Here is a 111,819-nt window from a genome sequence, read left to right as displayed (position 1 = left end):
AGCCTGTCCCATCGCCACACCGCGGCGCGCCCAGGTCAGCATCTCGATGTCGTTGCGGCCGTCGCCGACGGCCACCGTACGGTGCGCCCCGATGCTGAGGCGTCCGCGCAGCTGCTCCAGGGCACTGGCCTTGGTGACGCCGGCGGCGGCGATGTCCAGCCAAGCCGTCCAGCCGACGGAGTAGGTGACGCCGGCGAGCCCCACGTGGCGGATCGCGGCATTGAATTCCTCGGGCGTGTTCTCGGAGCTGAACACCACCACGCGGACGGCGGTGGCCTCCAGCATGGTCTGGAAGTCCACGCCGATCGCCTCGACGCCGAAGCTGGCGTCCTGAAAGCGTTCGGTGGAGAGGAAGTTGCCGTTTTCGTCCTCAAGCGCGTACTTGGCGGAAGGCAGCCGCTTGCGCAGCGCCCGGAGCGCCGGGCCGGGATCGAAGGTGGCCTTGTGCAGCACCTGGTAGCCGTCGGCGAGTCCGGAATCCACGCGCAGCGTGACGCCGCCGTTGGAACAGACCGCGTAGCCGGTTTCGATGCCGATGTGCTCGATGATGGGCAGGGTCGCGTTGAGTGAACGGCCCGTCGCGATCATGACCTCGTGCCCGGCGGCGACCACGGCCTGGGCCGCTTCCCGGACGGGAACGGACATGTGCCCGTCGTGGTCGACGAGGGTTCCGTCGACGTCGAGGGCGATCATCATTTTTTCGTTTGCTTCGCGCTGGTCATCGTTGCCAGCGACTGAGGCTTCAGTCAATGTAGTCATCCAATAAGTAGAGCAGACACCGCCGACAGCTGCTAGGACGCGCGCCACAGCGGCGCGTGAAGCCTGGGTAAACAGCTGCCGACGGCGGGTGGGCTAGAGGACGGGGAAGACCGTCACCCCGCCGAGGTACTTCTGCAGTGCGGCCGGGACGTTGACGGAGCCGTCCGGGTTCTGATGGTGCTCCAGGATGGCGACGATCCAGCGGGTCGTGGCGAGGGTGCCGTTGAGGGTGGCCACCGCGCGGGTGCCCTTGGGCGCCCCGTCGTCGTTGAGCACCCGTTCGCGGATATTGAGCCGGCGGGCCTGGAAGGTGGTGCAGTTGGAAGTGGACGTCAGCTCGCGGTAGGCGCCCTGGGTTGGGACCCACGCTTCGCAGTCGAACTTGCGGGCCGCCGACGTGCCAAGGTCTCCCGCGGCGGTGTCGATCACCCGGTACGGCAGCTCGCACTTGGCCAGCATTTCCTCTTCCCAGGCCAGCAGGCGGGCGTGCTCTGCGGCCGCTTCTTCAACCGTGGTGTAGATGAACATCTCCACCTTGTTGAACTGGTGGACGCGGATGATGCCGCGGGTGTCCTTGCCGTGCGAACCTGCCTCGCGGCGGTAGCAGGAACTTTGCCCGGCGTAGCGGATCGGTCCGCCGGTGAGGTCCAGGATTTCGTCCGCGTGGTAGCCGGCGAGGGCCACCTCCGAGGTGCCCACCAGGTAGAGGTCGTCCTCCGCGAGGCGGTAGATCTCGGCGTCGTGCTTGACGTCGAAGCCGGTGCCCTGCATGGTTTCTGGCCTGACCAGCGTCGGGGTGATCATGGGGACGAAGCCGGCGTCGATGGCCTGCTCCATGGCCATCTGGAGCAGCGCCATTTCGAGCCGGGCGCCCACGCCGCGCAGGAAGTAGAAGCGCGATCCGGAGACCTTGGCGCCGCGTTCCATGTCGATCGCGCCGATCAGCTCGCCGATTTCCAGGTGGTCCTTCGGCTCGAAGTCGGGGAATTCGCGCGGCGTTCCGACCGTCTTGACCACCACGTAGTCATCCTCGCCGCCCGCCGGGACGCCGTCCTCAACGAGGTTGGGGATACCGCGCAAGAGCTCCTCCTGGGCGGACTGGGCGACGTCGGCCTCGGCCGAGGCTTCCTTGACCGATGCTGCGAGCACCTTGACCTCGGCAAGGAGGGCCTGCTTCTCTTCGCCCTTGGCCTGGGCCACCTTCTTGCCGAAGGCGTTCTGCTCGGCCCGCAGGTTTTCGAAACGGATCAGCGCCGCGCGCCGGGCCGCATCCGCGGCGATGATCGCGTCCACCACGGACTCATCGGCGCCACGGGCGCGCTGGCTGGCACGGAACTTGTCCGGATTTTCGCTGAGGTCTTTTACGTCGATCACCAGATAAGAGTATCGAATCCGGGGCCGGCGACTTGGCAGTCCTGCCGGGTCGCGGGCGCGGGATAGTGTTGGAGCAACATGCGCGACTGGCTGCTCTACCTCGTCATCGCTGGAGCCCTGGTATTTGCCCTCTCCAGTTGGTGGGGCGTGCGCCGGCTGAAGGCCAAGCACACCCGCAGTGCCGTTTGGGAAGATACGCACAACCCCGGGCTGGCCAGGCAGAAGGTCGCCGTCGTGATGAACCCGATCAAGGCCAGGTCCGCGGAGGCCCGCGTCCTGGTCGAAAGCGCCTGCCTCGCCGCCGGCTGGGAGGCCCCGCGATTTTTCGAGACCACGGCCGAGGACCCCGGATTTTCGCAGGCCCGGGCCGCCGTCGACTACGGGGCCGACGTCGTCCTGGTGGGCGGCGGCGACGGCACCGTCCGGGTGGTGGCCGACGCCCTCGCGCACACGGACATTGCCATGGGGCTCCTCCCGCTGGGCACGGGCAACCTGCTGGCCCGCAACGTCCATCTTGACATCGGGGATCTGCACGGCTGCGTTGAGATTGCGTTGTTCGGGCACCAGCGCTTCATCGACACCGCCCGCATGAGGGTGGAGAACGCCCTGACCGGTCAGTCCGAGGAACACGCCTTCCTTGTGATCGCCGGCATCGGCATGGACGCCGAGGTGGTGGGCGACACCAACGACGGGCTCAAGAAAGCGGTGGGCTGGCTCGCCTACACGGAGGCCGGGGTGCGGCATCTTCCCGGCCGCCGCAAGCGGGTCTCGATCTCGCTGGACGGCCAGCCGGAGCAGTCCCGAAAGATCCGCAGCGTGCTGTTCGCCAACTGCGGCCTGATCCCCGGCGGGATCGACTTCATCCCGCAGGCCATGATCGACGACGGCATGCTGGATGTGGTGGTGATGAGCCCGCGCAGCGCCATCGGCTGGCTGGCGATGTACTGGAAGATCGTGCTGAAGCACAAAAGAAACTTGCCGGTGATGACGTATTACCGCTCCGGCAAGATCGTGATCACGTGCGCCGAACCGATGCCCACGCAGGTCGACGGCGATCCGTCCGGCGAGGCCACGACGGTCACCGTCCGGGTGGCGCCCCGCTCGCTGCTGCTCCGGGTCAAGGAGGACGCCGTCAGGGAAGACGCGCTGACGTCGGGAGGGACCGGCAGCCAGGCGGAAATCCGCTAGGCCCGGAACCCGGGCCCCGGGCCGGCATGGGCGCCCCGGACCGGCACGGCCCCTGCCAAGCCGGGCTCCGCGGAGCAAGCTGGCCTAGCTGGCTTCCTTCTTCGCTTCTGCTTCCTTCTTCGCATCGGCGGCCGCCTTGGCGGCGCGGGCCTCGGACTGTTCGCGGATCATCGCCTGCTCCTCTTCGAAGCGCAGCCGGTCCGCACGATCGGCGTCGTCGCCGTCCCAGTCCTGGTTTTCAGCAGTCGGCTTGGGATTAACAATCATTCCCTGGCCGTCATTTTCTGTGCTGGTGCCTGACATGACCTGCTCTTTCCGGTAGAGGGCTACCCAAATATGGATCAGGCAAGCATACGCACAGTTTCCATGGGGAGGAAGTGCCGGATGTGGCGTTTGTCTACGCTGTGGGCGAAGCCTCCGGGTTATATTCCGGAACCACAGATGCCCCGGTGAGTATGTCTTCGACCCAGGCATGGGCGGCCCGGAATGCCTGGTCCGAGGTGTGCGGCGCCACCTCGGCCCGCTGGCCGTCGGCGCGGCCGTAGGAGCCCAGGAATCGAGTGGCGGGGCTGATCCGGTGCAGCCCCGCGAGCGCGTCGGCCACCCGTGCATCGCCGACATGCCCGTCGGCGTCGATGCTGAAGAAGTAGTGGCCCAGGTACTGGCCCGTGGGCCGCGACTCGATCCGGCTCAGGTTCACGCCGCGGGTGGCGAACTGGTCCAGGATCTCCATCAACGCGCCTGGCCGGTCCTCGGGCAGCGGGACCACGACCGTGGTCTTGTCCGCACCGGTCCGTTCGGGCAGTACCCCGGGGCGTCCCACCAGCACGAAGCGGGTGACCGCGCCCGGGTTGTCGCCGATGTTTTCTGCCAGCACGGCCAGGCCGGGCTGTTCGGCGGCGACGATCGGGGCGCAAATGGCGGCGTCATAATGCGGGTCGCCTTCCAGCAGGCCCATCGCCGCGGCGGCGGTCGAGGACCCCGGGATATATTCTGCATCTGGAATATTGTCTTCAACCCAGAGTCTGCACTGGGCCCAGGCGTGCCCGTGGGTGGAAACCCGGCGGATGTCCTTGATCCGGATGCCGGGCCGGGCCACGAGCACGAAGCTGATAGGGACCAGGGCCTCGCGGAGGATCCGCAGCTCCTGGCCGGTCGCGATCGCGTCAAGGGTAGCGGTCACCCCGCCCTCCACGGAGTTCTCGATCGGCACCATTGCCGCGTCGGCCGATCCGTCACGGACCTTATCCAGCGCCGTGTTCACGTTCGAGGACGGGATGCGGACCGCCTCCGCGGCGCCGGGCACCTGCATCAACGCCGCCTCGGTGAAAGTGCCTTCGGGGCCGAGGAAGGTGTAGGTGACAGGTGACGCGGGCATGGGTTCTTCCTTCGTTTACAGGATGACGGGCTTGAGCCCGTTGTCGGACACGAGCGGGAGGCCGTTCTCCAGCCACTGGTCCATGCCGCCGGCCACGTTCATCGCGGAGTAGCCCTGGCCGACGAGCCATTGCACGGCGCGGAAAGAGCGTCCGCCGGTGCGGCAAATAACGTAGAGGTCCTCGTCCGGGTCCAGTTCATCGAGCCGGGCCGGGAGCTGGTCGAGGGGAATGTGCACGGCGCCCTCCGCGTGGCCGGCCGACCACTCGTAGTCCTCGCGTACATCCAGAATGCGCGCCGCTTCGGGAATGTCGGAAACGGTCACGGTGTCGATATCGCTCATGGTCGTCCTCTCCGCTGGTACCAGGGTCTTCCCCCAGCGTATCGCCAGCCGCCGGGGCCAGGTCCAAAGAAGCGGCAGGTTACGCTTTTGGAGAGCGCAAAGGAGACCCATGGCAGCCGCACGGCCCTGTCCCCCGGACAAGGAGGCCCTCCCGCCCCGCATCCACCGGGCATGCCCTCCCCAAGCCGGCAGGGTTGGACATGCTGCCACTATGGCCAACCCCGCGCACGCAGAATGGGCATGTCCCCCGGGCAAGGAGGCCCGCGCGGCCGGGCAGCACCGGAAGCCGTTCCACCGTGACTGAGATCCACGAGCTGTCGGCGGTCGCCCTGCGGGATGCCCTGCGCTCCGGCGAACTCTCCGCCCGTGCGGCCGCGGCGCACTTCCTGGACCGCATTGCATCCGAGAACCCGCACCTTGGCGCCTTCATCACTATTACCGCCGAGCAGGCACTCAAGGACGCCGACGCCGCGGACAGCCGTCACGCCCGCGCCGCCACTGACGACGACGGCGGCGGTCCGGTGCTGCCGCTGCTGCATGGGATGCCGACCGCCTTCAAGGACCTGACCGACGTCGCGGGCGTCGCCACCACCCACGGCAGCGCCGCCCTGGAACACAAGCCGGCGCCGGCCGACGGCGCCCTCGCCGCCACGCTGAAGGGCGCCGGGGTCATTTCGCTGGGCAAGACGCAGGTCCCGGAGTTCGGGCTGACCGCTTACAGCGAGAACCGGATCGCCCCGCCCTCACGCAACCCGTACGCGCTGAGCCGCAGCTCCGGCGGCTCCTCGGGCGGCAGCGCTGCGGCCGTCGCCGCCGGGTTGCTTCCCTTCGCGCCGGGCTCCGACGGCGGCGGCTCCATCCGCATCCCCGCCGCCGCGTGCGGCCTGGTGGGCCTGAAGCCGGGCCGCGGGCTGGTCCCGTCCGGGGAAAGCAGCGGCGACCCTGCCGGACTCGTGGTCGCCGGACCGCTGGCCCGCTCCGCGGCCGACGCGGCCCTGATGCTCGACGCCCTCGTCCCGCCGTACCTGCCCCGCCAATCGTCCGGGCAGTCCGCCAGCCGGGCGCTGGCGGAGCAGGACAGCTACCTTCAACTGGCAGCCCAGGACCCGCCCCCGCTGCGGATTGGCGTCGGCCTGGACAGCCCGTGGCAGGCAGCTGTCCCCGTCACTCCGGACCGCGACGCCCTCGACGCGCTCAACACAGGGATCAGGCTGCTGGAGGCGGCCGGGCATGAGATCGGCGAAGCGGCCATCCGCTACGACAACCGCTACCCCGGTGCGTTTACGACGGCCTGGACGGCCGGCGTCGGGAGCGCCCGCATCGCGCCGCAGCGAGAGGCCCTCCTGACCCCGCTGACCCGGACCTTCCGGCGCCGCGCCCAGCAGCGCAGCGCGGCGAAACTGAACGAGGCCCTCGGGTTCCTGCGCCAGTTCCAGCGGGACACCGTCGCCCAGTTCTCGGCCTGGGACCTGGTGCTGAGCCCCGCGCTGGCACAGACCCCCCGGCCGGTGGGCTGGTTCACCGGCGCGGCGCACGGCGACGGCTACTGGCCCGCCGAGTGGCCCGCCGACGCCGACGCCGACTACCGCAAGCAGTGCGAGTTTGCCCCGTGGTCCTCCCTGGTCAACGTCTGCGGGCTGCCCGCGATCAGTATTCCGGTGCACTGGACGGGCGGGCCGCCGGGCGCCGGGCTGCCGATGGGCATCCAGCTGGTCGGGCCAATGGGATCCGAGGCGCTGCTGCTTCAGGTGGCCGGGCAGCTGGGATTCTAGGCAGCCGCCGGCAGGAATTTCCCGGGTCCGGCCGTGTGCGGTTTACTGGTCCCAACGCGGTTAACCACACGAGAGGGATCGATGAAGATCACCGGTGCAGTACTTGAGGAAATCGGCCGCCCCCGGCCCTTCGCAGAGTCGAAGCCGATCAGCATCTCGGAGCTGGAACTCTCGGCCCCCGGGCCTACGGAGCTCCTGGTCCGGCTTGAGGCCGCCGGAATCTGCCACTCGGATCTCAGTGTCGTCGATGGGAACCGGGTGCGCCCGGTGCCCATGCTGTTGGGCCACGAAGCCGCCGGACGGGTCGTCGAGGTCGGCGCAGAGGTCACCGACCTGCGGCCCGGCCAGCGCGTGGTCATGTCCTTCCTGCCGCGTTGCGAGCAGTGCACCAATTGCGCCGCGGACGGCCGGCTGCCGTGCACCGCCGGTTCCAAGAGCAACAACGAAGGCACCCTGCTGCACGGCTCCATGCACCTGAGCCGCGGCGGCGAACAGGTCTACCACCACCTCGGCGTCTCCGGCTTCGCCAGCCACGCCGTCGTGGACCGGGCCTCGGCGGTGCCGGTCGGCGACGACATCCCGCCGGACATCGCGGCCGTGCTGGGCTGCGCGGTGCTCACCGGCGGCGGCGCCGTGCTGAACGCCGCGAAACCCCGGCCCGAGGACAGCATCATGATCGTCGGGCTCGGCGGCGTGGGGATGGCCGCGCTGATCACCGCGGTCTCCCAGGGCGTCTCACGGATCATCGCCGTGGACACCCTGGACGAGAAACTGGAGCACGCCCGCCGCCTCGGGGCTCACGAAACGTACACCCCGCAGCAACTCGCGGAACAAGGCGTCAAGGCCAAGTTCGTCATCGAGTGCGCCGGCAGCGCGCGGGCGTTCGAGACCGCCTTCGCGGCGACCGACGTCGGCGGCACCACCATCACGGCCGGACTGCCCTCACCCGAGGCGCGTGCCCAGCTCTCACCGCTGGCCATCACCGCGGAGGCCCGCACGATCATCGGCAGCTACCTCGGCTCAGCCGTGCCCGCCCGGGACATCCCCAAGTACGCCCAGCTCTGGCGGGACGGAAAGCTGCCGGTGGAGGAGCTCATCTCGTCCCGGATCGCCCTGACGGACATCAACCAGGCCATGGACCAGCTCGCGGACGGAAAGGCGGTCCGCCAAGTCATCATGTTCGACGCCGGCTAGCCTGGCCGCGGGCGGCTTCCCGGCTGGAACCGTTCCGCGAAACACCTTGGAATTGACTTGCCCCGGACCGCCTCGGATGTGACAATCGTCCGCCGCGGTGTCAGCATTAAGTAAATGAGCACAACTCATTTAGCCGATCCCCCCGCTACAACGCCGGGCGATACATCGTTTTTTGGCCACCCAAAGATGCTGGCCAGCCTCTTCTCCGTAGAAATGTGGGAGCGCTTCTCCTTCTACGGAATGCAGGGGATCCTCCTCTACTACATGTACTTCACAGCTGCCGAGGGCGGCCTTGAAATCGACAAGGCCCTCGCCGCCAGCCTGGTCGGCGCCTACGGCGGCGGTGTCTACCTCTCCACCATCCTGGGCGCCTGGCTCGCGGACCGGCTCTTCGGCTCCGAGCGTGTGCTCTTCGGTTCCGCAATCATGATCATGGCCGGCCACATCGCGCTGGCCCTCATTCCGGGGATTCCGGGCCTGGTCACCGGGCTCGTGCTGGTGGGCGTCGGATCCGGCGGCCTGAAGGCCAACGCCACCGCGCTGGTCGGAAGCCTGTACCGCGAAAAGGACGAGCGCCGCGACGCCGGCTTCTCTATCTTCTACATGGGCATCAATACCGGCGCCCTGATCGGGCCGCTGGTCACCGGCTGGCTGCAGGAAAGCCAGGGCTTCCACTGGGGCTTCGGCGCCGCCGCCGTCGGCATGGCCGTGGGCCTGGGCATCTACGCGCTGGGCCGCAACAAGCTGCCGGAAGAGGCACACCGGGTACCGAACGCCTTGCCGCCCGCCGAACGTACCCGCTACGGCCTGATCTTCGCCGGTCTCGCCGTGGTCATCGCCGTGCTGCTGGCCACCGGCGCCGTGAACGCAGGAAACCTTGCCCTGTCCATGGCGTACGCGGCCATCGGTGCCTCGGCGCTGTACTTCGTGCTGATTTTCAGCAGCAAGAAGGTCAACTCCACCGAGCGCAGCCGGGTGGCAGCGTTCATCCCGCTGTACATTGCTTCCGCCGCATTCTGGGCGCTCTTCCAGCAGCAGTTCACCTTCATTGCCGTCTACTCGGAAGAGAAGCTGGACCGGAACCTCTTCGGCTGGGAAATGCCGGCCGCCTGGGTCCAGTCGATCAACCCGGTATTCATCATCATCTTCGCCGGGGTTATGGCCGCCCTATGGACCCGGCTGGGACGCAGGCAGCCGGGCTCGGCACTGAAGTTCTCGATCGGCCTCTTCGTGATGGGCCTGGCCTTCCTGGCGTTCATCCCGCTGGCCGGCGACGGCAAGACGCCTTTGCTGGCGCTGGTAGGAATCCTGCTGCTGTTCACGCTCGCCGAATTGTTCCTCTCCCCCATCGGCCTGTCCGTCACCACCAAGCTGGCTCCCAAGGCCTTCCACACCCAGATGGTTGCCTTGTTCTTCCTCTCGGTCTCGCTGGGCACCACGCTGGCCGGCCTGCTCTCGGGGCTCTACAACCCCGACGACGAGCTGCCGTACTTCATCGGCGTCGGCGGCACGGCGATGCTCCTGGCCGTCGGCCTGGCTGCGGCCTCGCCTGCCATCAAGAAGCTCATGGGCGGCGTACGCTGAGCTGAATGAGCCCCCGAAATCGCCCGCCGGTTGAGGCGCGCGTCTACGTCCCCGCCCCCGGCGAGGCGTCCGACGTCGAACTCATGCCGGCGGGCGATGTTACTGAGGGGGTGGTGCGTGTCGGCAGGACCATCCGCCGCCCGCACCAGCCGCAGAGCCTCGCCGTCGCGGGCTACCTCGACTGGCTTGAGGACGCCGGTTTCGACGGTTCCCCGCGGTACCTGGGCCGGGACGCGGACGGCAGGGACGTGCTGACCTTCCTGCCGGGACAGTGCGCCGGGCCGGTACCGGCGGCCTGGGTGCAGTCCGAGGAGCTGCTGGCCTCGGTGGCGCGGCTGCTGCGCCGGCTCCACACCGTCTCCGCCGGTTTTGTGCCGGACACCCACCCGTTTCCGCGGCGCTATGTGCCACCGGGCGCAGTCAGCCAGGACCCGGTGGAACTCGTGTGCCACCTTGACGTCACCCCGCAGAACGTGGTGGTCCGGGGCGGTCTCGCCGCCGGGCTGGTGGACTTCGACCTCGCCGGCCCCAGCACGGCTTTCAAGGATTCCTTCAATACCGCCATGCACTGGGTGCCGCTCCGCGATCCGGCCGACGCGTGGCCGGGCTGGGAAGCCACGGACCCGTTCCGGCGGCTTCGGATTTTCGCGGACGCGTTCGGCTGGGGCGAGACGGAACGGCGGGCGCTGCCGGCTTTCGGGATCGAGGCGACGGCGCTGAGCTACGAGCGGATGCGGCACAACGCGGCGGTTCTCGGCGGCGGCTGGGCCCGGATGTGGAACGACGGCGTCGGCGGGCTCATCCTCCGCCGCCAGGGCTGGCTGGAAGCCAACGCGGAGCGGCTGGTGGACACGCTTAGCGGGTGATTGGCGTGTGCTGCCGGCAGCTCAGCGGCTCACGGGTTCAGCCGCGTCCAACAACCCCAGCTCCGAACGCCGCGGCATCCCCTCCCAGTCGCCGGAGACGAGGCACGCGTACGCTCCGGTCCGCACGGCCGTCAGCAACCGTTGCTGGGCAGGCTGCCCGTCGAGCAGTTCGGCGAGGTAGCCGCCGACGAACGCGTCCCCAGCCCCGACGGTGTCCACGGCCCGCACCGGAACGGCATCCTGGCGGTACTCCCGGCCGGCGATGAGGGCCACGCAGCCGCGCGCGCCGAGCTTGATCACCACCTGCTCCGGCCCCAGTGTCGCAAGCCGGCGGGCCAGCTCCAGCGGATCGGCCGCCTCGCCCACCACGATGGCCGCTTCGTCGTCCCCGGCGAACACCACGTCCGCCTGGCGGACCAACGCCTGGAAGGCAGCTGCCGCAGCCTGCTTCGACCACAGCGCGGACCGGTAGTTAAGGTCGAGGGACACCATGGTCCCGGCGGTCTTGGCGCAGTCGACGGCGGCCTGGACCGCGGCGGCCGCAGACGCGGACAGCGCCGGGGTGATCCCGGTGATGTGGAGCAGGCGGGCAGCGGCGATCTTCCGCTCCGGAAGGTGCTCCGCCCCGAGTCGCGAACCCGCGCTCCCAGAGCGGTAATACCAGACCTTGGCTGTCTCGTTGGTGCGGCGTTCCTTGATCATGAGCCCGGTGGGCGCTCCGGAATCGCGGCTGCATTCGACGTCGAGCCCTTCCGCCATCAGCTCCCGCAGGACCAAGTCGCCGAGGCTGTCGGCCCCGACCCGGCCCACCCATGTGACCGAGGTGCCCAACCGGCGCAGGGCGATCGCCACGTTGCTTTCCGCGCCGCCGATGCCAAGCCGGAGGGACTCCGTGAAGGCGAGCGGCCCGGGGGTGGCAGCTTTCATCAGCGCCATCGTCTCGCCGAGCGTGACTACCTCGCTCAGCGGGACGACGCCGCTACCGGCGTCCGGCCCGTTCACCCGGCGCTCCGGCAGCCCAGCGCTTCGGCAACCAGGCCGCTGACCCGTTCGGCCCGCCGGGTCAGCCCGCCGAGGTCTCCGCCCTTGAAGGCGTCGCCGATGAGCGGACCGCCGAGGCTGACCGCCATGGCGCCGGCCCGGATCCAGGCCGGCGCGTCCTCGATGGCCACTCCGCCGGAAGGGATGACCTGCAGGTCCGGGAACGGTCCGCGCAGCTGGGAGATGTAGCCCGGGCCTACCGTAGAGGCCGGGAAGACCTTGACGGCCGTGGCCCCGGCCCGCCATCCGGCCAGCAGTTCCGTCGGGGTCAGGCCGCCCGGAAAGACCGGAATACCCCGCTCGACGGCGGCGCGGACAATGCCGACATCGGTGACGGGCGTGACGAGGAACCAGGCCCCGGCGTCGATGGCCCGCCGGGCCTCGGCCGCTGTGGTGATCGTACCGACACCGATTTCGATCTGGTCGCCGAAGCCGCTGATCAACCCTGGCAGGAGTTCGAAGACCCCGGCCGTGCTCAACGTCAGCTCAATCGAACGGACTCCGCCGTCGGCGAGCGCGGCGATGACGGGAGCATATTCCCGGGCGTGCCCGGCGCGGAGCACTGCGACCACGGGATTCGCCTGCAGGATCCTGCTCGGGTTGGGCCGCTGTAGGGTGTCCGTTCCGCTGCTCACGTCACTGTCCCTAGTTGCCATGGCACAAATTCTTCCTGTCCGAGATCGAGTTCTTCACTGACGGTTTGCTCCCCCGACGCCACGGCGAGGATGCGGGCGAAGATCTGCTCCCCCACCTCCTGGACCGTCGCCTCGCCGTCGACAATGACGCCGCAGTTGAGGTCGAGATCCTCGGGCATTCTGTTGTAAAGCTCGGTGTTGGTGCCCAGTTTGATACTCGGCACCGGCTTGCAACCGAACACTGACCCGCGGCCGGTGGTGAAACAGACCACGTTGGCGCCACCGGCCACGAGCCCAGTGACGGACACCGGATCGTACCCGGGGGTGTCCATGAACACGAGTCCCGGGCTGGTCATCGGTTCGGCATAGGCATACACAGCGGACAACTCGGCCTGGCCGGCCTTGGCCACCGCCCCCAGGGACTTCTCCAGGATGGTGGTCAGCCCGCCGGCTTTGTTCCCGGGCGAGGGGTTGTTGTCCAGGCTGCCGCCGCCGGAGCTGGCGTAGTCCTGCCACCAGGCGAGCTGTCCAAGCAGCCGCTGCCCGACCGCGGGCGCGACGGCCCGTCGGGTCAGCAGATGCTCGGCTCCGAAAACCTCAGGGGTTTCGGCGAGCGCCGATGTTCCGCCGTAGGCGACCAGCATGTCCGAGGCGACGCCCAGCGCCGGGTTGGCCGTGATACCCGAGTAGCCGTCCGAACCGCCGCAGTTCAGGCCCAGCACCAGCTCGGAAACGTCCACCGGCTCGCGCTGCAGTGCGTTGATGGCCGGGAGCATCCCTTGGATCAGCGCCACCCCCGCCTTGACCGTGGCCCGGATTCCCCCGGAGTCCTGGATGGTGAGCCGCTCGACGAGGGCGGGCGCTGTTTCCGGGTCGAGGAAGCGTTCGGTTTGCAGCATCTCGCAGCCCAGGCCGAGGACCAGCAAGCCGGCGAAGTTCGGATGGGCCGCGTAGCCGCGGAGCGTGCGGACCAGGACTTCAGCGCCGGCGCTTCCCAGCACCATGCCGCAGCCGCTGCCGTGAGTCAGCGCAAAAACCCCGTCCACGTTGGGAAAGTCGTCCAGGGCGCTGCCACGGAACTGGTCCGCGATCATCCGGGCCGTGCTGGCCGAGCAGTTGACGGAGGTCAGGATGCCGACGTAGTTGCGGGTGCCGACCTTGCCGTGAGGCCGCCGGTAGCCCTGGAAGGTGGGACGCGGGCCGGGCGGCATCGCAGGCGTGACGCGGGCTGTGCCGAACTCGTAGTCCTGTTTCACTTCGTCCATGCCCAGGTTGTGTGTGTGCACATGGCCCCCTGGCCGGATGTCGGCCAGGGCGCGGCCGATCGACTGCCCGTACTTGTGCACCGGGGCGCCGGCGGCGACGGCCTGGAGCGCGATCTTGTGGCCGCGCGGGATGTCGGTGGTGACCGTCAGCTCCGGCCCCGCGCTGTCTGCTCTGTCTGCTCCGGCACTCCCCAGGAGGATTGTTCCGGCGGGAAGGTCGCGGGTGGCGACACCCACTTCGTCACCCTCTGCCAGTCGCAGCACGCAGGACGCGAGCGGAAGGGTAGCGGCGGCGGTATCTGCGGCGTTCACCAGTCATGCACCGTCCCGTCAAGGAGCCGGGCGGCCGGCAGGTACGCAGGGGTGTACCCATAGCCTGCGGCCAGTGCGTCGTCGTAGTCCACGCCGAGGCCCGGGTTGTTCCCGGGATGCAGCAGCCCGTCCTCGAAGGTGTAGCTGGTGCGGAACACCTGCAGGGTCTCCTCGGAGTGTTTCATGTACTCCTGGATGCCGAAGTTGTGGATCGCCAGCCCCAGGTGCAGTTGCGCGGCCTGGCCCACTGGCGAGATGTCGGTCGGGCCGTGGAAGCCTGACTTGATCTGGTAGATCGCGGCGAAATCCATGAGCTTGCGCAACGCCGTGATGCCGCCCGTGTGGGTCACTGCGGACCGCACGTAGTCGATCAGCTGCTCGGTGATCAGCGTCTGGTAGTCGTAGACGGAGTTGAAAACCTCGCCGATTGCCAGCGGGGTGGTCGTCTGGGACCGTACCCGGCGCATGCCCTCCTGGTTCTCCCCGGGGGTGCAGTCCTCAAGCCAGAACAGATCGTACGGTTCCAGGCTCTTGCCCAGCGAGGCGGCCTGGTTCGGCGTCATACGGTGGTGGCCGTCGTGCAGCAGGATCAGTTCCGGACCGAATTTTTCCCGGACCGCCGCAAAGACACCGGGAACGTGGCGCAGATACGCGCGGGTGTCCCACAGTTCCTCCGCCGGTTTTGGCAGCCGCTTGGCGGGTTCGTAGTCGTAGCGCTGTCCGGGGCGCTGGTCCCCGGCGACGCCGTAGATCTGCCCCAGCCCGGGGACACCGGTCTGAATGCGGATGGCCTTGAAGCCCTGGTCGAGGTGGTTCTGGATCGACACGCACAGCGCGTCCAGGTCGGTGCCGGAGGCATGGCCGTAGGCCAGGCAGCCGGTTCGCGAAGCGCCGCCCAGCAGCTGGTAGAGCGGCAGGCCTGCCACCTTCGCCTTGATATCCCAGAGGGCGATGTCGACGGCAGCAATCGCGGCCATGGTGATGGGGCCGCGCCGCCAGTAGGCGCTTCGGTAGAGGAACTGCCAGGCGTCCTCGATCTGGCCCTCGTCGCGGCCGATGAGCAGCGGCACCACGTGCTCCGTGAGGTAGGCGCTCACGGCCAGCTCGCGCCCGTTGACGGTGGCGTCGCCAAGCCCCACGACGCCGTCGTCGGTGGTGATGCGCAGCGTAACGAAGTTCCTTCCCGGGCTGCTGACCAGGACCTCGGCTGAGCGAATCGTCATTGGTGTTCCTTCCGGTCAGCCGCGGGCGGCGTAGGACTGCAGGGGCAGGTTGTAGGTGAGGTCGACGGCGGTTTCCACGGCTTCCGCCATGCCCAGCCGCCCTTCGGCGACGAGACGCGCCAGGAACCCGGCGTCGATCCGCCGGGAAAGGTCGTGGCGGGCCGGGATGGAGGCAAGCGCCCGGGTGTCGTCGACGAAGCCGCTCGTGTTGTAGAACCCGGCCGTTTCGACGGCGGACTCACGGAACCGCCGCATCTGCTCCGGGCTGTCCAGAAACCACCAGGGGGCTCCCAGTTTCATCGCGGGATAGCAGCCGGCGAGGGGAGCGAGTTCCCGTGAGTAGACCGTTTCGTCGGTGGTGAAAGCGATGAAGCGGAAATCCTTGTTCATGCCGAAGCTCTCCAGCAGCGGCCGTAACGAGCGGGTGAACTCCACCCCTACGGGGATATCGAAGCCCTTGTCCGGCCCGTAGGAGTCATACACGCTGTGGCAGTGGTTCCGCAGCACCCCGGGATGGAGCTGCATCACCAGTCCGTCCTCTACGGACATCCGGGCCATCTCATAAAGCATGCTGCCGGAAAAGGCCTGAGCCTCCTCCGCGGTCACTTCCCCGCGGGTTGCGGCCGTAAAGATCCGCTGCGCCTCTGCTGCCGGCAACGGGGTGGTGTCCGCCAGCAGGTGGCCGTGGTCGGTGGCGCGGGCTCCGGCGTCGACAAACGCGTTGCGGCGCTGCCGGAGGGCAGCCAGGAAGCTGCCGTAATCCGCCACTTCCACTCCCGAAACCTCCGAGAGCGTCCGGATTTCGTCCTGCCATCTGGCGTGGTCGATGTGCAGCAGCGAATCGGGCCGGAAGGTCGGGACGATCCGGCCCTGCCCCAGCGCGTCGCTCAGTTTGCGGTGGGCGGAAAGGTCCGACAGCGCGGAATCCGTGGTGGCCAGAATTTCCACGTTGAACCGGTCAAGGATCGACCGGGGGCGGAAAGCTTCGGTTTGGAGCAGGGCCGAGAGCTTGTCGAAAAGGACATCGGCATTTTCCGCAGACGGCTGCAGCGGCGTCTCGAAAACGACCGCCAGCTCGTGTTCGAGCCAATACCGGGTGGGCGTTCCGCGGAACAGTTTCCAGTTCTCGCAGAATCGCCGCCAGATCAAGCGCGCGTCCCGCTCCGCCAGGGCCCCGTCATGCCGGTTCGCCACGCCTAGATCAGCCGGGGAGTACCCCTGGGAGACCAGCATGCGCACCAGGTAGTGGTCCGGGACCACCAGCAGTTCCGCGGGGTTACCAAAAAATTCGTTGTCCACGAACAGGTCGGCCTCAACGTGGCCGTGCATCGACACAATGGGCAGGCCCGACACAGCGTTGTACAGCTCCCGGGCGATGGTCCGCGTTGCCGGATCCGCAGGGAGGGCTCTATCCGGGTCGATCGCCCAGGCAGTGGAATCACTCATGGAATTGCCTCTCCAATGAAACAAAATGCAACAAAATCAACAGTTGGACTAAATCTAAATATGCATGCGGATGGCCCGTAAAGCAATAAAAAACCTGTAATTACCGGGAATTCGCCGCGGACGAAGCGAGCCCGCAAATAATTTCCCCCCAAAGTATTGACAGATGAATGCAAACGGTTGCAGGATGTGACGGACCGCACATGAAGGCGGCTGACGACGATGTTAGGTGAAGTACGCATGAAGGGATCCATCACGGTCCGGGACGTGGCGAAGGCGCTGGGCGTCTCGCCGTCGACGGTGTCCAGGGCCCTCTCCTCCTCGGACCTGGTCGCCCCCCGAACCCGCCAGCAGATCATCGACAAGGCCCGCGAACTGGGGTACACCCCCAACAACGCCGCCCGGGGCCTCGCCACCGGCCGCAAGGGGACGCTCGGCCTGGTGGTGCCGGATCTCGAGAACCCCTACTTCGCCTCGGTCACCAAGGGCGTGCAGGCAAGGGCATTGGCCGCGGGCTACTCGGTGTTTGTAGCCGACTCCGATGAGGACAGCCGCGTGGAGCGGGAATTGGTGCGCAAGCTCAAGCCGCAGGTGGACGGGCTGATTCTGTGCTCCTCACGGATGTCCGACGCGGACCTGGCGTCGCTGCTCGGTGGCATTCCCGTCCTGCTGATCAACCGGCGCATGCAAGGTCTGCCGGACATCACCGTAAATGACCAGGAAATCGTCCGCCAGGCGCTCGAGCACCTCCACGCCCTGGGACACCGGAAGGTCGGCTACGCCGGCGGTCCCACCGGTTCCTGGTCGGACCAGCAACGCCGACTGGGCATCGAACAGGCCGTCCCGGGCCTGGCCGGCCTTGAGGTGATCTCACTGGGATCGTTCGCACCGGTCTTCGGTGGCGGTCAGTCCGCCGCGGATCTTGCCGTAGCAGCCGGCCTCACGGCCGTTCTGGCGTACAACGACCTGATGGCCCTGGGCATCATCGCCCGGTTGCATGCCCGGGGCATCTCCGTCCCGGACGAGATGAGCGTGGTCGGCATTGACGACATCAACGCCGCAACCCTCGTCTCCCCCGCTTTGACCACTGTCCGGGCGCCCCTGCGGAAGGTTGGCAGCGCCGCCGTTGACCGGCTGGTCGACAGCCTGGACCCCCACGCGGCCACCCGGGCCGCCGAATACCTCCCGATCGAAATCGTTGTCCGGCAGTCCACATCCGTAGTGCCCTCAGCCATCCGTGAGCGTCCGTCCGGCAACGCTGCCGGACGCAATGAAAGGAAATCCCATGCGAGCATCTAGAAGAGTCCAGTGGGCAGCAACCCTCGGAGTGGCCGGGTTGCTGGCCACCGGTTGCGGCGCCCCGGGGAGCGACAACGCTTCCGCCGCGACGCTGTCCGCCGGAAGCGTTCCGGAGAAGCCCTCCAAGGCCGTCACCCTGAACATCCTTGACGTCGCCGGCAACAAGCAGCTCACCGGCGCCATCTTCGACCAATTCGCCAAGGACCACCCGGACATCGTTTCGTCGGTCACCTGGGAGACCGCCGGGGCCCCCGACATGGCTGGCAAGGTCAAGGCCCAGCAGCAGGCCGGGAACCTGAAGATCGACCTGGTGCTGACCGGAACCGACGGTCTCGCCGCTGGCATCAGCGAAAGCCTCTTCGCCCCGGTTGCCAAGGATTACAAGGACCGGCTGGGCAACATGGCCAACTACCAGGAGCCGGCGGCGGCAATGCAGAAGCTTGCCGAGGACCAGGCCGTTGAGCTGACGTATTACCCTTCCGGACCGCTGCTGGAATACAACCCGGACAAGGTCCCGAACCCGCCGACCACGGCGGAAGAGCTCCTGGCATGGGCCAAGGATCACCCGGGCCGCTTCGGCTACGCCCGTCCGGCGAACTCCGGACCCGGCCGCACCTTCCTGATGGGCCTGCCCTACATCCTCGGCGACTCCGACCCGAAAGACCCGGTCAACGGCTGGAGCAAGACGTGGGATTACCTCAAGCAGCTCAACCAGACAATCTCCTCCTACCCGACTGGCACGGGCGTGACTATGAACAACCTGAAGAACGGCACCTGGGACATGGCGCTCACCACCACGGGCTGGGACATCAACCCCCGCGCCCTGGGCCAGGTTCCGGAGAACTTCAAGACGCAGGCTCTTAAGAACTTCACCTGGGTCACCGACGCGCAGTACGCCGCGGTCCCCAAGGGCGTTTCCGCGGACAAGATGGCGGCGATCCTGCAGGTGCTGCAGTACGCGCTGACCCCGGAACAGCAGGCCAAGACGTTTGATACCGGCTACTTCTACCCCGGCCCGGCGATCAAGGACGTCTCCATTGACCTTGCTCCGCAGGCCAGCAAGGACGTCATCGCGAAGTTCGGCCGGCCTGAATACGACGCGCTGATCAAGGACAACCCCAAGGCCACGCCCATCGATGCCGCCGCCCTGGTGAAGGCCTTTGATACCTGGGACACCCAGGTGGCCACCGGAAAGGTTGAGCAGAAGAAATGAGCATTCACGCCACGAATTTTGAGACGCTCGAGCTTGAAAATGTGGCTCGTTCGTTCGGCGGCCAGAACGCGCTCCGGAACCTTAATCTCTCGATCCGTAGCGGGGAGTTCATCGCCTTGCTTGGGCCCTCCGGTTGCGGCAAGTCGACCGCATTGAACTGCCTGGCCGGCCTGCTGCCGCTGACCGGCGGCCGCATCCTGATGGACGGCAAGCAGATCGACCAGCTACCGCCCGAGAAGCGCGGCTTCGGCATGGTTTTCCAGAACTACGCCCTCTTCCCGCACCTGAGCGTGGAGAAGAACATCGCGTTTGGCCTGGAAATGCGCAACGTTCCCAAGGCGGAAATCAAGAAGCGTGTGGCCGAGGCGATCGAACTCGTCCAGCTGGGGCCGCACGCGAGCAAGTTGCCCGGCCAGATGTCCGGCGGTCAACAGCAGCGCGTGGCTATCGCCCGCGCCGTGGTGCTCCGCCCCCCGCTGGTCCTTATGGACGAGCCGCTGTCGAACCTGGACGCGAAGCTGCGCCTGGAGATGCGGACCGAAATCCGCCGCCTGCACCAGTCCTTGGGCCTCACCACGCTTTACGTGACGCACGACCAGGAGGAAGCTTTGTCCCTGGCGGACCGGCTCGTGGTGCTGCGCCTCGGTGAAGTCCAGCAGGTGGGAACGCCGCAGGAGCTTCAAGAACGTCCCGCCAACTGGCACGTCGCGGACTTCATGGGCTACCGCAACCTGCTGGAGGGCGTAGTGGAACGGGTCCACGGCGGTGCCGTCACCGTTTCGGTCCTGGGCACCACGATGACCGGTTCAGCGCAGGAGCCGCTCCGTGCCGGCGACGCGGTCAAGATCGGGCTCCGTCCGGAGGACTTCGACATCGCACCGGCAGGCTCGGCACCCGCCGGCCTGGCCAGCATCGATGCCACCGTTGAAGTCGTCGAATACCAGGGCCGTGAGTTCGCGGTCGAGGCTCGGTCCGACGCCGGGAAGCCCCTGCACGTTCGCACGGCGCGGCACGTGGAGCCGGGCCAACGGGTCACCCTCACCGCCTCGCAGGACCGGGTGCTGGTGTTCCCTGCCGAGTTGGCGGCGACGGCGAAGTCCGCCCCGGAGTTTGAGGCGGCGGCGCTGTGACCGTTACCGGGCAGCGCCCCGGGCCGGCGAAGCAGGGCACAACCACCCGGCCGGCGTTGTCCCACCGGATGGCCGAGCGCGGGATCGACAAGCTCTTGCTCCTGTTACTGCCTGCGCTGTTGTTCGCCCTGGTGCTGTTCGTGTACCCGTTCGTGTACGGCCTCGGCCTGTCGTTCCAGCCCAAGACCGGCGGCCTGTTCGGCGCGTACGTGAAGTTCTTCACGGATCCCTCGGTCCGGGGGCTGGACTCGATCTGGGTGACCCTGCAGTTGGCGCTCCCCGCCGCCCTGCTGAACGTCCTGGTCTCGGTGCCGCTCGCCTACAAGATGCGCGGGAAATTCCGCGGCAAGCGGGCGCTGACCACCGTCCTCGTCATCCCGATCACGCTGGGCACCGTCCTCACCGCCGAGGGCCTCTTGAACTTCTTCGGCCAGCGCGGCTGGCTGAACCGTTTCCTGGGCGTTCTTGGCTTCGAGCCTCTGCAGCTGGTCCAGAACTACTGGGGCGTGCTCTGGTCGCTGATCATCTCCGGGTTCCCGTTCGCGTTCCTGCTCATCCTGTCCTACCTGTCCGGCATCGATCCCTCCCTTGAGGCGGCCGCCCGTACCCTGGGCGCGGACTGGAAGCAGCGCTTCCGCCGGATCACGCTGCCGCTGCTGGCACCCGGCCTGGCCATCACGTTCTGCCTGACCTTTGTCCTGGCCTTCAGCGTCTTCCCGTCCGCCATCCTGGTCGGTGATCCGTCAGGGTCCACCCGGGTCATCGCCTACGTGGCGTACAACGCCTGGGGGCAGCAATTCGACTACCCGCTCGCGTCCGCAGCGGCCATCATCATGGGCGTCGTGGAACTGATCGTCATCATCCTGGTGCTGATCTGGCGCTCCCGCATGTACAAAGGATCCACCGGAGGTAAGGGCTGATGAGCACTGCACTGAAACCAAGGGGCGGCACCACGCCGCGGGCCGCCAAACGGCCGCTGGCAGCTTCCCCCGGCACGTTCCTGATCTGGGGAAGCATGGCCGTATTCTTGCTGCTGCTGCTCGGCGTCGTCTCCTCAGTGGTGGTCAACTCCTTCGCCAAGGAGTGGTTCGACACGTGGCTCCCCTCCGGCTACACGCCCGCCTGGTACGCGGATGCGTGGAAGGAGTACGACCTCAGCCAGGTCATCGGGACGACCCTGACGGTCTCCGTCGCCGTCGTCGGAATCTCCGTCCTGATCGGCGCGCCTGCGTCCTATGTACTGGCTCGGCGCAACTTTCCGGGGAAGAGCATTCTGATGCTCATCTTCCTGCTGCCCATCATGATGCCTCCCATCACCTACGGCATCCCGCTGGCGACGCTGCTCACCTATTACCACCTGGCACCCGGCCTGACCGGCGTCATCTTGGCCAACCTTGTCCCGTCCATCCCGTTCGTCATCCTGACCATGACGCCGTTCATCGAACAGATCAACCCCTCGATCGAGTCGGCCGCGCGGATGTGCGGCGCCAACATGCTGCGGCTCTTCACGAAGATCCTCGCCCCGCTGCTGGTTCCGGGTATCCTCGCCGCCGCGGTCCTGGTGCTGGTCCGGACAGTGGGCATGTTCGAACTGACGTTCCTGACCTCAGACTCGACGTCGGACACCTTGGTGGTCGCCTTGTTCACCGCCATGACAGGTGCCGGCATCCGCGCCCAGCAGTCTGTCGACGCTATGGCCGTCGTCTACATGCTCATGATGATGGTCCTGCTGGTGGTGGCCCTCCGCTTCGTCAATCCGACCCAGCTTGTTTCCCAGGTGCGGGAAGAGACCGACTGACCGCCGGGCTGCCGCTAGCGCCGCCCTCCCCCGGCTGAAAGGCCAATGATGCCTGCAACCACCCTGACCGACCGTCTGTCGCTGGCCACTGTGCCTGCGGCCGCCAAGCGCCCCGGCGTCACCGGCCCGGCCGTGGATCCCCGCGCGCTGAGCACCGGCATTGTCCATTTCGGCGTCGGCGCCTTCCACCGTGCGCACCAGGCCGTCTACACCGAGGACGCCGCCGCAGCCGCGGGCGACACCCGGTGGGGGATCCTTGGCGTCACCGGCCGTTCCGCGAAAGTTGCGGATCAGCTCGGGCCGCAGGACGGCCTCTACTCCGTGCTCACCAAGGCCAGGGATTCGTCATCGCTGCACGTCGTGGGATCACTGCGCAGGGTGGCGTTTCCCGGGGCGGACTCTGAGGAAGTATTGCGGACGCTGGCTGCAGAGAACGTCCACTTGGCTTCCCTGACCATTACGGAGAAGGGCTACCCGCGCACGCTCAACGGAGCCCTGGATCTGGCCAATCCGGGGGTCGCAGCCGACGTCGGGGCGCTCAGGGCGGAGCTTGCGGGCCAGCAGTTCGCCGGCGCTGCCCGCACCCCCCTCGGCCTGCTGACGCGCGGTCTGGCACGGCGCCATGCGAACTCCGGTGCCCCCTTCGCCGTCGTCTGTTGTGACAACCTCCTGTCCAACGGCGGCGTCACCCGCGGCCTGGTGCTGGCCCTCGCGGAGGCCGCGGGGGCGGATCGGCTGCTCGAATGGCTCGATACCGCCGTCACCTTCCCCTCCACCATGGTGGACCGGATTGTCCCCGCGACAACCGAGGCCAACCGTCGGGAAGCCGAACGGATGCTCGGCCTGCGGGACGAGGGCCTGGTGGTTGCGGAGCCGTTTGGCCAGTGGATCATCGAGGACAACTTCAAGGTGCCGCGCCCGGAATGGGAACGTGCGGGGGCCGTCGTAACCGCCGACGTCGGCGTTTTTGAGGTCGCCAAGCTGCGGATGCTCAATGCCACCCACTCCCTGCTGGCCTATCTGGGTGCACTGCGCGGGTACCCCACGATCGCCGATGCCGTCTCCTCGGATGGCCTGGCGCAAGAGGCCCGCCGCTTGCAGCGCAACGACATCATTCCTACCCTCGCGGCGCCGCCCGGCACCGATCTGGCGGATTACGGCGAGTCGATCCTGGACCGCTTCGCCAACCCGAACCTGGGGCACACCACGATCCAGGTCGCCATGGACGGGTCGCAGAAGCTGCCGGTCAGGATCCTCGGGACAGTCGCGGACCGCCTGGCCGCGGGCGAAGTACCAGAATCCGCCGCGCTGCTGGTTGCCGCCTGGATAGTGTTCATTTGCCGGGGGCGGGACGTTAACGGCCGCCCCCTGATACTGGACGACCCTCTGGCGGACGTGCTCCGGGAGGCCGCAGCTGGCCCGGAATCCGGGCTCGCAGACCGGCTGCTGGCGGTGCAGGAGATTTTCCCCGCAGCCGTGGCCGAGCACCCTGAGTTCCGTGCAGCGGTAGACAGCGCGGTCCGACGCCTGCTCGCAGAGGTTCCGTAGGCCGCCGGGCCGCCCTAGCGGGTGATGAAGTCCGCGTTAGCGAAGGCGACCCCCAGCGTCACGACCACCAGAAGGGTGATGGCAATCGCCGCATAACCAAGGATCAAGCTCGCGATGGCCAGGCCCTTGCCGCCCGGCTCCCGGTTCAAGGCCAGGTGCCCCAGGACGACGCCGGCCAGCTGCGGTAGCAGGAAGAAGCCGAAGCCCAGGAACGCCGCGATGCCGCAGCACAGGCTGGCGATGCTCAGGCCCTTCGGCGCAGCAGGCACTCCGTAGTAGTACGGCTGGCCGTAGGCGTCGGCGTAAGGACCCGCCGGCTGGCCGTAGGCGTCGTAGCTGCCGGCCGACTGGCCCAGGTGCGGCGCCCCGGCTGGCATCGGCGGAACATGGCCGTCATCTCCGTACGGCGGACGATATGGCGGCGGCTGGTAGCCGCGGTATTCCTCGCCGTTCCCGGGCCTGGGCTGCTCGGTCATGAAATTCCCCTCCGACGTGTGTACGTCCAGATTAGCGCCGCGCCGTTTTCCTGGCCGTAGCTGCCACGTCACAGCGGCCCCGTTTCCAGCGAAATCATGTTGCGGGGGCGCCTCGTCTGGCATGCTGGAGCCATGGCTAGCCGCGCGGGCACAGTTGCCCAACCCCAAGACCTTGTTGACCTCACTGCGCTCCTGGACGCGTACTACGACGTTTCGCCGGATCTGGGCGACCCTGGCCAACGGGTGGCGTTCGGGACTTCCGGCCACCGGGGGTCGAGCCTCAAGGCGTCGTTCAACGAACCGCATATCCTTGCCATCACCCAGGCCATCGTGGAATACCGCACCGGCCAGGGCATCACCGGCCCCCTGTACCTCGCCAAGGACACGCACGCCCTGAGCGAGCCGGCGCAGAACTCCGCCCTTGAGGTCCTGGCGGCGAACGGCGTGCACGTGCTGATCGACGCCCGCCACGGCTACACGCCCACCCCGGCCCTTAGCCACGCCATCCTGACGCACAACAACAACTCCGCTGCGGGGGCGCCGCAGGCCGACGGCATCGTGGTGACTCCGAGCCACAACCCGCCCGGCGACGGCGGCTTCAAGTACAACCCGCCGCACGGTGGACCGGCCGACACCGACGCCACCGGCTGGATCGCCAACCGCGCCAACGAGCTTCTTGAGAACGGCCTGCGCGGGGTGAAGCGGGTTCCCATCTCGGACGCCATGGCCGCCGGCACCACCGGGAAGTTCGACTTCCTGAGCAGCTACGTCGATGACCTGCCCTCGGTGCTTGACCTGAACGCGATCCGCGAGGCGGGTGTCCGGATCGGCGCCGACCCCATGGGCGGCGCTTCGGTGGACTACTGGGGAGAAATCGGCGAACGCCACCACCTCAACCTCACCGTGGTGAACCCGACCGTGGACCCGCAGTGGGCCTTCATGACGCTGGACTGGGACGAAAAAATCCGGATGGACTGCTCCTCGCCGTCGGCGATGGCCTCCCTGATCAGCCGCATGTCTGTTGGTGCGGACGGGTCCGCAGCCTTCGACGTCGCCACCGGCAACGACGCCGACGCCGACCGGCACGGCATCGTGACCCCTGACGGCGGGCTGATGAACCCCAACCACTATCTCGCCGTCGCGATCGATTACCTGTACCGGCACCGCAGCGGCTGGAATCCCCAGTCGGTGATCGGCAAGACCCTGGTGTCCTCGTCCATCATCGACCGGGTCGCCGAAAGCCTTGGCCGGAAGCTCGTGGAGGTGCCGGTCGGTTTCAAGTGGTTCGTGCCAGGGCTGCTGTCCGGCGAGGGCGCCTTCGGCGGGGAGGAATCCGCCGGCGCCTCCTTCAACAAGAAGGACGGCAGCGTCTGGACCACCGATAAGGACGGCATCCTGCTGGCACTGCTGGCGTCCGAGATTACGGCGGTCACCGGCAAGTCGCCGTCGCAGTTGTACAAGGGCCTCACCGACAAGTTCGGTGATCCCGTTTACGCCCGCATCGACGCCGCCGCTACGCGCGAGCAGAAGGCTGCCCTGGGCAAGCTGTCGCCGTCGGACGTCACCGCGACGGAATTGGCCGGCGAGACCATCACCGCCAAGCTGACCGAGGCGCCCGGCAACGGCGCGGCCATCGGCGGACTGAAGGTGGTCACCGAAAACGCCTGGTTCGCGGCCAGGCCTTCCGGCACCGAGGACGTCTACAAGATCTACGCCGAGTCCTTCAAGGGCGCGGAGCACCTCAAGCAGGTGCAGGCCGAGGCCAAAGCCCTGGTGGACGGGGTTATTTCCTAACGGGGCGGCCGGGTCCGGCGGCCGTGGAGGCGCCGGGCCCCGCTTCAGCCACGCCCGGCGCACCGGTCGTCCGGCCTTAGGCGGTCTGCTCCTCCTCGCAGAGGCTGGCGGCCAGCACCGACCGGTCCCGACCGAGCGTCTTCGCGCGGTACAGGGCGGCGTCGGCCGAGGCGACCAGGGCCTCCAGGTCAGCCCGGCCGGGGCCGGTCGAGGCGATGCCATAGCTTACGGTGGGCAGCCTGGCTTCCACACCCGGCTGCGCCTCCTGCAGCCGGCGGCTGATGGTGGCCGCCATCTCGCCGGCGCGTTCCGGTGTGACGCCTGGCAGGAGCAGGATGAATTCCTCGCCCCCGTAGCGTCCCACGAGGTCGGTGGAGCGGACCGAGGACGTACACGCGGCGGCGAACGTCTGCAGCGCGGAGTCTCCGGCGGCATGCCCGTACTTGTCGTTGACGGCCTTGAAGTGGTCCAGGTCCGCCAGCACCAGCGCCGCCGTGGTCCGGGCGTTGCCGAGCCTGCGCAGTTCGTTCGCCGCCAGGTCCATAAATGCGGTGCGGTTCAGGAGGCCGGTGAGCCCGTCAACCGTGGCGCGTGCCCTGAGGTCCCGGGTCAGCTGTTCGTTGCTCAACTCGGCCATGGTGAAGGACGCAAGCACCAGGACAATCGACGTGAGCAGCGTGGTCACCACCGAACCGAAATAGGCGACGAACACGGGTCCGTCCGGACCGTCCAGGAGAAACGCAACCAGCCGGCCCGCGTAGAAGACGGTCAGGAAACCGGAACCGAGGGCGAGGGGCCGGTGCACCCGGGAGTAGTCGACGTCGAGCAGGAAAAGCTCTCGGGAGGAGAGCCCGAGCATCAGCGCCATCATGCCCAGCAGGACCGGCCCGCCGGACCAGCTATTTGTCGCCGGGTGGTCCAGCACCGACACGACGCCCGTCACCACCGGCCCTGCCAGGAGGAACCACAGCCCGGGGTTTCCACTCCGCAGTGAGCGGGCACCGGCCCACATGGCTCCGGCACCGCCGACCAGCAGGGTATTGCCCAGCGGATTGGCCCATGCCTGATGGGGAGTGCCGTCCAGCAGGTAGGACGCGGATCCGGTGAGGAAGAGCAGCAGCGCCGAGCACCACCAGGCGCTGAAGGGTGAGCGGGTCCGCCGGTAGATGATGAAGTAGAACAGGCACAGCAGCGTCAGGGTTACGACAGCCAAGGCGACGCGCAAGGTGGAGGTGTCAAGCATCATCCCGTGGTTCCCCCAGCATGCACCCAGTGACCCCAGTAGTCGTCGGTGTCAGTCCCAATTTGACCCCAGTATTGCACCTCGGACGGATAATGAAGAGGTTCATTCACAATGCGGCCTCCCAGAGCCGGAGCACCCGCCGCGTGGCGTGTCCGCCGTCGGGGGCCATGTCCACCAGGGCGACCCGGTCCAGCACCAGATGCCCCCCTGCACGGGGGGCCGTGCCGCCGCGGTGCGACACGTGCGGGCGGTAGCCTGCCATGGTGTAGCCGGGGGTGGCAATGCGTCCGGGCAGCGCCTCGACCACTCCGACCAGGCCTTCGTGAAGGGCCTGGAGCGGGGCGCTGGGTTCGATCAGGCTGACCGGGATGGAGCCGGAACGGCCGAAGCCCGCCTCCGGTCCAACGGTCACGGCGGAGCCCAGTGCTGCCCGGACCGGCGCGTCCATGCGCCCGGCCAGCTGGCTGGCCAGCATGTCCCTGGCGACGGCGGTGCCGGCGGCACCGCCGAGGGCGTCGGCGTCGTATTCCCCGGCACCTGCGTCGGCGGGAAGCGGCTCGACGACGTCGAACTTCACCAGCGTGATGTGCAACGGCCAGGCGTCCCGCGGGAATTCCATTCCCTCGGTGACAGGCTCCAGGAAAGCGACCACAATCAGGTTGCGCATGGGCATAGTCTGCCACCGCCCTCCGACACCGGCGGCGCCGCGCGGGCGTCAGACGGTGCGGACCACGTCCTCGTAGGCGAACTTCGGCTTCGGAGCGCCCCAGGCATCCTCGGCGGCCTGGCCGATGTTAACGACCATGAAGCTCTTCTGGCTGCCGTCCGGGAAGAACGCGGTGTCGATCTTGCCGAAGTCAGCGCCTGTCATCGGTCCGGCGGAGAGTCCCAGCGACCGGACGGCGAGGATGAAGTAACCGGCCTGCAGGTGGGCGTTGTTGTTCCCGGTGGCCGCGGCGAGGTCCGGGGCGGCATCGTACATGGCCTTGGGGGCGTTGTAGCCGGGAAGGAAGGTGTCCCACTGCTCATGCCAGGCGGTGTCGACGCTGAGGATCGCAACCAGCGGCGCGGAAACCGTCTTCGCGCGGTTCCCGGCGGACAGGGCCGCCACCAGAGTGGCGCGGGCCTCATCCGACCGGACATAGGTGACGCGCAGCGGCTGGGAATTGAACGCGGTGGGTCCGAACTTTGTCAGCTCGTAGATCGCCCTGGCCTGCTCGTCCGTGACTTCACCGGTGAAGGCGTTGGCTGTGCGCGCCTGCGCAAAGATTGCGTCCACCGCTGCGGCGTCGATTACTGCTTCTTCATGGGCGATCGTCATTCGCGTCCCTTTCGCTGGGCTCGCCCCGTCCGGGGCGCTTCTGCTGTCCCTAGGTTCAACGGAGGCCCGGGACGGCTGCTTCCCGGCACACCGAGTGACGTCGCCCACTCGCAGGAAGACCCACCACGACATGGTTGCGGCGTCCGGGCGGTTGTTCCGGGCCGGTAGTCATTCCTGCCCCGCGAGCCGCACCATTCGAAGACTGTCGCGGCGGTACATGGCGGCGTGGTGGTTCAGATCCGAACGGCCGGTCGCGGCCGCCCGCCCATCGGAGTAGTCGGCCAGTTCACGAAGCCTGGCCCCAAGAGTTTCCAACACGTTGCGGCGCGAGAAGGCGAAACCATACCCCGCAATCAACTCATCCAGGCGGCCCAGCAACTCCGGCCGCTCCGGCGCACCGGGTCCGCCGCCTTCGATCAGCGGCACCAGCTGGTAGGCCAGGTAGCAGAAATCCCAGATCCGAGGGCCGGGTGAGGCCGCGTCAAAGTCGAAAACGCCGGCAAACTGCCTCTCCTGAAACACCATGTTGTACGGGGCGAAGTCGTTGTGGCAGACGACCTCAACCGGTTCATGGGTTGGCGACTGCCAGCTCAGCGGCTGCCGGGCCAACTCGACGCTGGCGTCGTGCAGCTGCCGGAGCAGTGCCGCCGCGTCCCGGAGGATCGAGGGGTGCCAAATCCACGCCGGCAGCGGATACTGCACCACCTCTCCGGGCAGGAACGACAGGATTTCGCGGCCCCGCTCGTCCAGGCCCGCCGCTACCGGAACGCGGCTGATCCCGCTCGCGCGGAAGGTGTCCAGCAAGGCGTGAACGGCCGGCGTCCACGGGCCGGAATTCCTGCGGACGGTGTCCCCCACGCGCACCACGACGCTGGAATTGCCGCCGTCAAGGATCTCTTCGCTCACCATCCTCCCAAATCTAGACGACGGGCGGATCTGGTTTCATGTCGCCTGCTCCCGCCGCTTCCGCCACGCCGCCTCGCGCCCAGGAGCCCAGGAGCCCAGGAGCCCATCGACACGGCCAAACCCCGGGTTGTGTGGCATCCGTTGCGGCCTTCGCTGCATCCGTGTTGGTGATGTCCCAGGACACCGCCAGCGGGTCATTGTGTTCGCGGAGTGCCGGGTCCCTCCTTTCACCCGAATTTGTTCAGCCGCCCGACGGCCGGTCTGGCGGGAGACCTTGGTCGTCCGTGTCCTCTGAAGCGGTGGTCGAAGCGGGTTGCGTGAGTTGGGCTGTAATTCCATCAGTCCAGCCGTCGACGGCCGCCCAGTCCCGCAGGTCTCCAAAGCGTCCGCCGGTAAGCCGGAACACGAGCCGGAGCGGCGCCGGCATCTGGCGAGCCTCGTAGACACCCGAGAAGATTTTGTGGCCGCGAAGGGGAACATCCTGAAACTGAGATCGTTCCAGTCGCTGCTGCTGCAGCAGGGCACCCCGTTTGCGAAACGGCTTTGGCAGCGCGTCGGACATTCCCACGCTGAACGCCCAGACAGGCCGCTTGGCCAGCTCGTGCGCATGCTGTGAGACGAACAGCAAAGCCGGGGGAAGCCAGGCCTGGTTGTGAATGGCGCTGCCGACCACCACGGCGTCGTAGCCTGAGACAGACTCGATTTCCTCCGCGGACCGGCACTCGACCTCGCCCAGCGCAACAGCCACGCGGTCAGCTATGTGTTGAGCGATTTCCCGGGTGGACCCCAGTGCACTCGCATAGGCAACGAGAACCTTCATGGTTGACCCTCCTACCTTCCTCGCTCCAGTGTGTTGGAAGCTGGGGCGGTTGGAATCGGCCATAGGTCCCGCCACGGCCAGCGCGGGGTCATAGCTTCGTGGACGTCGAGCGGCAGCCTGAGAGTCCAGCAGCCCGACACTGGATGCTGCTAATAATGTCGGTGCCCAGCAAGAGAATTAGTCCGTGGGAATCAGTGCATCTCTCGCTTCCCGTCTGCCCGTGCAGCCGGGCTCTGCCGCTTGGCGGGTCTCGGTGGGGTGGGGCGTGCTGCTCCGGTACGAAGATGGTGCCGGCTGTTCTGCCGAGGCCGGCGGTGCCGGCAATAATGTCGTAGGTCCGCGGCAGGATTGATTCATGGGAACCAGCGCAGCTCTCGCTTTTCTTCCGGCCATCCGGCCCGGGGATGCTGTCTGCCGGAAGTCGGTGGGGCGGGGCGTGCTGCTCCGGCCAGCGGATGGTGCCGGCTGTTCCGTCGAGGCCGGCGGTGCGGGCAATAGTGTCGTAGGTCCGCGGCAGGATTGATTCATGGGAACCAGCGCAGCTCTCAGCGTTTCTCCGGCGGCCCGGGCCGGGGGTGCTGCGCGCGGGGTTCCGTCGCTGGGGAGTGTTCTGGGGCAGTTGCGGGAGTTGTGCGCGACGGCGGTGGGGGACGCGGCGCTGTTCGGGGTCGGAGAGGCCGCGGAGTACGCCGCCGGGATCGAGGAACTCGCCCGGGCCGTGGAGTACCTGCAGCTCGTCGGCGCCGCCGCGGTGGACCGCACCCGCAAGGAAGCCGCCGCCGGCAACTCCCCGGCCCTGGATGACGGCTACCGCAAGAGCGGGGACTTCCTGCGGGACCGGCTGCAGATCACCGGCACCGAAGCCCACCGCCGCCTGTCACTGACCACCGCGGTCCTGCCGCGCACCGGGATCACCGGCCAGGCCCTCCCGCCCCTGCACGAGGAACTCGCCGCCGCCGTGGCCGCCGGGAGTGTCCCGTCCCGGTCCGCGACCATCATCGCCCAGGCCCTGGACCGGGTCCGGCCCCTGTGCGGCGCGGACACGACCGCCCGGATGGAACACTCCCTCACGGCCACCGCGGCCGGGCACGACCCGGACTTCCTGGCCCGGATCGCCCGGCGCTGGATGGACGCCATCGACCAGGACGGCGCCGAACCTTCCGAGGAAGTCCTGCGCCAGTTACAGGGCGCGTTCATCCGCCGCCCCCGCCACGGCCTGCACCACCTGGAAATCTTCGCCACCACCGAACAATTCGAACACCTCCTCACCGTAATGAACACCGCCACCAACCCCCGCACCACCCCCGGCACCCAAGACCCCGCTGACACGGCCACCGGTGACGCGGCCACCGGAGTCGGCGGAGGAGCCTTGTCCGCAACCGCCGGCCCCGGCGAAGAGGCAGGGCCCGGCGGAGAGGCAGGGCCCGGTGACGGGGCGGGCGGGTTCGTGCCGGGCGGGCTGGACTGGCGGTCCCGGCCGCAGAAATCCCTCGACGGCCTGGTCGGCGCCTGCAAAATAGCCCTCGCCTCCGGCGGGCTGCCCGCCACCGGAGGCCTCCGGCCCCAGATCATGGTCACCATCGACCACCGCGACCTCCTCGAACACCTCCTAAACGCCACCAGCACCAGCACCAGCACCAGCACCGACCCTGCCACCAACACCGCCCCTGACATCGAAACCCAAACAGGCTCGTTCGCCAGCGCCGTGGACGCAGCCGGCCGCACTGACGGCGGAGCGGGCATGCCCGACTTCGGCAAAACAGGAATCATCGGGGGCACCCGGGCCGGGGACGCAAGCGCCGGCAGACGCACCCCCGGCGTCGGGACCGGCCCGTTCGGGTTCACCGGCACCGGGACCCTGGCCCTCACCGGCCCCGTCACCGCCGGGACCATCCGCAAAATCGCCTGCGACGCCGACATCATCCCCGTCCTGCTCGGCAGCCAGGGCCGCATCCTCGACATCGGCCGCACCACCCGGATCTTCCCGCCCCACATCCGCAAAGCCATCACCGCCCGCGACCAAGGCTGCGCCTTCCCCAACTGCACCATCCCCGCCACCTGGTGCGAAGCCCACCACATCACCTACTGGTCCCGCGGCGGCACCACCAGCACCGACAACGGCGTCCTCCTCTGCTCCCACCACCACCACCTCATCCACAAAGAACAATGGACCATCCACAACCGCGCCGGAATCCCCTGGTTCATCCCGCCACCCCACCTCGACCCCCGCCAAACACCCCAAAGAAACCACTACTTCAGATACTGAACCACCACGCCCGGCATAGGCGGTGGCGTACGACGTCGGGGCCGGCCTCACGAGCCGAGGACGAAGATCCCGTCCGGTCCCTCGGCAGCCCGCCGTGAACCCGCGTTCGCGTAGACGCTCACGGACCAAGGCGAACCCTCGCAGAACGGGCCGAGGTGCCAGCCAGAACACCGATGGGTCAGGGCGAGGCCGGAGACGGCGGCCGCTAGATCTTGCTGTTTGGGTCCTCCCCGGGCCTGGGTAGAGGTTCCGACGATCAAGCCGCCGCCGGTGGTCAAGATCGAGGAGATCTGCTGGAAGGTCGTCGTCAGCCGAACCGATTCCACAGCCAAGATCCAGGATCTGGGCCCGCCGCGGACTCAGCATGTCGACGAACCGCGCGTCGACTTCGAAGTCGCAGCCGGAGACAGCCAGGTGGCGCATCTTGGCGGCGTACGCAACGTAATCCGGTCCGTGGCTCACGGGTTCAGTTTGCCACGGCCGGCGGGGCACTTCGGCGCTCAGCGCCGCCAGCTGGACGGCGTCGTCATCGAGACCCCGACCATGCCGTAGCGTTCCAGAATCGGTCGTGAATACTCGGTTGAGTTGCTGCGGAGAGCGTCTTGCCCCGTGACAGCGCAGCCCGGGCATGAGCCGCGGTGACCGCCCGGTACATCCCCCGGCCGCGCCGTTCCTCGCATGTGGCCACGCCCCAGAGGCCCGCAAACTCAGTGGGCGGCGGCCGCGCCCGGGGTCTCTGCATCTGTCCGGAGCTGCTGGTCATACGCCGCAATAGATACCGCTATATGCATCGGCCCCCACGGTACAACGCCCGGGCAGCCCTGCTCCGACCGACGTATGCGGGACAAGATCCGGGGTCCCAGCCCTACGCATAAACGGCTCTCCGTCCTACGCTTAAGTCGCTAAGCCTCAAGTCTCTTGGTTAGGTATGGATTCGAAGGCAGGCCAACAAATGGGCAGTCATGTCATGACGCTGGAACAAGCGCGCCGGGGTCCTCTCTTCTGGCCGCGACGGATTCTGGTTGCGCTGTACGTCGCCATGGCCGCGGCTCTAGTGACGACTGTGGCCCTCGCAGGCTGCACGGCGATGGCAACGCCCGCCGAGGGACGATACGTTCCGCAGACCCGGACCTACTTCATCGGAGCGGACGAGGTGGACTGGAACTATGCGCCGTCCGGGGTGAACCAGAACGCGGGCGCACCCTTTGACAAAACCGCGGCCGTCTTTACACAGCAAGGCCCGCAGCGGATCGGCACCACGTACGTGAAGTCGCTGTACCGTGACTACACCGACGCGTCCTTCACGAAGCTCAAGCCGCGCAGCGACGCGGACAGGCATCTCGGCATGCTCGGCCCGGTCATCCGAGGCGTCGTCGGTGACACCATTAAGGTGGTCTTCAAGAACAACCTTGACCGCCCAGCGTCGGTGCACGTCCATGGCGTCTTCTACGACAAGGCCAACGAGGGCGCCCCGTACGAGGATGGCACCGGGGCGTCGGACCACGGTGACGACGCTGTTCCGCCGGGAACCGTTTACACCTACAACTACAAGGTGCCGGACAGGGCCGGCCCCGGCCCAATGGACGGGAGTTCCGTGATGTGGATGTACCACTCGCACAAGGACGAGGTCGGAGACGACTATGCCGGCCTGGTCGGTCCGATGGTCATCACCAAGGCTGACGCGGCCCGCACGGACGGAACCCCAAACGACGTCGACCGGGAATTCTTCGTCCAGTTCAAGGTCAGTGATGAAAACGCCAGCCCGTACCTTAAACGCAACATCGGCCGCTTCGCCGGCGCCCCGGGTTCCGTGGACCCGGCCAATGAAGAATTCCGCGAAAGCAACCTGATGCACTCGATCAACGGCTATGTTTTCGGCAACCTGCCGCTGGATGCGCTGACCATGAAGAAAGACGAACGGGTCCGCTGGTACCTGATGGGCATGGGCACTGAAGTCGACCTGCACACCCCGCATTGGCACGGAAACACCGCGACGGCGCTGGGGATGCGCACCGACGTCGTGAACCTGCTGCCTGCGAGCATGGTGGTAGCCGACATGGTCCCCGATGACGTAGGCACCTGGCTGTTCCACTGCCACGTCAACGACCACCTCAGCGCCGGGATGTCAGTCCGATACCGGGTGGTTGACGCAGCGAGCCCCGGCAGCGGCAACGGCGGCCATTCCGGCCACACGTCCTAAAGGGACAGGGGCGGCGGCCCGGATGGGTAGGCTCGGACAATGGCAAACCCCGCGACCCTGGCCGACATCCGATCCGGCTACGACGCGGTAGCCGAGGCCTACGCGGCGGCGCTCCCCGACACCAGCTTCGAGTCACCCCTCGATCTGGCCATGGTCGACGAGTTCTCCGCGCTGGTGCGCTGCGCGCCCGGCCGGCAAGTGATCGACGCCGGATGCGGCGCCGGCCGGATGAGCGCGCACCTCGGCGACGCCGGGCTGTACGTTTCCGGGGTGGATCTCTCGCCGGAAATGGTCCGGACTGCGAGGCGGCTTCATCCCGTGCTCACGTTCGACGTCGGCGAGCTGGCAGAGCTTCCCGTCAACGATGGCGCCACGGACGGCATCCTTGCCTGGTACTCCATCATCCATTCCTCCCCGGCAGCCCTGCCCGCGATCGCCTGCGAGTTCTGGCGGGTACTCCGTCCCGGCGGCTTGGCACTCCTTGCCTTCCAAGTGGGCAGCGGCCACCGCACCATCGAGCGCGCCTACGGGCACGACGTCGAGCTCCGGGCAGAACTGCACTCTCCCGACGACGTGTCCCTCCGTTTCACGGAGCAGGGCTTCGTGCTGCGCGCGCAACTGGTCCGCGCGGCTCGGCCCCTGGAAAAGCACCCGCAGGCGATCCTGCTCATGGCCAAACCGCCGGCGCCGCTAACGTGAAGCGGGTGCAATAGAGGCCGTTAGCAGCGGTCGGTTCCCGCACCCGGTCGCCATTGCCGAAGAGCAGTCGATGCCGCAGACTGACGGAGAGCGGGCGGCGTCGACGCCAATGAAGGGGGCTGATGCAGGCACTCACCGTCACCCCAGGAACAGCAAGCCGTCAACACAGAGGAGACCGCCGTGCAGAACCCCACACCGGCCAATGCGGACAACGTCCAGCGACAACTAGCAATCTTTGACGTGGTCAAGCGTGCACCCGGGAAGACCCTGTCGGAGGTGAAGGCCATGCTCACCAAGGCGTTCACCGAACGCGGACTGTCCCGGCAACCGGAACCCTGGCTGGACGCTGTGGCAGCGGAAGCGTCATATGGCAAGCCCTACCTCGTGGACCTCCCTGCCGCAGTGGCCGCCGACAGCATCACGGCCGCCCCGGACCGACTTGTCGAAGTCGCGCTCGGCGAGCGCCGGGTACTGCGGGAGTCCAGGCCCGTCACAGCTTCGGGAAACGGCGGCGCTGCCTCCATACCCGGGACTGCAGACACCTCCTGGCGCACGCTGTTGCGTCTTTCCGGGGCCGCCCTGGCAGCCGTCCTGGCGACCGCGGCGGTCCGTGCGGCCCTTCGCTGGCGAAAGTGATGACCATACCGGCGTGCCTCTGACGTCTGCTGCGCGCGCCACGCCGGCGGACGGCCCGACCGGTTCGCCCGCGGTTTCCATAGGCACTGTTATCCGGGCCCGGGGAGGAGTAGGTTGCTCGGATGAAGGACACGTACCAGGTCATTGTGGTCGGTGCCGGATTCGCCGGTCTTGCGGCCGCCAAAGAACTCGGTCGCAAGGGCATACGCGTGTTGCTCATCGACTCGAATAACTACCACCAGTTCCAGCCGCTGCTGTACCAGGTCGCCACCTCGCAGATAGGGGTGTCAGCCGTCACCAGGCCAATCCGGTCCGTCCTCCGGCGGCTCCGAAGCGTGCGGGTGCTGACCGCCGACATTGCGTCCGTAGACGTCGTGAACCATGCGGTCACTACCGTCGACGGCGAGACGTTCAGCGCGCAGATCCTGGTCATCGCAGTGGGCGCCGTACCGAACTTTTTCAATACTCCCGGCGCGGAGGAACACGCCTTGCCCCTGTATTCGGTCACCGACGCAACCACTCTCGGCACCAGCCTGACCCGGCTGCTTGACCGGGCTGACCGGGATCCCGACGTGCCCGTGGACGTCGTTGTGGTCGGCGGAGGCCCGACCGGCGTGGAAACCGCGGGGGCCTTGGCCGAAAACATCAAGTTTGTGGTGACCAAGTACTTCTCCCCCGAGCTCGCGGCACGCTGCCGGGTACACCTGGTGGACATGGTCCCCAGCGTGCTCGCCATGTTCTCTTCGAAGTCCCAGGCCTACACAACCCAACGACTGAAGAAAATCGGGGTGCAGCTGCACATGGGGGTCGGCGTCACCGAGGTTCGGGCTGACGGTGTGACGCTGGCCGACGGAACCGAGATACCCAGCCGGATCGTTGTCTGGGCCGGCGGCCTCAAGGCGGGAAACCTCCTGGCCGGTTCCGGACTGCCGCAAGGCAAAGGGGGGCGCATCGACGTCCGGCCGGACCTGACGGCGCCCGGCGCCGAGGGTGTCTACGTCATTGGCGATGCGGCCAACATTACTGATGCGACCGGAGCCAAGCTGCCGCAGCTGGGCTCAGTCGCCCAGCAGGCGGGGAACTGGGCCGCCCGCAACATCCACGCAGACATCAGCGGCGGCACCCGGCAACCTTTTCATTACACCGACAAGGGATACATGGCGATGATCGGCCGGGGCGCCGCCGTCGCCGAGCTTGGGCGTAAACGGCTCCAGCTCCAGGGACCCCTGGCGTTCCTGTCCTGGCTCCTGGTGCACCTGGCCCTCCTGTCCGGAACCCAGCAGAAGATCCGCGCGCTGTTTTCCTGGCTCAACGGCTACATCTTCCACAGCCCCGCGCAGGTCGTCGTCGGAGGAACAGAGCGCGGCATCGAGTCCGGCCCGCAGCCCGGGCGGTAGCCCACCCGGGCGGGGCTGCCCAGGACGTGCATTCTCCCTGTAGGATCGGACATTCAGGGCCGGGGGCCGAACCCCGGCATGGCGGTACGGAGGGCACGATGAGCGACAAACTGCATCTCACCCCGGATGAGGGCTTTCCGGAAGATCTGGCCGCCGTCGAAGACCAGCAGCTGCAGGTCCTCGATAGCCAGATCCAGCGCCAGCTGGACTTTGAGGTCGTTGCTGAGGGCGAGCCAAACCCGGAGACGGAATTCCGGCACTATGAGCTGGATGAGGAGTTCCAAACCCGCGACGACCGTTAGCGCAACGGCGGGGTGCTCCATCCTGTCCGGATCGTGAAACGCTGGGGTCATGGATCTGGAGGTGTCGCCCGCGCTCACCATTCCGGCGGCCGAACTGCGGTGGAGGTTTTCCCGTTCGTCCGGGCCGGGTGGTCAACACGTTAACACCTCTGACAGCCGCGTCGAACTTTCCTGGGACATCGGGCGTTCGGCAGTGCTTTCCGAGGGCCAGCGGCTGATGCTGGTATCCCGGTTCGGATCACGCCTGGTCGCCGGAGTCATCACCGTGACCTCCTCCGAGCAGCGCTCCCAGCTGCGCAACCGCGAGATCGCGCTGGGGAAACTCTCCGAGCTGGTCGCGGAAGGGCTGGCGCCCGCTGGCCCCCGACGCCGGGCGACCAAACCCACCCGCGGATCGAACCGTCGGCGCCTCGCCGCAAAGGGGCAGCGGTCGGAGACGAAACGGCAGCGCAGGCGGCCTTCCGCCGAGTAGCGGCATGGCTGGGCCCCAGCGGGCCGTGCCCGGCCGGCGCGGTAAAGTGGCACCGGAAGATTCCTTCCCGGTCCCGCCACACATTCTTGAAAGGCTCGCTGCAATGAGCATGCTCGGCACCAAATGGAAGATCCACGGAAACGGCAAGTCCATCCGCCCCGGCGAGGTTGTCAGGCCGGACGAGCGCCTCGCGTGGCCGCTGACCATCGGCGTGGGCATGCAGCACGTTGTGGCCATGTTCGGCGCCACCTTCCTGGTCCCGATCATCACCGGCATGCCGCCTGCCACCACCCTCTTCTTCTCCGGCATCGGCACCCTGCTCTTCCTGGTCATGACCAAGGGCCGGGTGCCCAGCTACCTCGGTTCCTCCTTCGCTTTCATCGCCCCGATCATGGCCTCGCAGCAGCAGTTCGGGATCCCCGGCGCGCTGGGCGGCGTGGTGCTGGCCGGCGTCGGGCTGGCCATCATCGGCGCCGTCGTGCAGAAGTTCGGCGCGGGCTGGATCAACCGGCTTATGCCCCCGATCGTCACCGGCGCCATTGTGGGGCTGATCGGCCTGAACCTGGCCCCCGCCGCCAAGAACAACTTCGACGCGGCCCCCATCACCGCCCTGATCACCCTCGCCGTGATTATCGTGGTCAGCGTTTCCTTCCGCGGCATCCTGGGCCGCCTCAGCATCCTGGTCGGCGTCGTGGTGGGCTACATCGTCGCGATGATCCGCGGTGAGGTCAATTTCGCCAAGGTCGACGCCGCCGCCTGGGTCGGGCTTCCGCACTTCCAGACCCCCGAATTCCACCTCGGCGTCGTCGGTCTGTTCGTCCCGGTGGTGCTGGTGCTCGTGGCGGAGAACATCGGCCACGTGAAGTCGGTGTCCGCCATGACCGGGCAGAACCTCGACGGCGTCTCCGGCCGCGCGCTGATGGCCGACGGCGCCGCGACCGTCCTCGCCGGCCTGGGCGGCGGATCCGGGACGACCACGTACGCTGAAAACATCGGCGTTATGGCCGCCACGAAGGTCTATTCGACGGCGGCATACTGGGTGGCCGGCATCTTTGCCATCGTGTTGAGTTTTTCGCCGAAGTTCGGCGAACTGATCGCCACCGTCCCGGCCGGGGTGCTCGGCGGCGCCGCCACCATGCTTTACGGCATGATCGGCGTCCTGGGCGTGAAGATCTGGGTGCAGAACAAGGTCAACTTCTCCAACCCGATCAACCTCACGACCGCCGCCGTGGCCCTGATCGTCGGCATCGCGGACTACACCTGGACCATCGGGGACCTCAAGTTCACCGGCATCGCGCTGGGTTCCGCCGCTGCCCTGGTGATTTACCACGGCATGAAGGCCATCGCGAAGGCCCGCGGCACCGTGGCCGAACCGGAGACCGAGAACGCATCCGCCGTCGGGGCCGTCAAGGGCGCGGTCAACGCCGCCGCGAAGCGCGCGCCCAGGAAGCGCCGCTAACTATCCAAGGCGGCAACCAGAAGGCCGGCGCCCTCCCACCGTGTGGTGGCAGGGCGCCGGCCTTCCGTGTGAATGCCGCGGTCTAGTCGCGTCTATCCGGCGTCGAACGACTCTGCGTCGTCGCTGTCACGGTCCTTCGGTGACTGCTCGTCCGGCAGATCCGTGCCGCTGCCGTCAGGAATCCCGGCGGCGTCCTGGCCGGACTCCGAGGAGAACGGGCGGCCCGGCTCGGGTTCCTCGGTGTTGGCCGCGTCCATATCCGCTTCCGAGGAGGGCACAGCGCCGCCGCTTTCGGCTGCAGCTTCGTTGCCCGGCTCGAAGCCGGCTTCGGTGCTTTCGTTTTCCGCGTTCATCTGTTCCTCTGTTCCTCCGAAGCGTCCGGCTCCGGGTTCTCCTGCACTGTCTTGGTCTTCGGCGCCGAACTGGCTCAGGTCGGGCGCCCCCGCCGGGTACGTCTCCCCGTCCGGGCTGTCCTGGTTGAGGCCTGCGGCGTCGAAGGCTTCCTCATCGCGCGGCTGCGCGAAGGTCTTCGCGTCCCCTTCCGGCAATTCCTGCTCCGCGGTGGGTGTACCGTAGCCGCCCGCCTCTTCTTCGATGGGGCGTCCCTGCTGGTCCTGAGTCATGACGTTCCTCCTGCTTTCTGGGATTTGGCCGGTTGCATCTGAATGGTCGGTTCTGGCTGGCCTGCTCAAAGGCCCTTGCCACCGGTCACTGGCAGCACCGCGCCGGAGATGTAGGACCCGTGGTCGGACGCGAGGAGCACGTAGGCCGGGGCAAGCTCCGCGGGCTGGCCGGCACGGCCAAGGGGCGTGTCCTGGCCGAAGCTGGGGAGCTTGTCCGGCCATTCTGTCGCCGGAATCAGCGGTGTCCAGATGGGGCCGGGAGCCACCGCATTGACCCGGATACCCTTGGGCCCCAGTTCCTGGGCCAGGGCCTTGGTGAAAGCCACCTGGGCCGCCTTGGTCATGGCGTAGTCGATGAGCTCCGGCGACGGGTTGAAGGCCTGGATGGACGCCGTCGTGATGATGGACGCCCCCGGCAACAAACGTGGAACCGCCGCACGCGCGGTCCACAAGAGGGAGTACAGGTTGGTCTTAAAGACCCGATCGAACTCCTCGGTGGGCAGCGATTCGAAGTTATCGCGGTTCTTTTGGTAGGCCGCATTCAGCACCAGGACGTCGAGCCGTCCGAACTCTGCGAGCGCGTCCTCGACGATCTTGGCCGCGAATTCCTCGCTGCGCCCGTCACCCGGCAGAAGGAGCGCCTTGCGGCCGGCTTTCCGGATCCACTCGGCAGTGTCCCGGGCATCGTCCTCCTCTTCCGGAAGGTAGGAGATGGCGACGTCGGCCCCTTCGCGGGCGAACGCGATCGCCACCGCTTTGCCGATTCCGGAGTCCCCGCCAGTGATCAGCGCAGCCTTGCCCTCGAGCGCCTCGCTGCCCTCGTAACTGAGCTCCCCGTGATCCGGTTTTGGCTCCATCGGCGCTGTCAGTCCGGGCTGTTCCTGGACCTGCTCGGGAAAGGGGCCGGCGTGGTAGCCGCCCCTGGGATCTTTTGGCTGGTCCTGCTGCTTAGAGTTGCTCAATAGTCCACCTACCCAAATGTGCCGGTTTTCCTGTCCCCCCACCGTACCCGAAAATCGTCAGTAAGCTTAGTACCAAGTTTTGATCCACGTTAGGAGCGACGATGCCAAATGTCGAGGAGTCCCGCAAAGACGGCCGGGACGAGAGCTTCGACGAGAAGATGGACCGCAACTGGGCGGAGCTCCTGCAGGAGCTGCGGGTGCTTCAGACCGGCGTGCAGATCCTCGCCGGCTTCCTGCTGACGCTGCCGTTCCAGAACCGCTTCGAGACGCTGGACGACTTTCAACTGACGCTCTATCTCGCCAACGTCGTCCTGGCGGCGCTGACCACCGCGCTGATCCTGCTGCCGGTCAGCACGCACCGTCGGCTCTTCCGCCAAGGGCTCAAGGACACCCTCGTGGCCAGCGCGGACCGCATCGCGAAAGTGGCACTGGCCGGCGTCGCGCTCCTGAGCGTGGGGACCTCTGCGCTCGTCTTCGATGTGACGGCCGGCCGTGCCGCCGGGCTTACCGCCGGCGCCGCCCTGCTCGCCGTACTGTTGGTCCTGCTCGTGCTGATCCCCAGCAGGCTTCGCCACCGGGCCCGCCAGGACTAAGCCTTGACGGACACCGCACGTCACACCGACCACCCAGACACGGGAGCAAAGATGCGCAAGTGGGCCAAGGAACACGGGCTGCTGCTGGCCAACATTGGACTTTTTGTTGTCTTCTTCGGCGGCATGGTCGCCACCGGGGCCGCCGACTACAGCGAGGACCAGGTCGCCCACGGCCAGTCCGCCGTCGGAATTTTCGAGTATCTGGGGACGGGCGCGTTCCTGGAAGCGACGTTCGAAAACTGGGAGTCGGAGTTCCTGCAGATGGGCATGTACGTCATCCTGACGGTGTTCCTCTTTCAAAAGGGATCCTCGGAGTCCAAGCCGATGGACAAGAAGGCCCCGCAGGATGAGGATCCGCGGCACGCCCCGATCAAGGCGGCGACACCGTGGCCGGTGCGCCGCGGCGGATGGGTGCTCAAACTGTATGAACACTCCCTGTCGATCATGTTCCTGCTGCTGTTCCTGATGTCGGTGGCGCTCCACGCAGTCGGCGGCAGCGAGGAATACAGCCAGGAGCAGCAGGCCCACGGCCAGCCGCCGGTCAGCGTGCTGGGCTATCTCGGGACCAGCCGGTTCTGGTTCGAGTCGTTCCAGAACTGGCAGAGCGAATTCCTGGCCGTGGCGGTGCTGGTGGGTGCATCTGTGTACTTGCGTGAAAAGGGCTCGCCGGAGTCCAAGCCGGTCGCCGAACCGCACTACGAAACCGGCACCTAACCTCGGGCGGCCGGCGCTGACGGCGGTTCAGGCCCCTTCGAGCACCTGGCTGGTTGCCCAGGCCAGGTACTTCGCACCCTTCGCGATGGCCTCGGCCGGGCTCGGCGCCACGTCCAGCAACTGGGCGGCGGCGACCACCCCGTGCCGGGCCAGGTCTTCGGGGGTGACGAGGATCCGGCCGGCGACCATAATCACCGGGATGCCCAGTTCGCGGGCGGCGTCTGCCAGGGCAATCGGCGCCTTCCCGGTCAGCGACTGCGAGTCCAGCGAGCCTTCGCCCGTGATCACCAGATCCGCGTCTGCGAGCTTGGCGGCGAGCCCGGTGAGCCCCGCGACGAGCTCGAACCCGCCCTCCAGTGAGGCGTTGCTGAAGGCCAGGAACGACGCCGGGAAACCCCCGGCCGCGCCCGCGCCCGCGACGTTGACGTCACGGCCGGTCGCCTGCCGCAGCACCGACGCCCAGTTGCGCAGCCCGGCGTCGAGCACTTCCACCGCCTCCTGGTCGGCGCCCTTCTGCGGACCGAAGACGTGGGCGGCACCGTCGGGTCCGTAGAGCGGGTTCTGCACGTCCACGGCAATCCTGAATTTGACGGCCGCCAGCCGCGGATCCAGGCCGCTGACATCGACGGCGGCCACCTCGCCGAGCGAGCCGCCACCGAGGGGAACCACGTTGCCGGCTGCGTCCACCGGCTTCAGGCCCAGGGCGCGCAGGGCGCCGCTGCCGCCGTCGCTCATGGCCGAGCCGCCCACGCCCAGCACGATCTCGGTGGCGCCGGCGTCCAGCGCGGCCGCGATCAGCTGCCCGCATCCGTAGCTGTGGGCGCGCAGGGCGTTCGCGGGCGTCGGCTCCATGTGCCCGAGCCCGGAGGCCTGGGCAGTCTCGATGACGGCGGTAGCGCCGCCGAAGGCGTCCCGGCGGATCGCCCAGGCCGCCCCAACCGGTGCCAGGATCGGCCCGACGACGGCGTTCAGACGCTCCTCGTACCCGGCGGCGACGGCTGCTTCCAAGGTGCCTTCGCCGCCGTCGGCTACCGGGAACTGGATGGTCTCGGCCTCGGGGTAGACGCGCAGGGCGCCCTCGGCAATGGCGGCGGCGGCCTCGGCCGCGGTCAGGGAGCCCTTGAACTTGTCCGGGGCGATCAGGATACGCATGGTTCCATCCTGCCAGCCGGCGCCGACAATTCCCTTCCGAGACAAGTCCGGGCGCGCGGGAGTAACGTGGGCACTTCCGGGCCGCCCGGGATCCTCCCGCGGACGGCCGTGGCAGCATCGGCCCGCGCCGCGGGCCCAGCGCGCAGGAGGTAGCGGTGAGCAACATGGGACACTCCGGCGGCAGCCGGCCCGGCATTACCGGGCTGGTCCTGGTCCGGCACGGGGAAAGCGAAGGCAACGTGGCCGCCACGCTCGCCCGGCAGACCGGCGCCCACATCATCAACGTGCCGGCGCGCGACGCCGACGTCGGTCTCTCGGACACCGGCCGGGAGCAGGCGCTGGCCCTGGGCCGGCTGCTGGCCCGCGTCCCCGAGGAGGGCCGCGGCGCCGTCTGGTCCTCCCCCTACGCGCGCGCCCGGCAGACCGCCGAACTGGCCGTCCAGACAGGCGGGTGGCGCGGACAGATCAGACTGGACGAGCGGCTCCGCGACCGCGAGCTGGGGATCCTGGACATGCTGACCTCCGCCGGCGTGGAGGCGCGGCTGCCGGAGGAAGCCCAGCGACGGCGGTGGCTGGGGAAGTTCTATTACCGGCCGCCGGGCGGCGAATCGTGGGCCGACGTCGTGCTGCGGCTGCGTTCACTGCTGGCCGACCTGGACCGCGACCACGCCGGGGAGGACGTCCTGCTGGTCTGCCATGACGCCCTCATCGTGCTGTTCCGCTACATCCTGGAGGGCCTCACGGAGTCCGAACTGCTGGACATTGCCGCCACGACCAGCATCCTCAACGCCTCCGTCAGCCGCTTTGTCCGGACCGGCGGGGCGGGGGCCTGGGTGCTGGAGAGTTTCAACATGGCGGACCACCTGGCGGAACAGGGCGTGCCCGTCACCGAACACGCAGGAGATGCCGATGTCCACCCGCGCTGAGTCCCCGGCCGTGGTGCAGGTGACACCGACGTTGCTGCGCGGCTGGCCGCTGCCCGGCGGCGGGTCCGGCAAGGACGACCGCGGCTCGGTGCTGGTGGTGGGCGGTGCCCGCAAGACGCCGGGAGCGGCCCTGCTCGCCGGCGTCGCCGCCCTGCGCTCCGGCGCCGGCCGGCTGACCTTGGCGGTGGCGGAGTCGACGGCGGTGCAGCTGGCCGTGGCCTTCCCCGAGTCCGGCGTCGTGGGGCTGCCGGAGACCGCCCGCGGATCGGTCAAGGGTTCCGGGGCCTCGCTGCTGGCGGACGAGGTCGGTGCCGCCGACGCCATCCTGGTCGGGCCCGGCCTGGATGACAAGGACGAGACCCTGGCGTTGCTGCGCGGCTTGCTGCTGCCGGGACGGTCGCGGCCCAAGCGCGGTCCCGCCGTCGTCCTCGACGCCTACGCCCTGGGCTGCCTGCCCGAGCTGGCCGGCGAGCTGAAGCCCTGGGCGGGACGGCTCATCCTGACACCCAACGTCACCGAAGCCGGCATCCTGCTGGGGCACGATGTTGGGAACCTCAAGCGGGACGTGCCGAAAATCGCTGAGACTTACCAGGCCGTCGTGAGCTGCCAGGGCATCATCGCGGAGCCGGGCGGGGACAGCTGGGAAATCACTACCGGACACAGCGGCTTGGGGACTTCAGGCAGCGGCGATGTGCTGGCCGGCGCCATCACGGGCCTGCGGGCCCGCGGCACCACCGACGAGCAGGCTGCCTGCTGGGGCTCGCACCTGCACGCCGCCGCCGGTGACCGCCTCGCCAGCAGGCTGGGAGGGCTGGGCTACCTGGCGCGCGAGCTCTGCGACGAGTTGCCGGCCCTGATGGTGGAACTCAGCAGTTGAACAGCACGCCGGCGCGCCACTCGCCGGGGAAGGATCGGCAGGGCGTCAGTCCCGCCACTGACCGCGCTCTTGCAGGACGGTCTTCAGCAGGTCCGCGCGGTCGGTGACGATCCCGTCGACGCCGAGGTCCAGCAGGCGGTGCATCTCGGCCGCGTCATTGATGGTCCAGACGTGGACGTGCAGACCATGGCGGTGGGCGCGCCGGACGAATCCCGCCGTCACCACCGGCACGGCCCCGTAGCGGACCGGGACCTGCAGGGCGTGCACGCCGCGCAGCGCACGGGCCGTCACCCGGCGCAGCAGGGCCGCCGGGAGCAGAGGACCCAGCAGCACGAAGAGGGCGTTGGACGCCATGCCGGCGGAACTTGCGGCGGGGCGGCTCAGGCGCCGCAGCACGGCGCGGCGCCGGCGGTCGGAGAAGCTGGCGATCAGAACACGGTCATGCAGGCCGTACTGCTCGATCGCCGCAGCCAGGGTGGCTACCGAGTTCCAGTCTTTGACGTCGAGGTTGAGCCGGATGTCGGGGAACTCCGCGACCAGCTCGGCCAGCAGCGGGATCGGCTCCGCGCCGGCGATCCGGGCCTGGGCCACCGTCGCGGCGGGAAGTTCGGAAATCCGCCCGCTGCCGTTGGTGACGCGGTCCAGGGTTTCATCGTGGAACAGCAGCAGGACACCGTCCGCGGTGGTGTGCACGTCCGCCTCCAGGTACCGGTACCCGAGGGCGACGGCGGCGCGGAACGCGGCCATAGAGTTCTCGGCGCCTTCCGGCGAGAAGCCGCGGTGGGCCATCGGCACGGGCGCTGCGGTGCCGCCGCCGTGGGCGAGGAAAGGGTGCGGTGCGGTCACTCCTGAAGCGTACCGGAGCCGAGCCCGATGGCCACTGACTCGCAGTTGTTGACGTTTTGAGGGCCCTAAAAGTCAGCAACGCGAGTTACTTGGGCTGGCTGTCGCGGACCAAGCTCAGCCGTGCGGCAGGATCTCCACCCCGTCACTGCAGTGCAGCAGGGTCCGGCCGCCGCCGTCGAGGTCCACCCATACCGTGGAGTGGTCCGGCGTTATCGCGTCCACGAACCCGCCGGTCTCGAACCCGGGCGAGAGGCGCACCCGGACCCGGTCACCCTGGCGCAGGCTCTTCCAGTGCGCGTCCGGGTCGACCCGCCGGAGCGGCTGGTCATCACTATGTCGGTTGCCGTATCTGGCCATGGGTGCCCCACCATCAGTCAAGAGATCCGTTCGGTCCTGCCAGCCTAAAAGGCCAAGGTGAACGGCAGTTGTCCGTCAGCTGGGAATCCCATGTCCGCCGGCCAGCCCGACAGCCCGGGCCCGCTGTCCCGGGGCGGGCTACGGGAGGCGGACTCCCAGCTCGGCGAGCTTGGCCTCGAGGATCTGGGCCACGCCGTCGTCGTCGAAATGCGGAGCCTGCCGGCCGGCGGCGCGGATGGCCTCCGGATGGCCGCTGGCCATGGCGTACCCGTGCCCGGCCCAGCGCAGCATCTCGATATCGTTGGGCATGTCGCCGAAGGCCACCACGTCCTGCGCCTCGACGCCCAGGGACGCGGCGTATTCGGCCAGCGTCACGGCCTTGTTGACGCCCGGCAGCGACAGCTCCAGCAATGCGATGTTGGGGGCGGAGTGCGTGGCGGCGGCAAGATGCGCGACGGCGGGCGAGACCTCGGCGAGAAAGTCGTCCGCGGTGCCCTCCCGGACGACCGCGAGGAACTTCACCACGGCGTCGTCGGGGGTAAGCGTGTCCTGCAGCGGGGCCGGCGTGAATTCGGCGAGCAATCCGCTCGAGCCGGTTCCGAGGAACCCCGGTTCCAGGTGGAAGCCGGTGAGGGTTTCCGCGGCAAACAGCGCGGACGGGCGCAGCCGCTGGATGATCCGGCGGGCCTCGAAGACGGCGTCGAGCTCCAGGGCGCGGGCGGACACCATCCGGTCGGCCTCCAGGTCCCACACCACCGCGCCGTTGGAGCAGATGACCGTCCCGGTGTGGCCCAGCTGCTCCTGCAGCGGATGCAGCCAGCGCGGCGGCCGGCCGGTGACGAACACCAGCTCCACGCCGGCGTCGCGGCAGGCGTGGAAAGCGCGCACGGTCCGGTCGCTGATGTGGCCGTCGTGGCCGAGGATCGTTCCGTCAATGTCACTTGCTACCAGCCGCATACTGCCAGTCTACGTTGGCTGCGGCGGGGCCATTTCGACGGTTCCCTGCCCGGCGGACGAGCGGAAACGTCGAGATGGGCGGGCTGGGTCCGGGGCGAATGACGCCGGGGATCAGTGCCGTTCGTAGAGTCCGGTCAGCGTCGCCCGGGCGAGGGTGTGCGGGCCGAGCTTGGATTCCAGCCTGGCCGGGGAGGCCGCGGCGTCGAGCCCCGACTTCTCCACGTTCAGGGCGTGCACCGTGATGACGTAGCGGTGCGGGCCGTGGCCCTTGGGCGGGGCAGCCCCCAGGTAACCGGCCGAACCGCCGTCGTTCCGGAGCTGGAAGGCACCCGCGGGCAGGCCGCCGCCGTGCCGCGCACCCGCGCCGGCGGGTAGCGACGTGCTGTCCGCGGGGAGGTCCAGCACGGCCCAGTGCCAGAAGCCGCCATGGCCGGGGGCGTCAGGGTCGAACATCGTAACGGCGTAGCTCCGGGTGCCGGCCGGCGCGCCGCTCCAGCGCAGCGGCGGCGATTCATCCTTGCCGCCCGGTCCGGTGGCCGCGCCGCGCTGGGCTGCCGGCAGGATCTGGCCGTCCTCGAAGGTGTCACTGCGCAGGGTGAAGTTTGCCATGGCTGCCTCTCAGTTGCTGGTTAGGCCCGCACTTTCGGGGTTAAGTTCCATCCGGTTCAGTTCGGCCCGGGTGGGCGGATTGGCGCCGGCGCGGGAGACCGTGACGGCGGCCGCCGCGGCGGCGTGGGCGAGGAGTTCACGCAGGCTCTCCGCGGAAAGGTCGCGCAGCTCGGGGCGGTTCTGCGCCCCGTTGAGGCCCAGGTCCACGATGCCCGAGAGCAGGGCGGCCATAAACGAATCGCCGGCGCCAACGGTGTCCGCCACCTTCACCGCAGGGGCCGGGGCATGCGCCTCGCCGGCGGCGTTAATGGCCCAGGGGCCCGCCGCGCCGCGGGTGACCACCACCATCGCGGGACCCTCCGAGCCGCCGAACGAGAGCCACCGGCGGGCCGAATCAAGCGGGTCCACGCCCGGGTAGAGCCATTGCAGGTCCTCGTCGGAGGCCTTGACCACGTCGGCGAGGGTGACGAACCTTTCGGTCTGGTGGCGCGCGTAGTCGGCGTCGGTGATGATGCTGGGACGGCAGTTGGGATCGAAGCTGACGGTCGTCGAAGGATGGGCGTGCTCGACGGCGGCGAGCACGTCCGCGGCGCCCGGCGCCAGCATGGTGGCGATCGATCCGGTGTGCAGCAGCGTGCTGCCCTGCAGCATGAACGGCAACCGGTCCGCGAGGCCGGGGAGTTCCCAGGCGAGGTCGAAGGTATAGCTCGCGGCGCCGTCGTCGTCGATCAGCGCGGTGGCCACCGACGTCGGCAGTTCATCCGGTCCCAGCGGCAGCAGCACCGAACTGGATTTCAGGTGCGCCGCGACGGATTCGCCGTAGGCGTCCCGGCCGTAGCGGCCGATGAACTGCACCGGGTGGTCCAGCCGGGCCAGTCCCACGGCCACGTTCAAGGGACTGCCGCCGACATGGGCCTGGATACCTGAGGAGCGCTGGACAACATCAACCAGGGCCTCACCAATGACTGTGAGCATGCTCATACTCTGCCAGAGAACCCGGCCGGGCGCCGCTGTGTTTCGCCGGTGCCAGGTCTGGTCCGGCTCGGTGACCTAGGTCGCGGCCTGAAGTGTCGCCTTGTCCACCGGCACCCCGGAGGCCTCGGCGTCGTCGAAGGACGCGTCGATCTGTACGACGTCCCGGCCGGCGCGCTGCAGCAGGCTGGCGGCGACGCCGGCCCGGTAGCCGGAAGCGCAGTGCACCCAGAGCCTGCCGACGGGCACCTCATCCATCCGGCCGAGCAATTCGTGCAGCGGCACGTTCACGGCGCCCGCGACGCGCGACGCGGCGAACTCGTCGGTGCGGCGCACGTCCAGGACGGCGTCGCCCTCGGCCCGGCCGCTGAGCAGCCCGTTCCAGTCGACGCGCGGATACGAGGCGAGCGCGGCACCGGGGGCCAGCGCGTGCGGCTCGGTCCCGACGGCGGCATCCGGGGAATCGATGCCGATCCGGGAGAGGTCGCGGATGGCGTTTTCGACGTCCTCGTGGGAGCCGACCAGGGTGAGCTTTTCGTCCCAGGGCAGCACCCAGCCCAGGAAGGTGGTGAAGCTCGAGCCGTCGCCGTACTCGAAGCTGACACTTCCTTTCAGGTGGCTGCGGGAGAACGCCACCCGGTTGCGCAGGTCCACGACCCATTCGCCGTCGTCGAGGCGGCGGTTGAGTTCCACAGGGTCCACCGACTCCGGGACCGACAGGTCAGCGGCGCCGGGACCTTCGACGTTGGACGGGCCCATGTGCGCGTAGTAGGACGGGTAGGCCGTGAGGTTGGCGATCAGTTCGCGGACAAAATGCTCTTCGTCCGGGTCCGTCAGGGCGTGGTTGCCGGTGAGCTGCTCGCCGATGGTTGATTCATCCGCCCCGGTGGCCGGACCCGAGGAACAGAACGAGCCGAACCCGTGGGTCGGGAACAGCGCGGCCTCCCGGTCGGCCTGCTGGACCAGGCGGCGGACCGAGGCGTACTGGTCGTGGGTCAGGCCGACGGTGTCCGAGGCGGCCACCAGGTCGGTCCGGCCCACGGAGCCGTACAGCAGGCTTCCGCCGGAGAAAACGGCCTGCTTTTCGCCGTCTTCAACGATGAAGGACAAGTGCGTATGGGTGTGGCCCGGCGTGGCCACGGCCTTGACCGTGAAGCCGCCGACCCGGACGGTCTCGCCGTCGGTGATCGGTGTTCGCTCGAACTTCACCGGATCGGCGGCATTGACCAGGTAGCTGGCGCCGTGTGCCCTGGCCAGCTCAAGGCCGCCCGTGACGTAGTCGTTGTGGATGTGGGTTTCGGCCACGTGCGTAATGGCGACCCCGGCCTCCCGGGCGGCCTGCTCGACGCGGTCCGTGTCGCGTTGCGGATCGATGACCAGCGCGACGGCGCCGTCGTGGACCAGGTAGCTGCGGTCCCCGAGTTGCGGGGTATAAATGACGATGACATCCATGGGTTCTCCTTCAAGGTCCGGCGGCGCGTGGCTCGCCACCCTTGGGTGGGTAACGGGGGACAACTGTGCCGCCACTTTCATCATGAAACCCCCGGGGGTATGGATGCAAGGGGTCCGGACCGCCACTGGGCGGGCCGCATACCCCGGGGGGTATAAAGTGGAGGGATGGCCCCCCTTGAGAGCACGAGCCCCGGCATGCCCGCTACGTCCCGGGCCGTCGGCCGGCACGCCGTCGTGCTGGGGCTGCGCCAAAACCTCGCCCAGTTCATGCTGCTGGTGGCCGTCAACGCCCTGGTAGGGGGCACCCTGGGCCAGGAACGCACAGTCCTTCCCCTGCTTGCCGGCGAGGTATTCCATCTCGACAAGTACACGGGCGCCTTGACCTACATTGTGGCCTTCGGACTGGCCAAGGCTGCCACCAATTACTTCGCCGGAACCCTCTCCGACCGTTTCGGACGCAAACCGGTGCTGGTGGCCGGCTGGCTGATCGCACTGCCCGTCCCGCTGCTGCTGATCTTCGGCACCAGCTGGTCCTGGATCGTGGCCGCCAACGTCATCCTGGGCATCAGCCAGGGGCTGACCTGGTCCACCACTGTGGTGATGAAGATGGACCTGGTGGGGCCGAACCGGCGCGGCCTTGCGATGGGCTTCAACGAGGCCGCGGGCTACCTGGGCGTCGCGGGCACGGCCTTATTCACCGGCTACCTCGCCGCATCCTACGGCCTGCGTCCGGCGCCGTTCCTGCTCGGCGCCGCTTACATCGCCCTGGGGCTGGGCCTGTCCGTGCTCGCCGTCAAGGAAACACACCACCACGCCAAAACCGAGGCCGCCAACCATGTCGACGCGCACAGCGGCGCCGGCGCGTCGCTCAGCACCCGCGAAATCTTTACCCTGACCAGCTTCCGGGACCGCTCGCTCTCCTCGGTCAGCCAGGCCGGGCTGGTCAACAACCTCAACGACGGCCTGGCCTGGGGCCTGTTCCCGGTGCTCTTTGCCGGTGCCGGCCTCTCGATCGAGCGCATCGGCATTCTCGCTGCCGTGTACCCGGCGGTCTGGGGTGCGGCGCAGCTGCTCACCGGCGCTGCCTCCGACCGGTTGGGACGCAAGTGGCTGATCGCCGGCGGCATGTTCGTCCAGGCCGCGGGCCTGGGCATGGTGGCCGGCGGCCGCGGCTTCGACGTCTGGCTCATTGCGGCCGTCCTGCTCGGCGTCGGCACGGCGATGGTCTACCCCACCCTGCTGGCAGCGATCGGCGACGTGGCCCACCCGCAGTGGCGGGCCCGTTCGGTCGGGATCTACCGCTTGTGGCGCGACGGCGGCTTCGCAGTGGGCGCGCTGCTGTCCGGGCTGCTCGCTGACGCCTACGGCATCCCGGCGGCCATCGCCGTCGTCGCCGTTGTGACCGCGCTGTCCGGCCTCGTCGTCGCGGTCCGGATGCGCGGCACCGACCACCACGCCTAGCCCGGCTGCGGGGCTGCTAGGACTCCGCGGCGTCCTTTTGGTAGACGTCGGGTATCCCGTCGTTGTCCGAGTCGCGCCGCTCCTCTACCTCGGCGAGCCGGTACTGCCGGTTCCGGGTCTTCAGCACCGCGCTGGCCAGCAGGGCGGCCAGCAGCGACGCCGCCAGGATGCCCACCTTGGCGTGGTCGTCGTGGATGCTGCCGTGGCCGAAGCTGAGTTCCGCCACCAGCAGCGAAACGGTGAAACCGATCCCGGCCAGGATCGAGACGCCGAAGATGTCGATCCACTTGAACGAACTGTCCAGCCGGGCCCGGGTGAGTTTGGTCAGCAGCCACGTCGTGCCCAGGATGCCGACGGGTTTGCCCAATACCAGGGCCAGGATGATGCCGACGGCGACCGGATCCGTCAGCGCCGAGCCAAGTCCCTCCCAGCCGCCGACGGCGACGCCGGCGGAGAAGAAGGCGAAGACCGGCACGGCGACGCCGGCCGAGATCGGCCGGAAGCGGTGCTCAAAGATTTCCGACAGCCCGGGACCGGCCTCCGGACCCCCGCTGGCCTGGGAGCGCAGCACCGGGATCGCGAAGCCAAGCAGGACGCCGGCCACCGTCGCGTGGATGCCCGAGGCGTGCACCAGCGCCCAGGTCGCCAGGCCCAGCGGCAGCAGGATGAACCACGCGGCGGGGGCCTTCAGCCCAAAGAAGCGCCGGTAGCGGTGCGCCAGGTAGGTGTACAGCCCCAGGGGCAGCAGGGCCAGCAGCAGGGGGACGATCTGGAGATCGCTGGAGTAGAAGACAGCGATGATCGTGATGGCGATCAGGTCATCCACCACGGCGAGCGTCAGCAGGAAGATCCGCAGCGCGCTGGGCAGGTGCGAACCAATGATCGCGAGGACGGCAACGGCGAAGGCGATGTCCGTGGCGGTGGGGATGGCCCAGCCGCGCAGGGTCTCCGGGCTGCCGAGGTTGATGACGGCGTAAATTACGGCCGGGACGACCACCCCGCCCGCGGCCGCGGCGACCGGCACGATCGACTTGTTCAACTGGCGCAGGTCGCCGGCCACGAATTCGCGCTTGAGCTCCAGGCCGACCAGGAAGAAGAAGATGGCGAGCAGCCCGTCCGCCGCCCAGGCCCCGAGGCTGAGGTTCAAGTGCCACGGTTCGTAGCCGACTTTGAAGTCGCGGAGGGCGAAGTAGCTTTCCGACGCCGGCGAGTTGGCCCACACGAGCGCGGCGGCGGCCGCGAGCACAAGCAGGGCTCCACCGACGGTTTCCTTGCGGAGGATTTCGCCGATGCGCAGGGATTCGGCATAGCTTCCGCGGCTGAAGAAGGTCAGGCGCGGTTTCCCGGGCCGGGGCGCGGGAGGAGGAGTGAGGCTCATGCGGGAGTCCTAAAATTTGGGTCGACTGAACTATGCCGACCAGACTTCCCGGCGCACCTGTCCCCAGTCTACTTCGGTTACGGCATCGTGCTGAATCGTTCCGCCTGCGACTTGGCGCCCTGGACGATGATCTGGTCTTCCTCATAGAGGACCGTTTGCGCTGTGGTGTGGCCCCAGGTACCGCCGGGACGCTTGACGGCCACCACGGTCACGCCGAATTTCTCCCGCAGTCCCACGACGCCGAGCGGGCGGTCCCGGACGACAGCCGGCGGGCCGGTCCGGATCATCACGAAATCGTCCTCGAATTCCACGTAGTCAAGGATGGAGCCGAGGACCAGGTGGGCCACCCGCCTGCCCATGTCATGTTCCGGCCGAATCACGTGCTCGACGCCGAGCTGGGCGAGAATTTCGGCATGGGGCTCGCTGATGGCCTTCGCCCAGATCTGCGGGCGCTGGAATTTTAGCAGCCGTGAGGTGGTCAGGATGCTGGCTTCAATGTCGGAGCCGATGCCCACCACTGCGCGGTCAAACTCGTGCACGGACAGCTGGCGGAGCACCTCTTCCTTGGTCGAATCAGCCCTGACCACGTGGGTGAGGCGCCCGTTGAAGGACTGGACAATGTCCTCGCTGGCGTCCACCCCGAGGACTTCGGTCCCCTGGGCCTCGAGCTCCAGCGCCAGGGAACCGCCGAAGCGGCCGAGGCCAATGACCACCACCGAGGACGCCTTGGCGCTGGCGGCCGCGGTGCGGGCGGCAAAAATGTTCTTAGCCAATGAGCGGCCTTTCTTTGGGGAATTCGTAGAGCAGCGGCCGCTCGCGCAGCGCCAGGGCGGCTCCGAGGGTCACCGGTCCCAGCCTGCCGACGAACATCAGCAGGATCAGGACCAGCTGGCCGGCCGGCGGCATGGCGGCGGTGATGCCGGTGGACAGGCCGACTGTGGCGAAGGCGGAGACGACTTCGAAAAGGATCCGTTCCTGGCCAAAGTCGGTGACCAGCATCAGGAACATGGTGGATCCGACCACCAGGGCGATCGCGAGGAGCACCACGGTGATCGCCTGGCGGTGGACGGCCCGGGAGAGCCGTTTGCCGAAGATGTTGACGGCCGTGCCGCCCTGGAGTTCGGTGGTGAGGATGAAGAAGAGCACGGCGAAGGTGGTGATCTTCAAGCCGCCGGCAGTTCCGGCCGGGCCGCCGCCGATGAACATCAGGATGTCCATGCCGAGCCAGGACACCGGATGCATCTGCGAGATGTCAATGCTGTTGAAGCCTGCGGTGCGGGTGATGGCGGACTGGAAGAAGCCGGCGAGCATGCGGTCGCCGGCCGGCAGCGCGCCGAGGGTGGCCGGGTTGGTCCACTCCACCGCGGTCAGGAAAACGGTCCCGCCGACAAGCAGCACCGCCGAGCCGACCAGGACCAGCTTGGTATTCATGCCCCAGAAGACCGGGCGCCGGTACTGCCGGACCAGTTCAAAGAGGACAGGGAAGCCGAGGCCGCCGATGATCACCGCTGCCGCAATCGGCAGGCACACCCAGGGGTCCCCGACGAAACCCATCAGATTGTCCGAATACAGGGCGAAGCCGGCGTTGTTAAAGGCCGATACGGCATGGAAGACGCCACGCCACACGGCCTCGGCGGGCGGGTAGCCGTAGCCGGCCATAAAGCGCGCCGCGAGGATCACGGCCAACAGCGTTTCCACGATCAGGCTGATGCCCAGAACCCCCACCAGCACCCCGCGGACGTCGCCGAAGCCGGTGCTCTTGGTCTCCGCGGCGGCGGACAACCGGGATTTCAGGCCCAGCCGGCGGGCAGTCAGGACGCCGAGCAGGGTGCCGAAGGACATCACGCCGAAACCGCCGATCTGGATCAGCACCAGGATGACCACCTGGCCGAAGCCGCTCCAGAACACCGGCGTGTCCACGGTGCTCAGGCCCGTAACGCACACGGCCGATGTGGCCGTGAAGAGGGCTTCCAGGAAGGTGGCCCCGCCGTCGCCGGTCTTGGCCACCGGCAGGGAGAGCAGCCCGGTCCCCGCGGCCACGGCGCCGGCAAAGCCCAGGACGATCACCTGGGCGGGATGGCGGGGCGCGAACGCGCGCGCGAACTTGGTGAAGCCCGCCACGGGGGCACGCAGCACCGCGGGAACTTTCACAGGCATGGGGCCACGCTATCACCGGCGCCCGGCCCCATCACGCGGGCGCTCCCGGGGCCCATCACGATGCCCCTTCAGCCGGTTCAGCCCAGCAGTTGCTGCACGAGTTCCCGGCACTTCCGGTAGGCCGCCGCCTTCGGGTCGATCAGGGCGAAGTGGTCGCCAGGGACCTTGAGGAACTGCACCGGGGCGCCGCCGGCCTTGGCCGCGGCGGAGTAGGCCTCGGACTGGCTGACCGGGACGGTGTCGTCCTCGGTGGTGTGCACGGCGTAAATCGGCACCCGCAGCGGCGCGGCGCTCATGGGGTCGGCATATTTATGCCGTTTGGGGTATTTTTCCGACGATCCGCCCAGGAAGTTGCTCACGGCGCCGTTGCTCAGGTTCAGCCGCTCGGCCTCGGCCAGGTTCAGCAGCCCGGATTGGCTAACGACGCCGGTGAGGTGCACCGCGGCGTTGTCGTCCTTGCGGAGGAGCTGGCGGTCCGCGTCCGGGGCGCCGAGCTGGCTGAGCCGGCTCCGGCCGGCCGCCCACACGGCCAAGTGCCCGCCGGCGGAGTGGCCGAGGGCAACGACGCGGTCCAGGCTGAGGCCGTGTTCGCCGGCGACGTCACGGAGCTTGTCGATCCCGGCGAGGACATCCGCGAAGGTGTGCGGCCAGCCTCCGCCGTTGCCGGCCCGGCGGTACTCCAGGTTCCAGGCGGCCACGCCGTGGGCGGCGAGGTCCTTGGCCAGCGGTTCGCCGAGTTCGGCGCCGTACTGCGAACGCCAGTAGCCGCCGTGGATGACCACCACCACTCCCCTGGGCTCGGCCGCATCCGGGAGGAAGAGTTCCCCCCACTGGCTCGGGTCGTCGCCGTAGTGGTACTTCTGCCGCTTCACTGTGTCCTCCTTGGGGCCCGGTGAGCAAGCAGCGACCGCCCCCAGTGTCACCGCCGCTGCGGTCGCGAAGAAAGTCCGACGCCGCACATCAGCCATGTGCAGAGCCTACCGCGGGCGCCGCGCGGCACCGTTGAAGGCGGCTCCGGATTGCCGGCACAACCGCCACCTCCCGGGTAGATGTCACAGCTGCGCCGTAAGCTAGGCCCATGGCTAGCAACTGGGATCGCCTGGACCCCGCACTGCGCGAATCCGTGCAGGAGAACGTGGAACTCTATGAGCGGGTCCGTCCTGCCCTGAAGCTGGTGACCAGGGAAGTGCTGCTGTCGCTGCGGGCCATGCTCAAGGGCACCGAGGTGACACCGCTTTTTGTGACCGGCCGGACCAAGACCGTGGAGTCCTTCCGCGAGAAAATCTCCCGCATTGAGGAGCCGCTGGAGCCGGGCGGGCCGCCCGTGCTGAAGTTCCCGGATCCGTTCCGCACGCTCAATGACATGGTCGGCATCCGCGTCATCACCAAGCTCCCGGCCGAAAACGCCGTCGTCGCCAACCTGATCAAACGCCAGCGCCAGCTCTTCGACTGCCGCGGCGACCGGGAGAAGGACATCGGTTCGATTGAATCCGGGACTTACGGCTATTCGAGTCGGCACCTGATCCTGCGGACCATCCAGAACGAGGTTGTCAAGGAATACCAACACGTCTTCAACCCGGACGTGCAGCCCAACGGCAGCTACTTCTTCGAATGCCAGATCCGGACGGTCTTTGCGCACGCCTGGAGCGAAATCGAGCATGACATCAGGTTCAAGGCCGAGGATCCGCGCGCCTGGACCCCGCATTTCGACCGGCAGTTCACCGCCACGGCCGCCATGCTGGAAACCGTAGAGGGGGCGTTCGCCGACCTGCACGAACGCTACGAGGAGGTCCGCAGTTACTGGGATATGGACGGAGAGGGCGCCGCGCAGCTCACGCCCAACCGGATCCGCGACGTCTGGCGGACCCTCCTGCCGCACGTGGACCGGAAGGTGGATGACGACTGGGGCTGGGCGGCCGAACTGATGGCCGCGCACGGCCTGAACCAGACCGTACAACTGGCCGGCCTGCTCAGCGCCAACCGCATTACCGAGGTCCGCAAGGCCCTGGACCACCGCTACTCCCCCGGCCCGGACCGGCTGCTCGACGACCTGCTGCTGTGGCAGTACGGAACGGTGCACATCGACCTCACCGCTGAACCTGCCGACGCCGTCCCGCACCCGCGGCGCGACAGCCTGTTGCGGCGGCTCAAGCAGATTGAGCGATACCGGCTCACCCAGGGCTAAAGGCCGGAGGGGCTGCCCGGCGTCGCTCGGAGATTTCTGCGCGTCAAGGACCGGCGCCGTGGAACCGCGCAACGTAGCGCCGCTGCCACGGGGTTTCCACAGCTCCGCGTCGGTAATTCCGCCGCACGAAAGCGACGGCGTCGGCGGGCGGAACGCCGTCGAGCACGGCAATGCAGGCCAGGGCCGTGCCAGTCCTGCCGCGCCCACCCCAGCAGGCGACCTCAACCCGCTCCGTTTCCGCACGCCGCCACGCCTGGCGAAAGGCGTCCAAGGCATCGGCGTCGTCGGCGGGCACGCGGAGGTCCCGCCAGCGGACCCAGCGGGCGTCCCACTCCACCGGCCGCGGACGGCGGCCCAGCAGGTACAGCCCGAAGTCGGGCCGCGGCCCGGGCGGAAAAGGCGCCAGCAGGCCACGGCCGCGGATGAGGCGCCCGGAAGGAAGACTGAGCACACCGGGCTGGCCCGGCTCCCATGTCTGCGCCATACTTCCGAGCGTAGCCCTTCCCGGAATCCGGTTGAAGGATCCCGGATTAGGGCCCTACGGGTCTGGCGGTAGCCGACCCCGGTCCTTAGAGTGGCCCGAACTCCAAGAACCGCTGAAGGGAATCCAAGGATGTCATTCCAGGCGTACCTCGACACGATCGAGGACAAGACCGGGCTTACTCCCCGCCAACTCCTCGAGCTTGCCCGGCAAAAAGGCTTCGCGGACACGCCCGCGCAGGCCGGCGAGATCCTCGACTGGCTGAAGACGGACTACGGGCTGGGCCGCGGCCACGGCATGGCCCTGGTCCACGTCATCCGGCAGGGGCCGGGCATCAGCAGCAAGCACGTCGGGGCCACCGGCGCGCACAGCGACGAGTCGGACACGCTCTGGCTTGACGGCAAGGCGTCGAAGCCAGCCTCCTAGCAGCCGGCTGCTAGTGGCCGGCGCCGAGCTTGCCGCCGAGGCGTTCGCGCATGAGGACGCTGGCGTCGTTGAGCCCGACGATCCGTACGTCCTTACCGTGGTGGCGGTATTTCTCGGTAATGGCGTCCAGCGCGGCGATCGTGGACGCGTCCCACAAGTGCGACGCGTGCATGTCGATGACAACGTGCTCGGGGTCCAAGGCGTATTCAAACTGCGTGTAGAGATCGTTTGAGGAAGCGAAGAACAACTCGCCGTCCACCACGTAGGTGGCCGTTTCCCGCCCGCCGGTGGTCTTGACGGAGCGTTCGACGGTGACGAAGTGGGCGACGCGGCGGGCAAACATCACCATCGCGACGAGAACGCCGACGCCGACACCGATGGCCAGGTTGTGGGTGGCGACCGTGACGATGACGGTGGCGACCATGACGGCGGTTTCGCTCTTGGGCATCATCCCTAGGGTCCGCGGACGGATGCTGTGCCAGTCGAAGGTGGCGACAGAGACGAAAATCATCACGGCAACGAGTGCGGCCATCGGGATCAGCGAGACGATGCCGCCCAGGGCCACCACCAGGATCAGCAGGAAGACGCCGGCGAGGAAAGTGGAGATCCGGGTGCGGGCGCCGGAGGCCTTGACGTTGATCATGGTCTGGCCGATCATCGCGCAACCGCCCATGCCGCCGAAGAAGCCGGTGACGACGTTGGCCACGCCCTGGCCCCACGCCTCGCGGGTCTTGTGCGAGCGGGTGTCGGTGATGTCGTCGACGAGCTTGGCCGTCATCAGCGATTCGAGCAGCCCGACGAACGCCATCGCGAGGGCGAAGGGGAAGATGACCTGCAGTGTCTCAAGGTTGAGCGGTACGTTCGGGAGGAAGAGTGTCGGCAGGGAGTCGGGGAGTTCGCCCTTGTCCCCGACGGTGGGGACGGCGATGGCGGCGAGGACGGTAATGAGCGTCAGCACCACAATCGCTACCAGCGGGGCCGGGACGGCCCTGGTCAGTTTCGGCAGCCCGAAGACAATGACCAGGCCCAGTGCAGTGAGCGGGTATACCAGCCACGGGACACCGAGGAGTTCGGGGACCTGGGACAGGAAGATCAGGATGGCCAGGGCATTAACGAAGCCCACCATCACCGAGCGCGGAATGAACCGCATCAGCTTCGCCACGCCTGAGAGGCCCAGGATGATCTGGAACACGCCGGCCAGGATCACGGCGGCCACGAAATAGTCGACCCCGTGGGATTTCACCAACGGGGCGATCACCAGGGCAATCGCGCCGGTGGCGGCGGAAATCATGGCCGGCCGGCCGCCGACGAAGGCAATGGTGACGGCCATGGTGAAGGAGGCGAACAGCCCGATCCGGGGATCGACGCCGGCGATGATCGAGAAGGCGATCGCCTCCGGGATCAGGGCCAGCGCAACGACGAGTCCGCCCAGGACTTCGGTCTTGAGCCGGCGCGGGGACATGAGGGTCCCACGGACGGACTGCAGCTGTTCGGGCGTGAAGGCCGGGGCGTCCCCGGCGGTTTGGACGGCCATTGCTGGCTCCGTTCATGGTTAAGAAGACGCGCCGCAGCGGTTTCGTTTTGCAAATGAATGAGGGGGCGCAGCGTCGCGCCGGAAAGCGGGGGAGCTGGTCTTGACGGTCTCACCCCACAGCTAAACCCTACCCTAACGTGATGGTAGGGTTGGAATCGAACCGGACAGAGGGGCTCATGACAGCGAAAACCACCAGCACCATGCACATCGGCGAACTGGCAGAACGCACCGGGCTGTCCCTGCGGACCATCCGGCATTACGACGACGTCGGGCTCCTGCCCGCTTCGGCCCGCACCGACGGCGGTTTCCGGGTCTATTCCGAAGCCGACGCAGCGCGCCTGATGCTGATCAAGCAGATGAAGCCGCTGGGTTTCTCCCTCGAGGAGATGGCGGAAATCCTCGGCCTGCTCGCCTCGGAAGGTCCCGGCACGGACGGCTCCGGCCCCCACGCCCGGCTGGCCGAATTCCTGGAACGGGCCCAGCACCAGCGCGCAAAGATGGCCCGCAACCTCAGCCAGGCGGACGAGTTCATCGCGATGCTGGGCAACCGAACCGCCTGAACCCGCGCGCCTGGACTTCGTGCCTGCGCCCTGCACCGCAGCCATAAATCTGACATACTCGCCCGCCCGCCGGTCATAAAGTGGCCGGACCGCGGACGCCGGTGGCACCATGCTTGGATGCTTGAGGCAACCAAATCCCCAGAGTCCGCGCCGGAGTCCCGCACTGACGCGGACACTCCGGTTAATCCAGCCCTCGCCGCCGAGGCCAAGATCGCCCGCATCGCGGTGACCGTGTTTCCGCTCCTCGTAGTGGTCGCCGGCGTCGCCGGCTTCCTCCTGCCGGGCGCGTTCAAGCCGCTCGCGCCGAGCGTGCCGTACCTGCTCGGCATCATCATGTTCTGCATGGGCCTGACCCTGACTCCGCCGGACTTCGCCTCCGTGGCCAAGCGTCCCTGGGCCGTGGTGCTGGGCATCGTGGCGCACTACATCATCATGCCCGGCGCCGGGTGGCTGATCGCCCAGGCGCTGCACCTCGAGCCGGAGCTCGCCGTCGGGCTGATCCTGGTCGGCTGCGCGCCGTCCGGCACGGCCTCGAACGTGATGGCGTTCCTGGCCAAGGGTGATGTGGCCCTCTCCGTGGCCGTCGCTTCCGTGTCCACGCTGATCGCCCCGATTGTCACGCCGCTGCTGGTGCTGTTCCTCGCCGGATCCTACCTGCAGATCGACGCCGCCGGCATGGTGCTGGACATTGTCAAGACCGTGCTGCTGCCGGTAATCGCCGGCCTGCTGGCCCGCCTGTTCCTGAAGAAGGTCGTCGCCAAGGTGCTCCCGGCCCTGCCTTGGGCCTCCGCCGTAGTCATTTCGCTGATCGTGGCGATCGTCGTCGCGGGCAGCGCCAACAAGATCGTCGCCGCCGGCGGCATCGTCTTCCTCGCCGTGGTGCTGCACAACGGGTTCGGCCTGGGACTCGGCTACCTGGCCGGCAAGCTCGGGCGCCTGGACGACAAAGCCCGCCGCGCCCTGGCCTTCGAGGTGGGCATGCAGAACTCCGGCCTGGCAGCGACTCTGGCCACCGCGCACTTCAGCCCGCTGGCCGCGCTGCCCTCCGCTGTGTTCTCGCTCTGGCACAACATCTCCGGCGCCATCGTGGCCGCTTGGCTGGCCCGCCGCCCGCTGCGCGACGCCTGAGACCCACCGGGCGATTCCCGGTCCTGAGGCCCCGGTCCTGGCGCTTCCCCATCGATTGCTCCGTAACTGCCGTTTTCAACCCTCTTAACGGCGGTTATGGAGCAATCGACGCCGGCGGACCGCCGACGTCGGCGGCCGTCACAGGCGGACGTATGCCCATCCGTCCCACTGACGCCGGGCAAGATGCGCGATCGCGGCAGGAACGACGCCGACGCCGGGCAGCAGACGCTCGGCCGACACGTCCGCGGAGCGCAAGCTGTTCCCGCAGGCCAGCACCCGGACGCCATGGGCGAGCGCGGCAGAGACCGCAGCCCGCTGCTCCGAATCCTCCGCCAGCAGGGCAACCCCGGGTCCCTGGATAACCGCTTCGACCGGTACCCCTGGTCCCAGGGCATCCACCGCGTTCTGGCTGCTTCGCAGCACTCCGGCCAGCGCCCCGTCCGGCAAGGGCCCGGCCCCGTGGGCCACGAGTCCGCAGGGCCCCGGCCCCGCCGGCTCCCCCGGACGGCTCAGGTCGTTTTCCGCCGAGCCCCGTGGCTCGTTTTCGGCGGCAAGCTCAGACACACAATCTCCTTTGGCGCGAACGGATCCGGCCGCTGCAGGGCGGGCCTGGACATACCGTGCATGCTAGCGGCCCACCGCCGCAAATGTACAGACATTCAGCAGCGGGCCCGCGGCCCCGCTAGCCGCGGACCGCCCACCTCACCCTTGGCCAGCACCCCCGCGACCGCCCTGCCGGTGTTGTACAGGGCGACGGTTGTCACGTAGCCTCACTAGGACATTAAATGTCTAAACATTTGCGGGCCCGTTGCCGCCCGTTCGAGGAGCCGGATGCCCACCTTGACCAAGCCCCATGCCCCAGCCAAGCCACGCCGCCGCACCGCCTCGATCATCCTGCCCGCCCTGGGCATTGCGGTGCTGCTGCTGTTTGTGGGTCTGCTCTCCTACCAGGGCGCAGCGGCGCAGAAAATTGACAACGAGCAACCCCAGCAACCCCGGAGCACCGGGAGCCCCGCCGGTGAGAAGCTGGACATGGCACGCCGGGTCCCTGACGATCCGACCGCGATCGGGCGTCCGGACGCACCGGTTGTCCTGGTGGAGTATGCCGACTACCGCTGCCCCTTCTGCGGGCTCTTCTCACGCGAAACCCTGCCTCCGCTGGTGGCAAAATATGTCGGCAGCGGCCAACTGCGGGTGGAGTGGCGGGACCTTCCGGTGTTCGGCGGGGAGTCCTCCGATGCCGCAGTTGCGGGCCGGGCAGCGGCCGCGCAGGACCGGTTCTGGGAATTCAACAAGGCGGTCTACGCCATTGCGCCGGACCGGGGGCACGCCGCCCTGCCGCGGGAACGGCTGGTCCAGCTTGCCGGGAAGGCCGGGGTCCCCGACTTGAAGAAGTTCGAAGCGGATCTGGACTCCGCCGAGCTCCAGGCTGCCGTGGCCAAGGACGCCCAGGAGGCTGCCGGCCTCGGCGCGACCGGCACCCCGACCTTCCTGATCAACGACACCCCGATCGTGGGTGCACAGCCGCTGGCCACCTATGAAAAAGCGATCGATGCGGCCCTGAAGTCGGCCGAGGGCAAGTGATGGACATCGGTTACGCCGGCGCCTTCCTGGGCGGGGTCCTCACCCTGCTGAGTCCGTGCTCCGCCCTGCTGCTGCCGGCGTTCTTTGCCTACGCTTTCTCGACGAAAACCCGGCTGGTCGCACGCACGGGGTTGTTCTATCTGGGCCTGTTGAGCACCCTGGTGCCGCTGGGAATCTTCGCCGGGGCGCTCGGTTCCCTCGTCACGCAGCACCGCACGGTCCTCGTCGGCGCTTCGGCGGCGTTGGTGATCCTTCTGGGGATCGCACAGATCAGTGGCGTCCGGCTTCCCTCCGCCTTCACGCCGACGGCGCGGACCGGGACCTCCCGGCTGTCCGTCTTTGCCCTGGGGACCGTCTACGGCGTTGCCGGAGTCTGCACCGGACCCATCCTGGGCTCCGTCCTGACCGTGGCGGCAGTCGGCAGCAATGCTGTCTACGGCGGTATGCTGCTGGCAATCTTCGCCCTCGGCATGGCCGTGCCGCTCTTTCTTCTGGCACTCGTTTGGGACCGGTTGGGCATCTCCGGCCGCCGCTGGCTGCGGCCACGGCCGCTCGCCATCGGGATGTGGACCAATTCCTGGCTGATGGTGGTTTCCGGACTCATTTCCGTCGGCATCGGGGTGCTTCTGCTCCTTAGCGACGGGACGGCGGGCCTGGGCGGCGTCCTGACGGTCCAGGACCAGTTCAGGGCTGAATCCTTTGCCAGCGAGGTAGCCGCCGGGATTCCGGACCTCGTGGTCGCGGGAGCCGCAGCCCTCGCCCTGGTGGCCGGCATGGCCCTCTATTACAAGAACCGGCAGACAGAACCGACAAGAGACAGGATGCCCGATGACGCGCAGTAGAACCCTGATATCCGCCCTGGCACAGTGGCCGGTGCGACGCTGGCTGGCCGCCGCCGTCACCGCCGTCGCCACCTACGTCGTTGTGGCCGTCCCGACGGACCTGATCGACACACCTCTTTTTAGCCGTGAGGTGCCGCCCACCTGGTGGTCGTTCCCCATCCTCGCGGTGACGGCCGTCCTCACCGGATTGTTGCTGGCCACCTATGTTTCCCGCGAACCTGCGGCCGACGGCGGGAGCAGCGGCGATGAGCCCGACAGCAGGGGCCGCTTCGGCGCGGCCGGAACCATCGTCTCCTTCTTTGCCGTGGGTTGCCCGGTCTGCAACAAACTCGTTCTGCTCGCCCTTGGCACTTCCGGCGCCATGCAGTATTTCGAGCCGATCCAGCCCCTGCTGGCAGCCCTGTCCATCGCGCTGCTGCTCTGGGCCTTCGTGAAGCGGGCGACCTCCGAGGACCGCTGCCCGGTGCGGCGGCCGCGGGCCGCCACGGCGGGTTCAGCCTCCGGCAGCGGACGCTAGGCCCGCCACCCCGCCGAGCGCGTCAGCGCAGGGTTGGGTCAGCGTGGAGTGGCCTTGCAGCCGAAGGCGGTCGCAATTGCCACCCGGTCCCCCAGGACGTAGCTGCGCCGGAACTCGACGTCGCGCGCCCGGTGGCAGCCGGTGCGTTCGATCAGCAGGAGCGGGGAGTACTCCGGGCAGCCGAGCAGCGCCGCCTGGGCGGAGGTGGCGGGCACCGCTGTGAGCTGCTCCACCCCGCCGTCGAGCACGACGCCACAGCGCCGGTCGAGCTCGCCGTAGAGGGATGCATTCCGGAAGTCAGCCTCGAGGAGCTCCCCTGCGGTCGTCCCAGGGAGCCAGACCTCGTCCAGCCCGATAGGCTCGCCGTCGGCGAGGCGAACCCGGGACAGGTGAAAGAGCTCCGCGTCCGGAGCCAGGGAGAGCTTAGCCGCCACCCCCGGATTGACCACCAAGTGCTGCTCGAGCACCACGCTGCGGTGCTCCATCCCGGACTCCCGGATGGACGCCAGGACGCTGTAGATCGGTCCGTAAGCCGTGCTTCTTCCGGCAACCACCGTGGGCTTCCTGCCGGGGTGCGCGGTGATGTGCCCGGCATCGCGGAGCGGCTTCAGCGCGGCCCGGATCGTTCCACGGCTGACGCCGTAGCGCCGGGCCAGTTCCAGTTCGCCGGGGAAACCACCCGCAAACGACCCGGCGAGGACCTCCGCCAGGAGCTCGGCGCTGACGGTCTTCCAGAGCGGCCCATCCTTGGTCCTCCCGGCGGCATCCTCCGCGCGGGACGCCGCTGCTGGCTCCTGTTGATTTGTCACATAACTCCCGCCGGTCTCCTGCACACAGCTGCTGGCATTACGACGTTACTGCATTGCCCGGCTCCGGCGGCCGGCAGGGCGCCCCGAAGCTTCTTCAACGGCCTGTAGAAATGTGCGGGAGTGGCAGGAACACGACGAACCGGACTTCACGGCGATGCCCCGGAACGGATTGCCGGTCATCTCCGACGTGTCCCACCTGCGCCTTGCCCGGCCCGAAGACAGTTCGCAGCGGATCTTGCGCCGTGCGTACAGCTACGACGCCGCTTCCGGCGCCGGAGGGGTTTCGGACTCGGGGCCGATCTTCGTGTCCTAAGCAGTTCACGCCCATCCAGCGCCGGCTCGCTGAAGTGGACATGCTCGTGGGAAACATCGTGCCCGCACCCGGCGCAGCGGGCCGCATCAGCAACTGACGACAGGAGGAATCAAAGGAAGACAAATGACCCCGGAACAGTCCGAACCAATAGAAATTTGGGCCCGCATCCGTCGTGGGGAAGGGACGGAGGAAAGCCTCGCGGAAACCGTCGCCAACAAACGTCGGCGGCCGTCCGGGGGGCTCAACCGATGCTGGCCGCCTCGTCAAGGGTGCGGGCTTCGAAATGCTCGAGCATCTCGCGCATCCCCTCTACCCCTTGGGTGAACGTGGCTGATGCCCGCCACTGTTCGATCTGTTCCAGTGACTCCCACGGGCCGGTACTGATGAACCTGTTCCGGACGTCGTGGTCGTGCATCAACACCGCCTTGGCATTGGGGTAATCCTCCTGGGTTTTCCTGGCCAGATCCCGCCAGGCCTGCACAAAATCGTTCTCACGGCCCGGGTGGACCAGCCAAATTCCAAGCGTGTAAACGGACACGTCAATCGCCTCCAAAGTCTGCACCGGGGTTGATAAGGCCGATTATCTTCCTCGGCCCGGGCCGGCGGTAGGGCCGGAAAGCCCGGCGGGCGCATGCTCCCCGTGGAGCCGGCCGCTGAGCATGTCCCGTGGTCCGGCCCGTGACCGCCAGGACCCTTGCGCGTCAGCTACCCACTTCTACAGCGGGGGTGGCGGGTCCGCTGCTGCCGCAGTCCGCCCAGCGGAAGCGGATCCTGCCGCCGATCGGGACCTGCGCGGCGAGGTCCAGGTGCGTATCGACGACGACGGCGATCACGGGGTAGCCGCCGGTGATCGGGTGGTCGGCCAGGAAGAGCACCGGCAGGCCTTCGGGCGGGACCTGGAGGGCGCCGGCGACGGTCCCTTCGCTGGCCAGCTCCCCGTCCCGGGCGCGCTGCAGTGGCGTTCCGTCCAGCCGCATGCCCACCCGGTTGGACTGCGGCAACACCTGCCACTCCTGGCCGGTGAGGGTATCCAGCGCGCCGGCGTCGAACCAGTCGGCGCGGGGCCCAGGGACGACGTCGAGCACGGTCACCCCGGCACCGGGGAAGTCGGGCTGCAGTTCGGGGTCCCCGACGACGCCGGATTCGGCGTCGCCGCCGGAGGGCAGGACCTGCCCTCCGGCCAGCGGCGCGGGGCCGATCCCGGACATGGTGTCTGTGGACCGGCTGCCGAGGACCGGCGCGGCATCCACGCCGCCGCGGACTGCGAGGTAGCTGCGGAAGCCGCTCTCCGGCGCCCCGATGCTCAGCGTCTCGCCGTCAAGTAGGGCGAAGGGCGTGGCCATCGGCACGGTACGGCGGACGGGCTCTTCCTCGGGGCCGGCCGGAACGGTGATAGCCAGTTCCGACGGCGCCCCGGCGACGGCCAGCACCTGGTCCCCGACGGCCTGGACCCTGAGTCCGCCGGCGACCGTCTCGATCGCCGCGGCCGACGGCGCGTTGCCGACGATGCGGTTGGCGCGGCGCAGCGAGGCACGGTCCAGCGCCCCGGCGGCAGAGACGCCCAGGCCGGAGTGGCCGTGGCGTCCGAGGTCCTGGATGAGGCTCTGCAGGCCGGGCGAGAGGATCCGGAGCCCGGAAGCCACCTCCGGCGCGGAGGTTTCGGGCTGAGGTTCCGTAGCAAGCGTCACCGTCTCCCGGACAGCGCGGAACTGGATCCGGTGCCCGGGTGCGGCCAGGGCGGGCGGCTCGCGGTCCAGGTCCCACATCCGGGCCGCGGTGTGGCCGATCAGCTGCCAGCCCCCGGGTGAGCGGCGCGGGTAGACGGCCGAATAGGTTCCGGCCAGCGCCACGGCACCTGCGGGCACGGCGGTGCGCGGGGAACTCCGGCGGGGAACGTTGAGGGTTTCGTTCTCGCCGACGAGGTAGCCGAAGCCCGGGGCGAAGCCGGCGAAGGCCACGGTCCACTGCTGGCGGGAATGCGCGGCGATTACGCCCTCGATCCCGAGGCCGGTCAGCTCCGCAACTTCGGCGAGGTCCTCGCCGTCGTACACGGTGTCGATGACCACGAGGCCGCCCTCGCGCTGCACCGGGGCGGTGAGGTCGAGCTGCAGCAGCTGCGCCGCGATCCGGCGGGCGGCGGCGGGCGAGTCGGCGGTGACCATGACCGTTTCGGCGGCAGCGAGCACGTCCAGCTGCCCGGGCAATGGACGCCCCAGGAGCAGTGCCTGCAACGCCAGCACGCCCTCGGTGCCGGTGAGTTCTGCAAGCACCGCTCGGGTGCCCACTGCCCGCACCGCGTTAACTTTGTGGACGGGCGCCTGCCGCGCTGCCACCGGTTCCATTGCTGCCTCCGTCATAGCCGCCGTCTCCCAGGTCCACGCAGCTTAGACGCGGGCTTCCTGCAGCAGCCGCTCTTCCTCGCTGGTCTGCGGGTTCCGGCCGATCGCCAGGCCCACCACCGTCACCACGGCGGACACCGCGAGGTAGCCGGCGATCAGGAACCAGTTGCCGGTGGCGGCGTAGAGCGCAGTGAAGACCAGCGGGGCGACGGCGCCGCCAATCACGCCGGCCAGGGTGTAGGCCAGCGAGCTGCCGGCGTAGCGCAGCCGGGCCGGGAACTGCTCGGTGATGTAGGCGGCCTGCGGGCCGTACATGAACGCGTGGAAGGCGAGGCCGATCACGACTCCGATGGTCAGCATCAGCACGGATTTGCCCTGGACCATGAGAAAGAACACCGGGATGTAGACGGCCGTGCCGACGGCGGCGATGCCGTAGACGAGACGGCGGTTGAAGCGGTCCGTCAGGGCGCCGGCGGCCGGGATCAGCGCGAGCTGGAAGGCCGAGCCGATCAGGATGGCACCGAGGACGTTGCCGGTGGTCATACCCAGCTGCTTGGTCGCGTAGAGCGCCACGAAGACGGTGAAGAGGGAGTAGAGCACGTCGGGGCAGATGCGCGACAGTGCGGCGGCCAGCAGCGCGCGGGGTTCCTTGGTGAAGACTTCCTTGATGGGGGCCTTGGGAGCCTCGCCGTGGGCCTGGATCGCCTTGAAGACAGGGGTTTCCTCAAGCTTGAGCCGGATCAGCAGGCCGAACACCACCAGCAGGGCGGAGGCGAGGAAGGCCACGCGCCAGCCCCAGGACAGGAACGCCTCGTTGCTGAGGGTTGCCGCGAGGAGGGCCAGCACACCGTTGGCCATCAGGTTGCCGGCCGGCGGGCCGATCTGCGCGGCCGAGGACCAGAAGCCGCGCTTGCGGGCGTCGCCGAATTCGCTGGAGAGCAGGACGGCGCCGCCCCATTCGCCGCCGACGCCGATGCCCTGCGCCAGGCGCAGCAGCACCAGGATCGCCGGAGCCGCGACGCCGATCGCCGAGTAGTCGGGCAGGACGCCGATCAGCACGGTGGCGACGCCGATCAGCATCAAGGTGACCACCAGGACGTGTTTGCGGCCGATCCTGTCGCCGAGCCGGCCGAAGATGACGCCGCCGATGGGGCGGGCCAGGTAGCCGACGGCGAAGGTGGAGAAGGACAGCAGCAGGCCCACCAATTCGTCACCGACCGGGAAGAAGATCTTGGGGAAGATCAGCGCCGACGCCACGGAGTAGATCGCGAAGTCGTAGTACTCCAGCGAGGTGCCGGTAAGGCTCGCGACGTAGGCCTTGAGGGCGCCGGGCGGCAGTTTCCTCTTGCCGGCCCTCTTGCCGGCGGCCGGGGCGGCCTGGTGCGGTGCGGTCATGATGTTCCTCCGGATGCGGTGCTGCCTGTGCTGGGTGGGTGTGCTGACGTCGCGCCGGGGTGAAGACCCGGCGCCGGTGAGGCTGTCAGGGGCGTTTCTAGACGAAGGGGGCGGTGCCGATGCCGGCGGCGCTGAGTGCCTCGCGGACGGCGGCTGCCATGGCGACGGCTCCCGGGGAGTCACCGTGGACGCAGATGCTTTCCGCCCGGATTTTCAGGAGGGAACCGTCAATGGCGCGGACAGCGGAGTCGGAGGCCATCCGGAGGACATGCTCGGTGACCTCGGCGTGGTCGTGCAGCACGGCTCCGGGCAGCGTGCGGGAAACCAGCGTGCCGTCCGGGTTGTAGGCGCGGTCCGCGAAGGCCTCGGTGACCGCGCGGAGCCCGGCCGCCTCGGCCAGGCGGAGCACTTCCGAGCCCGGCAGGCCCAGGATCGGCAGGTCCGGGTCCACGGACTTCACGGCGTCGACGACGGCCTTCGCCTGCGCGGTGTGGGCGACGATCGCGTTGTAGAGGCCGCCGTGCGGCTTGACGTAGGTGACCCGGCCACCTTCCGCGGCGGCCAGCGCCTGCAGCGCCCCGATCTGGTAGACGACGTCGTCGGCCAGTTCGTTGGGGTCGATGTCGAGGAAGCGGCGGCCGAACCCGGCCAGGTCGCGGTAGCCGACGTGGGCGCCGATCACGACGCCGGCGGCCACTGCCTCGCGGCAGGTCCGCCGGATGACGCTGGGGTCCCCGGCGTGGAAGCCGCAGGCGACGTTGGCGCTGGAGACGGAGCGGAACATCGCGGTGTCGTCACCGAGGCTCCAACGTCCGTAAGACTCGCCGACGTCGCTGTTCAGGTCGATGGTGTTCAGCCCGGTGTGTGCCATTTGTGATCCTCGTCTCAATGCCTACGTCTTCTAGGATGCACTATCCGGGCCGATTGTTCAACAATCCGACGATTCTTTCCGAGGACAATCGTGTAGATTCGGCATTATGACGACCTCCGACGCGGGCCCCCGCACCTTGGCGGCCGCGGCCCGGCTGCGCATCGCCGTCCCCTCGGTGGCTGACCGCGTCGCTGCCGAACTCCGCCAGCAGCTGGCCGACGGAGTGCTGCTGCCGGGCACCCGGCTGACCGAGTCGACGATTGCCGAAGACCTGGGCGTCTCCCGCAACACCGTGCGAGAGGCGTTCGCCGAACTGGCTGCGGAGCGCCTGGTGGTCCGGCAGCCCAACCGGGGAGTCTTCGTGGCGAGCCTGGCCCCCGGCGACATCCACGATGTGTACACGGTGCGGCGCGCCGTCGAGGTCGCGGCCCTGCGCGGCGGAGGCACCCCAGAGCAGGTGGCCGCGGTCCGCGCCGCGGTCGAGGAAGGGAAGGCCGCGGCGGCCGCCGACGACGAGGAGGGCCTGGGCACAGCGAACCAGCACTTCCACCGTGCGATCGTGGCGCTGGCCGGCAGCCGCCGGCTGGACACGATCATGTCCCAGGTCCTCGCCGAGATGCGGTTGTTCTTCCACAAAGCCACCGTGGATGCGCACTTTTACCGCAGTTACCTGGAAGACAACGAGCACATCTGTGCCGCCTTGGAAGCCGGCGACCCGGACCGCGCGGCGGAGCTCCTGCTGGCCTACCTCGACCGTTCGGAACAGAAGCAGAGCGCCGTCCACGGCGAGTGAGCGTCCCTGCTCGACGCGCACCGGGCGGTTGTCACAGGCATTCGTCCACGATTTTGCCGGTCACACCGCCGATGACGGTGCCGAGTCCCGCACCGGCAGGACCCCCGAGGATACCGCCGATCGCGGCTCCCGCCCCCGCCAGAGTCTCCTGCCAGTTCCCGCCGGATTTTTTGTAAACGACGCCGGCGCTTCCGCCGCCACCGTCCGCTGCAGCGTCCGCGACCACATAGGAGCCGGCCGCCGCCGACGCGAAGGCCAGTGCCACTGGGCTGGCCCCCGGCTCCAGCAGCAATTTGTCATAGGACTCCCGGACCGTGTGGTACGCCGCGGATGGCTCTTTCTTGCCGGAGCTGGCGGCAAATCCTTCCTCACAGATCCGGCCCAGGACCGGGAGTTCCGCTTCCGTGATCAGCCCCATCTCCAGGAGCTTGTCCAGGATGATTTTGGTTGCCTTCAGCCGGTCGCCTTTGGCCTCCCGCATGATGCGCGCGGTCTCCCGTGAAACCGCGCCCTGCAGGTCCCCGGCGCCGACCCCCAGCACCTGCTTCTTGTCCAACATTGTGCCCACCTCCATCAACTAGCGTCCTGCAAGTGCGCACAGGTTACGCCCGCGGAGGATGTTCCGGAAGGCTTCGCGGGTACTGCGGCAGAACCCGGCTCAGGGCCGCCGGGCCCCCGCCGCGGACAGCACACGGAACGCCCCGCCGGTGCCGCCCAGGATCCACGGACGAATCCCGGTCGCCAGGTCAGGCAGCGCCGGCTTGCTAGGCTGAAACCATGAAACGTCCCCTCGCCGCCGCGTCCCTCGCCGTCCTTGCGATCGTCCTGAGCGCTTGCGGCCAGGTGCAGCAGGCCGCCGAGAAAGCCGTCAACGATGGCGCCTCCCAGGTCGCCACCGCCGCCGGGAGCGAGATCAAGAAGCAGGCCTGTTCCGTAGTTGAGGACGGCCTGGTCAGCGTCCAGGACAAGAAGGCCCTAGGTGCCTTGGTGTCCGGTGCCCAAGGCGCCGGGGTGCCCGCCGAGATCACCACGCCGCTGAAGCAGATTGCGGATTCGGGCGACCAGGTGCCGGCCGATTCGGTCAAGGCCCTCCGGGACGCCTGCGCCAAGTAGCCGGCAGTTGGGTCAGCGGGTCAGCGCTTTCCCTTTTTCCGGGATCCCTTGCCGCGGCCCTTGTCCGGGTTGGGCGCGTACCGTTGCGCCACCTTCGGCTTCTTGACCGCGGGCCCGCGCCGGTCCGGCTTCGGCTCGCGCTTGGGCTTCTCCTGCTGCGCTGACGGCTGCCGGGAGCTGGCCGCGGTGCGGCCGCGCACAATGCCGATGAACTCCTCGATGACTTCGTCCGTGGTGTCGCTGGGCCACGCCAGGGCAATCTCCGTGGTGGGAGCGCCGGTGAGTTTCCGGGCCACCGTGTCCTTGACGTTGAAGTGCCGGGCCACGGACATCGGCAGGATCGCCAGGCCGGCACCGGCGGCCACCACCTGCAGCGCCGCCTCGGGGCCGCCCAGGGCAGCCACATCGAGGAAGGTCTCAGCGGCCAGGTCCACCAGCGCCACCTCCTCAAACACGGAGATCTCGTGCCCCTTGGGCGCCACTACTACCGGCTGCTCCTCGTAGAGCGGGATAACGCTGAGGCCTTCGCGCTGCACCGGCAGCCGGACAAAACTCAGGTCCGCGGAACCGTCGCGCAGCACCGCGAGCTGGGCACCGTCATCGGACATAAAGGAGTGCAGCGGTACGTCAGGCATCCGTTCTTCCCAGCGACGGATCCATTTGCCGGGGGTCACGCCGGCGACGTACGCGAACGTCAGCTCCCGCGCAGCGGGTACCGGTTCGTCGTGGGGCTGGGCTGTTTCTTCTTCTGCGGACACACGTTCACAGTACCGTCACTGCCGTCGGGACGGCCCCGCTCCCGCGGCCGACTGGTGCCGCTTTGGTGCCCTGCGGGCCTCCCGCCGGATACCCTTGAAACATGACCTCTGCAAACTCCCAGTCCATGAAGCCGGCCACCGTTGCCAAGAAGCTTGGCATCTACCTGCCCGCAACACCCCAGGAGTTCCAGGATTCAGTTATCACCCGCGCTGATTTCGCCGAGCTCCAGGCCAACCCGCCGGAGTGGCTGGCCGAACTGCGCCGCACCGGCCCGCACCCGCGCCCCGTGGTCGCGCAGAAACTCAACGTCTCCATCAGCGGCCTCGCGCGCGGCGGCGTTGAGGAGGCGCTGACGACGGCGGAAATCACCGCGCTGCTGCAGGCTCCCCCGGCCTGGCTGGTCGCCGAGCGGTCCACCCACGCCGCGGTCCGCGCCGAAGCCCAGCGCGTCAAGGACGAGGCTGCCAAGAAGGACGCCAAGAAAGCCCGCGCCAAGGCCGAGTAGTACCGGCGGGGCAGCTGAACCGTGAGCGGCCCGCGCTCAGTCCTGGTGCAGCTGGACGTAGTTCCCGCAGCCGTCGTCGAGCACCACGCTCGTGCCGCCCGGGCCCTCCGAGGGTTCGGCCTCGAAGATCACGCCCTTGGCGGCCAGCCGCTCATACTCGGCGCGGACGTCCGGGACGCCAAACACGATCGCCGGCAGCCCGGCGTCGTGGCAGGCGTTCATGTAGGCAGCGCCGATCGGATTGTCGCTGGGTTCCAGCAGCAGGCCTGCTGACGAGCCGCCGCCCGGGTCCTTGACGATGTAGAGATTGTGCTCCGGCATCGCCATCAGGGTCTCAAAGCCCAGGATTCCGGTGTAGAACTCGTGGGCTGCCGCCGGGTCCTTCACGTGGATACTGCACATTTTCAATCGCATGGGCCCTAGGCTACGCCGGGACGGACCCGGGTGGGAACCGGGGGAACCGCGGCCATTGACGGCCCGCCCCCGATGGATTCCAATGGAATCAGCGGACCACCGCCCGCCCGGGACGGTTCCGCAGGAGGTGTTCCATGCCGTCGCTAGCAGATTCCGCCCTGTTCGGGGCCTGGCAGGTCCTGCTCCTGGCCCTCGTAGTCGCGGCAGCCGTAGCCGGGACCGTTTATCTCGTCTGGAAGCACCGGAACTCCGACGGCGGACTGCCGGACGCCGTGTTCTGGGACGGTTTTGCCGGGCTCGCCGTCGTCGGCCCCGCGGTGGTGCTGCCGGCGCTGGTTTCCCCGTTGGCCGGCCTGCTGCTCGCCGCCGTGGCCGCCGCCACGGCCGTTGCCAGTTACCGCTGGGCGCCGGGGGTGTTCCGCTGGCAGGAAGCCAGGCGTGCCGCCCGGGACGCCACCGCAGCCGATACCGCCGCGGCGGACCGGCACCGCGCTGCCCTCGCACGGTGGCAGCGCTATGAACTGGATCCTGTCTTCTGCATCGATTTCCCGGCCATGAGCGATCCGTCCCGGCCGGAAACCGCCGCGCTGCTGAAGGCAATGAAGGCGGCCGAGCGGCTCCGTTGTGGAACCGGCCCGGACAGCCAGGCACCCGGTGGCTACAGCACCGCCGTCGACCGGCTGGAACGGGCGCTGGCGGAGGCAGAACGCGCCGCCGGCGCACAGCGGGTTTCCACCGAAGGGGCGCGATGACTGACATTACGATTATCGGCAGCGGCAACATGGCCCGGGCGATCGGCCTGCGGGCGGTCGCAGCCGGACGCTCCGTCCAGATCCTGGACCGGAGCCCGGACAACGCCGCCAAACTCGCGGCAGAGCTGGGTCCGACGACGACCTCCGGCAGCCTCGGCGATGTGCCCGAGGGCGACCTTGTGGTCCTGGCCCTCTACTTCGAGCCGGCCAAGGAGGTTGCCACGCATTACGGCGACACGCTCAGCGGCAAGACGGTCATCGAGATCAGCAATCCGATCAACATGGAAACCGGCGACTCGCTGGTGGTTGAGCCGGGGACCTCGGCGGCCGAAGAGGTGGCCCGGCTGCTGCCCGGCGCGCGTGTAGTAAAGGCCTTCAACACGACCTTCGCCGGCACCCTGGCGGAAGGCTCCGCGGGCGGGATGGCGCTGGATGTCTTCATCGCCTCCGACTCGGAAGCCGCCCGCAACGAAGTGGCGGCGTTTGTGGCCGCGGCAGGACTCCGGCCCCTCCAGGTCGGGGCGCTGCACCACGCCCGCGAGCTGGAGGGGATGCAACTGCTGGTGGTCGGCCTGCAGCTGAATCCGGCCTATGAGTCCTTCAACTGGGGCACGGCGCTCAAGATCATCGGCTGAGACGACCGGCTGACCGCAGCGCCCCGGTCGGCCTAGAGCTCGACCGTGCCGCTTTCGCCGACGCTCATCCGGCTGTTGGTGACCTTGGACTTCACCCACTGCAGGACGGTGGCGGCCGTTCCGCCCGGGCTGGTCCAGTATTCGGCCGAATCCGAGTCCACGTGCAGCAGGACCACCCCGGGGGTGTCCGGGCCGTCCGGGAACCACGCCTCCACGGCCTGGTTCCACCGGTCGCGGATCTGCTGGCGGTCAGTTACCACGGTTGCTGTGCCGGCCACCGACACCCATTCGGTGCCCTTGCCGAACGACACGTTGACCTCGGGGTTGGCCGAGACGTGGGCCACCTGCGAAGTGTCCGACGACGTGAAGAACCACATGTCGCCGTCGTCCTGGACGTCCTGGACCGCCAGCGGCCGGCTAACGAGCGCGCCCTTCTCATTGATCGTCGTGAACATCCCGATCCGCGAACCATTAATGATGTCCGTCACCTTGCTGATGTCCTGTGCATCCGACATGCGCCCACCTCTTCCTTGATCAACGGAGGGAGGTCCTCCTCCCGCCAGCCTATTGATAAGCGTGCTTACTTTTCAAGGCGCGCGCTCAGGCTGGCGGACGGAGGACCTTCCCTTCGTCCGGCCGCCGGGGCTCAGCGGCCGCGAGACAGCACCTGGCCCTTGAAGAACTCGGGACGAAGTTTGGCCATGACGAGCATCAGGACCACACCCAGCAGGATGACGCCCATGCCCAGGATGAAGACCAGGCCCAGGCCGCCGATGGACGAGCCGGAGCCGTACTCCGGGTCCATCGAGTCGTAGGCGGTCTTGAAGAACATCACCAGCAGGATGACGCCGCCCAGCAGCGGTGCAAGGAACTTGAAGAAGAACGAATGCGCGCCGCTGAACGCCTGGGCGCGGAAGAACCAGACGCAGGCCAGTGCAGTGATGCCGTAGTAGAAGCAGATCATCATGCCCAGTGCCGTGATGGTGTCCCACAGCGCGTTTTCGGACAGGGTCCGTGTGACCACGTAGAAGACGGCCGCGGCCACTGCCGAAGCGATGGTGGCGTAGCTCGGGGACTTGTAGCTGGGGCTGATCTTGCCGAACTTGTGCGGCAGCGCCTTGTAGTGGCCCATCGACAGGAGCGTGCGCGCCGGTGAGACGAAGGTGGACTGCAGCGATGCGGCCGAGCTGCTCAGGATGGCCAGCGACATCAGGATCGCAAACGGCCCCATCACGGGTCCGGCAAGGACGGCGAAGATGCTGCCTTGGTTGTCCGGGTTGCCCGCGCCGAGGCCCTCCGTGCCGATGCCGGCGAAGGCCAGGGTGGCCAGTGCAACGGTCATGTAGATGACCACGATGACCAGGACGGTGACGGTGGCCGCGCGGCCCGGGGTTTTCTCCGGGTTCTTGGTCTCCTCGTTCATGGTCAGCGTGACGTCCCAGCCCCAGTAAATGAAGATGGACAGCGACACCCCGGCTGCGAAGGCAGAGAAGGACTCAACGGCGAACGGGTTGAACCAGTCCGGGGCGATGGCGGTGGCGTCGAAAGCGGTTCCGTTCGCCACATGGCTGAAGGCGGCGACGGCGAACCAGCCCAGCACGAGCAGCTGGAAGGCGACCAGGACATACTGCACGGTCTTGGTGGTTTCCATGCCGCGGTAGGAGATCCAGCACGCCAGTGCAATGAAGACCAGCGTCGTCGCGATGTTCAGCGGCAGGTTGGTGGTCAGGTCCGCCAGCTCCGGGTTGCCGAAAATCTGCGCCAGCATCAGGTAGAAGAAGTCCACCGCGACGGCCGCCAGGTTGGACAGCACAATGATGGTCGCCGCGATCAGTCCCCAACCGCCCATCCAGCCGAGCCAGGGGCCGAAGGCCCGCGAGGCCCAAGTGAACGAGGTGCCGGCGTCAGGCATGGCATTGTTCAGCTCCCGGTAGCCGAAGGCCACCAGCAGCATCGGAATGAAGCCCACGAGGAAGATCGCCGGAAGGTGGACGCCCACCTCGGAGACCGTCGGGCCGAGGGCGGCGGTGAGGGTGTAGGCCGGGGCGATGCAGGAGACGCCGATGACGACGGCGCCGATCAGCCCCACCGATCCGGCCTTTAGTCCCTTTTCACTCAGTCCGTGGTCCCGCTGGGGTTGTGCGGCCTTGGCGGTCGCGTGTTCGGTGCTCATGCTTGTGCCTCTCGGGAGGTGTCGCTCGACGGGGAAGGGGACGGGTGCTTGAGCTCGTAGTCGCTGGGGACCACGATCATCGGCACCGGCAGGGCCCGCAGGATGCGGTTTGCGGTACTGCCCAGGAAGATGGAGCGGTTCCGGGCGAGGCGGCTGGAGCCGATCAGGAGGACTTCGCCGTCCTCCCAGTCGAGGCGGTCCACGGCCTCCTCGACGCTGCGGCCCTGGGCCACCACGACGTCGGCCTTTCCGGCCGGCGCGGCGCCTTGCGCATCGGAGGGAAGGGCCGCCGCGAGGTGCTTATTGGCATAGTCGCGGGCGGCTTCGGCGGCGTCCGCCGAGTCCCCGTCGTCCAGGGTCAGCAGCGACACGACGCGCAGCGGCACCTTCCGGTTGGTTGCCATGGACACGGCGAAATCGAGTAGCTCTTCGGCGCCCGGGCGGTCCCCGAGCCCGCAACTTACGCGGGTCAGCGCGTCCCGGCGGTGGTAGCCGTGCGGAGCAAGTGCCACGGGCACGGTGGCGGCGTGCAGCAGCGCGCTGGCCACGGATCCGACGGTGAACCGCTTGAACAGCCCGTTGCTCGTGGCGCCGATGATGAGCATGTCCGCCTGGAACTCCTCGCAGGCCTCGATCAGGGTCTGCGCGTCGGATGCACCGCTGCGGACGTGGGTCTGCGCCGGCACGTCGGCGGGGATCTGGGCAAGGGCTTCATCGAGCCATTCCGCGGCCTGCTGGTGCAGGTAGCTGTCATAGCCGGCGGCGGGCGCGTGGGCCGCATTGAACACTCCGGCGTCCGGGATGGCCACCACCAGGTCCAGGGCCGCTCCGCGGCCGCGGGCCAGGGAGACGGCCAGGTTGACGGCATCACGGCCTCTGGCATTGGCTGAATACCCCACTACGTAACGCATCTGGCCGACCTCTCTGGTTGTTGAGCTGTTGCTGTGTGGACAGGGGTTCTGGGAAGGAACATGGTCGCCGGCCGCTAGCGGGCGGCCGGCGTGCGGTCGGCCGCGGCGATGATCCGCGCCGCCGTCGCCCGCCCCATCCGCACCGCACCGTCCACGTGCTGATAGCCCTCGGCCGCGAGGTCGGAGCAGGCCCAGTAGATCGGTCCCACCGGGGCGAGCTGGTCCTTGCCGTAGCGGTGCAGGCCGCCCAGGTCGTAGCTGGCGGCGTAGGCGCCGCGGGTCCATTCCTCGGAGCCCCAGTCGGACTCGTAGTAGACCTCCGGTTCCAGGGCCTTCTCGCCCAGGAACCCGGCAATCGACTCGAGGATGGCGCGGCGGCGCTCGTCGGCGCTGAGCTCGAACATGGCGTCCGCCTTTTCGTCCGAGACGAAGCCCACCAGGGTGCCGCGGGGGTCCTCGTGGTTGGTGTTGTCGTAGACCTCCTGGACCAGTGCATCCGCGCCGAAGCAGGTGCCGGAGAGCCCGTCTTCGCGCCAGAACGGGGCGCTGTAGACGGCGTGCACCTTGATGACCAGGCCCAGGGACTGGTGCTGGTGCATCTGGTGCTGGCGGCGCGGCAGCGGCGGGTTGTAGGAGACCCGGGAGTAGAGGTTCGGCGGCACGGCCATGATCACGAAGCGGGCGTTCACGGTGGCGCGGTCCGACACCACGGTCACCCCGGCGGCGTTGCCGGCGGTGTTTTCGCCGGCGGTGCCGGCCTCCCAGTGGATGGTGCGCACCGGGCTGGAGAGCACGACGTCGTCGCCCAGTTCCGCCGCCTGCAGCAGCGAGACCTGCTGCATGCCGCCGACGACGCGCTTGTCCAGGATGAAGTCCTCATCGGTGAGGTGGGTGAAGGAACCAGCCGAAGCGGCCATCAGCACAGCCTGCAGGGCGGAGAAGGCGTGCGCCGGCTTGGTCAGCATGCCGCCGGCGATGAACAGGCCGATGTTGTTGCAGGCCTCCTCGTCGGCGGAGTTCTCGCGCAGCCAATGGTGGAAGGAAATGGTGTCCAGTTCGCGGGCCTTCGGATGCGCCCACGGCTCGGAAGCGCCTATTTCCGCGGCCAGGGAGTCCAGCAGCGCCGTCAGTTTGTCCATCTCGGCGGCGGTGGCTTCGCTGACCGGGAAGGAGTCGCCGGAGTACAGGGTGCGATTGCCGTCGGCGCCGATGTAGACGGCCTGCCCCTGACGGTAACGGTCGTAGGTTTTCAGGCCCAGCTCCTCCAGGAGCTCCAGCAGTGCCGTCTGGTCCGGCGAGACCCACTGGCCGCCGATCTCCAGCATGGCCCCGTCAACGGTGTCCGTCCAGGTCCGGCCGCCCACGCGGTCGCGTGCTTCAAGCACGGCGACGCTCAGGCCCGCTTTCCGCAGCTTCCTTGCTGCGGTCAGGCCGGCGGGGCCGGCTCCGACGATGACGACGTCGCGGTCAAGTTCCAGCATGATGTCCTCTCTGCGGCCGCGTAAGTGATGCGGACCACTAAATGAATGCCATTCATTTAGGACGACTATAGCGCTACGGTGGGAAAGAGGGAAGACCCCGGCGCAAAGTCGCATCCGGTGGAATAATCCTTGGGACAGTCCAATAGAAAGGCCCGGAATGCCGGCAGCCACCAGCGCCACCGCGGATTCGCACCGCCCCGACGTCAAACCGCGCCGCCGGGTTGGCCGCCCCGCCTCGGCCGTCCTCGATCAGGACGGCATCACCGCCGCCGCCCTGCAATTGGTCCGCAAGAGCGGCTACGACGGCTTCACCATGGCGGCCCTGGCCCGTTCGCTGAACGTGGCACCGTCGGCCCTCTATAACCACGTGTCCTCCAAACGCGAGGTGCTGGTCCTGATCCAGGACCACCTGACCTCATTCGTGGACGTGTCCGCCTTTGAGACCGAGCCCTGGGACCAGGCTGTCCGGGACTGGGCCTGGAGCTACCGCGACGTTTTCTCGCGGCATACCCCTCTGATTCCCGTCATTGCGGTGCTGCCGGTGGCCGATGCCCCGAAGACCCTGGCCATGTACGAGGCCGTCACCGCTGGATTCCGCCGGGCAGGGTTCCCGCAGGAGCGCATCATTTCCGCGATTGTGGCTTTGGAGTCCTTCATCTTCGGCTCCGCCTACGACGTGACGGCCCCGGCGGACATCTTTGACTCCGGCAGCCTTGCGGCCTCAACGCCGAACTTCACCGCCGCCGTCGCCAGCCTGGGTGGACAGGGCTACAGCAACCAGGCCGATACCGCCTTCAGCCTGGGGCTCGAGGCGTTGGTGGCGGGTTTTGGAGCGCTGCGCAGGCCGTAGCGCCCGACGGCGGCGCAAGGCGGCCGCTGAGCGGCGCCCGCAGGTCCAATAGCGGGTTATACGAAAAGAACCCCGGTCCGAAGACCGGGGTTCTTTTACATTTGCGTGCGCGAGGGGGGATTTGAACCCCCACGCCCTTTCGGACACTGGCACCTGAAGCCAGCGCGTCTGCCGTTCCGCCACTCGCGCGCAACTTCTTTCACCCGGTTGAGGGCCCTAAATCCGGACCGTCTACCTCGTAAAAGCAGCGAGATCAAGCATAACGGACAACTGCGGGAAAACACCAATCGGGGTTCCGGAGGTGCCAGACCGATGCGTTCGTGCCCCCGCAGCCGGACCGTCCGCGGGGGTGGGACGCCAACGCGCGGGCGTCGCCCTCCGGACATCCGCGCATGTCAGAGCCCCCCGGACATAAATATCCCGGGTCCGGCGCCGGGGCTCATTAAGGTCATTCCCAGCCTCGCCCAGTAGTATCGGGTGTAGGAGTGCCCGACTACGGCGGACTCCCGCGAATGTTGGAAACCGAGTTCCGGAACAAATGCTGCCCGGCAGCTGTCAGGAAAGGAGAAGGACCATGGGCTTGCTGGACAAAGTCGAGCGCGGCATCGAAAAGGCCGTCCGCGGGGTCTTCTCCACCGGTTCCCGCGCGCAGGTCGAGCCGGTCGAGATCGCCAGCCACCTCCGCCGTGAAGTGGACAATAAGGCCCTCACCATCGCCGCGGGTCGCACCCTGGCACCCAACGTTTTCGATGTCCTGCTCAGTGGCGATGATTTCCAGCGCGCGCAGGATTGGGGAACGCCGCTCGCTGAGGAGCTGTGCGACGTCGTCATTAACCATGTCCGCAGCCAGGGGTACACCCTCCAGGGCCCGGTCCGGATCAGTTTCCGGCGCGACGAAGAGCGCCGTGCCGGCGATTTTGAGATCAAGTCGCGGACTGAAAAGGCCGGCGGCTCCCCCACCCAGCAAGGCAGCCAGGGTTCCATGCCCGCGGCCCCCACCCGCCAGCCCGGCCGCTTCCAGCCGGTACTGGACATAGACGGGCAACGGTATTCGCTCAATGCCTCCTCGGTGGTGCTGGGCCGCTCCTCCGAAGCGGACATCCTGATCGACGACACCGGGGTTTCGCGCCGGCACCTGGAAATCCGCACCGGCGACGGCGCGGCACAGGCAATCGACCTGGGCTCCACGAACGGCAGCTACGTGAACGGCCATAAAGTGGTGGGCAGTTCGGAACTCGCCGACGGCGCCACGATCACGATGGGACGGACCAAAATTATCTTCCGCCTGATGCCCGCCAACCCGGGCGGCCGCCCGTGAGTGAACTGACCATCACCGCCCTTCGCTTTGGTTTCCTGATCCTCCTCTGGGTCCTCATCTTCAGCATCGTTTCGGCCATGCGCCGGGACCTCATGATCGGCCGCAAGGCCGCCGCCGGTGCCCCCACGGCACGCCAGGTGCGCCGGAACCCGGCGCTGGCCGAGCCGGCTCCGGCACCGGTGAAGCAGCAGGCCAGCCAACTCGTCGTCACCGAGGGCCCGCTGAAGGGCACCACCCTTCCGCTTGCCGCAAGCCCGATCCTCCTCGGCCGCGCCCAGGAGGCCACCCTGGTCCTGGAGGACGACTACGCCTCCGGCCGGCACGCCCGTCTGTTTCCGCAGGGCAGCCGCTGGTTTATCGAGGACCTCGGTTCCACCAACGGCACGTATCTGGCAGATCAACAGCTCACCCGGGCACTTCCGGTCGAGCTGGGTGTCCCCGTGAGAATCGGCAAGACGGTCATTGAATTGAGGCCGTAGCCATGGCTGCCCCCGAATCCCCCGCAGACAAGGCAGCAACTGCCCCGAAGCGGCCGCTCATCATGCGCTACGCCGCGCGTTCCGACGTCGGGCGTGTACGCGCGAAAAATGACGACTCCGCCTACGTCGGCCGCCACCTCGCCGTCGTCGCGGACGGCATGGGCGGCCATGCCGGCGGTGACGTGGCGTCCGCCGCCACCGTGCTGGACATGATCCACCTGGACCGCGATGACTACGCCGGAGACGCGGATACCGTCCTGGCTGACGAGATCCAGACCGCCAACTCGCTGCTCTCCGAGCTGGTCCACATGAATCCGAAGCTGGCCGGGATGGGAACCACGGTGACGGCCCTGCTGCTGGCCGAGGGCAAGCTGCACTTTGCCCACATCGGTGACTCGCGCGCGTACCGGCTGCGCCGCGGCACGTTCGAACAGGTCAGCGTGGACCACACCTTCGTCCAGCGGCTCATCGACGAGGGCAGGCTGCGCCCCGAGGAAGCCGAGACCCATCCGCACAAGAACGTGCTGATGCGTGTCCTTGGCGACGTGGACGCCAGCCCCGAACTGGACCTGGACATCCTCGACGTCGAGCCCGGGGAACGGTGGCTGCTGTGCTCCGACGGGCTGAACTACGTCGCCGGCCACGTCGTGGAGCGCACTGTCCGGGAGACCAAGGACCTGCGCGAGTGCACCGAACGGCTCGTTGACCTCACACTGGAGGCCGGCGCACCGGACAACGTGACGGTGGTGATGGTGGACATCGCGGAACAGACGCCTGACGACGTGAACACCGCCGCCGTCACGGTCGTCCCGGCACCGGCTCCCGGCACCACGACGGCGACGCCCCGCGCCACGCCTGCCGCACCCGCCGGCAGCACCTACGCCGGCACGGCGGCCGAGGGCGCGCCTTCCGGCGGCGCCCCGTCGGACCGCACGTCCGCGGACGCGTCCGGCAAGGGCACGGGGGGCGCCGGCACCGCGAAGGAACCGCCGCCGTCGACCGACCCGCATCTGGGCGAGCATCTGTCCGCCGAAGTCCTGCGCGAGGAACTCTCCACGCGCCCCCATGAGCTTGTCGGTGCCGCGGCGGCCGCCGCGGCATCCGGTTCCATCCCGTCCATCGCCGGCCGGACGGTGGCCCGCAGGGCCGCAACGGTGTTGACGCACAAGGCGGACCAGGACAAGGACGAGCCGGAAGAGTACAAGCCGCCGGTCAGGCACCGGCGCTGGCTGACCATCTCCATCGCCGCAGCGATCGTGGCCGTGCTGGGCATCGGTCTCTGGCTCGGCTACGCGTGGACCCAGACCCGGTATTACATCGGCGAACACGATCAACGGGTCGCGATCTTCAATGGGGTCTCCCAGCGATTGGGCCCCATTCCGCTTTCCACCCTCGAAACGGTGACTGATATCCGGATGTCTGACCTGCCAGAGTTCTCGCAGCAGCGCGTGCGCCAGACCGTTCCCGCGCGGGACCTTTACGACGCGCAACGGATCGTCAAGAACCTGGAGCGCACCGGCACAACCGCACCGGCCGACGAGTGCCTCACACCATCCCCCACACCCACCGCCAGCGCGTCGGGGACCGCGCGGGCCACTGCCGGCCCCTCCGCTGCGTCGAGTTCCAAGTCGGCCACGGCCACCCCCACCCCGACGCCGTCCCCGAGCTACTGTGAGGTGGCGAAGTGACGCCGATCGATCCCACGCCCCGGCCGCGCCGCAATGCCGAGCTGGTGCTGCTGATCCTCGCCCTCGCGGTGGGGATCGGTGCAAACGCCCTGGTCGGCGTCGACCGGCAGAAGGCCTTCGACACGGACTTCTGGTTCCAGTCCGGCCTGCTCACGGCCGCCGCGCTGGCGTTCCACCTGGTGCTCCGCATCCGCGCTAAATATGCCGATCCGGTAATACTTCCCCTTGTGGTTGCGCTCAACGGCCTGGGCCTGGCCATGATCCACCGCCTGGACCGCGTCGGCGAAGACACCGGCAACAACCAGTTGCGCTGGACCCTGGTGGCCATGGCTGTCGCCATCATCGTGATCTGGTTCCTGAAAGACCACCGGATCCTGCGGCGCTTCACCTACATTTCGCTCGCGGTCAGTGCCGTGCTGCTGATCCTCCCGCTGGTTCCGGGTATCTCCGCCGGCGAAATCCTGGGTGCCAGCGTCTGGATCAAACTCGGTTCCATGACCTTCCAGCCGGGCGAAATCGCCAAGATCACCCTCGCCATCTTCTTCGCCGGCTACCTTTCCTCCAACCGGGACCTCATCCTGCTCGCCGGGCGCAAGATCGGCCCGGTGCAGTTCCCCCGGTTCAAGGACATGGGCCCCATGATCACTGCCTGGCTGGTCAGCATCGGTGTGTTGATCTTCCAGCGCGACCTCGGGACCTCGATCCTGTTCTTCGGCCTGTTCCTCGTGATGATCTACGTCGCGACCAGCCGGATCAGCTGGGTGATCATCGGCGTGGTCCTGATGGTGGCCGGCGGCTTTGTGGCGTCCAAAGTCTTCTCACACGTAGCGCTCCGGATCGACGGCTGGATCAACGCCTTCACCGAGGAGGTCTACGGGCGTGAATTCGGCGGCAGCCGGCAAATCGTCGAGGGACTGTTCGGCATGGCCAACGGCGGACTCGTCGGTACCGGCCTGGGCCAGGGCCGCCCCAACCTCGTCCCCTTCGCCAACAGCGACATGATCGTTGCCTCCTTTGGCGAAGAACTCGGCCTGATCGGCGTCTTTGCGATCGTGCTGATGTACCTGCTGCTGTTCACCCGCGGTTTCCGGGCCGCGCTCGGGACCCGCGACGCGTTCGGCAAGCTGTTGGCCACCGGGTTGTCCTTCGCCGTCGCGCTGCAGTGCTTCGTGGTGATCGGCGGCGTGACCCGCCTGATCCCGCTGACCGGACTGACGACGCCGTTCCTCGCGGCCGGCGGCTCGTCGCTGCTGGCGAACTGGATCATCGTGGGCCTGCTGCTGATGATCTCCCACACCGCGCGCGGACCGGTCGACACCACGCCCCTGCCGCCGGGCGAGGATCCTGACGCAGCAAAAGACATCCCTGCCATGCCGCCGAAGCCGGCGGCGGCGCCGGCCCACGGCACCAGCACCAGTCCAGACGCTCCCACCGAGGCGGTGAAACACCTGTGAACCAAGCCATTCGCAACTCCTGGATCGCCGCGATCGCGATGTTCGCCTTGATCTTCGGCGCGCTCAGCTACGTCCAGGTGGTCGGCGCCGACGAACTCAAGGCCAACGCCTGGAACAAGCGCACGCTACTGCAGAACTACTGCAACGATCGCGGCGCCATCATCGTCGGCGGCAAGCCCGTGGCGCAGTCCGTCGCCGGCACCGACAGTTGCCAGTTCCAGCGCGTTTACACACAGCCGGAGCTGTACGCCGGCATCACCGGATACTTCTCCAAAAACTACGGCCTGACCGGCATGGAACTGGCGATGAACGAACAGCTCGCCGGCAGCTCCGACCAGCTGTTCCTGGACCGGGTGGGCCAGTTGTTCCTCGGCAACCAGCCCAAGGGGGCCTCGGTTGAGCTCACGCTCGATCCGAAAATCCAGAAGCTCGCTTTTGACCTGATTCCTGAGGGACAGCGCGGATCGATCGTAGTGACCAACCCCAAAACCGGGGCGGTCCTGGCGATGGTGTCCAAGCCCTCATACGACCCCAACCTGATCGCCACCCAGGATGCCGAAGCCGAAGCCGCCAACATTACGGCGTTGAACAAGATCCCCGGCATCAACCTGAACCAGTCCGTGAGCGGCCCCACCGGCGCGCTCCTGGCACCGGGTTCCGTCTTCAAAATCATCGACACGGCGGCGGCCCTCGGTTCCGGCAAGTACAACAAGGACAGCGTGCTGCCGAACCCGGCCGAGATGCCGTTCCCGGGCATCCAGTACAAGCTGCCGAACTACGCCGGGGGCAATTGCTACACCCGGAACACCGCCTCGTTCGCCTTCGCCCTGCAACAGTCCTGCAACACTCCGTTCGCCAGCATCGCCCTGGACCTGGGGCAAAAGGCAATCGAAGAGGAAGCCGCCAAGTTCGGCTTCGGGCAGGACTTCGGCGACCAGCTCAAGCTTGATTATGCAAAGAGCAAGTTCCCGAGTGAACCGCTGGACGATGCCGGCCTGGCGCAGTCGGCCATCGGCCAGCGCGATGTCCGTGCCACGCCGCTGCAGATCAACATGATGACCGCCGCGATCGCGAACGGGGGCGTCCAGATGAAGCCTCGCTTGGTCAAGGCCGTGCGATCCCCGGACTTGCGGATTATCAGCGAGCCCAAGCCCGAGGTCCTTCGAACCTCCACCAGTCCGGACATTGCCCGCCAGATCTCCGAATGGATGACCAGCGTGGTCAGCGACGGCATCGCCCACGCTGCCGCGGTACCCGGCGTCGAGGTGGCCGGCAAAACCGGCACGGCCGAGCTTGGCAACGGCCTGAACAATTCTTGGTTTACCGGGTTCGCCCCGGCCAACGACCCGCAAGTGGCCGTCACGATCGTCATGCAAGGCGTAGACATCACCACCGGCGCAAATCTAACCAGTCCGAACGCGAAGAAGATTTTTGAGGCGGTGTTGAATAAGTGAGGCCTACATCGGGAATCACCCTCGGCGGCAGATTCCAGCTGACCACACGCATTGCGATCGGCGGCATGGGGGAAGTGTGGAAGGCCAAGGACCTGATCCTTGGCCGGATCGTGGCCATTAAGGTCCTCAAAGAGGAATACACCGGTGATCCGGGCTTCCTCCAGCGCTTTCGGGCCGAGGCACGGCACACCGCCCTGCTGAACCACGTAGGCATCGCCAACGTCTTTGACTACGGCGAGGAGGAAGGCTCCGCCTACCTCGTGATGGAACTCGTTCCCGGCCAGCCGCTCAGCAGCATCATTGAGCACGAGCAGGTACTCTCGCCGGACCGCACCCTGTCAATGATTTCGCAGACCGCACGGGCCTTGTCCGTCGCGCACGCCCAGGGCCTGGTGCACCGCGACATCAAGCCGGGCAACCTGCTCATCACCCCGGACGGCCGGGTCAAGGTCACCGACTTCGGCATCGCACGGCTGGCGGACCAGGTTCCGCTGACGCAGACGGGCCAAGTGATGGGCACCGCCCAGTACCTCGCTCCCGAGCAGGCCACCGGCCAGACCGCGACCGGCGCCTCGGACATCTATTCGCTCGGCGTCATCGGCTACGAGTGCCTCACCGGGCACCGTCCGTTCTCCGGCGAATCCCAGATTGCTATTGCGCTGGCCCAGGTCAATGACGCCCCTCCGCCGCTGCCGGACACGCTGCCCAAGCCGGTGCGTGCCCTCCTAATGTCGATGCTGGCCAAGGACCCGAAGAACCGCCCGGCCGATGCGATCAAGCTTGCCGAGGCGGCCGACGCCATCCGCAACGGCGACATCGCGGCAGCCCACGCGGCTGTCCCGGGCATGCTGCTCTTTGAAGCCGCCACTGGCCCCATTACCGCCCCGGTGGATGTTCCCACCGCAGCGACCGGGGTCATCGGCGCAAGCGCTGCGGACGACAAGTCGACGTCGGCGTTGCCTGTCATCGGAGCCGCGGGTGCCGGTGCCGCGGCCGGGATGGCTGCAGGGGCCGCCGCGGCCAGCGGTCACGGCGCCCGCAATGCCCTCTCCCGCGCGGATGCTCTGGCTGCGGAACGGACCTGGGTCCCGGAGGAGGAGGACTACGACGGTTACGAACCGGAGGAAGAGCCGAAACGCCGGGGCCGCAGCCCCTGGACCTGGCCGCTGATCGCCCTGATCCTGCTGGTGTTGTTTGCCCTCGTGGGGGTCGTCCTCTCCCAGGCCGGGATCCTGTTCCCCTCGTCCCCGGCGGCCACCAGTTCCAGCGCCATAGCGAGCACCACGAGCGCGGCGCCGACGTCCAAGAGCCCCAGCCCCACTAGCAGTTCGGCCACGCCCACCCAGTCGACGCCTCCCGCCATCAACCTGGTTCCGGATGCCTACAAGGGGCGGCCCTACAACGACGTCCGCGCTGAACTTATTGGCATGAACCTCCAGGTCAAGGGGAACCCCGTCAACGACCCCGCCGCACCTGACACTGTCCTCGACATCGATCCTTCCGGCCCCGTGCAGCCAGGTGACACCATCACGGTCAGCTACTCCAAGGGCCCGGAACTGGTTTCCGTTCCGCCGCTGGAGCAGGGGGCCAGCGAATCCCAGGTCCAGCAGGCCATCCAGGCCGCCGGCCTGCGCTGGCAGAAGGGTGCCCCGGTTGAGGGTGACGGAACCCAGCCGGAGGGCACATTCGTGAGTTCAGAGCCGGCTTCGGGGGAGAAAGTTCCCAGCGGTTCCATGGTGATCTACCACCTTGCCACCGCGCCCGCCCCGAGCACTCCAGAGCCGTCGCCCTCGCCGAGCGTCAGCACCACCAAGTAGGAATCCTTGTCCACGTCACCCCGCACTCCATCGCACCGCGAGGACAGCAGCCCGGTTCCGGCGCAGCGCGTCCTCAGCGGGCGCTATGAACTGGGTGAACTGATCGGTCGCGGCGGCATGGCTGATGTCTTCCGCGGAATCGATACCCGGCTGGGACGGACCGTGGCCATCAAGCTGCTCCGTCCGGACCTGGCCCGGGACCCGCAGTTCCAGGCCCGGTTCAAGCGGGAGGCCCAGGCCGTTGCGGCGCTGAACCACTCCTCCATCGTTGCGGTCTTCGACACCGGGGACCATGCCGTCCCCGGCGGCCACGACGACACCGTGCGGGTGCCGTACATCGTGATGGAATTCGTCTCCGGCAAGACCATCCGCGACCTGATCAAGGCCAAGGAAGTCACGATAGACCAGGCCATCGACTTTTCGCTCGGGGTGCTGGCGGCCTTGGACTACAGCCACAAGGCCGGAATCGTGCACCGCGACATCAAACCGGCGAACGTGATGTTCTGTCCGGATTCCAACAGCGTGAAAGTAATGGACTTCGGGATTGCCCGCGCCATGGCCGACTCCTCGGCCACCATGACGCAAACGCAAGCCGTGGTGGGGACGGCGCAGTATCTCTCCCCGGAGCAGGCCCGCGGCGAAACTGTCGACGCGCGGAGCGACCTGTACTCGGCGGGTTGCCTCCTGTACGAAATGCTGACCGGACGCCCGCCGTTCGTCGGGGACAGCCCGGTCTCCGTCGCCTACCAGCACGTCCGGGAAATTCCGGAGCCGGCCAGCAGCGTCAACCCCGACGTATCCGCGGCGCTGGACAGCGTGCTGGCCAAGGCCCTGCAAAAGAACCGCGCCGACAGGTTCCAGGACGCCGCGGCTTTCCGGCGCGCGCTCCGGGCCGCGCGCAGCGGCGTCGCCGTATCCGCCCTGCCGCCCAGCGAGGCCCCGACGGATCCGAACAACACGGTCGCGGGCAGGGAGCAGCTTCCTCCCACGGCCGCCTTCGCCCTCACCGGGGCGAAGTTCCTCGATGAGGCCCCGTCCAGCCGCATCACGCCGCAGCATATTCCCGCGGAGGACGAGGTTGCCGCGGTGCACTCTGCTTCCGACGCCGCCGCCGGACGCCCGGACACCGACAGCCTGCCGCTGAGCCTGCCGGCCGAACGCGAACCCACACCCCGGCAGAAATCGCGCCGGCGGATGTGGACGGCAACGCTGGTGATTTTCACCCTGCTGGTGCTGGCCGGCGGCGGCCTGTGGCTCTACAACATGGTCAACCAGCGGCCCGCCCCGGTGGCTAAAGTGGACGTTCCCGTCGTGGCGTCGATGACTGAATCAGAGGCGCTGCAAAGGCTCTACAACGCCGGGCTGAAGCCCCAGTTGAAACGTATCCAGCACGAGAGCGTCCCCAAGGGCATCGCCGTAGACACCGAGCCGTCCGCCGGGAGCCCCCTGGAGCTGAATTCGGAGATCACCCTGAACATCTCCGAAGGCCCGAGTGTGATCACCATCCCCTCGGATCTTGCCGGCCGGACCGAGGCGGACGCCAGGGACGAGCTGCGCCGGACCGGCCTGACCGGTGCACCGAAGACCACCTTGAGCAACAGCCCCAACGTGCCGGCGGGTATCGTCATTACGACCAACCCGGCGCCGGCCCAGGCCGTGGCAGTGGACAGCACAGTGGAAATCATCGTCTCCACCGGCAAGGTGGCCGTGCCGCAGCTCGTGGGCCTGCCGCTGGCGGAAGCGCAGGCCGCGCTGAAGAAGGCAGGGCTGCTTGCCATCATCAAGGAAGTCGAAAACTCGCAGGTCCAGCCCGGCAAGGTGACCGCCCAAAGCGATGCCGCGGACGCCGCTGTCGAGCAGGGCAAGGCGATCACCATCACCGTGGCCAAAGCCCCGCCCCCGCCGACGGAGGCCCCCACGCCCTCACCGACGCCGTCGCCCACCGGGACCGACGCAACGGAAGGACTCGGCAGACTGCTGGACCCGGCCGGCTAAAGCCGGCCGGTCAGTGCTGGATGAGCGGGCTCAAGGCCGCTGCCCGCGCCGCGGCACCTGCCATACCGAGGGATTCGAGCCAGTTGCCCAGCATCAGGTAGCCACCCTCGGTCAGTACGGACTCGGGGTGGAACTGGACGCCGCACAGCGGTGCCGTTCGGTGCTGCAGCCCCATCACGACGCCGGTTGCCGTCTCCGCGGTAATCTCCAAGGCCTCCGGGATACTTTCCCGTACGGCGGCGAGGGAGTGGTAGCGGGTCGCCGTGAACGGCGAGGGAAGACCGGGGAAGACGCTGGTCCCGTGGTGTTCGACGAGCGAGGTCTTGCCGTGCATCAGTTCCGGGGCGTGCGTGACGCGCCCGCCGTAGGCTTCCGCCAGCGCCTGGTGTCCGAGGCAGACGCCGAGCATCGGCTTGTTGTGGCTGCCGCACCATTTGATCAGCTCGATGCAGACCCCCGCATCCGCAGGGGCGCCGGGGCCGGGAGAGATCAGGACGCCGTCGCGGGCTTCGGCCATCTCGATCGCCTCGTCCAGCGTCACATCGTCGTTGCGGACCACGGTGGTCTCCGCGCCGAGCTCCTGGAGGTAGCCGACCAGGGTGTAGACAAAGCTGTCGTAGTTGTCGACGACCAGGATCTTGGTTGTGCTCATGGGTGCCTTGCCATACCAATCGTTGAATCAGTGAATGGGCTAAATTGCGCCATCCAGGGAAAGAGGAACTGAACCATCAATACCAGCACGCCGCCCAGCAATACCAGCGACGTGACAATCCGTAACCACAACGGGCCGGGCAGACGCCGGAATATCCATCCGTACATTTACCTAGCCCTCCCCGCGGGTGCGCGCCGCCTGTGCAGCTATCTCGGCCGGGGGGCCGGCCGAAGCCGGCTGCCAGCGCTCCAGCAAGGAGTATGTGATGATGCGCTCTTGTGAACCGAAGCGCGGGTTGCAGCTCGTCATCGTGAGGTAGCTTTCGGTGGGGGTGGCCGCCGGCTGTGACGGAACGGGCAACAGGACCCCAGTTGCCGAAGGCAGGACGATTTCGCTGTTCCGGAAGCGGTAGAGGTAGTAGCCCTCGCGGGTTTGCACGTAGATCCTGTCCCCGGGGACCAGGGTGTCGATGTTGTCCAGCACGGCGCCGTGGGTCTGCCGGTGGCCGGCCACGGCAAAGTTTCCGGCCGCGCCGGGCATCGCGGTGCCGGGGTAGTGCCCCAGCCCCAGCGCATCCAGCACCTCGGATGTGGTTCCCTGGACGACAGGACGGGTATATCCGGCACCAAAGCGGGGGATGTAAACGATGCCGATCGTCTCGCCGGATTCCGGTTCGACGGCGACGGCTGCCGGACCAGGACCGGCGTTCACGGTGGCGGCATTTGCAGGGGCGGCGTTTGCAGGGGCGGGGTTCACGGCGGATGCCGGGGGGCTGGCCGGGCCGCCCAGGCTTCGCGCGAAATCCCTCACGATGTCGCGTTGCCGGGCGTCAGCGTCGAGATTGGTCCACCAAAGTTGCCAGGCTACGAACAGCAGCAGGATCACACCCGCGGTCAGCATTAGCTCACCGGCGATCTGGAGGGTACGGGACAGGGCGCCCCGCGGGGCGCTGCCGCCGCCCGGGGCAGGCGCGGCAAGGGCTTCCGCCTTCTCCTGCAACACCGTGGGCTCTCCTTTGGGGGTTCGCAACGGGCGCGGGTGTGGCCTGAACTACAGCTAGAATTGGCTGCGATTAGGATTTCAAACTTGACCAAGAGCGCGTTGACCGCCGGCTGTTCCTTCTTGCAGGATATCAAGCCGGGGTCCCGCTCCTCATCCAGCCGCCAAGGAGGACCCGTGCCCGAGTCGAAGCCGCGAAAGAGGACTGCCCGCGTCGCGCAGCAGACTTCTGCGACGCAGGCCTATAAGCCCAACCCCGTCTGGTTCAAGCCGGTGATGTTTGGCCTGATGATCATCGGCCTGCTGTGGATTATCACCTTCTACATCAGCGAAGGCACCCTCCCGGTGCGGGACTGGGCATCGTGGAACATTGTTGCCGGGTTCGGCATCGCCATCGTGGGCTTCCTGATGACCACGCGTTGGCGTTCCTGATCCCCTCATTTCCTTCGCGGCAGGCCGGCACACCAAGTGTGCCGGCCTGCCGCGTTAACCACACTCCTTCCCGGCCCGGCGGGCGATAATGCCGGGAGGCAACTCTCCAGCAAAGGACACCTGATGGCACCGGACGTTAGTAGTGGCTGCATCATCGGCGACGACGGATTGGCCCGCCCGGTCTGGGCCGCCGCCGACCCGCTCCTGCGCGACTATTACGACACCGAGTGGGGCCTCCCGGTCCGCGATGAACAGGGCCTCTACGAACGGATCAGCCTCGAAGCCTTTCAGGCCGGCCTGTCCTGGGCGACGATCCTCCGCAAGCGGCCCGCTTTTCGTGCCGCCTTCGCCGACTTCCACCCCGAGACCGTGGCTGACTTCACCGACGACGACGTAGAGCGGCTGCTTCAGGATGCCCGCATTGTGCGCAACCGGCTCAAGATCCGGGCAGCCATCACCAACGCCCGCGCCACCCTGGAGCTCAGGGACGACGGCGGGCTGGTGGACTTCGTCTGGAGCTTCCAGCCGGCCACCACCCCGGAACCCGCGGCCTTGGCCGAGATCCCCACGACTTCCCCGGAGTCGATCGCCTTGTCCAAGGCGTTGCGCAAACGTGGTTTCGTGTTTGTGGGGCCCACCACGATGTTCGCACTGATGGAGGCCATCGGCATGGTGGACACCCATCTGGTCGGCAGCCATCGCAGGGGTAGCTCAGGCGTCTGGACTCGTTAGGCTCTAGCGACAGACTCGCCGCGGGGGTCCACAGCTGTGCACAATGCATGCCTAAGTTATCCACAGGCTGTTGAGAATCCGAGCTCGCCGGCGACATTAGAAAACCACCACAGGCGGCCTGCGGCGGGCACCCAGCCCGGAGAATCAGCAATCCCGATCCCGTCAGTCCGTGAGTTACAGCCTTGTAAGTTATTAACAATGTGGATTGCCTGTGGATAACCGACGCCCTGGCCGTCACCCCGGGCAATCACCGGCGACCGGTGGGCCGGATCGGCGCCGTGCCCACCTGTGGGAGCCTGCTCTGGGCTCGCAGGGGTGTATCCACTTAGTAACATTCAAGTACCCACAACTTATCCACAGGTGGGGATAAATCCGATCCGGAAGTGATGCCAGCCGCTCCACGAGCCCCGGACGACGGCCTTTCCGACCAAGTAGTCAGAGCGTCAAGTTATTAACAATGTGCACAACCCTGTGCATAACGGTCTATAAATCAGATATGAGCGTGCCGCCGTGCGGTTGCGGCCGCCCAGGGCCCACACGGATAGGTCTCTTCGGGCGGGCCTGGAGTGGCACGTCCGGCCTCCGCGGACTGGGGCCGGGCCGCAGGTCCCCCTCGGCGCACGGGGGCCGCAGGCCGGCTGTGGGCGGTCGGCTGCCTGCGGTCGGCTGCGTACGGTCCTGTCGGGCTCTTCCGAGGGCACTGACCCCGCGCGAAAGTTGTCCACTTAACCACAGGGCCTCCCCAAAATGTTATCCACAGGTGTGGAGAGTGAGCTGGGGATTTTACGGAATTCCCCAGCTGTGGCGGCCAGATCAGGCGTCCCTGGCCGAACTACAGGCATGTAAGTTACCAACAGTGTGGATAACCCCTGTGGAAAAGCGTGTGGGGGCGAGTTCGAAAGAGGCCGTCCGGTGCGGACCGCTCAGAAGACGCGACAGTTGCGGAAAACCGCGGCGATTCCGGACCAGTGCACCCAGGATCCGGGCCGCGTCCGTCCGGAACCGTAGCGGAAACCGGGAACCATGGCGGAATGCGGGAGCGCGGCGGCGGGACCGGCAGGCGGCGGCCGCGGAGACTAGGCCGGCAGAGCGGCGGCGTGCAAGGCGGCCGCGGAGACTAGCCCGGCAGCGCGGTGGCGGCGGCGTGCAGGGTGGTGGCCGCAACGAGGAGGCACAGCACCGCGGCCAGCCCGGCGGCCTGAAGCAACCCCTGGCGCCGGCCCCGTGGCACGTAGGCGATCACCGCGGCGCACAGCGCTCCGGTGACAAGGCCGCCAAGATGGGCCTGCCAGGCGATCTGCGGAACCACAAAGCCGATGACGCCGTTGATGGCGATCAGGACCCACAGTTGCCGGGTGTCCCCGCCGCGGTGGCGCTGGACCACCAGCATGGCGCCGAAGAGGCCGAAGATGGCACCCGAGGCGCCTACCACGCCGGTGAGGGACTGGCCCGGGACGTAGGCCGGGGTCAGCAACAGGTAGCCGACGGAGCCGCCGATCGCGGAGAGAAGATAAAGCGCCAGGAAGCGGATGCGCCCCAGGAGGGGTTCCAGCGCCTGGCCGAACATCCACAGCATGTACATGTTGAGCACGATGTGCAGGATGAAGCCCTGGGAGTGGAGGAAGGCCGAGGTCAGCATCCGCCAAGGTTCGAAGGCACCGAACGCGGGGTTGGCGTAGGCCGTGGCGAACGCGAAGTCCTGGTAGACCGCGTCGTTGGGCACGATCCACTGCAGCACATACACAAGGACGCAGGCCGCGATGATCCCGAAGGTGGCCAGCGGCCTCCCCAGCGCGGCGGCCCCGCCGTAGACCGAGCGGGCCGCCGGCGTCGTACGTTTGGTTTCGTTGACGCAGTCAACGCACTGGAACCCGACGGCGGCCGCCCGCTGGCAGTCGGGGCACGCCGGGCGCCCGCACCGCTGGCACCGCACGTAAGCGGGCCGGTCCGGGTGCCGGGGGCACACCGGGATCTGCGCGGACGGCTCTGCCGCCGGAATTCCATAGCTCATGGCGTAGGTCTAGAGCTGTTCTACGTCGATGCTGTTGATGACCACGTCTTCAACCGGGCGGTCACCCATGCCGGTGCGGACTCCTTCGATGGCGTCAACAACCTTCCGGGATTCATCATCGGCAACTTCGCCGAAGATGCTGTGCTTGCCCTGCAGCCAGCCGGTCGGGATGGTGGTGATGAAGAACTGGGATCCGTTGGTGCCGCGGCCCATCTGGATGCCCGCGTTGGCCATGGCCAGCTTGTAGGGCTCGTTGAAGGTCAGTTCCGGGTGGATCTCGTCGTCGAACTTGTAGCCCGGTCCACCGGTGCCGCGGCCCAGCGGGTCACCGGCCTGGACCATGAAGTCCTTGATGATGCGGTGGAAGATGGTGCCGTTGTACAGCGGCGTGCCGGTCTTGTCCTCCCCGGTCTCCGGGTGGGTCCAGGCCTGCTCGCCGGTGGCCAGGCCGACGAAGTTCTTGACGGTCTTGGGCGCGTGGTTACCGAAGAGGTTGACGACGATGTCGCCCAGGCTCGTGTGAATGGTTGCTTTTGCGGTTGCGATGGCAGTCATGGCCCTATTCTTCCACGGCAGGGGTCACCGCACAGGGCCGCGCAGCCAGTTCCGCGCTGGGTGAAATCCGGGCGAAATGGAGCCCAAGAATAGCCGGTGGAGTCCCGGACACGTAGGCTAACTGCAGAACTGTCACATTAATCGGGAGGTAGTTGTGAAGAAAACGGATCGTATTGCCCGTGAGCTGGAGCAGTCAGTCAGCACCGCAGTAGAAAACGCCAAGGACTGGGCCGCCCCGCGGGTTGAGGCGGCAGTCGACTGGGCCGTTCCGCGTCTGCAGCAGGGCCTGGACTCCGCTTCTCCCAAGATCCAGGAGGGCCTCAAGTCAGCGGCCCACAACCTGGCCGACGGTGTGGCCACGGTAACCCCCCGCCTGCAGGACGGGCTGGCGCAGCTGGCACCGAAGATCCATGATGCCGTCGAGAGCGCCACTCCCCGGCTGCACGAGGCCCTGGACCGGGCAACGCCGGTTATCGCCAACGCCCGGGACCGCGTGGTCGTTGAATACCTGCCCAAGCTTTCGGACCAGATCGGTCACGCCTCCGACGCCGTGCACCGCACCCTGGAAGGCACCCCGGCCCACGTGGACGCCGTGGCACAGCGTCTGGTTGACTCCGGTGTTGTCCACAGCATCCAGGACCAGGCGCAGTCCGCGGGCCAGCAGATCAAGGCCGCGGCTGCCGAAGCCAGCCGCGTTGTCACCGGCGAGGTAGCGAAGCCGCAGAAGCCCAAGCACCGCGGCTTCCTCATCTTCGGCATCATCGCCGCGGCCGTGGCCGCCGGAGTCGCGGCTTGGAAGGCTTCCAAGCCGATCGAGGATCCGTGGAAGACACCCGCGCCGGTGACGCCGTCGACCCCGGCTCCGGTGCCGGCCACCACGGTCAGTGACGTCAAGGAATCCGTGAAGGAAAGCGCGAGCGACGCCGCAGAGAACGCTGCTGCCGCCACGGTGGACGTAGCCGATAAGGCAGCCGATGCCTCGGCGGACGCCGCCGATGCAGCCAAGGCGGAGGACACCAAGGTCGCCACCGACGCCAAGACCGCGGTTCGCAACATCGCCGCGAGCATGAACGGCGAGGACAAGACCAAGTAGCTCCCACCGGCCGGTGGACGACCCGGCGGCCGAGGGCCACAGCTCAAGAAGGGATTCCGCATTGGCGGGGTCCCTTCTTTTGCTTTGCCATTGGCTTGTCCCCAGTGCCCGTCGACAGGCCCCGGGAACCGCGCAGGTGCTAAATTTGGGGTGATGTCACGCCAAGAGCCCTCAGTGGATGCCCCACATGATGCTGCGCCGTTCCCGGCAGTCTCCATCGTTATTCCGGCGTACAACGAGGAAAGCGTCATTCGGCAGTGCCTGATCGCCGCCGTCTACCAGTCGGTCCCGGCCCACGAAATCATCGTGGTCGACAACATGTCCAAGGACCGCACCGCGGAGATCGTCCGGCAGATGCAGTTGGAATACCCGGAGAGCCCGATCATCCTGCTCAGCCAGGACCGGGACCAGGGCCTCATCCCGACCCGGAACTTCGGCCTGGACCATGCCACCGGCGATGTTCTGGGCCGGATTGACGCGGACTCGGTGCTGGAACCGGACTGGGTGGAGCAGGTGCAGGCGGCCTTCGGGGATGAATCCGTGCACGCCGCCACCGGTCCGGTGGTGTATTACGACATGCCGATGCGCCGCTTCGGCCTTAAGGCGGACGACAAAATGCGCCAGCTGATGCTCAAGCTGGCGAAGCACCAGTACCACTTCCTCTTTGGCTCCAACATGGCCCTGCGGCGTTCTGCGTGGGAGGCCATCCGGCTGGAGACCTGCCGGGATGAGAAGGACGAGATGCATGAGGACATTGACCTGTCCCTGCACCTGGCAGACCATGAGCTTCGGATCCAGTACTGGCCCCAGATGGTGTCCGGGATGTCAGCACGCCGGCTGGAGGATTCGCCCCGCGATTACCGCTATTACGTCACGCGCTTCGACCGCACCTACAAGGCGCACAACGTGAAGAAAATGGCATTGAAGGCCCCCATGGTGGTCTTCTTCTCCGTGTACTTCCCGGCGAAGCTGCTACGGGCCATTCATACCGTTAACACGGCCCAGCCGGCACGCCGCGGCGGCCAGTAGGCCGGCAGCGGCCGACGCCGTCGTCAGTCCGTTCCCAGCTCCACAAGACGCGCGGCACTGCGCCGTACGGCGCGGGAGCGCCGCTGCCCCGTCACGACGACGGCCAGGCCCAACAGGATCATCCCCAGCCCGGCGTAGGTTCCCGCCGGCAGGGTCTCGCCCAGGAAGGCCGCCGCCAGCAGTGCGGCCCCGGGGATTTCCAGCAGGATGATCATCGAAACAAGCAGCGGACTCATTGTGGCGAGCAGGTGGTTGAACGCGGTGTGCCCCACCAATTGCGCGCAGACGGTGATAGCCAGGATGCCCAACCAGCCGGTCGCTTCGAAGCCCGCCAGCGGCTGCCGCGTGGCCAGCGCCAGGACCGCCACAACGGCGGCGCACATGCCGTAGCAGAGCGTGGTGTACACGCCGGTCCCCATGGTCTGGCGGGCCCTGCCGCCGGCCAGCGTATAGATGCCCGCCAGCACGCCCCCGGCAACCGCCAGTAGATCCCCGACCAGCGCCTGCGGCGAGCTGCCCATGTCAAAGCCGGTGATGGCCACGACGCCGCCAAAGGCGAGTCCCAGCCCCGCCAGGACCTGCCAGCGGTGCCGGACCCCGCGGAAGAGCTGGAAAACGGCGATCCAGCCGGACTGCAGGCAGACCAGCGCAGTCGCGGCCGCCACCGAGGTCAACTGCAGGGACGTGATGAAGCAGGCGAAATGCAGTGCCAGCGCGACCGCCGCGGCCAGGGACCAGCGGAGTTCGCTGCCGGTGACGCGGCCGAACTGGCGGGGCTGACGCACCAGCACGGGCCCGGCCATCACGGCCGCTCCGATCGCGTTGCGCCAGAACGCGATGGCGAGGGCACTGACCGACGTGGCGCCCAGGGTGGCGGCGATCAAGGGGCCGGAGGACGCGACACCCAGCACGCCGAGGGCGGCGAGGAAGAAGTTCACGCTCCAACAATAGTGTGCCGGCGCGGGCCTCCCCTTCCCGGCGGCTCCGTGGCGGATTGCGGGGCCAAACGCAAAAGATCCCGGCCAGCGTTTCCGCTGACCGGGACCTTTTCCTATGGTGGAGGCACGGGGACTCGAACCCCGAACCCCCTGCTTGCAAAGCAGGTGCGCTACCAATTGCGCCATGCCCCCATAAGAAGCAACCCGTCAATCATACCCCGCTGGCGGAGAGCCGTTTCCAGCTGTCCTGCCGGGGTACCGGGCTAATCAACCGTGTCGGTCGACTCGCTCCAGACTGCCTTCCGGGCCTCGGATTCCTGCACTTTCCTGTAGACCAGGACGCTTGCGATCGTGGCTGCAACAACCAGCAACTTCTTCACATGCACCCCGTTCCGGTCCAGTTTCACGTGGACCTTTACCAGAACCAGTACAGGTTCCGTGGGCGTACCAGGACTTGAACCTGGGACCTCTTCGTTATCAGCGAAGCGCTCTAACCGCCTGAGCTATACGCCCCGATGCCTCATCGGGCCGAGATATGACTTTACAGCACACCCCGGCCCGATCTCAAATCGAGGCAATTCCCCGGAGGATATCCGGGAAAACTACGGGTTTTAGTCGTCCGTGAGGGTGACGCCGATGCCGCCCACGAGGGTCGCCGCGATGTTGTAAAGCACCGCGGAGAGCATCGAGAGAGCGGTCAGCAGCACCACGTTGATCACAGCGATGATCACCGCGAAGGAGGCTACCTGGCCGAGCGAGGCGACCTTCTTAAGCTCGAAGCCGCCGCTCTCGGAGCCGGCCAGGGTACCGAGGAGGCCGTCGACCTGGTCGAAGATGCCGGTCAGGTCCAGGACGGTCCACAGCACGATCGCCGCGACGACGGTCACGATGCCGAGCGCCACCGAGAGCAGGAAAGCCATCTTGAGCACGGACCAGGGATCGACCTTGCTGATCAGCAGGCGTGCACGGCGGACCTTCGCCTTCGGCGCCGGCTTGACCAGGCCAGGCGCACCCTGTGCCGGGCGCTGGCCCGGAGCCTCCGGGCGTTGGCCCGCACCGGCTGGGCGCTGGCCCGCACCGGCTGGGCGCTGGCCCGCACCGGCGACACCCGGGCGCTGCTGCGGCCGGGACGGTGCGTTCACCCGCGGGGCAGCGGCCGGCTGCCGCATCCCGCCGGGACCGCTGCTCGACTTGGGATATGAGTCGGAATTACTCACGCGTTACCTCCGGTGTTGTCTTCGTCCAGCTCGGCACTGCCTGATGACTCATCTGACTCCGGGGCCGGTACTGATTCTGTCTCTGCGGACCCATCGTGTGATCCGGTTTCTCCAGCCAACGTTACGTCATCCTGCTCGCCAGCCGGACTTTCAGCACCTTCTTCGGGGGCTGTTTCGTCGGTTTCCAGGCCGCGTTCGCTGTTCCGGGCCACCGCGATGATGCGGTCGTTCTTGTCCGGCTTGGCGAAGATCACGCCCATGGTGTCGCGGCCCTTGGCGGGGACCCCGGTCACCGAGGAGCGCACCACCTTGCCGCCTTCCATGACCACCAGCACTTCGTCTTCCTCGTTGACGATGAGGGCGCCGGCGAGGTGGCCGCGTTCTTCCTGGTACTTGCCAACCTTAATGCCAAGGCCGCCGCGGCCCTGGAGACGGTATTCCTCCACCGCGGTCCGCTTGGCGAATCCGCCCTCGGTGACAATGAAGACGAACGATCCGTCCTGCACGACGTCGGCCGCCAGCAGCTCGTCGTCCTCGCGGAACTTCATACCGGTCACGCCCGACGTGGCCCGGCCCATCGGGCGCAGGGCCTCATCCGTGGCCGTGAAACGGATCGACTGACCCTTGCGGGAGACCAGCATGAGGTCATCGGTCTCGGACACGAGCTGGGCCGAGACAAGCTCATCGCCGTCGCGCAGGTTGATGGCGATGACGCCCGCGGAGCGGTTGGTGTCGTAGTCCTCGAGCCGCGTCTTTTTGACCAGGCCGCGCTTGGTGGCGAGCACCAGGTACGGGGCGTGCTGGTAGTCGCGCAGGTCCAGCACCTGGGCGATGTGCTCGTCCGGCTGGAATGCCAGCAGGTTCGCCACGTGCTGGCCCTTGGCATCGCGTGCTGCTTCCACCAGTTCGTACGCCTTGGCGCGGTAGACCCGGCCCAGGTTGGTGAAGAACAGCAGCCAATGGTGCGTGGTGGTAACGAAGAAGTGTTCGACGACGTCGTCCCCGCGGAGCTGGGCACCCTTGATGCCCTTGCCGCCGCGCTGCTGGGAACGGTAGTTGTCGCTGCGGGTGCGCTTGACGTAGCCCCCCCGGGTGATGGTGACGACCATTTCCTCTTCGGGGATCAAGTCCTCCATCGACATGTCGCCGTCGAAGCCCATCAGGACCTTGGTCTTGCGGTCATCGCCGTGTTTGGCGACAATTTCGGCGAGTTCGGTGCTGATGATCTCGCGCTGGCGCTCCTCGGAGGCCAGGATCGCGTTGTATTCGGTAATCATCGCTTCGAGTTCGGCATGCTTGTCCTGGATTTTCTGGCGTTCCAGGGCGGCGAGCCGGCGCAACTGCATGTCCAGGATGGCCGTGGCCTGGATTTCGTCGATGTCGAGCAGTTCCATCAGCCCGTCGCGCGCGGCTTGGGTGGTGGTGGATGCGCGGATCAGGGCAATGACCTCATCGAGCGCATCCAGCGCCTTCAGAAGGGCCCGCAGGATGTGCGCTTCCTCCTCGGCCTTCCGCAGCCGGTACCGGGTGCGGCGGGCAATGACGTCCATCTGGTGCGTGACCCAGTGCCGGATGAAGGCGTCGAGGCTGAGCGTGCGCGGCACGCCGTCGACGATCGCGAGCATGTTGGCGGCGAAGTTGTCCTGCAGCTGGGTGTGCTTGTAGAGGTTGTTCAGCACCACCTTGGCCACGGCGTCGCGCTTGAGCACGATCACCAGGCGCTGGCCGGTGCGGCCCGAGGTCTCGTCACGGAGGTCGGCGATACCGGAGATCTTGCCGTCCTTGACGAGTTCGGCGATCTTGATGGCCAGGTTGTCCGGGTTGGCTTGGTACGGCAGCTCGGTGACCACGAGGCACGTGCGGCCCTGGAGTTCCTCGACGTTGACCACGGCGCGCATGGTGATGGAGCCGCGGCCTGTGCGGTAGGCGTCCTCGATGCCCTTGTGGCCCAGGATCGTGGCACCGGTCGGGAAGTCCGGTCCCTTGATGCGCTGGATCAGTTCTTCGAGCAGTTCTTCGCGGCTGGCGGTCGGGTTGGCCAGGTACCACTGAACGCCGTCGGCAACCTCACGGAGGTTGTGCGGCGGGATGTTGGTGGCCATGCCGACGGCGATGCCGGAGGAACCGTTCACCAGGAGGTTCGGGAATCGCGCCGGCAGGATGGTGGGTTCCTGGTTCTTGCCGTCGTAGTTGTCCTGGAAATCGACGGTTTCCTCGTCGATGTCCCGGACCATCTCCATGGCCAGGGGGGCCATCTTGGTTTCGGTGTATCGCGGTGCTGCGGCGCCGTCATTGCCGGGGGAACCGAAGTTGCCCTGGCCGAGGGCCAGCGGGTAGCGCATGGTCCAGTCCTGGATCAAGCGGACCAGGGCATCGTAAATCGCGGTGTCGCCGTGCGGGTGGTACTGGCCCATGACCTCGCCCACCACGCGGGCGCATTTGTTGAACGAACGGTCCGGGCGGTAGCCGCCGTCGAACATTGCGTACAGCACGCGGCGGTGGACGGGCTTGAGGCCGTCGCGGACGTCCGGGAGTGCGCGACCCACGATCACTGCCATGGCGTAGTCGAGGTAGGAGCGCTGCATTTCGGTCTGCAGGTCGACCTGTTCGACCCGGTCGGTCAGCACATCGGTGTCAAGAACGGTGCCTTCGAGCACGGGTTCCGGGCCGGATTCGGCGGGGACCTCGGGTGTTTCGTCACTCATAGTCTATATTTTCCGTTTCAGGTATATATCGGTTCTGGAATATCAAGTGGCTTAACCGCTAGATATCGAGGAACCGAACGTCCTTGGCGTTCTGCTGAATGAAGTTTCGGCGGGATTCAACGTCCTCGCCCATCAGGACGGAGAAGGTCTGGTCCGCTGCCAGGGCGTCGTCCATGGTGACCTGCAGGAGGGTGCGGTGGTCCGGGTCCATGGTGGTGTCCCAGAGTTCCGTGTAGTCCATTTCGCCCAGGCCTTTGTAGCGCTGGATGCCGTTGTCCTTGGGGATACGGCGGCCCGCAGCCTGGCCGGAGACCAGCTTCGCATCTCGCTCCCGGTCGCTGTACACGTAATCGTGCGGGGCGTTGGACCACTTGATCCGGTACAGCGGCGGCTGCGCGAGGTAAACGTAGCCGTTCTCGATCAGCGGGCGCATGTAGCGGAACAGCAGGGTCATCAGCAGCGTGGTGATGTGCTGGCCGTCGACGTCGGCATCGGCCATCAGGACGATCTTGTGGTACCGGAGTTTGGCGAGGTCGAAGTCTTCGCCAATGCCGGTGCCGAACGCGGTGATCATGGACTGGACCTCGGCGTTGCCTAGTGCCTTGTCCAGCCGGGCCCGCTCGACGTTCAGGATCTTGCCGCGCAGCGGCAGGATGGCCTGGGTCTCGGGGTTGCGTCCGCGCTTGGCCGAACCGCCGGCCGAGTCACCCTCCACGATGTAGACCTCGCACTTCTGCGGATCCTTGGAGGAGCAGTCGGACAGCTTGCCGGGCATGCCGAAGGATTCCAGCGGGCTCTTCCGACGCGCGTTGTCGCGGGCCTTGCGGGCGGCCATCCGGGCCTGGGCGGCAGAGATGGCCTTGCGGATCACATCGCGGGCCGGACCGGGGTTGCGCTCCAGCCAGTCACCGAGGCCGTCGGTCACGACACGCTGAACGAAGCCCTTGACCTCGGAGTTGCCGAGCTTGGTCTTGGTCTGGCCTTCGAACTGCGGCTCGGAAAGCTTGACCGAGATGACCGCTGTGAGGCCTTCACGGATGTCGTCGCCGGTGAGGTTGTCGTCCTTTTCCTTGATGATGCTCTTCTCCCGCGCGTAGCGGTTGATCAGCGAGGTCATCGCGGCCCGGAAACCCTCTTCGTGGGTTCCGCCTTCGTGGGTGTTGATGGTGTTGGCGTAGGTGTGGACGCTTTCGGAGTACGCGTTGGTCCACTGCATGGCCATTTCCAGGGCGATGTGACGATCTTTGTCCTCGGTTTCGAAGGCGATGACGTCCTCGTGGACGACGTCGACCTTCTTGCCCGAGTTCAGGTGCTTCACGTAATCCAGCAGACCGTCGTCGTACTGGTAGACCACCGTGTGGAATTCCGCAGGAACTTCGCCCTCGGTCTCGACGACGTCGAGGTCCAGGTCGCCGTCCTCGGACGGTTCCGCTGCCGCATGGCGCTCGTCGGTCAGGGTGATGCGCAGTCCCTTGTTCAGGAAGGCCATCTGCTGGAAGCGGGCGCGCAGCGTCTCGAAATCGAATTCGGTGGACTCGAAGATCGTGGCGTCCGGGTAGAACGTCTGCGTGGTTCCGGTCTCCGACGTTTCTTCGCCCTTGACCAGGCCGCCCTGAGGCTTGCCGCCGTCGGCGAAGGACATCCGCCAGACATGGCCCTGCCGGCGGACTTCGGTGTCAACGCGGCTGGAGAGCGCGTTGACCACGGAAATACCGACGCCGTGCAGGCCGCCGGACACCGCATACCCGCCGCCGCCGAACTTTCCGCCCGCGTGCAGGATCGTCATCACGACCTCGACCGTCGGTTTGTGCTCGGTGGGGTGCATGTCGACGGGGATTCCGCGGCCGTTGTCGACCACCCGGACGCCGCCGTCGGCCGTCAACACGATTTCGATGTGTGTGCAGTACCCGGCCAGCGCCTCATCGACCGAGTTGTCCACCACTTCGTAGACCAGGTGGTGCAGGCCGCGTGGACCGGTGGAGCCGATGTACATGCCCGGGCGTTTGCGAACAGCCTCCAGGCCCTCAAGCACGGTGATGTCGCTGGCACCGTACTCGCGGGGTGCCACTGCCTCCGCGGGGGTGTCCGCCGAAGCTCCGTCCGTTGGGTCCGCTGCCGGGAAATCTGTATTGTCGTTAGCCACAGGCGCTTTCGACTCCTCTATGTTCGTTGAAGGCCGGCCGTCACCGCTTCCGAAGAGGAACGGTTTCCGCCAACAGGCACGTCACGGGGCGCCCGCTGCATCCGTCGAGTACTCCGGTTTCCGCACGCAAAAATCGCGTCGGAAACAGACTCAGTCGACGTTTCACCGGCGCCCAGTTATCTACCACGATTCTATCGTGCTATAGGGCGGAATCCCGCATTCCGGAGGCCCTAACGGCGGGCAAAGTGCCATTGAGAGGCCATTGGCTCCCCCTGCACGCGCCCAGGGGTACTCCCGCTGGGTTCCTATACGCATCGGGGGCGTTCAAGCGCCCTACACGGCGTTTGCGCATTTTTCAATAGTTTTGGAAGAAGTGCTTCATATCCCGCGGACCGGACACGCCCGCGGGCTACCCGTACGTATCGCGGGGGCCGCGCCCATTAACCGTCCGGGCACCCTTGCGCCAGCTGGGCGCCGAGGGCCCGAGGACCTGGATGCTGGTCACGACACCGTCGCCCAGTTCGACCCGGAATTTCTCCAGCAGGCTCAGGCTCAGCAGGCGCAGCTGGGTTGCCCAGGCGGTTGAATCGCAGCGGACATGCAGGGTTGTGTCCGTAAAACTCTCCGGGGTGCAGTGGGCGGAAATTTCCGGGCCCACCAGCGTCGGCCATTGCGCCATCACGGATCCGACCGCCACGGGCGAGCTCCAACCGCGTTCGGCAACGAGCCGGCCCACCACTTTGCCCAGGCCCAGCGGATCGCGTCCGGTGCCGTGGAACTGGCTGAATCCGCGGGTGCCGGAGCTGCGGGCCGGTTTTTGCGTGCTGCCGGGACGCGGCGGGGCCTTCCGGCGGATTTCCCCGCGGGCCGCCGCGGCGTCCCGCATCCGGTTCAGCGCCGACTGGGCGGCGTCGATGTCGTCCGGGTCGCGGCCCGGCTGCAGGCCGCCGTCGGTATCTTTATTCATCGCTGGTCCGGCTCATCGATTCCTCCCGGAATGACCTTCACCCGCCGTCCGGCAAGTTCCGCCGGAATGTCGTCCTCGACGGCGGCGGTCACCAGGACCTGCTCCGCGCCGGATACTATGGCTGCCAGTTTACGCCGCCGCTGGACGTCAAGCTCGGCAAACACGTCGTCCAGGATCAGGATCGGCGCTGACCCGCCGGTACGGGCATCGTCCAGCATCACGTAGTAGGAGGCCAGACGCAGGGACAGGCACATGGACCAGGTCTCCCCGTGGGAGGCATACCCCTTGGCCGGGGCCTGCCCCAGGACCAGTTCAAGTTCGTCGCGGTGCGGACCCACCAGGGAGATACCGCGCTCCAGCTCCTTGCGGCGGGAGGCCGCGAAAGCCTGGACATAACGTTCGGTCAGGTCCTCGACGCTCAGCTGCCGGAGGTCCTCGGCCCCGGCGACCGGCACGCCGGCTGCGGCGCCGCCCGCCGGTCCACCGGTTGATCCGCCGCCGGGGGCCTCGCCGTCGTCGTCAAACATGCCCTGCAGTGTGGACCGGTAGACTGCGCCGGCGGCTTTGGTTCCATCGGTGAGCTGCGCGTAGGCGTTTTTGAGGTGCGGCTGGAGCAATTCCACCAATTCAAGCCGGGCGTGCAGCAGCTCCGCCCCGGCCCGGGCCATGTGCTGGTCCCAGACGTCCAGGGTTGCCTCATGGCCTGCGGTGAATTTGCCGGCGCGGCCGGATTTCAGCAGGGCGTTGCGTTGTTTGAGCACCCGGTCGTAGTCGCTGCGGGTTGCCGCGTGCCTCGGAACAAGGCTGACCAGCAGCTCATCGAGGAACCGTCGCCGGTTGGAGGGATCGCCCTTGACCAGGGCGAGGTCTTCGGGGGCAAAGAGCACCGTTTGGCAGATACCCAGGATGTCCCTGGCCCGGACCGGGTTGCTGCGGTTGATGCGGGCACGGTTGGCCCGGCCTCCGTTGATTTCAAGCTCCAGCACGGTGGGCTGGCCGGCGCGGACCAGCCTGGCCCGGATCATCGCCCGCTCGGCGCCGAAGCGCAGCAGGGGTGCGTCGGTACTGACCCGGTGCGAGCTGAGCGTGGCCAAATAGCCTATCGCTTCCATCAGGTTGGTCTTGCCGATGCCGTTGGAGCCCACCAATACGGTGACGCCGGGTTCCAGGCTGAGTTCCACCTGGGCGTAACTGCGGAAATCTGTCAGCGAAAGTTGTTCTAGGTACACGCCGGTTTCAGGATTCCAAGGGCTACTTGGCCGGCCGGGTGGCGTGTCCGCCGAACTGGTTGCGCAAAGCCGACACCATTTTCATGGCCGGAGAGCTGTCCTCGCGGGAGGAGAACCGTGCGAACAGCGCTGCGGTGATGGCCGGGGCCGGGACGGCGTTGGCGATCGCTTCCTCCACGGTCCAGCGTCCCTCGCCGGAGTCCTCGACGTAATCGTCAATGGACGCTAGCCCCGGGTCCTCGTCCAGGGCCTTGACCATTAGGTCCAGCAGCCAGGAGCGGACAACAGTGCCTTTCTGCCAGGCCCGGAAGGTGCCGGGCAGGTCGGTCACGATGTCCTTCGCGGCGAGGAGTTCGTAGCCTTCCGCATAGGCCTGCATCAGGCCGTATTCAATCCCGTTGTGCACCATCTTGGCGTAGTGTCCGGCACCCACACCCCCGACGTGCACGAAGCTGTCCGCGCGATCGCCTTCCGGCCGGAGCGCGTCGAAGACGGGGAGGGCGCGTTCGATGTCGGCGGAGTCGCCGCCGGCCATCAGTCCGTAGCCGTTCTGGAGGCCCCAGACGCCCCCGGAGACGCCGCAGTCGAGGAAACGGACGCCTTTTTCGGCCAGCGCGGCCGCGTGCTTTTGGTCCTCGGTGAAGCGGGAGTTACCGCCGTCGATCACCAGGTCGCCGGCGTCGAGCTTGTTGCCAAGGTCGGTGATGACGGAATCCGTGATTTCACCGGCCGGAACCATGACCCAGATCAGGCGGGGCGCGGGCAGGGCGGCGATCAGCTCGTCGACGGTGGCGACGTCGGTGGTCTCCGGGTTGCGGTCGAATCCGGTGACCTGGATTCCGCCGTTGCGCAGCCGTTCGCGCATGTTGAAACCCATTTTTCCAAGGCCGATTAGTCCGATGTGCACTTAGATGAACTCTTTTCTGCGCTGGTGGTTCGGGTTGGGCGGCGGCGCAACCCACCTAACTCGCATTAGGTGTCGTTTTGAGGGCTCAAAACGACATCGTCTGCCAGCTAGTTGGGCAGACGGACGGGCATGACCAGGTAACGGTAATCGTCCTGGTCTTCGCCGTCGGCGTCCTGCTGGGCGGTGATCATTGCCGGCTTCGGCGCCGTGGTGAAGGAGAACCGCACGAACTTCGTTTCGATGACGCTCAGGCCTTCGATGAGGTAGTGCGGGTTGAAGGCCACGGTGATGTCTTCGCCGGTCAGCTGGGCTTCGAGCTCTTCCGAAGCCTGGGCGTCTTCACCGGTTCCGGCGTCCAGGTGCAGCTGGCCCTGGGTGAAGGCAAGCCGCACGGGAGTGTTGCGCTCAGCCACGAGCGAGACGCGGCGGACGGCTTCGACCAGTTCCTGGGTCTGCACGGTGGCGTGGATCGGCGTGGAATCGGGGAACAGCGAGCGGATCTTTGGGTAGTCACCGTCGACCAGCAGCGACGTCGTGGTCCGGCCGCCGCTTTCGAAACCGATCAGCCGGCTGTCGTCGTCGGCGAGGGCGAGGTTGATGTCGCCGCTGCCGCCGAGGGTCTTGGCGACCTCGTTGAGCGTTTTGGCCTTCACCAGCGCGCTCGTGGAGATCCCCGGAGTTGCGGGCTTCCACGGAACTTCGCGCATCGCGAGGCGGTAACGGTCGGTGGCCAACAGGGTGATGAGATCGTCCTCGATCTCCATCCGGACACCCGTAAGGATGGGCAGGGTGTCGTCCTTGCTGGCCGCGATGATCACCTGGGAAACGGCCTGGGCGAACGAGTCACCCGGTACGGTGCCGCTGATCGGGGGTAAGGCGGGCAGCGGCGGGTACTCGGCTTCAGGCATGGTGGCGAGATGGAAGCTGCTTCGGCGGCAGGTCAGGGTCACCTTGTTGCCGTCGGTTTCGATTTCGACCGGGGCCGAGGGCAGGCTGCGGCAAATGTCGGCGAGCAGGCGGCCGGACACCAGGATAGTGCCTTCGGTGGTGATGTCTGCAGGAATTTCCAGGCGGGCCGAGGTCTCATAGTCAAAGCTCGAGAGGCTGACGGTGCCGGCTTCCGCCTTGAGGAGCAGGCCGGAAAGTACTGGAACAGGCGGCCGCGGAGACAACGACCGGGCGGTCCAGGTCACGGCTTCGGCCAGGACGTCCCGTTCGACTCTGAACTTCACGGAAGGGTGCCGCCTTTCATTGCTGCTGACAAAAGCTAAAACTCACAGGGCCATGGCGTTGCCGGACGCACTGCCGGTTCCGCCAAAAAAAGTTAAGTGCATGCATCCCGGTGTCCTGGCCACCGTCCCCGTCTCCGGGGCCGGAATCACAAGACACGTCCGGGACGGATGCACTGCAGACAGCTTAGCCCCAAGATCCGAGTTCTCCCATCCCCGGGTTACACCTGTGTGGTTCCGGACCGGGGCCCGCTGCCTCGCTTCAGGAGGGTCCGGGGCAGTTGGTGGGAGGTCGGAAAGAAACTGTTGTTTGAGGGAATTTCATTTTCTTGGGATTAGTAGTGTTAATAACTGCTGTGGAAACTGTGGATAACTCGATCTGGCCGTGCGGTTCCGGGGTTAAGCCCTGTTCATGGACTGTGGGCGGAGCAGGTTTTAAACAGGGTGTGGATGGGGACAACATTTTTGGCCGTTTCGCTGATCCACAGGCGCCTTAAGGGTTTTAAGCCCATTAACCGCAGTTGTCCCCTTAACTATCCACAGGGTTGTCCACAGCCCCCTGTTAATAAGGTAAGGGTGCGCGGCGCGGGAGCTCAGGAATTGCGCTGCTGCTGCTTGATCCGGTTGGTCAGCTCGGTCACCTGGTTGTAGATCACGCGGCGCTCCGCCATCAGTTCGCGGATCTTGCGGTCGGCGTGGATCACGGTGGTGTGGTCCCTGCCGCCGAGCTCCTGGCCGATCTTGGGCAGCGACATGTCGGTGAGCTCCCGGCACAGGTACATTGCGATCTGCCGGGCCGTGACCAGGGTCCGCGTGCGGGACTTGCTGCAGAGCTCTTCCATGCTGAGCTTGAAGTAGTCGGCAGTCTGGGTGAGGATCTGCGCCGAGGTGATCTCCTGGGCGCCGTCGTCCGTGATGAGGTCCTTGAGCACCATCTCGGCCAGCGCGACATCCACCGGCTGCCGGTTCAGGCTCGCGAACGCCGTGACCCGGATGAGCGCACCCTCAAGTTCGCGGATGTTGCTGGATATCTTCGAAGCGATGTACTCGAGGGCATCGTCGGGCGCCGAGAGACCTTCGCTCAGCGCCTTCTTCCTGAGGATCGCAATGCGGGTTTCCAGTTCCGGCGGCTGGATGTCAGTCAGGAGGCCCCACTCAAAGCGCGACTTCATCCGGTCCTCAAAACCGGCGAGCAGCTTGGGTGGTTGGTCGGACGTGATGACGACCTGCTTGTTGTTGTTGTGCAGCGCATTGAAGGTGTGGAAGAACTCCTCCAGCGTCCGGTCCTTGCCGGCCAGGAACTGGATGTCATCGATCAGCAGGACGTCCACGTTGCGGTAGGTGGTCTTGAAGCTGGTCCCTTCATCGTCGCGGATGGAGTTGATGAAGTCGTTGGTGAATTCCTCGGAATTCACGTAGCGGACCCGGATGCCGCTGTAGAGGCGGCGGGCGTAGTGCCCGATCGCGTGCAGCAGGTGGGTCTTGCCCAGTCCGGAGTCGCCGTAGATGAACAGCGGGTTGTAGGCCTTGGCGGGAGCTTCGGCGACGGCGACGGCGGCCGCGTGCGCAAAGCGGTTGGAGGAACCGATCACGAAGGTATCGAAGACATATTTCGGGTTGAGGCGGCCAAATTCATGGGACGTGCTCGGCAGCATCGGCTGCGGCTTCAGTTCCACCAAGGGATCGGCCGCCAGGGAAAGTTCAGCAGTGGGTTCCGGTTCGACGTGGAGCGGCACCAGATCGGTGTCGACGTCAATCGCGCAGCGGATCTCGTCGGAGAAGACATCGCGCAGGGCGTCGTCGAGGGCCTCCTTGACCTGCGTCTGGAGCACCTCTCGGGTGAGTTCGTTGGGGACGGCGACCAGCAAGGTGGAGCCGATGAGGCCCTGGGCCTGGGCGAGGATCACGAAACCGCGCTGCCGGGGTGTGACCCGGTGGTCGTTCTCCAGAAGGCTGACCACCCGCCGCCAGGAACTTCCGACGGTGTTCGCGTGGTTGGCTTCGTCTACCGTCAT

General features: G+C 67.4%; 109 protein-coding genes and 3 tRNA genes (1 of these 112 only partly in view). 51 read left to right on the top strand and 61 right to left on the bottom strand.

Annotation, left to right across the window (positions count from 1 at the left end; translation table 11 throughout):
* Both ACUYM2_RS00560 and serS read right to left on the bottom strand, forming a co-directional pair.
* Positions 1-759: the 5' portion of an HAD family hydrolase gene (locus tag ACUYM2_RS00560; protein ID WP_346958371.1), read on the bottom strand. 90 nt of this gene lie to the left of the window's left edge; the window shows 759 of its 849 coding nt (coding positions 1-759); the start codon lies at positions 757-759; its stop codon lies off the left edge, out of view.
* A gap of 93 nt (positions 760-852) precedes the next feature.
* Positions 853-2,133: a serine--tRNA ligase gene (gene serS, locus ACUYM2_RS00555; protein ID WP_481598292.1), complete on the bottom strand. Its 1,281-nt coding sequence runs from the start codon at positions 2,131-2,133 to the stop codon at positions 853-855.
* A gap of 78 nt (positions 2,134-2,211) precedes the next feature.
* Between serS and ACUYM2_RS00550 the strand changes: the two genes are divergently transcribed.
* Positions 2,212-3,321 carry a diacylglycerol/lipid kinase family protein gene (locus ACUYM2_RS00550; protein ID WP_481598291.1) on the top strand — a complete coding sequence of 370 codons (1,110 nt, stop codon included), beginning with the start codon at positions 2,212-2,214 and terminating at the stop codon, positions 3,319-3,321.
* Positions 3,322-3,405: 84 nt separating this feature from the next.
* Here the strand turns inward: ACUYM2_RS00550 and ACUYM2_RS00545 are convergent, their stop codons facing one another.
* From ACUYM2_RS00545 to ACUYM2_RS00535, 3 genes are all read right to left on the bottom strand, one after another.
* Complete coding sequence (locus ACUYM2_RS00545; protein ID WP_481598290.1) at positions 3,406-3,624, bottom strand: hypothetical protein; 219 nt, start codon at positions 3,622-3,624, stop codon at positions 3,406-3,408.
* A gap of 94 nt (positions 3,625-3,718) precedes the next feature.
* Positions 3,719-4,699, bottom strand: a complete 981-nt coding sequence (gene pheA / locus ACUYM2_RS00540) for a prephenate dehydratase (protein WP_481598289.1) — start codon at positions 4,697-4,699, stop codon at positions 3,719-3,721.
* A gap of 15 nt (positions 4,700-4,714) precedes the next feature.
* Positions 4,715-5,041 (bottom strand): rhodanese-like domain-containing protein, encoded by a 327-nt coding sequence (locus ACUYM2_RS00535; protein WP_481598288.1) that lies wholly within the window; start codon positions 5,039-5,041, stop codon positions 4,715-4,717.
* Positions 5,042-5,337: 296 nt separating this feature from the next.
* Here ACUYM2_RS00535 and ACUYM2_RS00530 point away from each other — a divergent pair, with 296 nt between their 5' ends.
* The 4 genes from ACUYM2_RS00530 (at position 5,338) to ACUYM2_RS00515 (ending at position 10,457) form a co-directional block, all read left to right on the top strand.
* Entirely contained in the window at positions 5,338-6,813 is a 1,476-nt protein-coding gene (locus ACUYM2_RS00530) for an amidase (protein ID WP_481598287.1), read from the top strand.
* Positions 6,814-6,894: 81 nt separating this feature from the next.
* Positions 6,895-8,007 (top strand): alcohol dehydrogenase catalytic domain-containing protein, encoded by a 1,113-nt coding sequence (locus ACUYM2_RS00525; RefSeq protein ID WP_481598286.1) that lies wholly within the window; start codon positions 6,895-6,897, stop codon positions 8,005-8,007.
* Positions 8,008-8,121: 114 nt separating this feature from the next.
* Positions 8,122-9,591, top strand: coding sequence for a peptide MFS transporter (locus ACUYM2_RS00520; protein ID WP_481598285.1), 1,470 nt, complete (start codon positions 8,122-8,124; stop codon positions 9,589-9,591).
* Between the two features lie 5 nt (positions 9,592-9,596).
* The gene (locus ACUYM2_RS00515; protein ID WP_481598284.1) at positions 9,597-10,457 is read left to right on the top strand and encodes a phosphotransferase; all 861 of its coding nucleotides are present in this window, start codon (positions 9,597-9,599) and stop codon (positions 10,455-10,457) included.
* 21 nt (positions 10,458-10,478) lie between these two features.
* Here the strand turns inward: ACUYM2_RS00515 and ACUYM2_RS00510 are convergent, their stop codons facing one another.
* From ACUYM2_RS00510 to uxaC, 5 genes are read right to left on the bottom strand one after another with little or no spacing between them, the layout of a single operon-like run.
* On the bottom strand, positions 10,479-11,459 hold the full coding sequence (locus ACUYM2_RS00510; RefSeq protein ID WP_481598283.1) for a sugar kinase: 981 nt from the start codon (positions 11,457-11,459) through the stop codon (positions 10,479-10,481).
* Positions 11,456-12,133: a bifunctional 4-hydroxy-2-oxoglutarate aldolase/2-dehydro-3-deoxy-phosphogluconate aldolase gene (locus tag ACUYM2_RS00505; RefSeq protein ID WP_481598282.1), complete on the bottom strand. Its 678-nt coding sequence runs from the start codon at positions 12,131-12,133 to the stop codon at positions 11,456-11,458. Before ACUYM2_RS00505 ends, ACUYM2_RS00510 begins: the two co-directional genes overlap by 4 nt.
* Complete coding sequence (locus ACUYM2_RS00500) at positions 12,130-13,710, bottom strand: UxaA family hydrolase (protein ID WP_481598281.1); 1,581 nt, start codon at positions 13,708-13,710, stop codon at positions 12,130-12,132. Before ACUYM2_RS00500 ends, ACUYM2_RS00505 begins: the two co-directional genes overlap by 4 nt.
* Entirely contained in the window at positions 13,707-14,933 is a 1,227-nt protein-coding gene (gene manD / locus ACUYM2_RS00495) for a D-mannonate dehydratase ManD (protein WP_481598280.1), read from the bottom strand. The genes ACUYM2_RS00500 and manD overlap by 4 nt, the downstream gene beginning before the upstream one ends.
* Before the next feature lie 15 nt (positions 14,934-14,948).
* Positions 14,949-16,379, bottom strand: a complete 1,431-nt coding sequence (uxaC, locus tag ACUYM2_RS00490) for a glucuronate isomerase (protein WP_481598279.1) — start codon at positions 16,377-16,379, stop codon at positions 14,949-14,951.
* Between the two features lie 237 nt (positions 16,380-16,616).
* Between uxaC and ACUYM2_RS00485 the strand changes: the two genes are divergently transcribed.
* Genes ACUYM2_RS00485 through ACUYM2_RS00460 form a run of 6 tightly spaced genes read left to right on the top strand, consistent with a single transcriptional unit; the run spans position 16,617 to position 23,364 of the window.
* Complete coding sequence (locus ACUYM2_RS00485) at positions 16,617-17,675, top strand: LacI family DNA-binding transcriptional regulator (RefSeq protein WP_481598278.1); 1,059 nt, start codon at positions 16,617-16,619, stop codon at positions 17,673-17,675.
* Positions 17,662-18,888: an extracellular solute-binding protein gene (locus tag ACUYM2_RS00480; RefSeq protein ID WP_481598277.1), complete on the top strand. Its 1,227-nt coding sequence runs from the start codon at positions 17,662-17,664 to the stop codon at positions 18,886-18,888. The genes ACUYM2_RS00485 and ACUYM2_RS00480 overlap by 14 nt, the downstream gene beginning before the upstream one ends.
* Positions 18,885-20,018 (top strand): ABC transporter ATP-binding protein, encoded by a 1,134-nt coding sequence (locus ACUYM2_RS00475; protein WP_481598276.1) that lies wholly within the window; start codon positions 18,885-18,887, stop codon positions 20,016-20,018. The genes ACUYM2_RS00480 and ACUYM2_RS00475 overlap by 4 nt, the downstream gene beginning before the upstream one ends.
* Positions 20,015-20,938 carry an ABC transporter permease gene (locus ACUYM2_RS00470; RefSeq protein ID WP_481598275.1) on the top strand — a complete coding sequence of 308 codons (924 nt, stop codon included), beginning with the start codon at positions 20,015-20,017 and terminating at the stop codon, positions 20,936-20,938. The genes ACUYM2_RS00475 and ACUYM2_RS00470 overlap by 4 nt, the downstream gene beginning before the upstream one ends.
* Positions 20,938-21,816, top strand: coding sequence for an ABC transporter permease (locus tag ACUYM2_RS00465; RefSeq protein ID WP_481598274.1), 879 nt, complete (start codon positions 20,938-20,940; stop codon positions 21,814-21,816). Before ACUYM2_RS00470 ends, ACUYM2_RS00465 begins: the two co-directional genes overlap by 1 nt.
* A gap of 48 nt (positions 21,817-21,864) precedes the next feature.
* The gene (locus ACUYM2_RS00460; RefSeq protein WP_481598273.1) at positions 21,865-23,364 is read left to right on the top strand and encodes a mannitol dehydrogenase family protein; all 1,500 of its coding nucleotides are present in this window, start codon (positions 21,865-21,867) and stop codon (positions 23,362-23,364) included.
* Between the two features lie 14 nt (positions 23,365-23,378).
* On the opposite strand, the gene ACUYM2_RS00455 is transcribed toward ACUYM2_RS00460, so the two are convergent.
* Entirely contained in the window at positions 23,379-23,840 is a 462-nt protein-coding gene (locus tag ACUYM2_RS00455; RefSeq protein WP_481598272.1) for a DUF4190 domain-containing protein, read from the bottom strand.
* A 132-nt stretch (positions 23,841-23,972) separates the two neighbouring features.
* On the opposite strand from ACUYM2_RS00455, the gene pgm reads away from it, so the two are divergent.
* The gene (pgm, locus tag ACUYM2_RS00450; protein WP_481598271.1) at positions 23,973-25,634 is read left to right on the top strand and encodes a phosphoglucomutase (alpha-D-glucose-1,6-bisphosphate-dependent); all 1,662 of its coding nucleotides are present in this window, start codon (positions 23,973-23,975) and stop codon (positions 25,632-25,634) included.
* A 76-nt stretch (positions 25,635-25,710) separates the two neighbouring features.
* Here the strand turns inward: pgm and ACUYM2_RS00445 are convergent, their stop codons facing one another.
* The 5 genes from ACUYM2_RS00445 to ACUYM2_RS00425 all read right to left on the bottom strand — a co-directional run bounded on the left by ACUYM2_RS00445 (position 25,711) and on the right by ACUYM2_RS00425 (position 29,924).
* Positions 25,711-26,880, bottom strand: a complete 1,170-nt coding sequence (locus ACUYM2_RS00445) for a GGDEF domain-containing protein (RefSeq protein WP_481598270.1) — start codon at positions 26,878-26,880, stop codon at positions 25,711-25,713.
* Between the two features lie 103 nt (positions 26,881-26,983).
* The gene (locus ACUYM2_RS00440; protein WP_481598269.1) at positions 26,984-27,544 is read right to left on the bottom strand and encodes a 2'-5' RNA ligase family protein; all 561 of its coding nucleotides are present in this window, start codon (positions 27,542-27,544) and stop codon (positions 26,984-26,986) included.
* A 48-nt stretch (positions 27,545-27,592) separates the two neighbouring features.
* Entirely contained in the window at positions 27,593-28,198 is a 606-nt protein-coding gene (locus ACUYM2_RS00435; protein ID WP_481598268.1) for a malonic semialdehyde reductase, read from the bottom strand.
* A gap of 168 nt (positions 28,199-28,366) precedes the next feature.
* Positions 28,367-29,107, bottom strand: coding sequence for a phosphotransferase (locus ACUYM2_RS00430; RefSeq protein ID WP_481598267.1), 741 nt, complete (start codon positions 29,105-29,107; stop codon positions 28,367-28,369).
* Between the two features lie 238 nt (positions 29,108-29,345).
* Positions 29,346-29,924: a flavodoxin domain-containing protein gene (locus tag ACUYM2_RS00425; RefSeq protein ID WP_481598266.1), complete on the bottom strand. Its 579-nt coding sequence runs from the start codon at positions 29,922-29,924 to the stop codon at positions 29,346-29,348.
* Between the two features lie 526 nt (positions 29,925-30,450).
* On the opposite strand from ACUYM2_RS00425, the gene ACUYM2_RS00420 reads away from it, so the two are divergent.
* From ACUYM2_RS00420 to ACUYM2_RS00380, 9 genes are all read left to right on the top strand, one after another.
* Complete coding sequence (locus ACUYM2_RS00420) at positions 30,451-32,190, top strand: HNH endonuclease signature motif containing protein (RefSeq protein ID WP_481598265.1); 1,740 nt, start codon at positions 30,451-30,453, stop codon at positions 32,188-32,190.
* Positions 32,191-32,409: 219 nt separating this feature from the next.
* The gene (locus ACUYM2_RS00415) at positions 32,410-32,742 is read left to right on the top strand and encodes a hypothetical protein (RefSeq protein ID WP_481598264.1); all 333 of its coding nucleotides are present in this window, start codon (positions 32,410-32,412) and stop codon (positions 32,740-32,742) included.
* A gap of 415 nt (positions 32,743-33,157) precedes the next feature.
* Entirely contained in the window at positions 33,158-34,390 is a 1,233-nt protein-coding gene (locus ACUYM2_RS00410; protein WP_481598263.1) for a multicopper oxidase domain-containing protein, read from the top strand.
* Positions 34,391-34,429: 39 nt separating this feature from the next.
* On the top strand, positions 34,430-35,089 hold the full coding sequence (locus ACUYM2_RS00405; protein WP_481598262.1) for a class I SAM-dependent DNA methyltransferase: 660 nt from the start codon (positions 34,430-34,432) through the stop codon (positions 35,087-35,089).
* Positions 35,090-35,269: 180 nt separating this feature from the next.
* Positions 35,270-35,725, top strand: a complete 456-nt coding sequence (locus ACUYM2_RS00400) for a hypothetical protein (protein WP_481598261.1) — start codon at positions 35,270-35,272, stop codon at positions 35,723-35,725.
* A 122-nt stretch (positions 35,726-35,847) separates the two neighbouring features.
* On the top strand, positions 35,848-37,122 hold the full coding sequence (locus ACUYM2_RS00395; protein ID WP_481598260.1) for an NAD(P)/FAD-dependent oxidoreductase: 1,275 nt from the start codon (positions 35,848-35,850) through the stop codon (positions 37,120-37,122).
* Positions 37,123-37,220: 98 nt separating this feature from the next.
* Positions 37,221-37,424 carry a hypothetical protein gene (locus ACUYM2_RS00390; protein ID WP_481598259.1) on the top strand — a complete coding sequence of 68 codons (204 nt, stop codon included), beginning with the start codon at positions 37,221-37,223 and terminating at the stop codon, positions 37,422-37,424.
* Between the two features lie 49 nt (positions 37,425-37,473).
* Complete coding sequence (gene arfB / locus ACUYM2_RS00385) at positions 37,474-37,896, top strand: alternative ribosome rescue aminoacyl-tRNA hydrolase ArfB (protein WP_481598258.1); 423 nt, start codon at positions 37,474-37,476, stop codon at positions 37,894-37,896.
* Positions 37,897-37,999: 103 nt separating this feature from the next.
* Complete coding sequence (locus ACUYM2_RS00380) at positions 38,000-39,355, top strand: uracil-xanthine permease family protein (RefSeq protein ID WP_481598257.1); 1,356 nt, start codon at positions 38,000-38,002, stop codon at positions 39,353-39,355.
* A 92-nt stretch (positions 39,356-39,447) separates the two neighbouring features.
* On the opposite strand, the gene ACUYM2_RS00375 is transcribed toward ACUYM2_RS00380, so the two are convergent.
* Positions 39,448-39,978 carry a hypothetical protein gene (locus ACUYM2_RS00375; RefSeq protein ID WP_481598256.1) on the bottom strand — a complete coding sequence of 177 codons (531 nt, stop codon included), beginning with the start codon at positions 39,976-39,978 and terminating at the stop codon, positions 39,448-39,450.
* A 65-nt stretch (positions 39,979-40,043) separates the two neighbouring features.
* Complete coding sequence (locus ACUYM2_RS00370) at positions 40,044-40,940, bottom strand: SDR family oxidoreductase (RefSeq protein WP_481598255.1); 897 nt, start codon at positions 40,938-40,940, stop codon at positions 40,044-40,046.
* A gap of 101 nt (positions 40,941-41,041) precedes the next feature.
* On the opposite strand from ACUYM2_RS00370, the gene ACUYM2_RS00365 reads away from it, so the two are divergent.
* Together ACUYM2_RS00365 and ACUYM2_RS00360 are read left to right on the top strand one after the other, a co-directional pair.
* Positions 41,042-41,533, top strand: coding sequence for a DUF6328 family protein (locus ACUYM2_RS00365; RefSeq protein WP_481598254.1), 492 nt, complete (start codon positions 41,042-41,044; stop codon positions 41,531-41,533).
* 3 nt (positions 41,534-41,536) lie between these two features.
* Complete coding sequence (locus ACUYM2_RS00360) at positions 41,537-42,247, top strand: DUF6766 family protein (protein WP_481598253.1); 711 nt, start codon at positions 41,537-41,539, stop codon at positions 42,245-42,247.
* A gap of 27 nt (positions 42,248-42,274) precedes the next feature.
* On the opposite strand, the gene ACUYM2_RS00355 is transcribed toward ACUYM2_RS00360, so the two are convergent.
* Positions 42,275-43,399 carry a glycerate kinase gene (locus ACUYM2_RS00355; RefSeq protein ID WP_481598252.1) on the bottom strand — a complete coding sequence of 375 codons (1,125 nt, stop codon included), beginning with the start codon at positions 43,397-43,399 and terminating at the stop codon, positions 42,275-42,277.
* A 164-nt stretch (positions 43,400-43,563) separates the two neighbouring features.
* On the opposite strand from ACUYM2_RS00355, the gene ACUYM2_RS00350 reads away from it, so the two are divergent.
* Both ACUYM2_RS00350 and ACUYM2_RS00345 read left to right on the top strand, forming a co-directional pair.
* Positions 43,564-44,325: a histidine phosphatase family protein gene (locus ACUYM2_RS00350; RefSeq protein ID WP_481601362.1), complete on the top strand. Its 762-nt coding sequence runs from the start codon at positions 43,564-43,566 to the stop codon at positions 44,323-44,325.
* Positions 44,309-45,202, top strand: coding sequence for an NAD(P)H-hydrate dehydratase (locus ACUYM2_RS00345; RefSeq protein ID WP_481598251.1), 894 nt, complete (start codon positions 44,309-44,311; stop codon positions 45,200-45,202). The genes ACUYM2_RS00350 and ACUYM2_RS00345 overlap by 17 nt, the downstream gene beginning before the upstream one ends.
* A gap of 45 nt (positions 45,203-45,247) precedes the next feature.
* Here the strand turns inward: ACUYM2_RS00345 and ACUYM2_RS00340 are convergent, their stop codons facing one another.
* From ACUYM2_RS00340 to ACUYM2_RS00315, 6 genes are all read right to left on the bottom strand, one after another.
* A complete protein-coding gene (locus ACUYM2_RS00340) occupies positions 45,248-46,048 on the bottom strand; it encodes a glycerophosphodiester phosphodiesterase family protein (protein ID WP_481598250.1) in 801 nt (266 codons plus the stop codon).
* 114 nt (positions 46,049-46,162) lie between these two features.
* On the bottom strand, positions 46,163-46,405 hold the full coding sequence (locus ACUYM2_RS00335; protein WP_481598249.1) for a hypothetical protein: 243 nt from the start codon (positions 46,403-46,405) through the stop codon (positions 46,163-46,165).
* A 138-nt stretch (positions 46,406-46,543) separates the two neighbouring features.
* Positions 46,544-47,362 (bottom strand): HAD family hydrolase, encoded by an 819-nt coding sequence (locus tag ACUYM2_RS00330; RefSeq protein ID WP_481598248.1) that lies wholly within the window; start codon positions 47,360-47,362, stop codon positions 46,544-46,546.
* A gap of 111 nt (positions 47,363-47,473) precedes the next feature.
* Entirely contained in the window at positions 47,474-47,971 is a 498-nt protein-coding gene (locus ACUYM2_RS00325; RefSeq protein ID WP_481598247.1) for a YbhB/YbcL family Raf kinase inhibitor-like protein, read from the bottom strand.
* Between the two features lie 9 nt (positions 47,972-47,980).
* On the bottom strand, positions 47,981-48,946 hold the full coding sequence (locus ACUYM2_RS00320; RefSeq protein WP_481598246.1) for a carbohydrate kinase family protein: 966 nt from the start codon (positions 48,944-48,946) through the stop codon (positions 47,981-47,983).
* A gap of 75 nt (positions 48,947-49,021) precedes the next feature.
* Positions 49,022-50,395: an MBL fold metallo-hydrolase gene (locus ACUYM2_RS00315; RefSeq protein WP_481598245.1), complete on the bottom strand. Its 1,374-nt coding sequence runs from the start codon at positions 50,393-50,395 to the stop codon at positions 49,022-49,024.
* Positions 50,396-50,590: 195 nt separating this feature from the next.
* Between ACUYM2_RS00315 and ACUYM2_RS00310 the strand changes: the two genes are divergently transcribed.
* A complete protein-coding gene (locus ACUYM2_RS00310) occupies positions 50,591-51,856 on the top strand; it encodes an MFS transporter (RefSeq protein ID WP_481601361.1) in 1,266 nt (421 codons plus the stop codon).
* A 16-nt stretch (positions 51,857-51,872) separates the two neighbouring features.
* Here ACUYM2_RS00310 and nhaA read toward each other — a convergent pair whose 3' ends face one another.
* The 4 genes from nhaA to ACUYM2_RS00290 form a co-directional block, all read right to left on the bottom strand.
* Positions 51,873-53,234 (bottom strand): Na+/H+ antiporter NhaA, encoded by a 1,362-nt coding sequence (gene nhaA / locus ACUYM2_RS00305; protein WP_481598244.1) that lies wholly within the window; start codon positions 53,232-53,234, stop codon positions 51,873-51,875.
* Positions 53,235-53,311: 77 nt separating this feature from the next.
* Positions 53,312-54,007, bottom strand: a complete 696-nt coding sequence (locus ACUYM2_RS00300; protein WP_481598243.1) for a potassium channel family protein — start codon at positions 54,005-54,007, stop codon at positions 53,312-53,314.
* Entirely contained in the window at positions 54,000-55,391 is a 1,392-nt protein-coding gene (locus ACUYM2_RS00295) for a TrkH family potassium uptake protein (RefSeq protein WP_481598242.1), read from the bottom strand. Before ACUYM2_RS00295 ends, ACUYM2_RS00300 begins: the two co-directional genes overlap by 8 nt.
* 77 nt (positions 55,392-55,468) lie before the next feature.
* Complete coding sequence (locus ACUYM2_RS00290) at positions 55,469-56,263, bottom strand: alpha/beta hydrolase (RefSeq protein WP_481598241.1); 795 nt, start codon at positions 56,261-56,263, stop codon at positions 55,469-55,471.
* 206 nt (positions 56,264-56,469) lie between these two features.
* Between ACUYM2_RS00290 and ACUYM2_RS00285 the strand changes: the two genes are divergently transcribed.
* The gene (locus ACUYM2_RS00285; RefSeq protein WP_481598240.1) at positions 56,470-57,576 is read left to right on the top strand and encodes a GTP pyrophosphokinase; all 1,107 of its coding nucleotides are present in this window, start codon (positions 56,470-56,472) and stop codon (positions 57,574-57,576) included.
* 43 nt (positions 57,577-57,619) lie between these two features.
* Here ACUYM2_RS00285 and ACUYM2_RS00280 read toward each other — a convergent pair whose 3' ends face one another.
* Positions 57,620-58,060: a protein-tyrosine phosphatase family protein gene (locus ACUYM2_RS00280; protein ID WP_481598239.1), complete on the bottom strand. Its 441-nt coding sequence runs from the start codon at positions 58,058-58,060 to the stop codon at positions 57,620-57,622.
* Positions 58,061-58,189: 129 nt separating this feature from the next.
* Between ACUYM2_RS00280 and ACUYM2_RS00275 the strand changes: the two genes are divergently transcribed.
* Positions 58,190-58,483, top strand: coding sequence for a DUF4287 domain-containing protein (locus ACUYM2_RS00275; RefSeq protein WP_481598238.1), 294 nt, complete (start codon positions 58,190-58,192; stop codon positions 58,481-58,483).
* 10 nt (positions 58,484-58,493) lie between these two features.
* Here the strand turns inward: ACUYM2_RS00275 and ACUYM2_RS00270 are convergent, their stop codons facing one another.
* Positions 58,494-60,017 (bottom strand): SulP family inorganic anion transporter, encoded by a 1,524-nt coding sequence (locus ACUYM2_RS00270; protein ID WP_481598237.1) that lies wholly within the window; start codon positions 60,015-60,017, stop codon positions 58,494-58,496.
* A 176-nt stretch (positions 60,018-60,193) separates the two neighbouring features.
* Between ACUYM2_RS00270 and ACUYM2_RS00265 the strand changes: the two genes are divergently transcribed.
* The gene (locus ACUYM2_RS00265; RefSeq protein ID WP_481598236.1) at positions 60,194-60,577 is read left to right on the top strand and encodes a MerR family transcriptional regulator; all 384 of its coding nucleotides are present in this window, start codon (positions 60,194-60,196) and stop codon (positions 60,575-60,577) included.
* Positions 60,578-60,694: 117 nt separating this feature from the next.
* A complete protein-coding gene (locus ACUYM2_RS00260) occupies positions 60,695-61,705 on the top strand; it encodes a bile acid:sodium symporter family protein (protein WP_481598235.1) in 1,011 nt (336 codons plus the stop codon).
* A gap of 138 nt (positions 61,706-61,843) precedes the next feature.
* Here ACUYM2_RS00260 and ACUYM2_RS00255 read toward each other — a convergent pair whose 3' ends face one another.
* A complete protein-coding gene (locus ACUYM2_RS00255; RefSeq protein WP_481598234.1) occupies positions 61,844-62,269 on the bottom strand; it encodes a DsrE family protein in 426 nt (141 codons plus the stop codon).
* Between the two features lie 267 nt (positions 62,270-62,536).
* Here ACUYM2_RS00255 and ACUYM2_RS00250 point away from each other — a divergent pair, with 267 nt between their 5' ends.
* The 3 genes from ACUYM2_RS00250 to ACUYM2_RS00240 are packed head-to-tail and all read left to right on the top strand — an operon-like array spanning position 62,537 to position 64,648.
* Entirely contained in the window at positions 62,537-63,289 is a 753-nt protein-coding gene (locus ACUYM2_RS00250; RefSeq protein WP_481598233.1) for a DsbA family protein, read from the top strand.
* Positions 63,289-64,131 (top strand): cytochrome c biogenesis CcdA family protein, encoded by an 843-nt coding sequence (locus ACUYM2_RS00245; RefSeq protein ID WP_481598232.1) that lies wholly within the window; start codon positions 63,289-63,291, stop codon positions 64,129-64,131. The genes ACUYM2_RS00250 and ACUYM2_RS00245 overlap by 1 nt, the downstream gene beginning before the upstream one ends.
* Positions 64,118-64,648 (top strand): hypothetical protein, encoded by a 531-nt coding sequence (locus ACUYM2_RS00240; RefSeq protein WP_481598231.1) that lies wholly within the window; start codon positions 64,118-64,120, stop codon positions 64,646-64,648. The genes ACUYM2_RS00245 and ACUYM2_RS00240 overlap by 14 nt, the downstream gene beginning before the upstream one ends.
* A gap of 38 nt (positions 64,649-64,686) precedes the next feature.
* On the opposite strand, the gene ACUYM2_RS00235 is transcribed toward ACUYM2_RS00240, so the two are convergent.
* Entirely contained in the window at positions 64,687-65,457 is a 771-nt protein-coding gene (locus ACUYM2_RS00235; RefSeq protein WP_481598230.1) for a GntR family transcriptional regulator, read from the bottom strand.
* A 112-nt stretch (positions 65,458-65,569) separates the two neighbouring features.
* Here ACUYM2_RS00235 and ACUYM2_RS00230 point away from each other — a divergent pair, with 112 nt between their 5' ends.
* Positions 65,570-65,770: a hypothetical protein gene (locus ACUYM2_RS00230; protein ID WP_481598229.1), complete on the top strand. Its 201-nt coding sequence runs from the start codon at positions 65,570-65,572 to the stop codon at positions 65,768-65,770.
* 241 nt (positions 65,771-66,011) lie between these two features.
* Here the strand turns inward: ACUYM2_RS00230 and ACUYM2_RS00225 are convergent, their stop codons facing one another.
* The 4 genes from ACUYM2_RS00225 to ACUYM2_RS00210 form a co-directional block, all read right to left on the bottom strand.
* A complete protein-coding gene (locus tag ACUYM2_RS00225; RefSeq protein ID WP_481598228.1) occupies positions 66,012-66,308 on the bottom strand; it encodes an antibiotic biosynthesis monooxygenase family protein in 297 nt (98 codons plus the stop codon).
* A 163-nt stretch (positions 66,309-66,471) separates the two neighbouring features.
* Entirely contained in the window at positions 66,472-68,127 is a 1,656-nt protein-coding gene (locus tag ACUYM2_RS00220) for a 5-oxoprolinase subunit B/C family protein (protein WP_481598227.1), read from the bottom strand.
* Between the two features lie 27 nt (positions 68,128-68,154).
* Positions 68,155-69,504 carry an MFS transporter gene (locus ACUYM2_RS00215; RefSeq protein ID WP_481598226.1) on the bottom strand — a complete coding sequence of 450 codons (1,350 nt, stop codon included), beginning with the start codon at positions 69,502-69,504 and terminating at the stop codon, positions 68,155-68,157.
* 97 nt (positions 69,505-69,601) lie between these two features.
* Positions 69,602-70,360, bottom strand: coding sequence for a LamB/YcsF family protein (locus tag ACUYM2_RS00210; protein ID WP_481601360.1), 759 nt, complete (start codon positions 70,358-70,360; stop codon positions 69,602-69,604).
* Positions 70,361-70,481: 121 nt separating this feature from the next.
* On the opposite strand from ACUYM2_RS00210, the gene ACUYM2_RS00205 reads away from it, so the two are divergent.
* A complete protein-coding gene (locus ACUYM2_RS00205; RefSeq protein ID WP_481598225.1) occupies positions 70,482-71,168 on the top strand; it encodes a GntR family transcriptional regulator in 687 nt (228 codons plus the stop codon).
* Positions 71,169-71,199: 31 nt separating this feature from the next.
* Here ACUYM2_RS00205 and ACUYM2_RS00200 read toward each other — a convergent pair whose 3' ends face one another.
* Complete coding sequence (locus ACUYM2_RS00200) at positions 71,200-71,727, bottom strand: hypothetical protein (RefSeq protein WP_481598224.1); 528 nt, start codon at positions 71,725-71,727, stop codon at positions 71,200-71,202.
* 218 nt (positions 71,728-71,945) lie between these two features.
* Here ACUYM2_RS00200 and ACUYM2_RS00195 point away from each other — a divergent pair, with 218 nt between their 5' ends.
* The gene (locus tag ACUYM2_RS00195) at positions 71,946-72,281 is read left to right on the top strand and encodes a hypothetical protein (RefSeq protein ID WP_481598223.1); all 336 of its coding nucleotides are present in this window, start codon (positions 71,946-71,948) and stop codon (positions 72,279-72,281) included.
* Between the two features lie 20 nt (positions 72,282-72,301).
* Here ACUYM2_RS00195 and ACUYM2_RS00190 read toward each other — a convergent pair whose 3' ends face one another.
* Positions 72,302-73,039 (bottom strand): LysR family substrate-binding domain-containing protein, encoded by a 738-nt coding sequence (locus ACUYM2_RS00190; protein WP_481598222.1) that lies wholly within the window; start codon positions 73,037-73,039, stop codon positions 72,302-72,304.
* 101 nt (positions 73,040-73,140) lie between these two features.
* On the opposite strand from ACUYM2_RS00190, the gene ACUYM2_RS00185 reads away from it, so the two are divergent.
* A complete protein-coding gene (locus ACUYM2_RS00185) occupies positions 73,141-73,545 on the top strand; it encodes a DUF5997 family protein (protein ID WP_481598221.1) in 405 nt (134 codons plus the stop codon).
* A gap of 36 nt (positions 73,546-73,581) precedes the next feature.
* On the opposite strand, the gene ACUYM2_RS00180 is transcribed toward ACUYM2_RS00185, so the two are convergent.
* A complete protein-coding gene (locus tag ACUYM2_RS00180) occupies positions 73,582-73,959 on the bottom strand; it encodes a VOC family protein (protein WP_481598220.1) in 378 nt (125 codons plus the stop codon).
* A gap of 134 nt (positions 73,960-74,093) precedes the next feature.
* Here ACUYM2_RS00180 and ACUYM2_RS00175 point away from each other — a divergent pair, with 134 nt between their 5' ends.
* Together ACUYM2_RS00175 and ACUYM2_RS00170 are read left to right on the top strand one after the other, a co-directional pair.
* On the top strand, positions 74,094-74,711 hold the full coding sequence (locus ACUYM2_RS00175) for a hypothetical protein (protein ID WP_481598219.1): 618 nt from the start codon (positions 74,094-74,096) through the stop codon (positions 74,709-74,711).
* Positions 74,708-75,346 carry an NADPH-dependent F420 reductase gene (locus tag ACUYM2_RS00170; protein WP_481598218.1) on the top strand — a complete coding sequence of 213 codons (639 nt, stop codon included), beginning with the start codon at positions 74,708-74,710 and terminating at the stop codon, positions 75,344-75,346. The genes ACUYM2_RS00175 and ACUYM2_RS00170 overlap by 4 nt, the downstream gene beginning before the upstream one ends.
* 32 nt (positions 75,347-75,378) lie before the next feature.
* On the opposite strand, the gene ACUYM2_RS00165 is transcribed toward ACUYM2_RS00170, so the two are convergent.
* From ACUYM2_RS00165 to ACUYM2_RS00150, 4 genes are all read right to left on the bottom strand, one after another.
* Positions 75,379-75,861, bottom strand: coding sequence for a pyridoxamine 5'-phosphate oxidase family protein (locus ACUYM2_RS00165; RefSeq protein ID WP_481598217.1), 483 nt, complete (start codon positions 75,859-75,861; stop codon positions 75,379-75,381).
* Between the two features lie 131 nt (positions 75,862-75,992).
* Positions 75,993-77,519, bottom strand: a complete 1,527-nt coding sequence (locus tag ACUYM2_RS00160) for an APC family permease (protein ID WP_481598216.1) — start codon at positions 77,517-77,519, stop codon at positions 75,993-75,995.
* Positions 77,516-78,430, bottom strand: coding sequence for a universal stress protein (locus ACUYM2_RS00155; protein WP_481598215.1), 915 nt, complete (start codon positions 78,428-78,430; stop codon positions 77,516-77,518). The genes ACUYM2_RS00160 and ACUYM2_RS00155 overlap by 4 nt, the downstream gene beginning before the upstream one ends.
* 74 nt (positions 78,431-78,504) lie before the next feature.
* Positions 78,505-79,911: a flavin monoamine oxidase family protein gene (locus ACUYM2_RS00150; protein WP_481598214.1), complete on the bottom strand. Its 1,407-nt coding sequence runs from the start codon at positions 79,909-79,911 to the stop codon at positions 78,505-78,507.
* Between the two features lie 157 nt (positions 79,912-80,068).
* Here ACUYM2_RS00150 and ACUYM2_RS00145 point away from each other — a divergent pair, with 157 nt between their 5' ends.
* A complete protein-coding gene (locus ACUYM2_RS00145; protein WP_481598213.1) occupies positions 80,069-80,761 on the top strand; it encodes a TetR/AcrR family transcriptional regulator in 693 nt (230 codons plus the stop codon).
* A 106-nt stretch (positions 80,762-80,867) separates the two neighbouring features.
* Here the strand turns inward: ACUYM2_RS00145 and ACUYM2_RS00140 are convergent.
* Positions 80,868-80,950: transfer RNA gene (locus tag ACUYM2_RS00140), tRNA-Leu, on the bottom strand.
* A gap of 385 nt (positions 80,951-81,335) precedes the next feature.
* Between ACUYM2_RS00140 and ACUYM2_RS00135 the strand changes: the two genes are divergently transcribed.
* Genes ACUYM2_RS00135 through pknB form a run of 7 tightly spaced genes read left to right on the top strand, consistent with a single transcriptional unit; the run spans position 81,336 to position 90,966 of the window.
* On the top strand, positions 81,336-82,079 hold the full coding sequence (locus tag ACUYM2_RS00135; protein ID WP_481598212.1) for an FhaA domain-containing protein: 744 nt from the start codon (positions 81,336-81,338) through the stop codon (positions 82,077-82,079).
* Entirely contained in the window at positions 82,076-82,558 is a 483-nt protein-coding gene (locus tag ACUYM2_RS00130) for an FHA domain-containing protein FhaB/FipA (RefSeq protein ID WP_481598211.1), read from the top strand. The genes ACUYM2_RS00135 and ACUYM2_RS00130 overlap by 4 nt, the downstream gene beginning before the upstream one ends.
* A 2-nt stretch (positions 82,559-82,560) precedes the next feature.
* Complete coding sequence (locus ACUYM2_RS00125; RefSeq protein WP_481598210.1) at positions 82,561-84,246, top strand: PP2C family protein-serine/threonine phosphatase; 1,686 nt, start codon at positions 82,561-82,563, stop codon at positions 84,244-84,246.
* Positions 84,243-85,700, top strand: a complete 1,458-nt coding sequence (locus ACUYM2_RS00120) for an FtsW/RodA/SpoVE family cell cycle protein (protein ID WP_481598209.1) — start codon at positions 84,243-84,245, stop codon at positions 85,698-85,700. The genes ACUYM2_RS00125 and ACUYM2_RS00120 overlap by 4 nt, the downstream gene beginning before the upstream one ends.
* The gene (locus tag ACUYM2_RS00115; protein ID WP_481598208.1) at positions 85,697-87,154 is read left to right on the top strand and encodes a peptidoglycan D,D-transpeptidase FtsI family protein; all 1,458 of its coding nucleotides are present in this window, start codon (positions 85,697-85,699) and stop codon (positions 87,152-87,154) included. Before ACUYM2_RS00120 ends, ACUYM2_RS00115 begins: the two co-directional genes overlap by 4 nt.
* Positions 87,151-88,971, top strand: coding sequence for a protein kinase domain-containing protein (locus ACUYM2_RS00110; protein ID WP_481598207.1), 1,821 nt, complete (start codon positions 87,151-87,153; stop codon positions 88,969-88,971). Before ACUYM2_RS00115 ends, ACUYM2_RS00110 begins: the two co-directional genes overlap by 4 nt.
* Before the next feature lie 6 nt (positions 88,972-88,977).
* Complete coding sequence (gene pknB / locus ACUYM2_RS00105; RefSeq protein ID WP_481598206.1) at positions 88,978-90,966, top strand: Stk1 family PASTA domain-containing Ser/Thr kinase; 1,989 nt, start codon at positions 88,978-88,980, stop codon at positions 90,964-90,966.
* Between the two features lie 10 nt (positions 90,967-90,976).
* On the opposite strand, the gene ACUYM2_RS00100 is transcribed toward pknB, so the two are convergent.
* Complete coding sequence (locus tag ACUYM2_RS00100) at positions 90,977-91,618, bottom strand: anthranilate synthase component II (protein WP_481598205.1); 642 nt, start codon at positions 91,616-91,618, stop codon at positions 90,977-90,979.
* A gap of 171 nt (positions 91,619-91,789) precedes the next feature.
* On the bottom strand, positions 91,790-92,617 hold the full coding sequence (locus ACUYM2_RS00095; RefSeq protein WP_481601359.1) for a class E sortase: 828 nt from the start codon (positions 92,615-92,617) through the stop codon (positions 91,790-91,792).
* 177 nt (positions 92,618-92,794) lie between these two features.
* On the opposite strand from ACUYM2_RS00095, the gene ACUYM2_RS00090 reads away from it, so the two are divergent.
* Together ACUYM2_RS00090 and ACUYM2_RS00085 are read left to right on the top strand one after the other, a co-directional pair.
* Entirely contained in the window at positions 92,795-93,049 is a 255-nt protein-coding gene (locus ACUYM2_RS00090; RefSeq protein ID WP_481598204.1) for a cell division protein CrgA, read from the top strand.
* A 123-nt stretch (positions 93,050-93,172) separates the two neighbouring features.
* Positions 93,173-93,781, top strand: a complete 609-nt coding sequence (locus ACUYM2_RS00085) for a DNA-3-methyladenine glycosylase I (protein WP_481598203.1) — start codon at positions 93,173-93,175, stop codon at positions 93,779-93,781.
* 1,117 nt (positions 93,782-94,898) lie between these two features.
* Here the strand turns inward: ACUYM2_RS00085 and ACUYM2_RS00080 are convergent.
* Together ACUYM2_RS00080 and ACUYM2_RS00075 are read right to left on the bottom strand one after the other, a co-directional pair.
* Positions 94,899-95,792 carry a rhomboid family intramembrane serine protease gene (locus ACUYM2_RS00080; protein WP_481598202.1) on the bottom strand — a complete coding sequence of 298 codons (894 nt, stop codon included), beginning with the start codon at positions 95,790-95,792 and terminating at the stop codon, positions 94,899-94,901.
* A 9-nt stretch (positions 95,793-95,801) separates the two neighbouring features.
* Positions 95,802-96,347, bottom strand: coding sequence for a peptidylprolyl isomerase (locus ACUYM2_RS00075; protein ID WP_481598201.1), 546 nt, complete (start codon positions 96,345-96,347; stop codon positions 95,802-95,804).
* Between the two features lie 154 nt (positions 96,348-96,501).
* Here ACUYM2_RS00075 and ACUYM2_RS00070 point away from each other — a divergent pair, with 154 nt between their 5' ends.
* Both ACUYM2_RS00070 and ACUYM2_RS00065 read left to right on the top strand, forming a co-directional pair.
* The gene (locus ACUYM2_RS00070; RefSeq protein ID WP_481598200.1) at positions 96,502-97,440 is read left to right on the top strand and encodes a hypothetical protein; all 939 of its coding nucleotides are present in this window, start codon (positions 96,502-96,504) and stop codon (positions 97,438-97,440) included.
* A 174-nt stretch (positions 97,441-97,614) separates the two neighbouring features.
* Positions 97,615-98,469, top strand: a complete 855-nt coding sequence (locus tag ACUYM2_RS00065; protein WP_481598199.1) for a glycosyltransferase family 2 protein — start codon at positions 97,615-97,617, stop codon at positions 98,467-98,469.
* A 23-nt stretch (positions 98,470-98,492) separates the two neighbouring features.
* Here ACUYM2_RS00065 and ACUYM2_RS00060 read toward each other — a convergent pair whose 3' ends face one another.
* The 12 genes from ACUYM2_RS00060 to dnaA form a co-directional block, all read right to left on the bottom strand.
* A complete protein-coding gene (locus tag ACUYM2_RS00060) occupies positions 98,493-99,407 on the bottom strand; it encodes a DMT family transporter (RefSeq protein ID WP_481598198.1) in 915 nt (304 codons plus the stop codon).
* A 116-nt stretch (positions 99,408-99,523) separates the two neighbouring features.
* Positions 99,524-99,599: transfer RNA gene (locus ACUYM2_RS00055), tRNA-Ala, on the bottom strand.
* 71 nt (positions 99,600-99,670) lie between these two features.
* Entirely contained in the window at positions 99,671-99,787 is a 117-nt protein-coding gene (locus ACUYM2_RS00050) for a DLW-39 family protein (protein ID WP_346958923.1), read from the bottom strand.
* Positions 99,788-99,846: 59 nt separating this feature from the next.
* A tRNA-Ile gene (locus ACUYM2_RS00045) sits at positions 99,847-99,920 on the bottom strand.
* 98 nt (positions 99,921-100,018) lie between these two features.
* On the bottom strand, positions 100,019-100,624 hold the full coding sequence (locus tag ACUYM2_RS00040) for a DUF3566 domain-containing protein (RefSeq protein WP_481598197.1): 606 nt from the start codon (positions 100,622-100,624) through the stop codon (positions 100,019-100,021).
* Positions 100,621-103,329, bottom strand: a complete 2,709-nt coding sequence (gyrA, locus tag ACUYM2_RS00035) for a DNA gyrase subunit A (RefSeq protein ID WP_481598196.1) — start codon at positions 103,327-103,329, stop codon at positions 100,621-100,623. The genes ACUYM2_RS00040 and gyrA overlap by 4 nt, the downstream gene beginning before the upstream one ends.
* A gap of 58 nt (positions 103,330-103,387) precedes the next feature.
* On the bottom strand, positions 103,388-105,472 hold the full coding sequence (gene gyrB / locus ACUYM2_RS00030; RefSeq protein ID WP_481598195.1) for a DNA topoisomerase (ATP-hydrolyzing) subunit B: 2,085 nt from the start codon (positions 105,470-105,472) through the stop codon (positions 103,388-103,390).
* A gap of 409 nt (positions 105,473-105,881) precedes the next feature.
* Positions 105,882-106,439, bottom strand: coding sequence for a DciA family protein (locus ACUYM2_RS00025; RefSeq protein ID WP_481598194.1), 558 nt, complete (start codon positions 106,437-106,439; stop codon positions 105,882-105,884).
* Positions 106,436-107,668 (bottom strand): DNA replication/repair protein RecF, encoded by a 1,233-nt coding sequence (gene recF, locus ACUYM2_RS00020; RefSeq protein WP_481598193.1) that lies wholly within the window; start codon positions 107,666-107,668, stop codon positions 106,436-106,438. Before recF ends, ACUYM2_RS00025 begins: the two co-directional genes overlap by 4 nt.
* Before the next feature lie 22 nt (positions 107,669-107,690).
* Complete coding sequence (gene gnd, locus ACUYM2_RS00015; RefSeq protein ID WP_481598192.1) at positions 107,691-108,575, bottom strand: phosphogluconate dehydrogenase (NAD(+)-dependent, decarboxylating); 885 nt, start codon at positions 108,573-108,575, stop codon at positions 107,691-107,693.
* 107 nt (positions 108,576-108,682) lie between these two features.
* Positions 108,683-109,807 (bottom strand): DNA polymerase III subunit beta, encoded by a 1,125-nt coding sequence (gene dnaN / locus ACUYM2_RS00010; protein ID WP_175323034.1) that lies wholly within the window; start codon positions 109,805-109,807, stop codon positions 108,683-108,685.
* 590 nt (positions 109,808-110,397) lie between these two features.
* Positions 110,398-111,819 (bottom strand): chromosomal replication initiator protein DnaA (gene dnaA, locus ACUYM2_RS00005; protein WP_481598191.1); only part of this gene is annotated, 1,422 nt, incomplete at its 5' end.

It is taken from the genome of Arthrobacter sp. SD1074B, from assembly GCF_056780195.1.
Note: the sequence above shows the minus strand (reverse complement) of the source record. Positions and strands in the feature narration are given on the sequence as shown.

What these genes read in the sequence shown, in the direction of transcription:
- ACUYM2_RS00390 (WP_481598259.1), top strand. Translation starts at nt 37,221, where the DNA reads ATGAGCGACAAACTGCATCTCACCCCGGATGAGGGCTTTCCGGAAGAT.
- ACUYM2_RS00265 (WP_481598236.1), top strand. Translation starts at nt 60,194, where the DNA reads ATGACAGCGAAAACCACCAGCACCATGCACATCGGCGAACTGGCAGAA.
- ACUYM2_RS00285 (WP_481598240.1), top strand. Translation starts at nt 56,470, where the DNA reads ATGGCTAGCAACTGGGATCGCCTGGACCCCGCACTGCGCGAATCCGTG.
- ACUYM2_RS00185 (WP_481598221.1), top strand. Translation starts at nt 73,141, where the DNA reads ATGACCTCTGCAAACTCCCAGTCCATGAAGCCGGCCACCGTTGCCAAG.
- ACUYM2_RS00250 (WP_481598233.1), top strand. Translation starts at nt 62,537, where the DNA reads ATGCCCACCTTGACCAAGCCCCATGCCCCAGCCAAGCCACGCCGCCGC.
- ACUYM2_RS00080 (WP_481598202.1), bottom strand. Translation starts at nt 95,792, where the DNA reads ATGAGCTATGGAATTCCGGCGGCAGAGCCGTCCGCGCAGATCCCGGTG.
- ACUYM2_RS00145 (WP_481598213.1), top strand. Translation starts at nt 80,069, where the DNA reads ATGCCGGCAGCCACCAGCGCCACCGCGGATTCGCACCGCCCCGACGTC.
- ACUYM2_RS00520 (WP_481598285.1), top strand. Translation starts at nt 8,122, where the DNA reads ATGAGCACAACTCATTTAGCCGATCCCCCCGCTACAACGCCGGGCGAT.
- gyrA (WP_481598196.1), bottom strand. Translation starts at nt 103,329, where the DNA reads ATGAGTGACGAAACACCCGAGGTCCCCGCCGAATCCGGCCCGGAACCC.
- ACUYM2_RS00405 (WP_481598262.1), top strand. Translation starts at nt 34,430, where the DNA reads ATGGCAAACCCCGCGACCCTGGCCGACATCCGATCCGGCTACGACGCG.
- ACUYM2_RS00425 (WP_481598266.1), bottom strand. Translation starts at nt 29,924, where the DNA reads ATGAAGGTTCTCGTTGCCTATGCGAGTGCACTGGGGTCCACCCGGGAA.
- nhaA (WP_481598244.1), bottom strand. Translation starts at nt 53,234, where the DNA reads ATGAGCCTCACTCCTCCTCCCGCGCCCCGGCCCGGGAAACCGCGCCTG.
- ACUYM2_RS00395 (WP_481598260.1), top strand. Translation starts at nt 35,848, where the DNA reads ATGAAGGACACGTACCAGGTCATTGTGGTCGGTGCCGGATTCGCCGGT.
- ACUYM2_RS00180 (WP_481598220.1), bottom strand. Translation starts at nt 73,959, where the DNA reads ATGCGATTGAAAATGTGCAGTATCCACGTGAAGGACCCGGCGGCAGCC.
- ACUYM2_RS00220 (WP_481598227.1), bottom strand. Translation starts at nt 68,127, where the DNA reads ATGACGGAGGCAGCAATGGAACCGGTGGCAGCGCGGCAGGCGCCCGTC.
- ACUYM2_RS00330 (WP_481598248.1), bottom strand. Translation starts at nt 47,362, where the DNA reads ATGCGGCTGGTAGCAAGTGACATTGACGGAACGATCCTCGGCCACGAC.
- ACUYM2_RS00135 (WP_481598212.1), top strand. Translation starts at nt 81,336, where the DNA reads ATGGGCTTGCTGGACAAAGTCGAGCGCGGCATCGAAAAGGCCGTCCGC.
- ACUYM2_RS00545 (WP_481598290.1), bottom strand. Translation starts at nt 3,624, where the DNA reads ATGTCAGGCACCAGCACAGAAAATGACGGCCAGGGAATGATTGTTAAT.
- ACUYM2_RS00420 (WP_481598265.1), top strand. Translation starts at nt 30,451, where the DNA reads ATGGGAACCAGCGCAGCTCTCAGCGTTTCTCCGGCGGCCCGGGCCGGG.
- ACUYM2_RS00100 (WP_481598205.1), bottom strand. Translation starts at nt 91,618, where the DNA reads ATGAGCACAACCAAGATCCTGGTCGTCGACAACTACGACAGCTTTGTC.
- ACUYM2_RS00335 (WP_481598249.1), bottom strand. Translation starts at nt 46,405, where the DNA reads ATGGCCAGATACGGCAACCGACATAGTGATGACCAGCCGCTCCGGCGG.
- ACUYM2_RS00165 (WP_481598217.1), bottom strand. Translation starts at nt 75,861, where the DNA reads ATGTCGGATGCACAGGACATCAGCAAGGTGACGGACATCATTAATGGT.
- pgm (WP_481598271.1), top strand. Translation starts at nt 23,973, where the DNA reads ATGGCTAGCCGCGCGGGCACAGTTGCCCAACCCCAAGACCTTGTTGAC.
- ACUYM2_RS00215 (WP_481598226.1), bottom strand. Translation starts at nt 69,504, where the DNA reads ATGACCGCACCGCACCAGGCCGCCCCGGCCGCCGGCAAGAGGGCCGGC.
- ACUYM2_RS00435 (WP_481598268.1), bottom strand. Translation starts at nt 28,198, where the DNA reads ATGACGATCGCCCATGAAGAAGCAGTAATCGACGCCGCAGCGGTGGAC.
- ACUYM2_RS00085 (WP_481598203.1), top strand. Translation starts at nt 93,173, where the DNA reads ATGGCACCGGACGTTAGTAGTGGCTGCATCATCGGCGACGACGGATTG.
- ACUYM2_RS00445 (WP_481598270.1), bottom strand. Translation starts at nt 26,880, where the DNA reads ATGATGCTTGACACCTCCACCTTGCGCGTCGCCTTGGCTGTCGTAACC.
- ACUYM2_RS00525 (WP_481598286.1), top strand. Translation starts at nt 6,895, where the DNA reads ATGAAGATCACCGGTGCAGTACTTGAGGAAATCGGCCGCCCCCGGCCC.
- ACUYM2_RS00550 (WP_481598291.1), top strand. Translation starts at nt 2,212, where the DNA reads ATGCGCGACTGGCTGCTCTACCTCGTCATCGCTGGAGCCCTGGTATTT.
- ACUYM2_RS00355 (WP_481598252.1), bottom strand. Translation starts at nt 43,399, where the DNA reads ATGCGTATCCTGATCGCCCCGGACAAGTTCAAGGGCTCCCTGACCGCG.
- ACUYM2_RS00320 (WP_481598246.1), bottom strand. Translation starts at nt 48,946, where the DNA reads ATGCTCACAGTCATTGGTGAGGCCCTGGTTGATGTTGTCCAGCGCTCC.
- ACUYM2_RS00175 (WP_481598219.1), top strand. Translation starts at nt 74,094, where the DNA reads ATGCCGTCGCTAGCAGATTCCGCCCTGTTCGGGGCCTGGCAGGTCCTG.
- ACUYM2_RS00430 (WP_481598267.1), bottom strand. Translation starts at nt 29,107, where the DNA reads ATGGTGAGCGAAGAGATCCTTGACGGCGGCAATTCCAGCGTCGTGGTG.
- ACUYM2_RS00260 (WP_481598235.1), top strand. Translation starts at nt 60,695, where the DNA reads ATGCTTGAGGCAACCAAATCCCCAGAGTCCGCGCCGGAGTCCCGCACT.
- ACUYM2_RS00475 (WP_481598276.1), top strand. Translation starts at nt 18,885, where the DNA reads ATGAGCATTCACGCCACGAATTTTGAGACGCTCGAGCTTGAAAATGTG.
- ACUYM2_RS00200 (WP_481598224.1), bottom strand. Translation starts at nt 71,727, where the DNA reads ATGTTGGACAAGAAGCAGGTGCTGGGGGTCGGCGCCGGGGACCTGCAG.
- ACUYM2_RS00310 (WP_481601361.1), top strand. Translation starts at nt 50,591, where the DNA reads ATGCCCGCTACGTCCCGGGCCGTCGGCCGGCACGCCGTCGTGCTGGGG.
- ACUYM2_RS00275 (WP_481598238.1), top strand. Translation starts at nt 58,190, where the DNA reads ATGTCATTCCAGGCGTACCTCGACACGATCGAGGACAAGACCGGGCTT.
- ACUYM2_RS00245 (WP_481598232.1), top strand. Translation starts at nt 63,289, where the DNA reads ATGGACATCGGTTACGCCGGCGCCTTCCTGGGCGGGGTCCTCACCCTG.
- arfB (WP_481598258.1), top strand. Translation starts at nt 37,474, where the DNA reads ATGGATCTGGAGGTGTCGCCCGCGCTCACCATTCCGGCGGCCGAACTG.
- ACUYM2_RS00270 (WP_481598237.1), bottom strand. Translation starts at nt 60,017, where the DNA reads ATGGCCGTCCAAACCGCCGGGGACGCCCCGGCCTTCACGCCCGAACAG.
- ACUYM2_RS00485 (WP_481598278.1), top strand. Translation starts at nt 16,617, where the DNA reads ATGAAGGGATCCATCACGGTCCGGGACGTGGCGAAGGCGCTGGGCGTC.
- manD (WP_481598280.1), bottom strand. Translation starts at nt 14,933, where the DNA reads ATGACGATTCGCTCAGCCGAGGTCCTGGTCAGCAGCCCGGGAAGGAAC.
- ACUYM2_RS00455 (WP_481598272.1), bottom strand. Translation starts at nt 23,840, where the DNA reads ATGACCGAGCAGCCCAGGCCCGGGAACGGCGAGGAATACCGCGGCTAC.
- ACUYM2_RS00155 (WP_481598215.1), bottom strand. Translation starts at nt 78,430, where the DNA reads ATGCGTTACGTAGTGGGGTATTCAGCCAATGCCAGAGGCCGTGATGCC.
- ACUYM2_RS00380 (WP_481598257.1), top strand. Translation starts at nt 38,000, where the DNA reads ATGAGCATGCTCGGCACCAAATGGAAGATCCACGGAAACGGCAAGTCC.
- ACUYM2_RS00440 (WP_481598269.1), bottom strand. Translation starts at nt 27,544, where the DNA reads ATGCGCAACCTGATTGTGGTCGCTTTCCTGGAGCCTGTCACCGAGGGA.
- ACUYM2_RS00025 (WP_481598194.1), bottom strand. Translation starts at nt 106,439, where the DNA reads ATGAATAAAGATACCGACGGCGGCCTGCAGCCGGGCCGCGACCCGGAC.
- ACUYM2_RS00240 (WP_481598231.1), top strand. Translation starts at nt 64,118, where the DNA reads ATGACGCGCAGTAGAACCCTGATATCCGCCCTGGCACAGTGGCCGGTG.
- ACUYM2_RS00205 (WP_481598225.1), top strand. Translation starts at nt 70,482, where the DNA reads ATGACGACCTCCGACGCGGGCCCCCGCACCTTGGCGGCCGCGGCCCGG.
- ACUYM2_RS00125 (WP_481598210.1), top strand. Translation starts at nt 82,561, where the DNA reads ATGGCTGCCCCCGAATCCCCCGCAGACAAGGCAGCAACTGCCCCGAAG.
- uxaC (WP_481598279.1), bottom strand. Translation starts at nt 16,379, where the DNA reads ATGAGTGATTCCACTGCCTGGGCGATCGACCCGGATAGAGCCCTCCCT.
- pheA (WP_481598289.1), bottom strand. Translation starts at nt 4,699, where the DNA reads ATGCCCGCGTCACCTGTCACCTACACCTTCCTCGGCCCCGAAGGCACT.
- ACUYM2_RS00465 (WP_481598274.1), top strand. Translation starts at nt 20,938, where the DNA reads ATGAGCACTGCACTGAAACCAAGGGGCGGCACCACGCCGCGGGCCGCC.
- ACUYM2_RS00075 (WP_481598201.1), bottom strand. Translation starts at nt 96,347, where the DNA reads ATGACTGCCATCGCAACCGCAAAAGCAACCATTCACACGAGCCTGGGC.
- ACUYM2_RS00460 (WP_481598273.1), top strand. Translation starts at nt 21,865, where the DNA reads ATGCCTGCAACCACCCTGACCGACCGTCTGTCGCTGGCCACTGTGCCT.
- ACUYM2_RS00345 (WP_481598251.1), top strand. Translation starts at nt 44,309, where the DNA reads ATGTCCACCCGCGCTGAGTCCCCGGCCGTGGTGCAGGTGACACCGACG.
- ACUYM2_RS00280 (WP_481598239.1), bottom strand. Translation starts at nt 58,060, where the DNA reads ATGGCGCAGACATGGGAGCCGGGCCAGCCCGGTGTGCTCAGTCTTCCT.
- ACUYM2_RS00375 (WP_481598256.1), bottom strand. Translation starts at nt 39,978, where the DNA reads ATGACTCAGGACCAGCAGGGACGCCCCATCGAAGAAGAGGCGGGCGGC.
- ACUYM2_RS00150 (WP_481598214.1), bottom strand. Translation starts at nt 79,911, where the DNA reads ATGCTGGAACTTGACCGCGACGTCGTCATCGTCGGAGCCGGCCCCGCC.
- ACUYM2_RS00160 (WP_481598216.1), bottom strand. Translation starts at nt 77,519, where the DNA reads ATGAGCACCGAACACGCGACCGCCAAGGCCGCACAACCCCAGCGGGAC.
- ACUYM2_RS00480 (WP_481598277.1), top strand. Translation starts at nt 17,662, where the DNA reads ATGCGAGCATCTAGAAGAGTCCAGTGGGCAGCAACCCTCGGAGTGGCC.
- ACUYM2_RS00325 (WP_481598247.1), bottom strand. Translation starts at nt 47,971, where the DNA reads ATGGCAAACTTCACCCTGCGCAGTGACACCTTCGAGGACGGCCAGATC.
- ACUYM2_RS00515 (WP_481598284.1), top strand. Translation starts at nt 9,597, where the DNA reads ATGAGCCCCCGAAATCGCCCGCCGGTTGAGGCGCGCGTCTACGTCCCC.
- ACUYM2_RS00410 (WP_481598263.1), top strand. Translation starts at nt 33,158, where the DNA reads ATGACGCTGGAACAAGCGCGCCGGGGTCCTCTCTTCTGGCCGCGACGG.
- ACUYM2_RS00535 (WP_481598288.1), bottom strand. Translation starts at nt 5,041, where the DNA reads ATGAGCGATATCGACACCGTGACCGTTTCCGACATTCCCGAAGCGGCG.
- ACUYM2_RS00350 (WP_481601362.1), top strand. Translation starts at nt 43,564, where the DNA reads ATGGGACACTCCGGCGGCAGCCGGCCCGGCATTACCGGGCTGGTCCTG.
- ACUYM2_RS00295 (WP_481598242.1), bottom strand. Translation starts at nt 55,391, where the DNA reads ATGCCTGTGAAAGTTCCCGCGGTGCTGCGTGCCCCCGTGGCGGGCTTC.
- ACUYM2_RS00195 (WP_481598223.1), top strand. Translation starts at nt 71,946, where the DNA reads ATGAAACGTCCCCTCGCCGCCGCGTCCCTCGCCGTCCTTGCGATCGTC.
- ACUYM2_RS00365 (WP_481598254.1), top strand. Translation starts at nt 41,042, where the DNA reads ATGCCAAATGTCGAGGAGTCCCGCAAAGACGGCCGGGACGAGAGCTTC.
- ACUYM2_RS00315 (WP_481598245.1), bottom strand. Translation starts at nt 50,395, where the DNA reads ATGGATGTCATCGTCATTTATACCCCGCAACTCGGGGACCGCAGCTAC.
- ACUYM2_RS00170 (WP_481598218.1), top strand. Translation starts at nt 74,708, where the DNA reads ATGACTGACATTACGATTATCGGCAGCGGCAACATGGCCCGGGCGATC.